The sequence below is a fragment of the Shewanella sp. SR1 genome, from assembly GCF_020447145.1.
Taxonomy (GTDB): Bacteria; Pseudomonadota; Gammaproteobacteria; order Enterobacterales; family Shewanellaceae; genus Shewanella; species Shewanella baltica.
Genome location: NZ_JAJAEF010000017.1, coordinates 1 through 113,942 on the forward strand (window position 1 = coordinate 1; position 113,942 = coordinate 113,942).

Here is a 113,942-nt window from a genome sequence, read left to right on the forward strand (position 1 = left end):
TATTGCGCTGATTTATGCACTTTCAGTAAAGTGGTGGGTCGTGAAGGATTCGAACCTTCGACCAATTGGTTAAAAGCCAACTGCTCTACCGACTGAGCTAACGACCCATCTGGTGTTGCGCTGAATTATGCACTTTCAGTAAAGTGGTGTCTTGTTAAGGATTAGAACCATTCGACTGATTGGTTAAAAGCCAACTGCCCTAGCTTTATAAAAAAGCGACTGAGCTAACGATCCATCTAGATATTGCGATAATACGGTTCACTTATTTTTGGCATTTATCATGCTGATAATAAGTGGTGGGTCGTGAAGGATTCGAACCTTCGACCAATTGGTTAAAAGCCAACTGCTCTACCGACTGAGCTAACGACCCATCTAGGTATTGCGATAAAACTATTCACTTATTTTAAGCATTCACAATGCCAACAATAAGTGGTGGGTCGTGAAGGATTCGAACCTTCGACCAATTGGTTAAAAGCCAACTGCTCTACCGACTGAGCTAACGACCCATCTGGTGTTGCGCTGATTTATGCACTTTCAGTAAAGTGGAGTGTCGTGGAGGATTAGAACCATTCGACTGATTGGTTAAAAGCCAACTGCCCTAGCTTTATAAAAAAGCGACTGAGCTAACGACCCATCTAGGTTTTGCGCTAATTTATGCACTTTCAGTAAAGTGGTGGGTCGTGAAGGATTCGAACCTTCGACCAATTGGTTAAAAGCCAACTGCTCTACCGACTGAGCTAACGACCCATCTGGTGTTGCACTGATTTATGCACTTTCAGTAAAGTGTTGTGCCATTAAGGATTAGAACCATTCAACTGATTGGTTAAAAGCCAACTGCCCTAGCTTTATAAAAAAGCGACTGAGCTAACGACCCATTCTACTACTGACTATCTCGTTAAATACCACTAACCTATTCTATTTATTAGAGTAAGTGGTGGGTCGTGAAGGATTCGAACCTTCGACCAATTGGTTAAAAGCCAACTGCTCTACCGACTGAGCTAACGACCCATTTACTGGTATTTTACGCCCCGAACGACCTCGCCGCTCTGAGGGCGCCTATAATACCTTTTTCATCTTCTCATGCAAGCGCAAATTCCCAATTTTTTGTCGTTTGCATGAAAAACAGACTAAGAGTATGTTTTTTAGTTAATTACGCTTTAATTGCAGCCAGTTGCTGCTGTGCAATGCGCGCTGCTGCGCTGTTTGCGTAATCTTTGACGACTTGTTGGTAGTATTGCGTCGCCCCAGCCTTGTCACCGGTTTTTTCGGCGATCATGCCAAGCTTCACTAAACTGTCACCCCGTTTATTGGAATCACTAAAACGGTCAACCACAGTTTTGAAGGCTTGTTTGGCTTCTGCAAATTCGCTCTTATTAAATAATAGCTGCCCTAACCAATAGTTAGCATTCGCGGCATACACAGAATCTGGGTATTGTTTGATAAAAGCACGGAAGGCAGGAATAGCGTCGTCATACTTACGCTCTTTCAAGACTAAGTTAACGGCACTCTCATAGCTTGCAGTTTCACTTAAACTACTTGAAGCCGCATTCGTTGAGGCTATAGAAGGTGTGGATGTCGCGGCTGCGGCTGCAGGAGCGGCAGATGCCTTTGAGGATAAATTAGCAAGTTCATCATATAACTGACGCTGACGCTGTTGCATCTGCTCAATCTGATAATTCTGTTGTTCGGTTAAACCACGTAAATCGAGCACTTCCTGCTGCAGTGTATCAAGACGGCGCTGCATATCGAGCTCGCTTTGTTGTCTTGATTTTACAATACGTTCTATGCGAGAAAGTCTGTCATCACCCGAACCACCAGCAATATCTTCCACAGGAGCAGGTGCTGCAACTGCAGCACCTGCTCCAAGGAACATTGCCGTAATTAAGACGGCACGTTTCATTGTGTTACTCTCCGAGATTCAATCTTAGTAAACTAAAACTGCACGACGGTTTTTGCCAAAACCTTCATCAGTGCGAGAAAAATCAAGTGGTTTTTCTTCGCCATAGCTGACTACGCTCATTTGGCTTGGCTGTACGCCCATACCTTGTAGGTATTTAGCAACGGCTTTAGCACGACGTTCGCCCAGTGCGATGTTGTACTCAGGCGTGCCACGCTCATCCGCATGACCTTCAATCAGTACGCGCACGCTTGGGTGCTCAACTAAGTAAGTGCCATGGGCTTCTAATATTGCGGCGAAATCAGTTTGAACTTCACTGCGGTCAAAGTCGAAGTAAATGATGTGTTGCTTTCTCAAGTCTTCTAACTGCTGGCGTTGTTGCTCTTCAGCAGACAACATTGCGCCTACACCACCAGTTTGAATGCCACCACCATTCAGTTCACTACCTGAACCGTTTGTTGAGCCCATTGCATCAGTTTCTGATTCTGAAGTTGAGCTACATGCACTAAGAGCCATAATTGGAAGTGCTACCAACATAGCTTTTAACAACTTATTCAGATCCATTACGTGTTCCTTATAAAATTAAATGTGATTAAATCAAGGTATAACATTAGAGAAACGGTGACCAAGAAGGTGATTTCACCTCACCTTGACCTGCCGGTAATCTTGCTTTAAAACGTCCATCCGTAGAAACAGCTGCTAATACTTGCTTGCCTTGGTATGTAGTGCCATAGATGACCATAGTACCATTAGGGGCCACACTTGGAGATTCATCCAAACGTGTCGATGTCAGCACCTGCATAAAACGCGTACTCAAATCCATACGCGCAATATTAAATTTACCGTTCGTGCGATTAACAAAAATCATACTGCGACCATCAGGGGTAATTGAACCACCGAGGTTCCATTCACCTTCAAATGTTTCGCGACTCACTTTACCTGAGCTCAACTCTACGCGATAAATCTGTGGTCTACCACCGCGCTCTGATGTAAAAATCAACGACTTTCCATCAGGATACCATGATGGCTCAGTATCGATAGCATAGTGATTGGTAATACGCTTAATGGCTTTGGTCGCAATATCTATGATGTAAATTTCAGGCTGACCGTCTTTAGATAAAGTGATCGCCAAAGATTTTCCATCGGGTGAGAACGCCGGCGCACCGTTAATACCAGGGAAAGAGCTCACTTTAGTGCGCACTTGGGTATACAGGTCTTGCACGAAGATCTCAGCTTTTTTGTTTTCAAAGCTAACATACGCTAAACGACGACCATCGGGTGACCAAGTCGGTGACATCAACGGCTCTGGCGAGCGCAGTAACATTTGTTCATTGACGCCATCATAATCAGCAACCATCAATTGATAAGGGGCTTTTTGAGTATGATTGACCACAACATAGGAGATCCGCGTTAAGAATGCACCGCGAATACCGGTTAACTTTTCATAGACGATATCGCTGATCCTGTGTCCATATTGGCGAAATTGCGCCGCTGAAATCACAGTTTGACGGCTGTCCATCAAAAATTCTGTTGCACTAACTGGGCCTTTCAACGCTTGGTTTTGGGCTTTGACTAAATCGATTAAATCAAAGCTCACCAGATATTGATCAGTACCATAAGGTTTAACGGTACCTAGCACTAACGCTTCGGCGCCAACACTTGACCAAGAGTTAGCTTGAAACTGTGCCACAGTGCCAATATTGCGCTGAGGTAGTCCAAGTTCGTCTAAAGGTTTAAACGTACCGCTACGCACTAAGTCCGACATCACTACATCCGCAATCGCTTGCGGTGCGGCGCCAGGACCTTGCCAAACAAAAGGCATCACAGCAATGGGACGCGCAGCGTCAACACCTTCTGTGATCACAATATCCAATGCCGCTTTTGCGGGGGTGGTGCACAGCAGAACTGCCAATGCTAACCATTTTGCCAATATTCTCATGGGACTCCTTTAATTAAAACGTTGGTTCAACGATTAAGTTAATTTCTTTCATCAAGTTATAAACTGCAGGGTCCGGAGACACTGGCAATTTACCCGCCTTCAAAATCGCCGCTTTTGCTGCACGACAAACATTAGGATCACCGCCCTGAGTTTGACTGCTGATCACAAAACCATCATTTGCTAATCGTACAGAGACAGTGCAAGTCTTACCACGCATAGACTCGTCAACAACGAGGTTACGCTGGATTGTCGACTTGATCATATTGGTATATTTACCCACTTCACTCTGCATCTGCTTATTCATGGTTTGCGACAACGCCGCCTGCTCCGCCGCTAATGCATCAGCCATTTCTTGCTCTTGCTGTGCACGCGCCTTCGCTTCAGCATCCGCTTTCGCCTTAGCGTCCGCTTTGGCTTTAGCATCTGCTTTGGCCTTAGCTTCGGCTTTCGCTTCTGCATCAGCCTTGGCTTTTTCAGCTTTGGCCTTAGCTTCCGCCTCCTTCTGCTTACGATCGGTCTCAACTTTTGCTGCAGCGGCTTCTTCCACTTTGCGTTTTTCTGCTGCTTTTTGCGCGGCATCTTCGGCGACTTTACGCTCCTGCTCTTTCAGCTTACGGTCGGCTTCGGCTTTAACTGCCTTTTCCTTTTCCTGCTGCTGTTTCACTTGGGCAAGCTTGGTCGCTTCATTGGCCTTTTGGGTTTCAATTTCTTGCTGCTTACGTTCTTGCTCTAACTGTTTAATCTGAGCTTGTTCACGTTCGCGCGCTTGCTTCGCTTCTTGCGCTTTGCGTTCAAGCTCAGCTTGACGTTCTTGCTCACGGCGCTCTGCATCACGCTTTTCTTGCTTAAGTTTCTCAACTTGATTAGCGACTTTTTGCTGATCAACCATCACGGCTTTAACCGCTGGCGCACTAACTTGTTGCATAGGCTCAGGTTTGTGAGAGAAATCGATCCCCAACGCCAGAATAATTATCACGCCAATATGAATACCCGCTGAAATTGACAGAGGTAATGTTACATCTGACTTATCTGCCACCTATTTCTCCTTGGGTGAATCCGTCATCAAACCGACTGATGGCACGCCAGCACCTTGCAAGGTCACCATCAACTGAATCACTTTATCGTAAGGAATATTTCTATCGGCCTTAACCACCACTGGACGCTCAGGCTCTGTCACCATAAGCGCAGCAACTTCCGTCGCCAGTTCTTCCAAGTCCATCGGTACGTTGGTCGAACCACCTTTATTCAGATAATAATCACCTTCACCGTCAATCGAAGCCACCACAGGTGGCTTACTGTCAGCAGGTAAAACTTCCGCAGCCCCTTGAGGCAGCTCCACTTTTACCCCTTGGGTGACTATGGGCGCTGTTACCATAAAAATAATTAACAGCACGAGCATCACGTCGATATAGGGCACCACGTTGATTTCGGCAACGGGGCGACGACGTTTGCGCTGATAAGCTGGTTGCATTATGCCCCTTCCTTCTCACTGTATGCTTGGCGATGCAAAATGCTGGAGAACTCTTCCATAAAGTTTGCGTAGGCCATTTCCAATTTATCGACTTGAGTCGAGAAACGGTTGTACGCAATAACCGCAGGGATCGCAGCAAATAGACCCATAGCCGTTGCAATCAAGGCTTCAGCAATACCGGGGGCAACCATAGCTAAGGTCGCGTTTTCCATCGAACCAATGGCGATAAATGAATTCATAATCCCCCATACCGTACCAAATAAACCGATATAAGGGCTAGTCGAACCAATGGTCGCTAATAATGGTAAATTCGCTTCTAACTTTTCCATTTCGCGAGAAAGTGTCACACGCATAGCACGTGATGTACCGTCCATCACGGCATCAGGCACTTTGCTATTTAATTTATTCAGGCGTGAATATTCTTTAAAGCCAGTCACAAATAATGACTCTAAACCGCTATTATCAGGACGAGTCGATAATTCTTTATATAAACGGTTTAAATCAACGCCTGACCAAAATTTGTCTTCAAACTTCGCCGATTTACTTTTTGCGGATGTCAGTAAGCTACGGCGTTGTAAAATCACCGTCCAAGACATCACTGACAAGCAAAGTAAGGTGAACATAACAAATTTCACTAATAAACTGGCTTGTAAAAATAACCCAACAATCGACATATCAGCTTGCACTGTCAAACTCCTGCACAATATTTAAGGGAATAGCTCGGGGACGCATTCGTGACAGCGCAACACAAACAACCAGCACTGTGCCTTCACAATAACAGTCTCCCTGTTTATCGACCAAGCGTTGATGAAAGATCAACGAGGCCTTTTTCAACTCTATGACCTTAGTTTCAACAATAAGGTTCTGTTCAAAACGTGCCGCTTTGCGAAAATCTAATTCCGCACGCTTTACCACAAAGGCGGTATCGTCGGCTAACAGCGCAGTCTGACTCACGCCAAGGGCTTTTAGCCACTCGGTTCTCGCCCGCTCAAAAAAGTTGAGATAGTTCGAATGATAGACAACGCCGCCAGCGTCGGTGTCTTCGTAATAGACTGAAATAGGCCAATGAAACATCATTTGAAAATAAGCAAATTTTGGTTGAAAAATTGACGCTTACTATACCTAGGGAAACAAGACTTGTGAATGACCCGACGAAGATATAGATAGGAATAGCGCGGGTTTCAGATGAATAGGGGCAATTGTAAAAGACAATGGGGTCAAAGGACCCCATTTTATTAACATAGTTAGTTATTTTGCGATAGTTTGTGGCAGTGTTAAGCCAAAACTCTGCCACAAGAAACTGTAGATATCGGCAAATTCGTCAATCTTCATCGCCGTTGGTTTACCCGCTCCGTGACCCGCATTGGACTCGATACGCATAATCACAGGTTCAGTGCCCTGCTGCTTATCCTGCAACATGGCTGCGAACTTGAAACTGTGTAACGGCACGACGCGATCATCATGATCGGCAGTCATCACCATAGTCGCTGGGTAAGCTTGCGCTTTCACATTGTGATAAGGTGAATAAGCCAATAGCGCTGGGAATTGATCTGCTTTATCTGCACTGCCATATTCACTCGTCCAAGCCCAACCGATAGTGAACTTATGGAAGCGCAGCATATCCAGAACGCCCACAGCAGGTAATACCGCAGCAAAGAGTTCAGGGCGTTGAGTTACCGCAGCGCCCATCAACAGACCACCGTTACTGCGGCCATAGGCACCTAACTTAGTGCTATTCGTGTATTTTTCTCTCACTAGATATTCAGCGGCGGCAAAATAGTCATCAAACACATTTTGCTTTTTATCGAACATCCCCGCTTGATGCCAGCTTTCGCCGTATTCAGCGCCGCCACGTAAACTCGGCACAGCGTAAATACCGCCCATATCTAACCAAGCAATGTTGGCAGGACTAAAGCGTGGTGTCATCGAAATGGCAAAACCACCATAGGCATACAGTAATGTTGGGTTTTGACCGTTCTTCACTAGGCCTTTTTTATAGGACAGCATCATAGGCACACGCGTGCCGTCTTTGCTGCTATAAAACACTTGCTCAGAAACATAGTCATCGGGATTAAACGATACTTTAGGTTTGGCAATTACGCTTGATTCAGCGGTTTTAAAGTCAAATTTATAGGTGGTCTCAGGTTGAATATAACTATTAAACACATAATAGAAATAGTCTTTGCTTGCTTTGCCAAAAGGCCCAGCCACATTGCCTTGGCCAGGTAATGCTACGTCTTGGCGCTTCTGCCCACCCATGCTGTAAATCGATAATTGACCTAATACGTCGTGTAAATAACTCACCGCTAAATGGTCATTAATTATGGCGACGTTATTTATCGGATCTGTAGACTCAGGAATAATGGTTTGCCATTGGGATTTATCGCTATTGCGGGTATCAATCGCAATCACTTTACCGTTAGGCGCATCTAAGTCGGTTTTAAAATAAAACACTGAACCATCATTACCGAGAAACTCATATTCAGCTTCTAAGTTGAGGATCAATTCCACCACTTGTGATTTAGGCTCAAATAAGGATTTATAGAAGAAACGATTACGCTTATCCGTACCTTGAGAAATCGACAGTAATAGGTATTCGCCTTTCTCGGATACCTCGATGCCAAAGCCCCAATCTTTATTCTGTGGGCGCTCGTAAATCAATAAATCTTGGCGCTGATCTGTACCTAATTTATGGTAATACACTTTCTGGTTGAAATTGACATCAGCTAAGACATCTCCACCCGCTGGGGCATCATAGCGAGCATAAAACACACCTTGGTTTTCTTTATCCCACACTGCGCTAGAAAATTTAATCCATTTCAATTCATCGGCAAGTTTCTTACCGGTTGCGATATCAACAAACTGCCATTGCTGCCAATCTGAGCCCGAATTTGACACACCATAGGCTAAAATTTTACCGTCATTACTCACTGCAACACCTGATAGCGCCACAGTGCCATCCGCTGACAGTTTGTTTGGATCGAGAACTGGCTTTTCAACGCCATCTAACCCTTTGACATACAAAACAGATTGCGCCTGCAGGCCATCATTACGGTAGTAAAATTGATTGTCGCCATTCTCAAATGGGGCGGAGACTTTTTCGTAATTCCACAGCTCAGTGATGCGATCGACCACAGCTTGTTTATTGGGGATCTTGGCTAAATAGGCTTGACCGAAGGCTTGTTGTTCTTTTACCCAAGCTTCCGTTTCTGGCGTATTGGCCTCTAAATGGCGGTAAGGGTCCGCCACCGCAACACCGTGAATGGTTTCGACGAGATCATCTTTTTGAGTCACTGGGTAAACCAATTTATTTGCGCTTGCCTGCTCAGTCGAATTTTGTTCAGGTGCATTGCCACTTTGGCAGGCACCGAGTGCCATTCCCAATGTGGCCACTAACAAACCTTGCTTTGCAAGGCGAAATCTTAATGCCATCTTGTTATCGTCCTTCTTGTGGTTTCGGGCTTAAGGCCTTTTCAGCAAGTACTATACAAGCAAAAAAAATCATGGCAATGTCGTAACTTAATAAGAAGATTTTTAGGTTGTATCGCAGATTTAACAAAATGGCAGCAAGGATAAGCTTATTGAAGTGTATTATTATGCACTAATAGTGATTTATAAGTTATTAATCAAGGTAAATAGTGACTTAAGTGATATAGATCACCTTTACAATCATTAGAATTACTAATGTTTATGGGCAATTTTTCTCGTTTGTTTTACCGCCGAGTTCACCATAGAATGTGCTTGTTTTCAGGAGATACCTGCTTGCAGATATCGAAAACAAAGAACTTTTAAACTGGTGTGTTCCCAACACTTCAGTTTCTTCCCTGGTTCTTATGCTTGACTTCCTTCCTTCAATTTGTTGATTGCAAATGCATTATTTTTGCGGCCCGCTTAGTTTAAGCGGGCTTTTTTTTATCCATTTCAAACACCATCCTACTTACGACGATATCAGGCTTTATGCCGCTATCACTATTTATGCCCTAGCCTCACTTTAGTTTTATTTGCGGCTTAACGATTACCTGCTCGCGAACATCACAAATAAGAAAAACTCATAATCCCATTTAAAGCTCGCTGATACTGCAAAGGTTGAGGTTGAGGTTGAGGTTGAGCGAAATACTGCCAAGCTATCCAAAAATAACCACCTCCGCATCTATAAATGACAATGCCAAGTCAGTGACTTGGCATTGGATTGGGCTTAACTATATTGATGTGGCACAGGTTAAACACTGCGCAAATACACTACAAAGGCTTACTGATCCGTATCACAACGCGGCGGTTACGTGCCCTTTCGTCCATATCATCGTTCGAAGCCACATGACGGCGCTCACCGTGCCCCACAGTAACGATACGATCTTGCGGAATACCGCTGGCAACAAAGAAATCTTTTACCGACTCCGCCCGTTTATCCGAGACTTTTTGGTTAACTGAACGGCCACCGTAACTGTCGGTATACGCATCCACCAGCACTAACTCCACCAAAGGATCATAGGCTAAGTATTCTTGAACCCGAGACAGTTGCTGCTGTGAGAAACGAGTTAAATCGGTTCCGCCTTCATCATAATTCAACACAGTAAATGCGATATCTTCAAAGCTATAGGGCAACAGGTGCGCTAGACAAGCTTTGAACTCGCTGTATTTACGACCAAAATTAACCGATGACAAACCCACAGCGATTTTATTTGACTCGTTATACCAATCTGCATAGTAAAACGTCGGTTCCATCCCGCGACTCAACTCAGCCAACATAGACCAAGCGGCACGTTTAGGCACCTCACCATTAAAGTACTTTTGATAATGCAGTGACGTGATCTCTTTTGAGACCACTCCCGGACGCCACTGCGGCGCGCGACTAATTAGCTTAGCTTGCGTGACTTGGTCCGGTTTTACCCACATGTCTAAGGTAAAATTCATATTCTGCTGCTTACCCGCTTCGCTGGTAAAAATTGCTTTACCGTAGGAGGGGATATCATGCTCGAGGCGACAAACGATGGGAGAATTCTCACTCACTCGCCATTGGGAATCACTTAAAGAGGCGACATAATGGCGCAACTCTGCCATTGCAGTTGCTGGAACGCATAAAATTGATACTAATATCAGTTTTCGCCACATAGCCTTTACTCATGTTTAATCGGTTACATGGCTTTATCGGCAAACTATTTAGTTCCTTTAGCTCATAAAACCATCAATCAAGCATGACACACCCCAACACATTTAGCATAATAGCGCCCTGTGAATTTTCTAGAGTACTTTATGAGTGACATTTGCGACGCGAACAAATTGAAATACCGATTTCGAGGCTACTTTCCCGTAGTCATTGATGTCGAAACTGCGGGCTTCAACTCTCAAACCGATGCGTTGCTAGAAATTGCCGTCACCCTACTGAAAATGGACAATGAAGGCGTGATAGGAATCGACAAAACCCTACACTTCCACATTGAACCCTTTGAAGGCGCAAATTTAGAACCCGAAGCGTTAGCATTCAACGGCATTGATCCCACTAATCCGTTACGCGGAGCTGTAAGCGAGAAAGAAGCCTTTTTAGAAATCTTTAAAGCGGTGAAAAAAGCCCAAAAAGCCTCTGACTGCCATCGCAGTATCATAGTGGCGCATAATGCCGCTTTTGATCATGGTTTTGTGAGTAAGGCTATTGAACGTTGCGACTTAAAACGCTCGCCGTTTCATCCTTTTGCTACTTTCGATACTGCTACACTCGCCGGACTTGCCATTGGTCATACCGTACTTGCCAAAGCATGCATCATGGCGGGCATTCCCTTCGATAATAAAGAAGCCCATTCTGCGCTATATGATACCGAACGTACCGCAGAGCTTTTTTGTCACATAGTGAATCGTTGGAAATCATTAGGCGGCTGGCCGTTACTGGCCGTGGATGAGCAGGATGCACAAAGCGACACTGAGGCATAAATTTAGCGGTTCACACTAGATCTTAAGCCATTTAAAAACAAAAAAGCTGCCATTGGCAGCTTTTTTCATTTAACAGGCAACTGTGATTAGCAAATACTAATTACAGTGAGCTTGCGTTTTCAGACAGGTAAGCAGCAACACCTTCAGTGCTTGCATTCATACCTTTATCGCCTTTTTCCCAGCCAGCAGGACATACATCGCCGTGCTCTTCGTGGAATTGCAGTGCGTCGATCATACGTAGCATTTCATCAACGTTACGGCCTAATGGCAGATCGTTAACAACTTGGTGACGAACCATGCCTTCTTTGTCGATCAGGAATGAACCACGGAAAGCCACACCCGCTTCTGGATGCTCAACATCGTATGCTTTACAGATTTCATGTTTAACGTCAGCCACTAGCGTGTACTTAACTTGGCCAATACCGCCTTTTTCAACTGGGGTGTTGCGCCATGCGTTGTGAGTGAACTGAGAATCGATAGACACACCAATCACTTCTACGCCACGCTTAGTGAACTCTTCCATGCGGTGATCAAATGCGATCAACTCTGATGGACAAACGAAAGTGAAGTCAAGTGGATAGAAGAATACGACTGCTGGTTTGCCTTTGATGGCAGCAGTTAAGTTGAAGCTATCAACGATTTCGCCAGAACCTAATACAGCTGCAGCAGTAAAATCAGGAGCCTGACGGCCTACTAATACGCTCATTTTATATCTCCATCTATGAGTTGAACTAAGTGTAAGGCAAGATGCCCTTTCGCCAGTATGCTCTCCTCAACCTAGGTTGAGTTAAATCCTTACTGATTAGAAGGTGTTCTTACCAATCAAATCTTTAGGCATTATAAGTCGTGTGCTGTGCCTTACAACCTATTTAAGACCAATATCACATTTTTCAAGGGCATTTCCGTTTTGCCTGACTAAGGATAGAGCAATCTGCACTGATTGCGTGCGATGCACACCACATTCAGCTAACAGACTAAACCCAGCATGATCACATTTTCAGATATTTTTCAGATAAGCTATCGGCAAACTGGACATCCACAGCCTTTGCAGTCAAAAATAGCGTCTTTGGCTTAAAGAATTAAGAAAATTGACTATGAATGCAGTCGTAATTGCAGTGTGCTTAATGTTGGCACTCAGTTTAGCTAGGGTGAATGTGGTTATCGCCCTCACCGTGAGCGCCCTTGTGGCGGGACTTGTAGGCGGAATGGATCTGCACCAAACCATCGATGCCTTTAATACTGGCTTAGGTGGCGGCGCGCAAATTGCGCTCAGTTATGCATTATTAGGTGCCTTCGCTGTCGCACTCTCGCACTCAGGCTTAACCACGCTGATCTCAAGAAGCATTATCAGTAGCCTTGGACAAGATCCTAATCCCACCAATACTAACTGGGTTCGCTGGTTACTGCTGTTATCGCTACTTGTCATGTCGATGGCCTCACAGAATATTTTACCTATTCATATCGCCTTCATTCCGATTTTAGTGCCACCACTGTTACATGTGACGACCAAACTGAACATCGACCGTCGTTTAGTCGCCTGTGTTTTGACCTTTGGTCTGGTCACAACCTATATGATTTTACCGATTGGATTTGGTGGCATTTTCTTAAATGACATTCTGCTTTCCAACTTAACCAGCAATGGCTTAGCGGCTGTGCGTGAGCAAATTCCACCAGCCATGTTAATTCCAGCGGCGGGCATGATAGTTGGTTTACTGACAGCTGTGTTTATCAGTTACCGTAAACCTCGGATCTACGATGAGGCCAAAGTATTGGTTGCAGAGCCAGAAGAAACCCTCAACAAACGCAATATTATCATTGCCGCAGTGGCGATATTAGCCACCTTAGTGGTGCAACTTGAAACCGATTCGATGATTTTTGGCGCCTTAGTCGGCTTCATGATTTTCAGTTTCTCGGGCGCCTTAAAGCATGTCGCCGACCAAGATATTTTCAATCAAGGCGTGCGCATGATGGCCAACATCGGCTTTATCATGATTTCTGCCGCAGGTTTTGCCGCCGTAGTGAAAGAAACCGGTGAAGTGGGCACGCTTGTGGCTTCGCTTAGCGACATCATTGGTGATAATAAAGCCCTCGCCGCCTTTTTGATGCTGCTAGTGGGTCTACTGATCACTATGGGGATCGGCTCGTCTTTCTCCACCATTCCAATTATCGCGACCATTTATGTGCCTTTAGCGTTAAGTTTTGGTTTTTCGGTGGCGGCGACAATCGCGTTAGTCGGCACCGCTGCGGCGCTGGGTGATGCAGGCTCGCCAGCATCGGATTCCACCTTAGGTCCTACTGCGGGTTTGAATGCCGATGGCCAACACGACCACATTCGTGACAGCGTGATCCCGACCTTCATCCACTACAATATTCCACTGTTAGTGTTTGGCTGGATTGCGGCCATGGTGTTGTAACACCGAACAATACTCCCAATAAAAAGGCCGAATTGCATTGCAATTCGGCCTTTTAGATCGAGCGCCCAAATATTAACAAGCTATATGAATAGGCATGTTAACAGGCACAGGAACGATTATTTAGTACCAAAGATTTTATCGCCCGCATCACCAAGACCTGGCAGGATATAGCCCTTCTCATTGAGGCACTTGTCGATAGCAGCGGTATATAACTCGATATCAGGATGCGCCGCTTCTAACGCTTTGATCCCTTCAGGTGCAGCCACTAACACTAAGGCTTTGATTGAAGTACAACCACGTTTCTTCAATAAGTCGACGGTCGCAATCATAGAGCCACCAGTCGCGAGCATTGGGTCGACAACTAAGGCGATACGCTCGTTCATGTCGCTGGCGAGTTTTTCAAAATATGGCACAGGCTCAAGGGTTTCTTCGTCACGGTAAATGCCGACAACTGAAATACGCGCACTTGGGATATGCTCAAGTACACCGTCCATCATGCCCAAACCCGCACGTAAAATCGGCACAACAGTGACTTTTTTACCTTTGATTTGGTCGACTTCAACCGGACCGTTCCAGCCTTCAATCGTCACCGTTTCAGTTTCGAAATCTGCGGTAGCTTCATAGGTTAATAAACTGCCCACTTCGGCGGCTAGCTCACGGAAACGTTTAGTGCTAATGTCACCTTCGCGCATTAAACCGATTTTGTGACGCACTAAAGGATGTTTAACCTCGACAACTTTCATTTTTCTCTCCTACTTTATTTTTCGGCGTATTATTTTAGGCAAATTTTTCAGATTCTAGTTGATTTGTTTACTAGGTAAAACATAAAGTTTTGCCATTAGGCCTAATCGTGAGCTATCTCCCAAGAATAATTCCCAATCGACTAAGATACGTACCTTAATTTACTATTTTGTGACCAATCTCAAGACCTCAGAAACTGAAATACAGTTTTACTCGGCCAAAAATACTCCGCCGAGGGGCATAAATCCAAATCATGACTTTCGACCCCTAGCACAAGCTGGTAGAATACCGCCGCATAAAATCCAATAACGATGTACCCGAGAGGATCCCTCCGTGAGCACACCTACCCCACTGAGCTATAAAGATGCCGGCGTTGATATTGATGCAGGTAATGCACTGGTAAGTAACATTAAAGCAGCCGTTAAACGTACCCGTCGTCCAGAAGTTATGGGCAACTTAGGTGGTTTTGGCGCCCTGTGTGAAATCCCCACTAAATACAAGCAACCGGTTTTAGTGTCTGGCACCGACGGTGTTGGAACTAAATTGCGTTTAGCCATCGACTATAAAAAACACGACACAGTCGGCATAGACTTAGTTGCTATGTGTGTGAACGATTTAATCGTTCAAGGTGCTGAGCCACTGTTTTTCCTCGATTACTATGCAACAGGCAAGCTTGATGTTGAAACCGCGACGTCTGTTGTCAACGGTATCGGCGAAGGTTGTTTCCAATCTGGTTGTGCGTTAATCGGCGGTGAAACCGCTGAAATGCCAGGCATGTACGAAGGTGAAGATTACGACCTAGCAGGTTTCTGCGTGGGCGTAGTTGAAAAAGCCGACATCATTGACGGTAGCAAAGTTGCAGCGGGTGATGCGCTTATCGCATTAGCCTCGAGCGGCCCTCATTCAAATGGTTACTCTTTAGTACGTAAAGTATTAGAAGTGAGCCAAGCAGACCCTCAACAAGATCTCAATGGCAAACCGCTAATTGAGCATCTACTTGAGCCAACCAAAATTTACGTGAAATCATTGCTAAAACTGATCGCAGCATCAGACGTACATGCAATGGCACACATTACTGGCGGCGGCTTCTGGGAAAACATCCCACGCGTACTGCCAGATAATTTAAAAGCGGTTATCCAAGGCGATTCATGGCAATGGCCTGCTGTTTTCAGTTGGTTAATGGAAAATGGCAACATTGCAGAATATGAAATGTATCGCACCTTCAACTGTGGCGTCGGCATGTTAGTCGCGCTGCCAGCCGATAAAGTGGATGCTGCACTTGCATTACTGGCTGCAGAAGGCGAACAAGCTTGGCTGATCGGTGCTATCGCAGATCGTGAAGGCAATGAAGAGCAAGTGGAGATCCTGTAATGCCCCAGAGCTGTCGTGTAGTTGTATTAATTTCCGGAAATGGCAGTAACCTGCAAGCGATTATCGACGGTTGCGACGATAATCTGCAGGCCGAAGTTGTCGGAGTCATCAGTAATAAACCCGATGCCTATGGCCTAGTGCGCGCCCATCATGGCGAAATTGATACCAGCTGCGTGATAGCTCACCAAGGTGAATCTCGCTCTGAATACGATGCACGTTTAATGACAGTCATCGAACAGTACCAACCCGATTTAATCGTGTTGGCAGGATTTATGCGGATCTTAACCGATGATTTCGTGAATCATTACCTAGGTCGCATGATCAATATCCATCCGTCACTGTTACCGAAATACACTGGCTTAAACACCCATCAACGTGCCATTGACGCTAACGACAGCGAACATGGTGCCAGCGTGCATTTTGTCACGCCAGAGCTTGATGCAGGTCCTGTGATTTTACAGGCCAAAGTGCCTGTTTATGAAGAAGATACCGCTGATATGCTCGCCGCCCGTGTGCATGAGCAAGAACATGCCATTTATCCACTCGTGGTGAAATGGTTTAGTCAGCAACGTCTTAACATGCAAAACGGCCAAGCCTATCTTGATGGCAATCTTATCGGCCCGAGCGGTTACGCGCCTGATTAGTTCCGCTTAAAAGCAATGGTAGCAAGATCATAAATGGAGACCTTAGGGTCTCTTTTTTTTAACTATTTTCCACAAAAGCATTGTTTTCTGGGGCAATGTGGCATTAGATAACTTAACGAAAAGTGATTTTTGCTCGGCATGACAAGAGACTATTAGATGAAAAATATTATCTGCGATATCGATGGTGTACTACTGCACGACAATAAACTGATCCCCGGCAGCGACAAATTTATCCAGCGTATTTTAGAACAAGGCAATCCGTTAGTCGTCCTGACTAACTATCCCGTACAAACGGGAAAGGATCTGCAAAACCGTTTAAGCGCTGCCGGTATTGATATTCCTGAAGAATGCTTTTATACCTCCGCGATGGCAACCGCTGACTTTTTACAGCACCAAGAAGGCAGTAAAGCCTATGTCATTGGTGAAGGCGCCCTCACCCACGAACTCTACAAAGCAGGCTTTACCATTACCGATATCAACCCTGACTTTGTGATTGTCGGTGAAACCCGCTCCTACAATTGGGAAATGATCCATAAAGCTGCAGCCTTTGTGGCAGGTGGCGCCCGCTTTATTGCCACCAACCCTGACACTCATGGCCCAGCTTACAGCCCTGCCTGTGGCGCCCTATGTTCGCCAATCGAGCGTATTACCGGTAAAAAACCTTTCTACGTGGGTAAACCGAGCGCTTGGATCATTCGCTCGGCGCTTAATCATATTGATGGGCACTCTGAAGACACTGTCATTATCGGCGACAATATGCGCACCGATATTTTGGCAGGCTTCCAAGCTGGGCTTGAAACCATTCTGGTCACCAGTGGCGTGAGTAAACTTGAAGATATCGACAAAGAGCCTTTCCGCCCTAACCATGTATTTGCCTGCGCGGGCGATATTGATGTTGTTTAAACAATTATCTAAACCTTTGTCTAACCCTGCGTAGCCACTCCTTCTTGCTAGCTAGCCATTCCAACATTACCCATGCAATACGCCTAGCCAAAAGGCGTATTGCATAGGGTAAAGCAACATTAAGTAACACATTCACCTGCCGCTCAGCCTTGTGGCTCGCTGCGGCTTGCTTCATGATAAGTCTCGCTTCTGATTGATTAACATAAATCTAAAATACCTTAATTAAAACAACAGTAGGATTAACCTATGCGACGTCTGTATCCACTCTGTGCGCTGGCTATGCTCAGTGCCTGTAGTCCGAATTCATCCCAACCCGATGACAACAGTACTTTGGCTGAACTCAAACCCGTGCAGTTTAATGAAGCGCGCTTTAGAAATGATATTAAAGCCCTGTCATCCGATGAATTTGAAGGTCGAGCACCGACCACTCACGGTGAAAAACTCACCTTGGACTATTTGACTAAAGCCTTTACAGAGATGGGACTCAAGGGCGCATACCAAGGCAGCTTTTTGCAACCTGTGCCTATGGTCAGCTATACCGCAGATGAAGCGCAGCAAGTCACGCTGGCAGGATTACCCTTTAAATACCGAAAAGATCTGGTGCTCAGCAGTCGTCACGATAACGGTGGCATTAACATTGAAAACGCGCCATTAGTCTTCGTTGGCTATGGGGTGAACGCACCCGAATATGGTTGGAATGATTACCAAGATCTCGACATGAAAGGCAAAATCGCGGTGATCTTAGTGAACGACCCCGGCTTTGCCCGCCCTGACTCGGGTAAGTTCAATGGCAAAGCCATGACCTATTACGGCCGCTGGAGCTATAAGTTTGAAGAGGCCAGCCGTCAAGGCGCCCTTGGTGCACTGATCATCCATGATACTGAGCCCGCCTCTTATCCTTGGTCTGTGGTAGAAAATAGCTGGACTGGGCCACAGCAAGATCTAGTGCTGAGTAAAGCCGAACAAGATAGCCGCATCCAAGTCGAAGGCTGGCTTACATTGGACGCAGCAACCCAGCTGTTTGATAAAGCGGGTTTATCACTGCCGAGCTTGATGGCGCGCGCTGCCGACAGCCCAATTAATGTCCCCCTTGAGCAAACTGGCAGTATCGCCTTTAAAAATAAAGCCGAATACGCAAATAGCTACAACGTAGTCGCTACACTCCCCGGCAGCACACAAGCCGACGAGCAGATCCTCTACACCGCCCATTGGGATCACATAGGTAAAGACGAGACGAAAGCAGGCGATCAGATTTACAACGGCGCCATGGACAATGCCTCAGGCACTGCCGGCATTCTCGAAATCGCCAGACAATTAGCCGATAATGCGAAACAAGGCCACGGTTTAGCGCGCTCGGTCACCTTTATTGCCACCACAGGTGAAGAACAGGGCTTACTCGGTTCGCGCTATTACGCTGCCAATCCACTTTACCCTATCGACAAAACCGTGGCAGTGTTAAACCTCGACAGCACGAATATCTACGGTAAAACCAATGACTTTACCATCGTTGGCAAAGGTAAATCTGAGTTAGAAACCTACCTTATCGATGCGGCGAAACAACAAAACCGCATCGCCATGGGTGAGAAAAATCCCGCTTCGGGCGGTTTCTTCCGTTCAGATCATTTCAGCTTTGCCAAACTGGGCGTGCCAGCGGTATTTGCCGGCGGCGGTAGCGACCCCGTTGATGAAGCCACGGCTGCTTATAAAACCCAGATGCAAGCGACAATGAAAGGCTGTTATCACAATGTCTGCGATGAATACCGTGAAGACTGGGATTTAAGCGGCGCGCTGCAAGACTTGCAAGTCTACTACCAAGTCACGCGCACATTGGGTAGCAGCAAAGATTGGCCGGGATACTATCAAGGCACAGAGTTTAATAGCCTGCGCCCAGCCAAAACGACGCTTGTGACAGATGCAAAATAGCAGCTTTTATCAGTGACAGCTTGTGAGAGGCGACTTGGTTAGTCGTCTCTTATTGACGCATGCTAGTCGCACCTGCGAAATAAAGCGCCATCTCTGCCTGTAAGCCAAAGCACCAGACAAGATTGAAAAGCACGTGAACCATTCACGTGCTTTTTTTGTTTTCAGCTCACAAACAATGCCGTTATCGCGAAATATCCATCCTGCGACACCATTCTGCATAGGCTTATGCCATTGGTTGATGTCAAACTCGGCGCATTAATTGATTAAAAATAAAACACTTAAACGAGCCAACTCATTATTTATGGTCTTTTTAACGGTTTTTCTGTCATCGACACTTTTTTAAAATACATTGTGAATTCCCCAAAACCCCTCACGCCAAATCAGACAATAAAAACAAATCATCAAAAATAACGCAAATTAAATGAATTATTCTCAAATAAAAGCATTAAACATAAACACCTAAATCAACAAAAACACCAATAAGCAGATAAAACATCAAAAATAGTGTTTGGCAAATACCTAAATTGCTGGCACATTAAACCTCAATTGAGACATCCTCAAATGACAGACAGTGTGGGAGTTGTACTATGTGTTCAATCTTTTCGATTTTAGATATCCAATCTGATGCCAAAGAACTGCGCCAAGTCGCGCTAGAAATGTCTAAGCTAATGCGCCACCGTGGCCCTGACTGGTCAGGTATTTATGCCAGTGATAAGGCAATTCTTGCCCACGAACGTTTAGCCATTGTTGACATTGAACACGGTGCTCAGCCACTGCTGACCGAAGATGGCAGTTTGATCCTTGCGGTCAACGGCGAAATCTATAACCACAAAGAATTGAAAGCCCAGCTAGGCGATAAGTACAGCTATCAAACCAACTCTGACTGCGAAGTCATTCTGGCGCTGTATCAAGAATATGGCACTGACTTCCTTGATAAATTAAACGGTATCTTCGCGTTTGTTTTATATGACAAAGCCCAAGATAGATACCTTATCGGCCGCGATCACATGGGTATCATCCCGCTATACACAGGCCGTGACGCTGCGGGCAACTTCTATGTTGCCTCAGAAATGAAAGCGCTGATGCCAGTGTGTAAAACGGTGGAAGAATTTTTACCGGGCCAGTATCTGTATTCAAAAGATGGTGAAGCCGTTAAATACTATAGCCGCGATTGGCAAAGCTATGATGCGGTTAAAGATAACCCAGCCAGCCAAGAAGAATTGCGTGACGCATTAGAAGCAGCGGTTAAACGCCAATTAATGTCAGACGTGCCCTACGGTGTGTTGCTATCAGGCGGCTTAGATTCATCGATCATTTCCGCCGTGACGCAAACCTTTGCTAAACGCCGCATTGAAGACGATGGCGAAACCAACGCTTGGTGGCCCCAGTTGCATTCTTTTGCTGTCGGCCTTGAAGGTGCGCCGGATTTAATCGCCGCCAAAAAAGTCGCAGATGCCATTGGTACGATTCACCATGAGATCCATTTCACCTTCCAAGAAGGCTTAGATGCGATTAAAGAAGTGATCTATCACTTAGAAACCTACGATGTCACCACCATACGTGCCGCGACACCTATGTATTTAATGGCGCGTAAAATCAAAGCCATGGGCATCAAAATGGTGTTATCGGGTGAAGGCGCTGATGAGCTATTTGGCGGCTATTTATACTTCCATAAAGCGCCAAACGCACAGGCATTCCACGAGGAATTAGTCCGCAAACTCGATAAACTGCATCTGTTCGATTGTCTGCGTGCCAACAAAGCTATGGCCGCTTGGGGATTAGAAGCTCGTGTGCCCTTCCTAGATAAAGAGTTTATGGATGTGGCGATGCGCATCAACCCAGAAGCGAAAATGTCTAAGGATGGCCGCATCGAGAAACACATTCTGCGTAAAGCCTTTGAGCATAAATTGCCAAAAGAAGTGGCGTGGCGTCAAAAGGAACAATTCAGTGACGGCGTGGGCTACTCTTGGATTGACGGTTTGAAAGAACAAGCTGCAGCGCGGGTGGATGATTTACAATTGGCAAACGCGAAATTCCGTTTCCCATACAACACGCCAGAAACTAAAGAAGCCTATTTCTATCGCTGCTTCTTTGAGGAACATTATCCACTGAGCGGCGCTGCTGAAACGGTTCCAGGCGGTAAATCCGTCGCCTGTTCAACACCAGAAGCATTAGCTTGGGACGAAAGCTTGCGCGGCATTATCGACCCATCGGGCCGAGCAGTGCGCTCTGTACACACCTCAAGTTATTAATGATCTAACGTTAAAGTGCTCAGTTGATAAACTAGGTTAATACGCTAAATTAAAAAGCTAAGTGAATCAGCTGGATTGATAAACTGGTTTAGATAGCCAACCACAAAAGTCACCCTAGGGTGGCTTTTGTATTTCGATGCTGTTTACTTTTATTGCTTACTCGTGCACAAAATTGTGCCTTAACTCTAGAATTCAACTAGGCCGACAGCGCACTGAATGGCTTGATTTGAGAGTGAGCTTGAATGTGGGTTTGAGTGTGAGCGTTGGTTTGCACTTGAGTTTGAAAATAAGCATTACTCTGCGTCAAAGCCATCGGATCTAAGCTTAAAAACTGCTTTCCGGCACTCATGCCCGCATGGTAATCATGGCGTAAATCGGCATCGGTACTCCCCAGTAACTTACTCTGCAAATTTTCAGCGGCAAAAATCTGCACTATCTCCACATCCTCTGGCGGATTTGCCATAAAATCCAATTCATCCTGATAGGCTTGTTCGTGCTGCACTAAATAATCTATGGTTTTCGGGCAAAAACCAGAAACACAAATCCAAGATTTAAGTTTATGCACCCAAGCCGATTGCGCCTGAAAATCCTCACTCACAGTGCGGATCACCACAATTTTGCGGGCACCACGACGATAGGCCTCACGCACAGGTAAAGGCGCTGCTAAGCCGCCGTCGAGATAAAAATCACTGTCGATAGCTTCGCTCAATGCTGCGCTGTGATGCGACCCGCTATGATTAGCCGCGCCGTTATTACAGGCCTTGTCACTATTACAGGCCTTGTCATTTAGCCAAGGCGTGAGTTTCACCCCTTGTTTATACAAAAATGGTAATGCACTAGAAGCTTTAAGCAATTCGCGCCACTGGCTTTTACTGCTTGGACTTAAAAAATATCCCTTGCGATCACTGGCATTGGTGGTGGTGATCAGTAACTGCCGATCACCGAGTGAGGCTGTCGCCGCGTTAAGATCTAATTTAAACATCCCTTGTCGCGTCTGCTCAAAATACCAATCTAAATCGACCACGTTACCGCCGACTAACCCGCGACCGAGTCGATAGAAACGTTTATGCCGCGACAAACCGCGGATCAAACGTTTGGCATAACCCTTTTGGCGGGCCAAAAAACTGCTGAGGTTCTGTGAGCCTGCAGATGTACCAATAAATAAATCAAAGGGATCGAAGCCGTCATCAAGCCAAGCATCGAGCACGCCAGCGGTGAAAATACCGCGCTGACCACCTCCTTCTGCAATCAAGGCCACCTGTGGGCTAGCATTAGATTGAGCGTCTTGGGAGGCTAAATGGCTGACGGCGTGCATAGGAAAACCTTATCGAATAATTCATATAAGGTGAGTCTAAACAAGCTGAATGAGAAAAGATAACGGATAGAAGCTATCATCTTAATAGGAAAATACTATTAAGATAGTGTACAAGCATTAGCCGGTGATGATAACGACAGCAAATACTGGCAGAAATAACGGCAGTGATAAGCAAGGTTAGGCAGGTTAGCTTGTTCGTCATCCTTAACGAACAAGCTATTTTCACATCAAGGCATTAAAACTTATGACTCAGTTCTAACGTGATATTACGCGGCTCACCGGGGAAATGGCCATTACGTTCGCTAAACCCACTGACGGCATATTCTTTGTCGAAGATATTTTTAAGATTTAAGCGAACTTGAGTTTGATCCCACTGGGTCGTCCAGCTCATGTCAAAAATCGTATGGGGCTTCACTATTTGACCATCGAGGCTGAACTGCTCGCCCACATAGTCCATACCAAAGGCAATCGCCGAATCGAGTGCATTGATATCGTAACGGGTCCATATCCCCGCTTGATGACGCGGCGCATTGGCAAAGTGCTTACTATCAAAAGTATTGGTTAAACTGTCGTTCGTGACCCCTTTAACCACTTCAGTCTCGTTATAGGCATAGTTTGCTGTGACGGTCAGGTTATCGGTTAAATCCCCCACCAGCGTCCATTCAAGGCCTTGACTGTGTACTTCACCCAAATTAAGTAAAGCGGGAATGCCATCGTCATCGCCAGTATTTAAAGGGTTAGCTTGAGCGACATTTTGTTTTTCAATGCGATATACGGCGAGCGTGGTCATAAACTGGCCATCAAGCCACTCATTTTTCATCCCAAGTTCAATTTGATTACCCGTTTCTGGATCGAGGAAACCGTCAGCAATATCTTGTGCTTGATCGGTTAAAGATGCTGGATTAAAGCTCTCAGAGTAATTCAAATAAAAGGACATTGAATCGATTGGGCGATAATTAAGCCCTGCCCTTGGCGTTATCGCGTTATCGCTGAAGGAGAAACCGGTCTTTTTATCATAGTCATCAAACTGGCTGAAACGCAGACCAGCAATCAATGACCACTGTTCATTAAAGTGCAAATGTTCCTGCACATACACGCCATAGCGGTTAGCGCGAGTGCCATCGGTATTTTTGTCTTGCAGCGTGTAACTACTAGGATCGGTTTCACCATAATTAAGGTCAAAAATATTCAGGTTGCCAACACCCGTTTTATCCGTCGCCAACTTGTAGCTATATTCGGTTTCAACATAGTGATAATCGCCACCAAACAGGAACTCATGTTCAAAACCTAAGGCATCGAATGCATAAACAAAATCATTGGTTAAACTGATTTCATCGTTGGCACGAGCTTGCACTCGGTATTCACGCTTAATGGTGCCATCACCCATAATGGGCTTTTTATTGGCATCTAAGGTCGCCCAACCTCTCGATTCATGATATTGCTGCGTGGAATCATTATTCAGATAACGGATCTGAGTCTTGACAGAGAAATTATCGGTGAATTGATGATCGAGAATCGATTGCAGCACCAGTGCATCCATCTTCTGGAAGTCACTCTTCTCATTGGCATTATAGGATGGCGCAACAAGGAAATTACCGTCATTATCGACAGGCACGCCGCGCAGTCGATTGCCGCCTAAATCCTGCTTAATGATATCGAAGGTCGTGGTGAGCTTAGTATCATCACTGATTTCGTAGAGTAACCCACCCGCCACTTCAGCATTTTGGCTATCGGCATTATTTCGAAAGCTATCTTCCTGCTGATAATAGGCGCCAAAGCGATAGGCGAGATTTTGGGTTAAGCCGCCGGTCAAATCCAGCGAGCCACCCATCATATCCTCGCTGCCGGTGCTCAATGTCAGCTCTTTACTCTCAACAAAAGTTGGTTTTTTAGTGACATAGTTGATCATGCCGCCGGGTTCACCACCTCCATAAAGTGCCGATGCCGGGCCTTTTAACACTTCAACCCGCTGCACATTAAACAGTTGCGGCACAGAAAATCCCGAATAGGGATCGCCCCTTACCCCATCATAAAAGACGTTGGCATCGTCACGGAAACCGCGAAAGGTTACGCCCGAATAACTGAACTCACTTACGCCAGCGATTGAGCGGTATAAATCGGTAATATTGCGCGCTGCTTGGTCAACGATTAACTGCTCGGTCAGCACTTGCACCGACTGCGGCAATTCCATCACATTAATCGCCGTCTTAGTGCCAACCGTCGTTTCTTTATCGACGTACATTTGCATCGCGCGGCCATGCACGGCAATTCGCTCAGGTGCTGCCAACTTAACTTGCTCATAGGCTGCAGGCTCAGTCGATGCAGGACTTGCAACGGGTGAGTTTGTAGATAAGGTCTGCTGTGGGGCCTCTTTATCGAGTACGGTTTCAGCGGCCAGTGCCGACTGATGTTGAGCGAGTGCAAGTGCAATTAATGAGTAGGCGAAACGAGTCTTCACAGAATGTCCCCAGCGCGAGCGCATAAAAATGGCATAAACCAAAGGGTTTACAAATGTATTCAAACGAATTGGCCGTCATTATAAAGAATGATTTACGAATAACAACGATTATCATTTGAATTTACATAAATGTGAAATCTGTTAGGTAAATAGCTAGCGTCAGCTCACATAATCCTTGTTGTGTTTGGTTATGACTAAAACGAAAAGAGCGTCAGTCGCACGGACCTTAGATAGAAGTTTTAATGTGGGACAAGCAAGAGACTCACAGTATCGAGCTCAATACCTGCATGGAACCGAAGAATGAAAACAAAAACCATACAAAAATAAAAACCAGCGACAGTGCGCTGGTTTTTGGCGGCTCTTGAGCTGTTCTAAAGCTGATTTGACTCAGCCGATAAGGTGAATGCTTAAAAGATAGCTTCATCCAATTGCGTGAGCATTTCACTCGCCTGCTCGATTTGCTTACGCAGACTGCGACCTTGCACCGCCCAGTAAGCCATATAAAAATCGGCAGTTTTCAATTTAGCTTGGTAAAATGCGGTTTCTTCAGTGCCCTGCTCCAGCGCCGCTAATGCAACCGCGGCACTTCTGGCCCACATCCACGCCAGTGCCGTCACCCCAAATAACTCCAAATAAGCCATTGAAGCTGCGCCAATAATGTCAGGATTAGTCGCCGCATGGGTCGCTAAATAACCACTGGCCTTTTGCAAATCACCTGCACAATCCATTAAACCACTCACATAGGGTTGCATCGCCGCATTCGTGCTATGCGACTTAATGAACTCAGTCACTAATGCCGACCATTGCTGCATCGCCGCGCCGCGGTCGCTAAGTAACTTACGCCCCACTAAATCCAGCGCCTGAATGCCGTTAGTGCCTTCATAAATCAGCGCAATACGGCTATCACGCACAAATTGCTCCATACCCCACTCATGAATATAACCATGTCCACCAAATACTTGTTGCGCATCGACACAGGCATTAAAACCACGGTTGGTGATAAAACCTTTCACAACGGGCGTAAACAGGGCCGCTAACTGGGATGCCGCTTTTGCTTTGGCGGGATCGGTATGGCGCTCAGCTTCATCGAGCCACAAAGCTTGTTGTCCAACTAAGGCTCTTGCGCCTTCATTAAAGGCTTTTTGCGACAGCAACATGCGGCGCACATCGCCGTGAACCAAAATCGGATCGGCGGCTTTTTCGGGTGCTTTGGCACCGCTTAAGGCGCGGCTCTGTAATCTGTCTTTGGCATAGGCTAGCGCATTCTGATAGGCAATCTCAGAGACCCCCAGCCCTTGCACGCCCACACCTAAACGCGCTTGGTTCATCATAGTAAACATGGCGCGCAGTCCTTGGTGCGGCTCACCAACAAGCTCGCCTAGCGCAGCTTCAAACACCATCACGCAGGTGGAGTTACCGTGAATGCCCATCTTATGTTCAAGGCCGCTGGCATATAAAGTGTTCGGCGCGCCTAGGCTACCATCGCCATTCACTAATACTTTAGGCACGGCAAACAGAGATATACCCTTCACGCCTTCTGGCGCATCCGGCAAGCGGGCTAACACGAGATGCACTATGTTGTCGGTGAGTTGGTGATCGCCTGAGGAGATAAAAATCTTCTCACCAGTAATAGCAAAAACGCCTTCGGATACAGGCACGGCTTTGGTGCGTAATAAGGCTAAGTCAGTACCAGCGTGGGACTCGGTCAAATTCATTGTCCCAGTCCATTCACCGCTGACTAATTTACTCAAATATTTTTGCTTAAGCGCATCACTACCGTGGGCATGGATGGCGGCATAGGCGCCATGGGTCAACCCCGGATACATGGCAAAGGCCATGTTGGTTGCCGTTTGTATCTCAGTGGCAAAAATCCCCACCACTTCTGGCAGGCCTTGGCCGCCATATTCAGGATCGCAGGTCAGCGTTGGCCAGCCATTATCAACAAACTGCCGATAGGCATTATCAAATCCTTCCGGGGTAATCACCTTGCCATCTACCAACTTACAGCCTTGCAGATCGCCGACACTATTGAGCGGCAGCATGACTTCAGTACTAAAGTCAGCCATACCTTGCAGGATCGCATCAACAAGATCTGGATCGATTTCATCGAACCCCTTAAGAGCATCTTGCTGATAAATATGTAACATTTCATTGAGGATAAATTGATAGTCGCGCAGCGGCGCTTGATAGACTGGCATAATCGCTTCCCTTTTCTTGTTAGACTGCAACTCAACTAAGTGATCTGACCACTTTGGTGCTCTGACCACTTTAGCTAAATTTGCCGAAAAAGAAAGCACCCCAACTACCAGCAAAGACTTTTGTTTACACAAACGAACAGCGAAACCGTAAATTGATCGCAACAAAGCCTTATGTTATCGCGGAAAACTTTGTAAGCTAACTGCCTGTTTTTCTGATATGCCAGCAGAGTTAAGGATATTGCTACTATGGGTTCTGTCACTACTAAAAAGCACGCCAACGGGCTCGATTATGTCGAAGTGAATACGGCGTTATGTCAGGCAAGAATTTTTTTGCAGGGCGCGCAAATAGACTATTTTCAACCCGTAGGAAAACCACCTTTGCTGTGGGTTTCATCGGCTGACGATTATCTACCCGGTAATGGGATCCGTGGCGGTGTGCCCGTATGCTAGCCTTGGTTTGGCATGAGTAGTGAAGCAAACTTCCCCCAACACGGTTTTGCCCGTACCCGCATTTGGGCACTGGAATCGGTAGAAATGCGTAATCAGTTAGTGGATTTACGTTTTAGCTTAAAAATCAGTGAGCAAGATAAAATTTATTGGCCGCATAACACTCAGGTCAGCGTGTTATTCACCCTAGGCGACACCCTGAGCATCAGTCTTGTGAATACCAACTTAGACGATGAAACCGTGACGCTTACCCAAGCGCTGCACAGCTATTTCCCGATTGAGGATATCCACCAACTCAAAGCCAGCGGTTTTAGTGGCTCCAAATACATCGAATTTGCCGAGGGGCCTTATCCGCAAACCACGGATGAAGTGCTGTTTGATCGCGAGACAGATCGTGTCTATACCGATCTCGGCCCAGTGCAATTATTGCATACGCCGCAGGGGATAATCGAAGTCAGCCGTGAAAACAGCCAATCAGCGGTATTATGGAATCCATGGATTGAAAAGTCACAACGCCTTGGCCGGTTTAATCCAGAAGATTATCTGACCATGGTCTGTCTAGAAGCGGCCAATGTTTTAGAAGATAAAGTCGTGCTTTCCCCAGGTGAAAGCCACAGTTTAGTGACGCATATTCGCTGGAAAGACTAACGATTTAATATCCTAGTTCTAAATATCTAGTCAAAAAACGATACAAACAAAAATGCCCAGTCCGATTTGCCAACGCTATCGGGACTGGGCATTTTTCTCAGTGCGAAACCAGAGTTTCTATCACTACAAGACCTAAGTTTTTATAACGATGAAACTTAAGGTAAAACTTATTTCGCCGATTTTTCTAAACGTGCCAACAGGCTAGACGTATCCCAACGGTTACCGCCCATGCCCTGTACTTCTGAATAGAATTGATCGACTAACGCGGTTAATGGCAAGTGTGAACCATTGCGGCGAGCTTCTTCTAAGGCGATGCCTAAATCTTTACGCATCCAATCGACGGCAAAACCAAAATCATAGCTTTGGCCCCACATCGTCTTGTAGCGATTTTCCATTTGCCAGCTTTGCGCCGCGCCTTTACTGATCACTTCAATCACTTTCTCGCCATCGAGTCCAGCCTTGCGCGCAAACTGTAATGCTTCAGCTAAACCTTGTACCACACCCGCGATACAGATTTGGTTCACCATCTTAGTTAACTGACCTGCACCAACCTCACCTAAACGCTCGGCGCAGCGGGCAAAGGCTTCAATCACAGGTTTAACACGGGCAAACACAGCTTCATCGCCACCAACCATCACAGTCAAGGCGCCATTTTCGGCGCCCGCTTGACCGCCCGACACAGGCGCATCGAGGAAATCAACGCCCTTTTCCGCTAACACTTGATGAAGCTCACGGGCAACATCGGCCGAAGCCGTAGTATGGTCAACCAGCACTGCGCCCTTTTCCATGCCATGAATAACGCCATCACTCCCTAATACCACTTCACGCAGGTCGTTATCATTGCCCACGCAAGTAAACACAATATCTTGACCCTGAGCCGCTTCCTTTGGCGTTGGGCAGCAGCGTCCGCCATAGGTGTCGACCCAAGTTTGTGCCTTAGCAAAAGTGCGATTATAAACAGTGACCTCATGGCCTTTGTTCAGTAAATGCCTCGCCATGGGATATCCCATTACGCCTAAACCAATAAATGCGACTTTTGCCATGAAGTGATCCTCAAATAGGTAAACAAGGTGAATCGAGTAGAAATTGCTGAATCGAGTTGTGTTTCGTCTGCCCAATATGTTACCGCTAAACCCTCAACAACAAATACTAAAAAAGTGCCAGTAAGTGTTTCAATCTATGGGTTCAATTACGGATGTTTATTTGGGGAATTAGGCAGTGAAAAATAATGGCGGCAGTTTAGCATTCATCCCGCACAGCGTCAGGTTGAAATCGGCCCCACAGGCAAACGCACTTTTCGACAGAGACAACAAAGACGCCATAAGCGCCTTTGTTGATGTAATTTATGGGGCTATTTCACCACATGGGCTTCCATTTCGGCGCCAATCTTTTTACGCATTTCCATCAAGCGCAGCGCAGAATCGCGCAAATGAATATCATGTTCAGTTTGCGGTATCCACTCAGGCACTGGCGTAGGCTGGCCATGTTCATCAACAGCTACCATGATCACAATACAGTGGGTAGTAAGATGACGTTCAGAGACTTTAGGATCGCCCGCCCGCACATCGATACCGATATGCATAGAAGTTTTCCCCGTATAAATCACCTTAGCGCTGACTTCGACTATGTTGCCCACTAAAATGGGTTGCACAAAACGAATGCCGCCCGCATAGGCTGTAATACAATATTTACCGCTCCAACCCGCTGCACAGGCATAGGCCGCGAGATCGATCCACTTCATCACAGCGCCGCCGTGGACCTTACCACCAAAATTTACATCCGCAGGCTCTGACAAAAATCTCAGGGTACTTTGTCTATCGATACCAGCCATATAACCTCAACTTATTCAGCCACTGTGGCTCAATGTCTTCGTGCAATAAGCTGAGTTTACGATAGAAATCCCCAATAGCGTAAAGATAATTACGATTGGCCTCGCCAAAGAATTCGATTTAACCAAAGTGACTAATAAGCACGCAGCAAAGCAGTAAACTCGGCAGGGCTAAGCGGTAAAGCCATAGCTGTAGCGCGCTGCTAACAAATCGTGTGCCCTTCGCAAAAGTGTACACACCTAAGCCAAGCATGAAGAAACCCAGCACTTCAAGACCCGAGGACATATTGCTGTCGCCACCGACATTAATCGCCGTCACCAATAAGGCAAACCAGACGACCACGTAAGCAGCTATTGCTAAGGTAAAAGTCTTGATCCCTATGTCCATGTTAGGATGCCAAACTTTAAATTCACCGCGGATCAATTCGGTCAGATTGGCCGTTAATGCGCCGATGAGGGGGACAAGCGGGATCACCGCAGGGTTTAACATGACACACTCCATCAAGATTAATACCAATCGTATTAAATATCTGTTCATTCAGCGGGAGTTCAACGCGCTTTAGACAAGGCGAAGGCTTGAAGGCATAGTGGTGCTCTGTCGAAAGCCTTAAACGCATTATAAAGCGCGTTGCCATGACGTTAACATCAGCCGCCCTTCGGGAGCCACACAGGCATCCCACTCCGGTGTTGCATTGACTTAAAAGGGAATAACCATTTTTGCGTCAATGCGCCTTGGATTGAGATGCCTGTGAGGCTCTGAACTGATTAGATATATAATGTGATTGGTATAAATATATCTATCATTATCTGTGGCCAATAGAATTAAACAAGCTTGATGAACAAAGGTTAACGTTATGGATATCAGTTAGTTAGAAAGTGATCCTTATCACAATAAAGGCGTGAAATAATGCTACTCAATTCACAATCTCAATGGATTTTATCCATAAAAAATGCGCCCTCAGGCGCATTTCTTCACTGTTTTTTTGCACTATCAATGCAAGTTTTACACTTTCTTAAACAGTAATGAACCGTTAGTCCCACCAAAACCGAAGGAATTACACAGAGCGTAATCCATCTTCACGTCACGGGCAGTATGAGCGACAAAGTCTAGGTCACAACCTTCATCGGGATTATCCAAGTTGATGGTTGGCGGTACGGCTTGGTCGCGCAGTGCTAGTAAGGTGAAAATCGCTTCAACTGCACCTGCAGCACCTAAGAGGTGACCCGTCATCGATTTAGTCGAGCTAACCAGCACTTTATAGGCGTGATCGCCAAATACAGACTTCACCGCTGCCGCTTCCGCTTTATCACCCGCAGGCGTAGACGTACCGTGCGCGTTGATATAGCCAATTTGCTCCAGTGATAACTTAGCGTCATTAATGGCATTGACCATAGCCGCAGCAGCGCCAGCACCGTCGCTTGGAGGCGATGTCATGTGGAAAGCATCACCGCTCATACCAAAACCGACTAACTCGCCGTAAATGGTCGCACCGCGCGCTTTAGCGTGTTCATACTCTTCCATCACCATCACACCTGCGCCATCACCGATCACAAAACCATCACGGTCTTTATCCCATGGACGACTTGCCGCAGTCGGATCGTCATTGCGTGTCGATAATGCTTTCGCAGCGCCAAAACCTGCCACACCTAAAGGAGAAGTAACATCCTCAGCACCGCCCGCAACCATCACGTCGGCATCGCCATAGGCAATGGTACGCGCTGCAAAACCGATATTGTGCACGCCTGTAGTACAAGCAGTCGTCACAGCAAAGTTGGGCCCTTTCATGCCAAACATGATCGACAAGTGACCCGAAATCATATTGATAATGGTACTAGGAACGAAGAAAGGAGAAACCTTACGCGGACCGCCGTTGATCAGTGCGCTGTGGTTTTGTTCAATCAACCACATACCGCCCATACCAGCACCAATAGCCGTACCGACACGACCTGGGTTTTCTTTGCTCATATCCAGACCTGAGTCTTGGATAGCTTGAATGCCAGCCGCCATACCATATTGAATAAAGAGGTCCATCTTACGGGCATCTTTTTTCGTTAAGTATTGCTCAACATCGAAATCTTTTACTGAACCACTGAAACGAGTGGTAAATTCACTGGCATCAAATTTGGTTATCGGTGCAATACCACTCTTACCAGAAAGCAAAGCCTTCCAAGTAGTATCGACAGTATTGCCCACTGGAGTTACTAACCCCAAACCGGTTACCACTACACGACGTTTAGACACGGCAGTCACCTTTAAATGCTAAATTTGTTAGTTCTGATAGATAAAACAAGGTTTTCTATCATTAGACAATTTCTTAAATAACGTTTATTTAGAAAAAATTCGCCAATCTGCGGCGAGCATCTCGTGGATAACAATTAAAACACGATCCAGAGACGATTGAATGGCACGGGGGCAGAATTTGACGGGGGTAAAACAAAAACAGGCGGCAAAAATGCCGCCTGTCTTCAAGAATTCAGAATTACTGATTCTTAGAAACGTAATCGATCGCTGCTTGAACAGTAGTGATCTTTTCAGCTTCTTCATCAGGGATCTCGGTATCAAACTCTTCTTCCAGAGCCATAACCAACTCAACAGTGTCCAGAGAATCTGCACCCAGATCGTCAACGAAAGATGCCGCTGGCTTAACGTCTTCTTCTTTAACGCCCAGTTGCTCTACAATGATTTTCTTTACACGTTCTTCGATGTTGCTCATTAGTTTTCTTTCCTATTCAAATTACGCACTTGCGTAAGATTGCGAGTAGTTTATTAGATTTGGCTGACAATGCAAGCTTAGTTTTCGTGGTCTAACCACGAAATTTCACTATCAATTGATACAGATCACTACTCAGTTGCGACAGAAATCCCTGCCATTCGCCCTTAAACCATGTACATGCCGCCATTCACATGCAAAGTTTCGCCTGTGATGTAAGCGGCTGAGTCCGAGGCCAAGAAGAGCACTGCGTTCGCAATTTCTTGCGCTTGCCCTAATCGTTCCATCGGAACCTGTGACATGATAGCTTTTTGCTGCTCTTCGGTCAGCTCATCTGTCATATCGGTCTGGATAAATCCAGGAGCGATAGCATTAACTGTAATTTGACGAGATGCAACCTCTCTTGCAAGAGATTTTGTAAATCCAATCAAACCCGCCTTTGCTGCCGAGTAGTTAACTTGACCTGCATTACCCATGGTACCTACCACTGAACCGATATTGATGATTCGGCCAAAGCGCTTTTTCATCATGGTACGCATCACAGGTTTTGATAGTCTAAATAACGATGTCAGGTTAGTGTCGATAATATCCTGCCATTCATCATCTTTCATCCGCATCAGCAGATTATCACGGGTTATACCCGCGTTGTTGACTAGAATATCAACATCACCGGCTTTTTCTTTGATCGAGGCGAATAAATGTGTAACAGATTCACTATCTGTGACATTAAGCACTAAACCAAAACCTTTGTCACCCAGATATTCTTGGATCGCCGCAGCGCCCTTCTCACTGGTTGCGGTTCCAATAACAACGGCACCGGCTTCGACCAGTGTCTCAGCGATCGCACGGCCAATACCGCGGCTCGCACCAGTCACCAAAGCCACTTTGCCTGTTAAATTCAGGTTGAAACTCATACAAACTCCTTACTCAGTTAATGCTGCTAATGAAGCGACATCATTAACCGCTTGGGCTGATAGTGATTTATTAATTCGTTTTGCTAATCCTGTCAATACTTTACCAGGACCACATTCCACCAGTTGGGTTATGCCTTTTTGGGCCATTAGATCAACAGTTTCGCTCCAGCGGACAGGACAATATAACTGACGTACTAATGCATCTTTAATGTCAGCAGCAGAGGTGGGTGATGCCACATCAACGTTGTTAATCACAGTAATCGTTGGGGGATTAAACTGTACATCGTTTAATGCCACGGCCAGTTTATCCGCCGCAGGTTTCATTAATGCGCAGTGTGATGGCACGCTGACAGGTAACGCTACCGCCATTTTAGCGCCCGCAGCTTTACAAGCCGCTGCTGCACGCTCAACCGCGTCTTTTTGACCCGCGATAACCACTTGACCAGGGCTGTTGAAGTTAACTGGGCTCACCACGTCGCCTTGAGCCGCTTCGGCGCAAGCATTCGCGATACCCTCGTTATCTAAACCGATAATGGCATACATGGCGCCTGTGCCAGCAGGAACCGCTTGCTGCATCAGTTGACCGCGTAACTCCACCAACTTAATCGCGTCTTTAAAATCCATGACTCCGGCGCACACTAAAGCAGAATACTCGCCTAAGCTGTGACCCGCTAACATGGCTGGCATAGGTTTGCCTGAAGCAACATAGGCACGCCAAATAGCCACGCTCGCCGCTAATAGGGCTGGTTGGGTTTTATCGGTTTCATTTAAGCTTTCAACGGGACCTTGCTGAACCAATGCCCACAAATCGTAACCTAAGACGTCACTCGCTTCGGCAAAGGTTTGCCCGACAACGGCGTGTGATTCAGCAAGCTCGGCTAACATGCCTAGGGCTTGTGAACCTTGGCCTGGAAATACAAAAGCAACATTTTCCATATTCAAATTACCTATGGCTAACTTAATTTATTGAAAAATCATGTGGAAAACACATGTAGAACTTAGAAGCGAATGAGCGCACTGCCCCACGCAAAACCGGCACCGAAGGCCTCAAGCAGCAGGAGTTGTCCACGCTGAATCCGGCCATCACGCACGGCTTCATCTAATGCGATGGGCACAGATGCAGCTGAGGTATTACCGTGTTTAGCTAAGGTCAATACGACTTTATCGAGACTCATATCGAGCTTTTTGGCGGTAGCATTGATAATACGGAAGTTAGCTTGATGTGGCACTAACCAATCAATTTCTGACTTATCGATATTGTTGATGCGCAGCGTCTCAGTCACAACATGGGACAATTGAGTCACTGCCACTTTAAAGACATCGTTACCTTTCATGGTCATAAAACCGACCGCTTCAGAGGTTTCGCCTTGGCGTGGTGGGAAAGCGCATTTCAATAAGTCGCCTTGGCGACCATCGGCATAAATGTGGGTAGAAATGATCCCTGGCGTTTCAGATGCACCAATCACAACGGCGCCCGCACCATCACCAAATAAAATAATCGTTGAACGATCTTCTGGCTCACATAGGCGAGACAGCACATCGGCACCAATCACTAAGACTTTTTTAGCCGCGCCCGTTTTAACAAATTGGTCCGCAACAGATAAAGCATAAACAAAGCCTGAACAAGCCGCAGCGATATCGAATGCTGGAATGGTATGCACGCCAAGCATGGCTTGGATTTCACAGGCCGCAGCCGGAAAGGCATTTGGTGCACTGGTGGTGCCGCAAACGATCATGTCTAAATCTGATGCTTCTATGCCAGCCATTTCCAGCGCTTTGAGTGCCGCTTGGTAGCCCATAGTTGAAACGGTTTCATCGAAGGCCGCAATGCGACGTTCTGATATACCTGTACGTTCAACAATCCATTGGTCAGTGGTTTCCACCATTTTTTCCAAATCTTGATTGCTACGCACCTGCACTGGCAGATAACTACCAGTTCCGAGAATTTTTGTATGCATAAGGAGGGATCAGTTATTTATATCTAAAAGAATCGACTCCAAACGATCTTTTATCATTTCAGGGAGTCGACGTTGAGCTTCCGTTACTGCCAAACTAATTGCTTGTAAATAGGCAGTTTCATCCGCGTTTCCATGGCTTTTTACAACTATTCCGCGCAATCCTATCAGACTTGCACCGTTATAGTGGTCGGGGTTCATCTGACTAAGGACCGCCTGAATACGTGGGGCGATAAGTTTAGCCAGAAAACGAACGAATAAACCTTGGGTTAGTCCCCGTTTTAACTGATGTACCAATAACTTGGCAATACCTTCTGAGGTCTTGAGCGTGATGTTACCCACAAACCCATCACAAACAATCACATCCACATTACCGGAGTAGATTTCATCGCCTTCGATAAAACCTGTGTAATTGATTTGATCTGTGTGTTGCAGCAACTGCGCCGCTTGCTGAACTTGATCGTTACCTTTAATTTCTTCAATGCCCACATTGAGCAAGGCGACTTTTGGCCGAGATTTCTTATCTACCGCTTCGCACAGGACAGAGCCCATCACTGCAAATTGAAATAAGGTTTCCGAGTCACAGGAAATATTCGCGCCCAAATCCAATAAATAGACAGGTTTTTGGGTCACCGCAGGTAAACAACTCACTAACGCAGGACGGTCAACGCCAGGCAAGGTCTTCAGCAACACTTTCGCCATTGCCATCAGCGCACCCGTGTTACCGGCACTCACACAAGCTTGCGCGCGGTCGTCACGCACTAACTCAATCGCCAATCGCATGGAACTGTTTTTACGTGTACGCAAAGCATGCACAGGTCGATCGGACATACTAACGACTTCATCGGTATGAATGATTTCTATGCGTGAAAGTAAATTCGCTTCCGCTTGACGTAGATAGACATCAATCTCAGTCTTGTCACCGACTAAAATGATTTTAAGAAAAGAATGTAATTGTAGTGCCCGCAAGGCTGCAGGCACCGTGACGTGGGGGCCATGATCACCACCCATTGCATCTAACGCAAGCGTCAGATTCGTCATTAGGAAACCAACAAATTACTTGTTGATTACCTTTTTACCGCGATAGAAGCCATCTGCAGTCACATTGTGACGCATATGGATTTCACCGCTGGTAGCGTCTACAGACAGCTGAGCAGTGCTCAGTGCGTCATGTGAACGGCGCATTCCGCGCTTTGAACGTGATTTTTTGTTCTGTTGTACAGCCATTGGCCTGTCTCCTAGATTACTTGCTCTTCAGTTTTTCTAACACTGCAAACGGATTTGGACGCTCCTCATGAGCGGGTTCGATCTCGCCTACAACCATGTCTTTAGATCCAGCACTGCAATCAATTTCTTGATGCATTGGGATTATCGGCATAGCGACTATCAATTCATCTTCGATCAATTGATGTAGACGCACTTCGCCAATTTCATTGCACTCAATTGGGTCATACGCATCCGGGAGCTCATCGATTTCTGCCTTAGTCCGGCATGGACCGAAGCAAAACTCGACCGTAACCTCAGTGGTAAATAGCGTCATGCAACGTTGACATATCAGAGTGAGCTCCGTCACAGCCTTCCCTTTCAGGTAGACTATCCCCTGTAAATCTACGCCACACTCAAGCGACACTGCCACATCGGAACAGTCGCCGGCACATAACTCATTTAATCTTTTCAATTGCACACCAGGAACAACGCCCTGATAAACTAGGCGACTCGAGGCGGCGCGAAATGGATCAATTGAAACCGGTATCTTTACTGTTTGCATAAGGCGCGCATATTATAGTTTGAAAACGCTAGAGTCAAAGAAAAAATTCTAACTTAAGTCCCAGTTTGCGACTTAAGCCTTTCTCCAGCCCCAACATTGAAATTGACGGAAGCGAAATAGTACCCAAGCCCGAGGTCGCATACAAGCATAAGCCGACTAAAATAGTCGCATTCACTGAAAAGAAACCGTAAAAGACGAAACTCTTGCACTCTCTAGCGCAGATTGGTCACAATATGAGTCACTCTTTTGCGGATATCCTATTATGCCAACCCCATTAATCTTAGCTTCGACCTCTGTATACCGACAATCTTTACTGCAAAAACTCGGTCTTCCCTTCGAATGCTGCAATCCTGATATTGACGAAACGGCGCATATCGATGAATCGGCCCATGCCTTAGTGCTGCGATTAGCCAAAGCAAAAGCCGTCGCAGGTGCAGAACAATTCCCCGATGGGCTGATTATTGGCTCCGATCAAGTTGCCGTCATTGATGGCAAGATTATCGGTAAGCCCCATGATTTTGACAATGCGGTCGCGCAGCTCACCCAAGCCTCTGGCAAGGCCATCACCTTTTATACTGGTCTTGCACTCTATAATGCCGAAACGGGCGCCATGGCCGCCGAGGTTGAACCCTTTACGGTTCATTTCAGGCATCTTAGCCATGCGCAGATTGTCGCCTACATAGAAAAAGAAGAGCCCTACTACTGCGCGGGCAGTTTTAAGAGTGAAGGCTTAGGCATAGCGTTATTTACCGAGCTTGAAGGTCGCGATCCGAATACCTTAGTTGGCTTACCACTGATATTACTGACAGAAATGCTGTTGGCCCAAGGTGTAGACGTTCTCGCTTAACCGGCTTACACGTTAGCTGATTCGTTTACTGAGGTTTTGCTCAGCATGCTCTGTTTATTAAATCGATTAAGCGCCCCCAAAAATGCCGAGCAGCAGATTCGTTTCATTGACGGGAAGATGGGACGTAAATAAAGGTAACAAAGAAGTACTCATGCGCAGCGGCATGTATTGCCGCTTCAGCATAAATAAATAGCAGTGCTAGAGGTATTGCAGCAATTGCGCAGGAGAGTCAATCAAAGCGATAGGTCCTGCTTGCAGTAACTTTTCGGCACTGTGGGCGCCATAGGTCACGCCAATACTATCAATCCCGGCATTGGCCGCCATGGTCAAATCCAGCAGAGAATCACCCACCATCAAGGCTCGGTTCGGGGCAATATTCAATTCTTTCAGCAAACTTGAGATCATTTCAGGATGGGGTTTGCTGTGCACTTCATCAGCGCAGCGTGATGCAACAAAGTATCGACCTAAGCCCGTTTGCGCAAAAACGCGGTCAAGCCCTGCACGGGCCTTACCGGTTGCAACAGCTAATTGATAACCTTGAGTATGTAACTCATCGATTAAAATAGGTGCTTGTGCAAAGAGTGGCGTTGGCGTGGTGTCTAAATGCAAATATTGTGCTTTAAACTCGGCGCGCATCTGCTGATATGGATCATCTTCGCCTTGGCTGAATGCATTTTTAGGATGCTGCTGATGCTGAGAATAGGCAGAAGAAGCGCTGAGATTAAGCCCATGAGGAAACAGGACTCGCAGCGCTTCTGTCATAGAAAGACCGATGATATCGCGAATATCGCTTTCGGTTGGGATAGGTAACCGCAATGCCTTAGCCATATTTTCAATGCAGGTGATAATTTTACCAATGGAGTCCATCAGAGTGCCATCCCAATCGAAAATCACTAAATCGTATTGCTTTATCTTCATCCTTGAAACCTATCCCCGTCGATTACACACGCTTTAACTTATCTAATAATTGCGACAAGTTTTCATCCAAAGGCGCAGAGACCCGCATCACTTCATCATTTTCTGGATGAATGAACATCAACTCAGCCGCATGTAAAAAGAGTCGAGCTAAGCCTAATGAACGCATGCTGTCGTCAAAACCTTGCTCGCTGTATTTATCATCACAGGCGATAGGATGACCCGCAAATTGGCAATGCACCCGAATTTGGTGAGTACGTCCAGTGACAGGGCTTGCCTTCACGAGAGTACAACCTTGGTAACGCTGCATAATTTTAAAGCGCGTTTCAGAAGGCTTACCTTCCGCATTAACACGCACTATGCGCTCACCGGATTTTAGGGTGATTTTTAATAAAGGCTGTTTAACGGCTTTATCTTGAGCAGACCATTCACCTTTAACTAAGGCCAAATAGTCTTTCTGCATCTTTTTATATCTGAGCTGATCATGCAGATGTTTAAGCGCGCTACGCTTTTTCGCCACCAACAACACACCCGAAGTATCTTTATCGAGACGATGTACTAGCTCTAAAAACTTTTGCTGAGGACGCAGTGAACGCAATGCTTCAATCACGCCGTAATCGACACCACTACCACCATGCACAGCAATGCCAGCAGGTTTATTCAGCACGATCAAATGATTGTCTTCGTGCAAAATACGGTCTTCGAGTTGCGAGACTTTGCTTAAGTTAGGCGATGGTGCGGTACGGTTATCAGGCTCTGCCACTCGGACAGGCGGAATACGCACTATGTCGCCAATCTGCAACTTGTACTCGGGTTTGATGCGTTTCTTATTCACTCGAACCTCGCCCTTGCGGACAATGCGATAGATCATGCTTTTCGGCACGCCCTTCAGCTTGGTCATTAAGTAGTTATCGATACGCTGTTCGAAGTGATCTTCATCAATCGTGATCAACTGAACCTGTTGTGGGGTGGATTCTATATTCATGATGCGCCATCTAATTATAACGGCCGCCATTGTACAACAACTGAGAAGAATTGTGCCTTTCCATTGCTGAATTTTTTGATTATTGCTATATTTCACCAGCGATTAGGGATAAGCCGTGAATAAAGTGTTCACATCTCCCCGATCCCAAACGGAAAATTTAACGGATAAAAAAACATTTTCTTGATAGCAAGTCATTGATTTGCGAATCGTATAATAAGTAAAAATACCATAAATGCGTTTTTTACGATTAAATCGAGAAAGTCGCCTTACTTTAATAAGGTTTACCCTAGATTTTCCTCCCCGATTTCGAAGGATATTTTAACTTGTCGTCAGACAAACCGATTCGACTTGGGCATTACCGGAAAGAAACTAAAGAATTTATGGGGTTGGTTGATGTTTTACAACGAATTCCTTGTTTTTGTAATCATTAAAAAATAAGCCATAAATAGGATGCGACACGCAGCGACTGCGTCTAACAGCAATGCGCACCTCTTGCCTAGCCACCAGCCGTGAGGCTCAGTTGACCTACTGCTAGGCCCGTAATGCAGCGAAGCGCGATGTTTGATGACCTCTATTTAAAGAAGAATGACGTCATCATGAAACGTATGTTAATCAATGCAACTCAATCAGAAGAGTTGCGTGTTGCCCTTGTTGATGGGCAACAACTGTATGATCTAGATATTGAAAGTCCAGGTCATGAGCAAAAAAAATCAAACATTTACAAAGGTAAAATTACCCGCGTAGAACCGTCTTTAGAAGCCGCTTTCGTCGACTACGGTGCTGATCGTCACGGCTTTTTGCCACTGAAAGAAATCGCCAGAGAGTATTTCCCGAAAGGATATTCGTTCCAAGGTCGCCCAAATATCAAAGAAGTTGTCAGTGAAGGACAAGAAGTTATTGTGCAAATTGACAAAGAAGAACGCGGCAATAAAGGCGCAGCCTTAACGACCTTCATCAGCCTAGCAGGCTCTTACTTAGTATTAATGCCAAACAACCCACGTGCAGGCGGAATTTCTCGTCGTATCGAAGGTGATGAGCGTACTGAGTTAAAAGAAGCGATGGCCGATTTGGAAGTGCCAGCGGGCATGGGGCTTATCGTACGTACTGCCGGTGTGGGTAAAGAATCTGCCGAGTTAAAGTGGGACTTAAAAGTTCTGCAGCACCACTGGGCAGCAATCACCGAAGCTTCACAGGTTAAAGGCGCTCCTTTCTTAATTCACCAAGAAAGTAACGTGATCGTGCGCGCTATTCGTGACTACTTACGTCGTGATGTGGGCGAGATCCTCATCGACCATCCACGTATTTTCGAAGAAGCTAAGCAACATATCGCCTTAGTTCGCCCAGATTTCGTTGAGCGCGTAAAACTTTACGAAGCTGAAGTGCCGTTATTCACTCACTTCCAAATCGAATCACAAATCGAATCAGCCTTCCAACGTGAAGTGCGTCTGCCATCTGGCGGTTCGATTGTTATCGACCCAACTGAAGCTTTAACCTCAATCGATATCAACTCTGCCCGTGCCACTAAAGGCGGTGATATTGAAGAGACAGCTCTGAACACTAACCTTGAAGCCGCCGATGAAATTGCGCGTCAATTACGTTTGCGTGACTTAGGTGGCTTAGTGGTTATCGACTTTATCGATATGACGCCTGTGCGCCATCAGCGTGAAGTTGAAAACCGCTTACGTGATGCTGTGCACCATGATCGCGCTCGCGTGCAGTTAGGTCGCATTTCGCGTTTTGGTTTGATGGAAATGTCGCGTCAGCGTCTGCGTCCTTCTTTAGAAGAATCTGCTGCGCACATCTGCCCTCGCTGTCATGGCCAAGGCACTATTCGCAGTACTGAATCTTTAGCACTGTCGATTTTACGTTTGATGGAAGAAGAAGCCATCAAAGAGAACACCTCACAAATCGAAGCGATTGTGCCTGTGGATGTGGCGGCTTTCTTGTTGAACGAGAAACGCAAAGCCATTCGCATTACAGAACAACGTCACGATGTCGAAGTGTATGTGATACCTGATGCGCACATGATGACGCCAGATTACCGCGTGATCCGTCACCGTAGTGATGATGAAATCAGTGAGTCTAGCTATAAGCGTATCGAGCAGCCTGATGCCAAATTGTATGAGCCACGTAAACTGGAACGTACCGCAGCGCCTATTCCTGCATTAAAAGGTTTTGCCGCGCCACAGAAAGTAGAACAAGCGCCATCACCAACGGTGAAAGTTGAAGCGCCACAACCTGGCTTCTTCAGCAAGCTAGTGAGTGCGGTCAGCGCCATGTTTGCGCCAAGCGAAAAAGCAGAACCCGTAAAAGTTGTTGAAACTAAAACAGCCGATACCAGTGCCGCTAACGCCAACCGCCGTAACCGTCGCAACGATACTCGCCGCCCACGTAATGCCCAAGATGCTGATAAAGCAAAAGAAGGCACTCGTGAGCCACGCAGCCGTAATCCGAAAAAACCAGCTGATGCAGCGGTAAGCACAAGCACTCAAGAACGCCCAGTTCGCGAGAAGGAAGAAGCTGTTAAGCGTCCAGCGAAAGCGGAACCTAAGCCACGTGTACAAGCGCCAAAAGACGTGGTTGCCGACGTTGAAGCCGATGCACCTAAGCAAGAAGTCGCCCGTGAACGCCGTCAACGTCGTAACATGCGCCGTAAGGTGCGTATCGATAATGGCCATAACACGCCAGATAATGCGATCCCAATTGCACCAGAAGATGCTGCTGAAGTATTAGCTGAAATTGCAGCCATTAACGCCGCAGCTGCGAGCACTATCAGTGTTGACACTAGAGCTGAAGTAGCCCAAGCACCTGCAGAAACTAAAGCACCAAGAACGCGTCGTCAGCCTCGTAAAGAAGCGGCACCTGCTCAAGAAGCGGCAGAAAATGTTGCGGTAGAAGAGAAAGCGGTGAGCTCTGCAGTAACTGAAACCCCAGCGGTTGATGCTGTTAAGACTGAAGAACAGGCTGAAGTTGTTACAGCTGAAGTTGCAGCACCAGCGGATGCGGTATCGCAAGATAACGACGCGGGCGATGCTGAAAGCGAAACTGCTGATGATCAAGCAAAACGCGAGCAAAGAGATGGCCAACGTCGTAGCCGTCGCAGCCCACGTCACCTTCGTGCAGCCGGTCAACGTCGTCGTCGTGACGAAGATGACCAAGGTACATCAACGCCAGCGCAATTCGTTCCTAACGACGAATTAGGTGCTGACCAAGAGTATCCAAGCGAAGTCGCCAGTGTGCGTGTAGAAGCGCCAGTCGTCGCAACTAAAACAGATGCAGTGGCTACGGCTAAATCCGTTGAAGTAGAAACGGCACAAGCAAGCGAAGCACCTGTTGTTGAAGCTCCTGCTGTCGTTAAAGCTGAAGCGAAAGTTGAAACGCCAGCAAATGACGTTGCAACAGTCGAAACTCAGCAAGTTGAAGCTAAGCCAGTTGAGACTAAAGCTACTGAAGCGAAAGCGCCAAAAGCGGTTGAAGTGAAAGTTGAAGTGGCGCCAGTCGTTGAGGCTCCAGTCGCTAACGTTGCAGCTGAAGTCGAAGCGGTTAAAGCTCCTGTAGTTGAAAGCCCAGCGGTTACACCAGCTGCGCCAAAAGTTGAAGCGGCTAAAGTTGAAGCGCCTAAGACTGAAACTGCTGTAGAGCCAAGCGTTGCACCGGGTGTTGAAGTTAAAGAAGCGGTTAAAGCAACAGCCTCTGCCCCAATGGCAAAACCTGCTGCTATCGCTAAGCCTCAAGCAACAGTGCAAGCAGCCCCTACTACAGTTAATCCGCAAATCACGGATTCGGTTACTGATGCGGTTGTAGTCAACAAGCCGAAAGCTGCCAGCCGTTTTGGCTCTATGGTATCTTCGGATATGACCAAACCAGTTGTTGAAGTGAGAGAGCAAGTGGCTGTGCCTAAAGGACGCGAGTATGAAAATACTGCGACCGAAGAGCCTACCGCCAAAATTAAACTCGCTAACGGTGCAGAGTCGGATATGGCTCGTCCATAACCACTTAGGTTAGTCAGAAAAAGCCATGCAATTGCATGGCTTTTTTATTTCTATCGTAAAACTCACACTATATTTAAGGTTTAGCTCAATCCATTTTTTTGTTAGTATTCGCGCCTTATTTTTATCCACACAACAACTTAATAACAGAGGTTCAATGTTTGATCTCATTCGCCACAAAACGTCTAGCCATAAAGCCGATGTGCTTTCAGGGCTAACAGTTGCACTTGCGCTTATCCCAGAAGCGGTCGCATTTGCCTTTGTCGCCCATGTAGAGCCTATGGTTGGACTTTATGCCGCCTTTATAATGGGACTTATCACTGCACTGATTGGTGGCCGTCCAGGGATGATTTCGGGCGCGACAGGCGCGATGGCCGTAGTCATGGTGTCTTTGGTCGTTGAGCACGGTGTCCAATATTTATTTGCTGCCGTAGTCTTAGCGGGACTCATCCAGATCTCAGCCGGGGTATGTAAACTCGGTAAATTTATTCGGATTGTGCCCTATCCCGTCATGATTGGCTTTGTGAATGGTCTGGCGATTGTGATTTTCCTTGCACAACTTGGTCAGTTTAAGGTCAAGGATGCCAGCGGAAACTTAGTCTGGCTGCCACAAGAACCATTAATGCTGATGTTAGGCTTAGTGGCACTGACGATGGCTATCATTTATTTTTTGCCTAAGATCACCACTGCAGTGCCTTCATCACTAGTCGCAATCCTCACTGTAACGGCAATTGTCGTCGGACTCGATCTTGATACTCGTAATGTCCTCGACTTCCTCAAAACCATGAGTGGTAACGACAATGCGACGATAGCGGGTTCATTACCTAGCTTTGCGATTCCCTCTGTGCCTTTTAATCTTGAAACCTTATATATCATCCTGCCCTACTCCTGCATCTTAGCTGCAGTAGGCCTTATCGAATCACTGCTGACATTAACTGTGATAGATGAGATGACCAATACCCGTGGTCGCAGCAACAAAGAATGCGTCGGCCAAGGTCTTGGGAACATCACCAGCGGCTTCTTCGGCGCTATGGGTGGTTGTGCCATGATAGGTCAATCGATGATTAACATTAACTCGGGTGGACGCGGCCGATTATCAGGAATTACAGCAGCAGTCGCACTGCTTGCCTTTATCTTATTTGGCGCTTCATTTATTGAGATAATCCCACTTGCGGCGCTAGTTGGGGTGATGTTTATCGTTGTGCTCGGCACCTTTGAATGGGCAAGCTTTAAGTTTATGGGCAAGGTCCCGAAGCATGATGCCTTCGTTATCGTGCTAGTGACGACGGTAACCGTATTTACCGATTTGGCATTTGCGGTATTTGTCGGCGTGATCGTTTCTGCCTTAGTCTTTGCCTGGGAACATGCCAAGCATATTAATGTGACTGAAGAGCAGAATGAGCAAGGCTGGAAAGTCTATAAACTCAATGGCCCATTGTTTTTCGGCTCAATTGCGAACTTCCTCGAGCTATTTGACCCATCAAAAGATCCACAAGATGTGGTTATCGACTTTAAGAACTCTCGGGTTGCCGATCATTCCGCATTGGAAGCAATAGACACGCTCGCTGAACGTTATGTTAATGCGGGCAAGAAGTTGCACTTGATCCACTTAAGCGCTGACTGTAAAGCACTGCTGCATAAAGCGGGAAATCTTGTCGAAGTGAATCAACTCGATGATCCTCACTATAAAGTGGCCGATGATAAGCTGGATTCGTAAGCAATGTTTCATTAGCAATGTGTGAGCTTCCATAAGAAATACAAAAAGCCTGAATAGTAATATTCAGGCTTTTTTATCGACTCAACGCCAATCATTGAATGGCAAAAAGCTGAGTCATATCAATCTATAATCCATCCCACTCGGTTTAGTAATTATTATCTGAATTCTGGTTTAGCCATAGCGAGATTTGTAGTTAGGCATGTTACCAATGAACACAGTGCTGTATAAACAGACTCCAAAGCGTTAATAGTGCCCTGCTGCTTCTGGTCCTCCAGATTCATACAACAAAAAAGTAATGGGATGCACGCGCTGTCGGCCTAGAGAGTTAAGTTACGCGATGGCTAAATACTGTGTTGAGAGCTAAGAAGCTTTAATATCACTGAAGCAAAAACATGGTGGATGAATCGAGGAAGCTTTATTGAAGATTAACTCTCTGAAAATGAGGTGTTTTGGAGATGAAGAGGAAATCTGGAAGCGGGAGCTAACAGTTAAATTAATACGGTAGGCTAAGAAAACGGTTGAGCAACTTAAGCTCATGCATCTAGCAACTGTATATTTTACTTTCTTACTTTCTTAGAAGACTACCCACTCTAGAAGAGCATCTAACTTAGAAGAATATTTTAAATTTCACACAAATAAAAAGAGCCATGGAATAAACCATAGCCCTTTAATCCATTGCTATCAGCTCTAGGCTAACAGCACCGAAAATTAACCAACGATAGTTACGTTTTCAGCTTGTGGACCTTTTTGACCTTGAGTCACAGTGAAAGACACTTTTTGGCCTTCATCAAGAGTTTTGAAACCGTCAGAGTTGATCGCACGGAAATGTACGAATACGTCTGGACCAGATTCTTGCTCAATGAATCCGAAACCTTTGTCAGAGTTGAACCACTTAACAACACCAGTAACTTGAGACATAATATAAATCCTGTAAATAAAAAATTAAAGCCTTAACGGCGGTGGAGCTGGAAAATGCCGGTATTACTTATGTTTACAGGACGAACTGGTCGTATTGAACACATAAATATAAGCCCAACCTTCAAGCTGATAAGACTATAAACCATTCTAAAGATAAGTCAACACGCTGCGACACTTTGGATTATTTATTTTGCCTAAATCTACTTTGCGGTTTTGCAACCGGCTAGCTGAACACTCAGTTCATGCTGCTTAGCAAGTACAGTTAAACATTTTAAATAATTTATTTCAATAGCTTAATCTTATCGCTTATCTTGAAATGCGATGCACTTCAATTTGGAAATCCAATTCACAACTCAGTCCTTGCAGAGCAAATGCTTGCTTTTGAGCATCGGTAAACTTCCAAGCGTAAGGCGTCATTTCTAAAAAATGAGCAATATGTTCACTTTTTGTCAGTTCAAGTTGAGAAATTAAGCGTTCCTGATGCAGGCACTCAAATCCGGGAATATGCGCGGCTGATACGGGATGTAATCTAGGCTCGGCATAAATCTGTTGCTTCAAGGCGAAGTGATGTGAAGGTCCGGGAGAGACTGTTATCAAGATACCACCATCGGCCATAATGCGTTGTAACTCTTCAACTTTGGAAGGTGCATAAATGCGAATGGCAAGATCGACACTTTGAGAGGCGATGGGCATCTCATAGGCACTTGCCACACAAAATGCTAAATTGGGGTAGCGTTTAGCCGCATATTTAATTGCTGACTTAGAAATATCTATGCCTTGTAAATCACAATCATGGTGCTGGCTCAACACATTGAATAAACGCTGGCTGTAGTACCCTTCCCCACAGCCTATATCGAGGATCTGCTTTGCTTCAGCACCAAATTCGAGCGCGAGTGCATTCACTCTATCACTCAAATCTTGATAGTAGCCTTCGTTTAGAAATTCACGCCGAGCAAACATCATCTGCTTGTTATCGCCAGGATCTTTTGAGTTTTTCTTCTGTACGGGCAATAAGTTGACATAGCCCTCTTTGGCCATATCAAACTTATGTTGCTGTGGACAACCCCAAGTTCGATCCGTTAACGTCAGCGGCGCGGAACACAGGGGACATAAATAATGCATAGTGGACTCTTATCGTTTAACTAAATTTTGGCAAGAAAAGTTTACGTTTCGTCTTCCATCAATCGATCAACCATCTGGATCAGTTCAGGTGGTGCAAGCAACTCATAACACTCTAATTTTCTTAATAACTTATCTGTGTTATCAACATCATTAGCGGCGCGGTTGTAATTGGGGCGCTCAAACATATGGGTATAGGTTCTAAATAACCATTGTTGTTTCTGAAGCAACAAGGGATCGAGCCTTAATACCTCATCGGTAAGGCTAGCGTGACATTGGCCAAGCTCCCCGCGTAAAAATGCTTGTAATTCTAACCTAACTTGCTCGATTTCGGTCATGTAAATGGCAAGGGATTCTGACGATGCGGCATAGTCGTATTGTCTTGCTAACAGCGCTTTGGCGACCATCAGCGCTTTAGGCTCATGTAAGACACGTAAATCGGCTTCTAAAGGCACTAACTCAAACTTTGAATCTGCTTGTAAGGCAAACGTTAAGCAATTCTCTGCGCCTAAACGATTAGTCATATCTAAGGTAAAAGATACACCCTGTCTCAATTCTGCTGCGCAAAATTTTGCTGCAGTGCCCATTCGCGTATAAAGCCTAAAACCTTGCCCAAGACTTCGAGTGATCGGTGTATTAAAGGCCTGTGCACTTTGCGGTAACGATTCAACCTTAAGACCCATAAACGGTTGAAAGCGGATAGCAATATTTTGCGGGGTTCCAGCTTCAGCAATAACGACGACCTCTAGCAAAGGCGCACTGATCGCCTGTAACACAATAAAATCACTGATATCGTCGGGTAACCGCAACGTGAGTATCGACGCCTTTTCAGCATCAAGCACCATAGGCTCATTTAGAAATTGATGATACATAAGACATAATTCCCCTGTTCAGCCGCGATTGTACCGTCGAATCTTAATGAAGATCACCTATTAAGCCGTTATATTTTCAAGATAATGGCTTAATCATCTTAGTGGTGTAAATGTTCATTCGGGGAATTTCGGTGTTAAGATGTTATTATTCGACAAACTGTCATTTGAATTTAATTTATGTCTAATCATTCTCAGCCAAGCATATTTTGGCACGACTACGAAACCTTTGGGGCTAACCCGGCGAAAGACAGACCCTCGCAATTTGCCGGTATTCGCACGGATTTAGATCTCAATATTATCGGCGAGCCTGAGACATTTTATTGCAAGCAAGCCCCTGATTATTTGCCGTCACCAGAAGCGATATTGATCACAGGGATCACTCCGCAGTTAGCCAATTTAAAAGGCATCCCTGAAACTGAGTTTATGGGGCGTATTCAAGCACTGTTTAGCCAGCCAAACACCTGTGTCGCGGGCTACAACTCACTGCGTTTTGATGATGAAGTGACCCGTTATGGCTTTTATAGAAACTTTATCGATCCCTATGCCCGTGAATGGCAAAATGGCAACTCTCGTTGGGATATCATTGATTTAGTACGCGCGTGTTACGCATTTAGACCCGAAGGGATCAATTGGCCAACCAAGGAAGATGGATCTCCTAGTTTTAAGCTAGAACATTTGACCCAAGCGAATGGTTTAAGCCATGAGAAAGCCCATGATGCCATGTCTGATGTGTATGCAACCATCGCTATGGCAAAACTCATTCGCGAGAAACAGCCTAAGTTATATCAGTACTATTTTGACCTGCGCCGTAAACAAGCGGTGAGCGATCAAATCGATGTGCTCAATATGCAGCCGTTAGTACACGTGAGCTCTAAGATCAGTGCTCGCAATGGCTGTACGACGTTGATTTCCCCCGTGGCGCACCATCCAACCAATAAAAATGCAGTTATTTGCGTTAATTTAGCCATGGATTTAACGCCACTCTTTGAGCTAGATATCGAGCAAATTAAAACGCGTATGTATACGCCAAGAGCCGATCTTGCCGAAGACGAATTACCGATCGCGGTAAAACAAATTCATTTAAATAAGTGCCCTTTTATCACTTCGGCTAAAATCCTCAGCGATGAACATGCCGCTCGTTTAGGCATAGATAAAGAATTTGCCAGAGAGCAATATAAACGCCTTAAACTTCACCCAGAACTACGTGAAAAACTGGCGCTCTTATTTGAGCACGATGACAGCAGAGCGACCACAGATCCCGATTTGATGCTGTATTCTGGTGGTTTCTTTAGCCAAGCTGATAAAGCGAAAATGGAAATCATCCGTCATACCCTACCGCAAAATCTAGCGGCGCTAGACTTGCAGTTTGATGATCCACGTATCCCTGAAATGCTGTTTCGTTACCGCGCCCGTAATTATCCTGAACTACTCGATTACGAAGAGTCACAGCGCTGGCGTGAATTCTGTCAAAGTCGCTTAGCCGATCAAGACTACGTACTTAAATTAGAAAATCTGCTGCAAGATACGCAAGCGGATGAGACTAAGCAGAAGTTACTGGCTGTCCTTTGTCATTATTTGCGTGAACTTTAAGTTTAATCAATTCAAGCTTAAGTCTTTTATTTAATAGTCTTAAGCTTGTTTATATTCGTGAATAGACTCACTCTATTAGGCGCATAACTTAAATTGTTTACTATCGAACACACACATTTGCAGCGTATAAACGCGAGCTAACTCGCATTTATGCTGTAACAAAATTACTAGAATGTTCTTCCATGAACTTAACAAATAAGGAATCGGGAAATGCAAGATAGATTCATTCGTAGCATAACCCAACTGCCAACGCCGTTAGCCGATGCTCTCATTCCGATGTTGCACCAGAATTTTGCTGGACACTTAGATGCGCAGCAACTTGCCACACTCACAAGTGCAAGCAAGATGACCGAAGCAGAAGTGTTACTGGCACTCCTGCCGATAGCCGCTGCACTGGCGAAACCGCCTATCAGTGAGTTTTATGTCGGTGCGATTGCCAAAGGCAAAAGTGGCGATATCTACATGGGTGCCAACTTAGAATTACCCGGTGAAGCGCTGTTTCATTCTGTGCATGCAGAACAAAGCGCTATCAGCCATGCATGGCTCAGCGGTGAAAGCCAAATTGTTGATATCATAGTCAATGCCAGCCCTTGCGGCCATTGCCGTCAATTTATGAATGAGCTGGTTGAAGGAAGTAAGATCAGCATTCATCTACCCGCACAGGAAAGCCATCCACTGGCGTATTATTTACCCTATGCCTTTGGTCCTAAAGACTTAAATGTCACTTCGCCTTTAATGGCAAAGCAACAAACTGAATTTGCACTGGATAGTGCCGATCCTATGATCATCGAAGGTTTAGATCATGCCGGTTTAAGCTACGCGCCTTACACTCAGAGTTTTGCTGCCGTGGTTTTAGAAACACGCGATGGCGCAACCTATTGTGGTCGCTATGCAGAGAACGCGGCATTCAATCCTTCTATGCTGCCGATGCAGATGGCTTTGTCGAATCTCGTTCGCCATAATCGCGAGTTTAGCGATATCAGCCGTGCGGTGTTGATTGAATCATCTCAAGGAAAAATCAGTTTAGTCGGCGCGACTATGGATGCACTCCATACCGTTGCCGCCATCGAACTTGAGCACATAGTCATCGATCCGGTGTAACGTCTGCTTCAAATGCCAAGAGTGCTTCAAAATGCTAACGGCGAAAGACGTTAATGCGTATTTCGCCGTTGGATTATTCGATTAATACTTCAACATCAAGTTATAAAGCGCTAATGCTGATGGCTAAAACGTCGAATACGCCAAAGTAGCAGTCCTAAGCTTTAATGCCCAATCCTCAAACGTGACGCCTAGTGTTCAAACCTAACTGCCAGTGCTCATACGTACCCTTCTAGTACTTAAACGTAACGCTGAGTATTCAAACGAGAAAGCTAACTCAGCATAGATGGTTAACCTCAGCACAATTATGCAAGGCTACTCACTATCCAGAGTTCTATTTACGCCGCTTCTTTTGGCCTGAGACTCAGCTTTACGCTGCGCCATTCTGGCAAAACAAGCTTGCCGCTCCACATCTGACATAGCGCGCCAGGCTAAAATCTCATCGAGATGCCTAAAGCAACCTAAGCAAATATCTTGCTGATCTAAACAACAATTGCGGATACAGGGATTGGCATTAGGATCATTCTGACCAGACGGCATATTCATTGCCACAGGGTTCAGTGAAGTGGAATCGGCGACCACCGGGGAAACTAAAGATCTCTGCCGTAATCGCGCCGCCAGCGGCCACGACAGCCGTCAGAGTCAATTCTAAGTTCTGGCTGTAGATCACAATCAGCGGGCAGCCTTTTGCGAGGGTAAAATCCACCTCGGCTTGATAGAAGCCACCTGTGATCCCGACATCCATAAAGCAGCTGTATTCAGGACCATAATCGACATAGGTCCAGCCAAACACTTGGCTAAAAAAGGCCTTAGTACTCGCAATATCGCGGCTCGGGATTTCCAAATAATTGATGCTGTGTTGAAGGTTCATAGACTTCCTTGCTATTTAATAAGGGGACAATATGATGGGCACAAAATGTATGAATAAAAAATGGGAGCCAAAGCTCCCATTCCATCCGCGGCTTTAACTCAGGTTAACCTTGGATTAGGGCTGCGACAAGTCCAATCAGACCGCCAAACACGCCGCCCCAGATCACTAACCAACCTAAATGCGTTTGGATCATGTCCTGAACGATTTGTTTCACCATTTGCGGTGTCAACTCGTTTAACCTTTGTTCCACTATATTGGCAATTTTAGTTTGCAGATCGGCCATCACATTTGGCTGTTCGATTTCTTGTTTCAACAGCTCGTGGAATGCATCACTTTGCGCCATTTCAACTAAAGAGGCTTTCATCTTCACAATAAACGGCTCTTTTAGCGGTAATAACGCATCCGTACCGCCGAACATAGACAACATGCCGCCAAAGGAAGATTGCGCGACTGTGCTAATTAAGGCATCGAAAGAAGGCGCTAAATCGACCTTTTCAATCACGGGCGCCAAATCCATTTTACTGATGCCTTCTTTTTCCGATAGGAATCGTTCGATATTTTCTGTGGTAAAAAACTGCTTCATCATCAGATGAGCAATGCCCGCCTTAAACTCTTCGAAACGAGAAGGCACGACTCCCGAGCCATAGAGTCCGGGAACTTTCTCAAACAACATATAAACCGCAACCCAGTTGGTAATCGCACCCGATAAGGCAAACAATCCGACATTCAGGACAATTGCCGAATGCATCAGGTAACCCACAACCACCAAAGCAGCCGCCAATAAATTTGTTACTAAACTCTTATTCAATCTCGTATCCCCTAAGGTGGCATCGATAAGATGCAAAACTGGCCTATATTAACAAGTTAACGGGAGTCAGGTCTAACACTCAAACCACAGTAAACGAACCCATTTCCAAATCTGTTTTCAGTGCTAAGTCTTGGCGCGACAAGCTGCATCCAGCTCATAGCTAAAGCCGCAACGTCACAGAGCCGCTAACGGCCGATAGTTCTATGCAAAATAAGTGAATCCCCTTGTAGAACATTAAGTTAATTTAATGCTCACCAAGCTCAAAAATGCAGAAATTTTAATTTACTGCCTGTGAATTATCAACTGGCCTCAACTACACTCAATTTGGGTTAGAAACCCGAAATAGGGTTTCTAACATACAAACTCAGAATTCAGGGCTTAAACACAAGTCTTGAATAAAGGCCTTCAACACAAGCCTTAAATACGGGCCTTAAACACAGCCACTGAACATCGGCTCAAATACAAAAGTTAACCACAATAAATTAGGGATGCGCTTATGGAATCGGCTTTTAATACTGCAGGGGCGTTAAGTTGGCATGAACTCACAACCAATAATACCGAAGAGGCCATGCGCTTCTATGCTGAGATTTTTGGCTGGCACTTTAAAACCGTCAAAATGCCCCACGGTCACTATCACATTATTGAAAACGAGGGGATCAGCATTGGCGGAATTACCGACAGTTTAATCCCCACCCTTCCCTCACATTGGACTGGCTATATTACCGTTAACGATGTGGATCAAGTGGCTATCAGTGCCAAAAAACTCGGCGGTGACATTCTGTTTGGCCCTGAAGACATTCCAGAGGTGGGCCGTTTTTGTTGGATAAAAGACCCACAGGGCGCCATTATTGCGGCCATTAGCTATTTAAAACGCTGATGTAAAAACTAACCTAAACATGATGAGGAGTGACTACTCAAGGATACGCCACAGGTTGATACAGATGTAGCTATCAATGTAGGAGATTGGTTGTCATTCAGCAACGACTGGGTTCAGAATAGGTCGTCGTCGGGTAATGCCAAGATTTCATTGATAAAATATAAATAAGATCTGGAAACATTAGCGTTAATCGCTAGAATGTTCGCACTTATGGCAGTTTTCCCCTGTCTTATGCATTGGAGCCTTGATATTAATGCTGACCCAGCTATCGCAATTCAAACACACTTTTTTTGCTCTCCCAAGGTACCTGCGTGTGCTTGTTTACCTCACCGCCGTCTACCTTAGCTATGTCTGCACATTAGGCTTAATCCTGCCCTATGCAATAACCACGCTGGCACCCGAAAAACTCTCTGCTTTACTCGGCCGTCCCGTCACCCTCGGGGATATCCGCATCAATCCCTTTAATTTCAAAGTCGAAATCGACCAACTGGCCATTAAAGAAAAAGACGAAAAACCGTTTGCAGGCTTAGCGCAAGTCCAATTCGAAGTGAACTTTTGGCAATCTGTTTTTAATCGCGCCGCCGTTATCGAAAACATACACATACAAGCGCCCTACGCACACATCATCCGCGTGGAGAAAAAAGGCAAAGCTGGATTCAACTTCGACGATATTCTGCAGACCTTGAACGAGCATTCCTCCGCGAGCACAGAAACAACAGCCACAGAAGCCAGCGCCCCCGTTCGTGTCCTGCTCAGCCAATTTGTATTAGATGCAGGGCAATTTAACTTCGATGACAAAATTACCCATGCTCAAGTTAATTATCCCAATATCAATTTAAAACTCAGTCAGCTCGATACTGAATATTTGATGTCGGCATTGTCGGCCTCAGTAGCACCAGCCACAAAAGCAAATAAGACTGAAGCCAACCCGACACCAAACGCCCAATCAGCCTCTGACACTGGCTCTGGTTCCCAAGTTATGCCAATCCAGCACAATCACTATGCGATACAACTCAGTGATGATCATGCTGGTGAAATCAGTTTGCAGGGGCAATTCCAACTGTTCCCATTAAAAGTTGCGGGTGACGTCCACATCGCTAAACTGAAACTGACACCAATGTGGCGATTTATCGACGATCAATTTAAGCCAGCACTTACCGATGGCGAGATCACTGCCAAGACTCAGTATCAAGTGGATTTTGCCGAGAATGGCGAGTTACAAGTCACCAGCAACAATGGCCAGCTTATTGTTGAAAAACTGAACTTTAACGACCAAGAACGCTCAGTGGTTAAGCTGCCAATCTTTGCCCTCGACGGTATTTCGATGGATCTAAAGCAGCAGCAAGTGCACATCAATAAGCTTCACAGTGATGGCCTCACTGTAAACGCCATTTTGAATCAAGACGGGATCGATCTCGCTAGTTTGTTCATGCCTAAATCCGCCAGTGCGTCTACAAGTGCTGCGCCGCCAGTTGCTAATTCCATCGATGCTAAGCCGATAGATGCTAAGTCGATAGAAACTAAGCCGGCAGATGCTAAGTCACTAGAGGCCAAAAATGTTGAGAGCGTACAAGTCGCGCAAGTGGAAGAAAAGCCTCAAATAACCGAGACGGCAACTAATGCAAGCGAGACCGCAGACAAACCAACTGAAAGCGAATTAGCCACGGCCAGCGAGAACAATAAAACGGAGCAAAATACTGAGGCCGCTGCAAACATCACAGCTGATGCCACTAATGAAGCCACTGCAGAAGTCGCTTTTGAGGCAGATCCACAACAGCCAATCAAGCAAACACCAGTAACGAAGTCAACAGACACTTGGTTCGTACAACTCGATGCGCTCAATATTGAAAACTACGATCTTAATCTGTCGGAGCAAAAGTTAACTGAAACACCGCAGCAATGGCGTGTGTATCCACTTAACTTTTCAACAAAAACTATCACCAGCACCTTGGCCGAGCCGATTGATTATGCGCTACAACTCAGCATTAATGACAAAGGTACTTTAAGCTCTCAAGGCCAGGTCGATGTGCCAGGCGAAGCCATAGATGCCGATATTCAACTCGATAAGCTCGCGTTAATCCAATTCCAACCGTATCTCGCGCCCTACGTGAATATCCAGCTCAAGAGTGGTTTATTAAGCTCTGCAGGCAAGCTCACGGCTGATGCCAAGGGCAAAGCCATTTACGGCGGCAGTGTTGAGCTCGATGATTTAGCCATTCATGACAAATTGCGTAATGCCCCGCTGGTCAAATGGCAAAAGATGAATATCAATCAGCTGGATTTTGACCAACAAAAAAATCAAATCAAAATCGATCACTTAGCCTTTAGCCAACCCTACGCCAAAGTGGTGATCGCTAAAGATAGAAGCACTAATATCAGCGACCTTATCGTCGAAGCGCCTATTGCTGCTGCGACGACAAATAGTACGACTACGAACAGCACGCCCCCTGCTAAGCAAATGGCGAGCAAGTCAGCAACGCCTGAGCTGAGCCTCGATATTCAAAAAATTAGCTTTAGCCAAGGCTCGGCTTACTTTGCCGATAACTCACTAACCCCTAATTTTGCTTCGGGAATTGAGCTGCTTGAAGGCAATATCACTCACCTGTCATCCACGCCAGGCACTAAAGCCTCGGTCGATATCAAAGGTAAGATTGACAAGTACGCGCCTGTAACCCTAAAAGGCGATATTAACCCTTTGTTAGACATGCCATATTTAGATCTCGATTTGGTCTTCAAAAGTGTTGAGCTAACCTCAGTCAATCCTTACTCAGGCACCTATGCGGGTTACTACATAGATAAGGGACAGTTATCACTGTCGCTGAACTACAAACTCGATCAGAACAAACTCAAGGGCAATAACCATCTAGTCATAGATCAACTGAAACTCGGTAAACCCAGTAATAGTGACCTTGCCACTAGCTTACCTATCACGCTCGCCATTGCGCTGCTACAGGACCGTAACGGCGTGATTGATTTAGGCATGGAAGTCTCAGGCGATTTAGACTCACCCAGCTTTAGTGTCGGCAGCATCATAATGACGGCGATTACCAATGTGATCACTAAAGCCGTCACTGCGCCCTTCACTTTCTTAGCGGGGCTGATAGGTTCAGACGAAAGCTTAGACAAAATCAGCTTTGCCGCCGGTCAATTCAGCCTAAGTGAAGATGAGCAGAAAAGTTTAGACAAACTCGCTAGCGCCTTACTCGACAGACCTATGCTCAAGCTCAGCGTTGAAGGTGAAGTCGATGCCATCAATGACAGCCAAGCCATTGCTGAGCGCATCATGAAGCGTAAATTGGCTAAGTTAGCCAATATCGAGTTCAGTGCGTTACCTGATGATTTAAGTCCAAGCCAATTCCCGACCCAAGGGCCGCTCGCCGATGCGCTAGTGAAACTCTACGAGCAGGAAGTTAAAGCCGATCCGGTCCAAATAAAAGACACAGTAATCGCAGAGGCCAAAGACGCGCAGCTTTCCGATGACGAAATCACCACCCGCTGGCATATCGCTTTATATAATCTGTCGGTAAAAGCGCAGAATGTTAATGATGGTATGTTGGGTAATTTGGCCCAAGAAAGAGCCAAAGCAGTTAAAGCTTACCTTGTGGACGTGAAAGAGATTGCCCCAGAGCGGATCTTCTTGCTCGAAAGCCGAGTGAGTTTAACCCAGAATGTGGCACAAGTGAGCCTCACCATAGATGTGCAATAGAGGCGCAATAGCCCCGCAATAACACAAGCAGCTGCTATCTTTGCGATAAAAGAAGCCCGCTAAAGCTCAGCTTTAACGGGCTTCTTTCTTATGGTGAAGAGCATGCCTAAATGTATAGCTAAGCGCATATCTAATTGTTACCGCTAAGCGAAAACGCTGTCCTTGTCGCCAAAGAATCTTCTACCTGTTAATCCACACTAAAATGTTGGCCGCGCTTTGTGCCATAGGTTACACTCTGCGGCCTTTATGCAACTGGGATCGCACGCACGAATCGCTAAATCCCAGTTTCGTCGCACATTTGCGACGGCGCCATTGACACACGAATCACTTTTCAACACACATTATTATTGAGGTCACTGACATGTTTATCATTCGCTGGATTTTAGGCAGGATCATTCTGTTTTTAAACTTCGTATTTAGCCCTAAAAAGCGCCAACGTCCACTGGCAGAGCAACAACAGATTGATACTCAAACTCAAGCATTGGCCCTGTATCAATATCCAGCTTGCCCATTTTGCGTAAAAGTCCGCCGTGCAATGCGCCGTCAGGGACTCAACATAGTGACCCACGACGCTAAAAAAGCGCCACACAAAGATGAGCTCGTCGCCCAAGGTGGCAAACAGCAAGTGCCTTGTCTGCGTATTGAAGAAAACGGCCAAGTACAGTGGTTGTATGAATCTAAAGAAATCATTAACTACTTAGACCAACGCTTCGCCTAAATCGCGGTGCAACTGTCTGTGTAAATATCCAAATAAGTGCGCCCAGTAACCTTTCCAATGAACTGTTTAATCGACTTTTCAATGGACTTCCCAATGAACTTTACAATGGGTTTTCCGTTGAAATACCAAGGTTTCGGGCGCAGTTCTTTTATTGCGTTGTTTAATCACATCTACTTACGCCACAAATATTCACGGTCAGAATAATCAAATAACCACTGGGGCTGATACACCACCAATAGCGTTACCGCCATACCATTAAGCAATGCCTCGGGGAACGCCAGCAAAGGGATTAGCATCAAGTAGTCATCCACTAACACATTCCAATCGTAATCCGCTGCAGACCACAACCACATCGCCCAACTCAATTGATGAAACACAGTTGAAAGGCCCGCATTGATAAAACCACCGACGAAGATAAACACAAAAATGTGTTTAGGAAATAAATGGTAACTACGACTGTATAAAATAAAACACAGGAACAGCGGCACAACCATGGCGAACAGACTAAAAGCCCCAAAATCAGCGGGCTGTTTTAGTACAAAAAGACTAAAAAAAGCGCTCGGCAACAGTAATGCCACGGTCGCAAGACGCCAACCGAACATCAGCATACAGGTCACTATCCCCAGAAAATGCAGATGCAACCCAGTTTGAATACTGGCATTTAACGACCACAGCGCATTGACGCCCACCAGCGTCAGTAACAAGCGTAGCTGCAGGTTTTTATCCCGTCGGATCTGCGCTAACTCTTCTTTTGGCCATATCGCATAGAGCCATAACGCCAAGAGCATAAGGCATATGCCTTGAGTCAGGCTCATATCCCATTCGATTTGCGCCCATTTATTCGACCAAAACGCCAACATTAATCGCCCATCCTTAATCCATTGCGCCAATAGAGTCACACTCAGTCCATCAAGATGCCATAAATCCATGAACTTTAGGGTCATATTAAGGTATTCTGCTGTCAGTTAATAACCTAAGAGTTAAATTTGATTATGCCGCTTCGATACCTCAGCCTTGCCATCTTAAGTTGTTTCTCACTTATCGCCTGCAGCAGTGCCCCCATCGATCCTAGCGAACTTGCCGGAAAATTACGGGATAAGTTAACCACAGACATTAAAGCCGATGGCCTTAAACTCTTCAGCTACACAGCGCGGCTGGTCGATGATAAATCTAACATGGGTGATGCAGACCGCCCTTTCCCGCACGATGCTCGCGTGCGTAGCATGCAAGATCCCCGTGAACAACGTCGCGCGATGCAAGATCTACAGAACTCACTAGAAGTTTGGGGACGACAAGTAGAATTAGGCTTAACGAAAACCCTTGAAATGACAGGTTATTGCCGCGAAGGTTATATCGAATTGAGTCGGATTATCGAACCCGGGCGAGGCGAAATTCGTGGTGAATGCCAAGAAGGCGCGACCAATGCCGATAAACAGAAATTTGTGAACTATTAGCGAAGGTTTGAGTAGCTTAAATTTGCATGGCTAAGGGCTGAGCATCGAAAAGACGCAAGATTAGATAAGCACTGTTAATCGGCTAAAAATAGCGAAAACAATAATAAGAAAAGCTTAAAAAGGTAATTATGCGCGTATTGGACAATACGCGCATTCACATCAGACTAAACTGATTCAGTCAGCGGCACAGCACGATTTTCTAATAACACAGGGATACCTTCAGTGATCGGATAGGCCAGCTTATCTGCCTTACAAATCAACTGCTGCGTCGTTTTATCGTACTCAAGTTTTCCCTTACACACAGGGCAAGCCACTATATCTAACAATTTTTTATCGAATGCCATGGAAGTTTCCTTGTTTAGCTGCAGCCACCTCGCGAAGACGTGCGAGCAGCTGCTCATCAAATTGTGGGGATAGCTTGGCATTGACCGCCAAATACCACCAGTTCTCTTGTGCAAAATCGCGACATTTAACCGCATCTTTTTCTGTCATCAACAGCGGCAAGTCTTGGGCTAAATCACGTAATTGGGTTTTATCGTAGGCCTGATGGTCATCAAAACCCTGGCATAGCGCCAGTTGATAACCTTGGGCGCGCAGCGATTCAAAAAAACGCGCAGGGTTACCAATACCCGCCATTGCAACCAACGGCTGAGATTTATCGAAACTGTATTGACCTGAGGTCGAATCGCATTTAACGGGCTTCACTTCCGTAGGTGCCAGTTGCATTTCGAACTGCCCTTTTGCTGCTGGGCCGCCATTACTGACGATAAAATCCACGGCATCGAGACGCCACGCGCCTTCACGCAGCGGACCTGCCGGCAACAGCAAGCCATTGCCTAAACCGCGTTGACCATCAATCACCACCAGCTCAATATCGCGTCCCAGCGCATAGTGCTGCAGCCCATCGTCGCAGATGATGACATCGACACCAAACTCAGCAATAAGTGCATTGGCGGCATCGACGCGTTTAGCGCCAACCACCATAGGCACTTGAGTGCGCGCCACTATCATGGCCGGTTCATCACCGACCTCTGCTGCACTCGCACCTAAGTTAACCGTTTTAACGCCTTGAATATCAACGCCGTAACCACGACTGATCACACCGGGTGTAAACCCATGCTGGCGCAATAATTCAATCAGATAAATCACGGTTGGCGTCTTACCGCTGCCACCGACGGTAATATTACCGACAACGATGACAGGCACAGGCATTGCCGTTTGTGATTTGATCCCGAGGCGAAACAAGGCGCGGCGCACATAAGTGATAACCGCGAATAGCCAAGATAAAGGTAACAAGAGCCATCGCAGTGGATGACCCTGATACCAAATTTTATTCACTAAGGTCTGCATCTAGCTACCGAATTGCATTTGGTACAATTTGGCGTACATGCCATTTAATTCCAATAGTGATTGGTGCGTACCGCGCTCGACGATACGTCCCTGATCCACTACTAAAATTTGATCGGCACTCTCGATAGTCGACAACCTGTGGGCGATCACTACTGAGGTACGGTTTTGTCTGAGGTTGTCTAACCCTTTTTGAATCGCTTTTTCTGACTCAGTATCCAGTGCAGAAGTCGCTTCATCGAGGATCAAGACAGGCGCATCACGCAACATGGCGCGCGCAATCGCAATCCGCTGTCTTTGACCACCGGACAATAACACGCCATTTTCACCCACTTGGGTATCAAGGCCTTGGGGCAGCTGATCAATAAACTCCATCGCATAGGCCAAGGTCGCCGCTTCAATAATCTGCTCACGCGTCGCTTCACCGGGATAGGCGTAGGCGATGTTGTTAGCAATCGTATCGTTGAATAAGGTCACCTGCTGCGATACAAGAGCCACTTGATTACGCAGCGATTTTAGCGAGTAATCGTAAATGCTGACATCATCAAGCAGAATATCGCCGGATTCGAGCCCCGTATAAAAACGGGTCACTAGACTGGCGATAGTCGACTTGCCTGAACCAGAACGGCCGACTAGTGCTAAGGTTTGCCCTGGTTTAACTTCAAAATCAACATCTTCCAGCGCTCGGCGGTCTTGGCTGTCATAGGTAAAACAGACCTTATCGAAACGTAAATGACCCTTAGCGCGCTCGACGGTATAAGTGCCGGTGTCGGATTCTGGCAGCGTATCCAGTAATTCAAACACTGTGGTACAAGCTGCAATACCCCGTTGGAATTCAGCGTTCACTCGGGTTAAGTTTTTGATGGGTTGCAACATGGCCATCATAGCGCCAAGAATTGTCGCGAAGGTACCGGCGGTGAGATCGGCTTTCATGCTGTCTAAACTTGCCGCATAGAGCACAAAGGCCAAGGCGAATGAGCCGATAATCATGATCAACGGCTGGCTAATAGCTTGCGCCACAGCTAACTTCATATTTTGATGGCGATTTTGATCGTTCACTTTAGCAAAACGGGTGGCTTCAGTTTCTTGTCCACCAAAGGCCAATACGTTTTTATGGCCCTTAATCATTTGCTCAGTCGTGGCACTCACGCCGCCCATGGCGGTTTGAATTTGCTTAGAAACCTTACGGAAACGACGGCTGACCACAGCAATGACCATGCCCATAATAGGCCCGATCACTAAGATACACAGGGATAACTTCCAAGAGTTATAGAACATCAGCGCAAGCATACCAAACACAGTCACACTGTCGCGGACGATAGAAATCAAAGCACTTCCCGATGCTCGAGCGATTTGCTCAGTATCGAAGGTGACTTTTGAAATCAAGTTACCGGTATTTTCCTTGTCCATGTAACTGACAGGCAGACTCAGATAATGCTCAAACACTTGCTGACGCATGTCCATGATCAAACGCGCACTCATGTATGAGATGCCGTAGGTCGAAACAAAGTTGGCAAAACCACGCAGGGAAAACATGACGATAACCACAAGCGGCGCCATCATCAGCACGTCGTTGTTCGCGTGGAAACCTTCACTGGTTGGCAATGCTATGCCGTTGGTGACCGCAGCGGGTGCGCCGCCGGAAAAACCCTTATCGATAAAGGGGCCGATGAAAGCGATAAAGGCGGCATCGACGAGACCATAAATAATTAATCCCGCAACTGAAAGCATAAACATGCCTTTCATCTGTTTTATATAGCCCAGTAATCGTTTGAAAACTGTCCACATTTCGTCTTTAGGAGATGTTGTCATTGATAACACTAAATTATGGCAAAGTAGGCATTCTACTCTGGATTAATCAAGTCACCAAATCTAAACAGAGAGTTGTACCAAAATGGCGCTAAATCACCACGATAGGTCTTTACCTCTAACTCAGACTGCTGAAAAATCACACTAATCTGCCCTTCTGTCCCTGTGGTCAGGCTCCTTATCTCTCGTCGCTGATACCGCTCAACCACTGTGGATTTAGGAAAACCATAGCGATTAGCAAAACCCGCAGGGAAAAGCACTAACTTAGGGGCTACGGCATCGATAAAGGCCTCTGTCGACGAGGTTTTGCTGCCATGGTGCGGCGCCACCAGCACGTCGCTTTGTAACTCGTTTAGGCCACTTAGATCACCGCTCACACTTAGCTCACGACTTACACCTAATTCACTACGTAATAGTGCCGCTTCGGTTTGTTTTTCAATGTCCCCGGTGAGCAGCAGACTCTGCAGGCCATCATCAATGCGCACCACACAAGAGCCATTATTGCCCGCCAGCACTTGAGGCGGCGAGAGTAAGTTAAGGCGCAATCCTTGCCATTGAATCTGCCTTGGGCGGCAATCTTGGCCGCTAAAGCCTGCCACATCAGTGATCACCAATGCCTTGGGATAAGCCTCCATCAAGACAGGCGCACCGCCTGCATGATCGTTATCGCTATGGCTGATAACAATATAATCAATCTCTTGGATGCCTTTGGCTTTTAAAAAGGGCAATATCACCCGCTTCGCATAACTGAAATCATCACCAAAGGCGGCGCCCGTGTCATAGATGAAACCCCTGCCATTCTTTTCAATCACCACGGTTAAACCTTGGCCCACATCGAGTAAATGCATGGTCCATCGATGGGTTTGCACGGGAGACCATAGCGTCATACAAAAAAGTAATGCGGGAATAAACAACAAACTTAATAGGCTTAACCAAGCAATATAGTGTTTATGCTTAGGCACATAGCGCCATAACACACCACCAACGAGCGCGCAGAATCCTAAGGCTAATAAGCTGTCAGAGAGTGCTAACCAATGGGCGGGTAATTGCTGGCTGATGTCGAGCAACTGCGCATAGGGCGATAAGCTCCAATCACTGAGGCGCAGTACTCCAAGCGAAGAGAGTCCGAAGTGAGATAATCCCAAAGCCGTCCCAAGCCACCAGCAGACAAATCCCGCCATGGCTAAGGGGATCACTACAAAGCTAAACCAGGGCACGGCCAAGATGTTCATCCACAGACTGTGTACACTCACGCCGCCAAAGAGTGCTGCTTGCAGTAATCCAAGCCCGAGACTCAAGCGCCATTGGATAGCCCAAAACTGCATCATCCCTGTGCGTAAACGCGCCCTTCGAGTCGACGCGGGGGTAAATTCCCTTGGTTGGATTTCTAAGGTGTATAAGATGATGCCTAAGGCACAAAACGACAGCCAAAATCCCGCACTTAAACAAGCGAGCGGATCAAGCAGCAATACAATGAACAGGGCGAATAATAAGCGCTCCCACGCCGTAGAAAAGCGCTTTAATAAACTCAACAGCATTAACAGCAGAATCATCACTAATGCACGCTGCGTCGAAATGCCAAAGCCAGCAAGATAGGCATAAAATGCGGCGCCTATGCCCGCTGCGACTAAGGCAAGGGTGATATTACGCCGACTCTGATGTGGCACTAAGCGACTTAAGCCAAACAAAAGGCATGTGTAAATCCATGCTGCTATGACCGAAAGATGCAAGCCAGATATCGCCACTAAATGACCCGTACCTGTCTGTCGTAATGCTTGCCAACGCACTTTTGAGATCAACTGCTTATCACCCAAAAGTAAGGCGAGTAGAATATCACCTTGCGGCAAAGAGGCTAATTCAGGCGTCAATGCACTTATTAGCTCGTTACGCAGTGAAGGTGAAACCGCAAGTAAATGTGCCTCTATCACTCGCCCTTTACCGACAACATGTTGGCTGATTAATTGTTTCTGCTCGTTGTAGCCACCTTGATTTAACACGCTAGCAATACGCTTAGGCATCAAGGTAAACTGCCAAACCTGACCGACATCGACTTCTGGCGGACCTTTCCACGTGAGTCGCAATTTTGCATTTGGCCCTAAGATTAAATTTGGTTTAATGACCGATATATCCAAACTTAGCCAGTCGCTGTTTCGACTAACTAGTGATATGATTTCGCCCCTAACCTGTATAGGTTGTTGTAACACTGGAAGATCCTGCCTAGATAATCCTAAGCAAAAACCAGTTAGCCATGCCATTGCAAAGAGTCCACCTGCGCAGACAGGGATTTTTCGGTATAAAATTAACGCCCCAACAGCAAGGTAGGGTATATAACTGACTGGCGGCAGCGAAGGCCACAACATCGCTGATAACAAGATGGCACTAAAGCCAAACATGAATCGATTCATAGTGAATTAAGTTAAGACAGCAATTTCAGCCTATGCCAAAAAAATTAATCAAAAGATTTATGCCTAAGCCTGAAACCTTGCGTGAGCATAAACACTTACGCATGTTCGGACGCTTATTACATAATCCCAATTTGTGGGCGCTAAATCGCAAATCCGCCCCTGGCGCATTCGCCGTGGGATTATTTGTCGCCTGGATCCCTATGCCATTTCAGATGGTAGTGGCTGCGGCTTTTGCCATTCTATTTAACGTTAATATTCCCGTTTCTGTCGCATTAGTCTGGATAACCAATCCCTTAACTATGCCAGTGATGTTTTATGGCGCGTATTTACTCGGCGCTAAGATACTCGGCCATGCGCCGCAAGATTTTGCCTTCGAAGCCAGTTGGCAATGGATTGAAGCTTCGCTTGCCACCATAGGTCCGGCGTTTTTACTGGGATGCCTTGTTCTCGGGGTAATTTTTTCCGCAGTGGGCTATTTGCTGATTAACAATCTGTGGAAATATTCCATTATGTTTAAGTGGCAAAAACGTAAGAATAAATAACCTCGCCTTTCCCACCGCTTATGCTGATGCAGTTTTAGCCGAAGGCTAATTAACCTAAGCAACAGTATAAGCGGATCAATATCTTAGCTTATCCTATGCCCTTCACGGCCTAATGTGCATTCCAATCTATTGGCTTCCACACGCTTTACATCCTGTCGTTTTAACGTCTGTCGCTCTCACTCTTTTCACGCTTGAGTTTGTCGCTTCTCATGTTGAGCGCCATCTGTGCAGACTAAGTTTGCGTCTTAAACAGATGCAGCACGAGGAATACTCATATTGGGATATATACATTTATTTTAATTGCAGCTTAAAATATCCGACAGATTTAGTCAGATACTCAAGAGCCTGTTATGTTGAACATTGATGAGCCCGCACACTTACAACCACGAATAGCCATATTCAGATTAGGCTTTCGGCCTTTTTTCCTGTTTGCGAGTTTATTCAGCGTATTGGCATTAGGGATCTGGGGAGGATTTCTCTCAGGGAACAATCTGTTGCCGCAATCCGTTAATCCACTTTGGTGGCATGGTCACGAAATGATTTTCGGATTTGTCTGCGCCGTGGTCGCGGGTTTTTTATTAACTGCGGTGCAAAACTGGACAGGCCAAGCTGGGATTAAAGGAGTTGGGTTGTTAGGGTTATTCAGTGTGTGGTTATTGCCACGGCTATTATTGCTAATGCCGCTAGCGATTCCCTTCACACTTATCATGTTTATCGACTTACTGTTTTTGCCACTAACGGCGTTAATACTTGCCCAAGCAGTGATCCGCGTCCGTCAATGGCGCAACTTTGTGTTTATACCCATTCTCACCTTGCTCACCCTAATGAATGCACTGAGTTACTACGGCGTACTAACAAATCAATTTGAATGGATAAACATAGGCTTATATGGCGCGGTTGTGTTAATCAGCATCATAGTCGCACTTTTAGGCGGCCGAGTGATCCCTTTTTTCACCGAGCGCGCAACCCAATGGCAGCGTAAAACTGCGCTGCCAGTGCTCGAATGGCTGAGCTTTATCAGTCTTTTTGGATTAGTCATTAGCTTAATCCTGCAAGAGCAAATATTGCTCCGCTGCATGGCTGGGATTGCGAGTCTGATTTTATTGCTGCGCTGGCATCGCTGGGGCTGGCATGCCAGCTTGAGCATCCCTTTACTCTGGTCACTGCATCTTAGTTATGTGTGTATCCCACTCGGTTTAGCGCTGATAGCCTTTGGACTCCCCTTATCCGTTGGTATGCACGCGATAACGGTTGGCGGGTTAGCTGGGATGATTTTAGCTATGATGGCGCGGGTTTCGTTAGGCCATACTGGCCGCACGCTGCAACCGCCAAGCATAATGAAGTATGCCTTTGGGTTAATCCTGCTCGCGGCAGTGTTTCGAGTATTGGCAGGAGTTATCCCGCTATGGTCAGCATCATTACTACTTGCCGCCATTACATCTTGGGTCATCGCCTTTGGCTGTTTCTGCATCAGCTATGGGCCTATGTTGTGCCAAACCAGAATTGATGGTCGACCCGGTTAGAACATACTGACACTGAGCTTTGCGCTGCATTTAGGATTAAACATATCTGTGAATTAAGTCACACAGCGGCGGCTAGCTTTTCCCTATAAGCTGATTTTTACTGTTACTATTTATAAAAACATCAAGTAGGGAATGCCCATGCCATTTTATCACCAATATGGTTCTAAGAGCCTTAAAGCCGTAGAACACTTAGTCCTGTTTGTTATTGCTATTGCCACTATCGTCGCAATAGGCCAAGAAATTGTGCATATTGTTTCTGTCCGTATGGTCGCATTAGCCGATTTACTCCTGTTATTTATTTTCTTAGAAGTCTTAGCCATGGTGGCGAACTACTACGAATCCGGTAAGTTACCCGTGCGTATGCCGCTTTATATCGCGATTGTGGCCTTAGCTCGTTATCTCATTTTAGATATGAAGAGTATGGAAGATTGGCGTATTGCCGCGATATCACTGTCGACGTTAATTTTAGCGGCAACTGTGATCGTCATTCGTTGGGGTCAGTTAAAAATGCCCTATCCTAAAAACCAAGAATACGACAATTAATCAAGCACCTGAGTTGGTGCTATTGAAGGCTTATTCAATAGCACCTGCTGTCCTCGTTTTAAAACTATTATCAAAGACCTAGCTTTCACATTGGTATTCTGCCAAAAAGCAATTATGCTAGTTTTACTGAGATCAATAATTTACGGGGCAATTGAGTTATGGGTGACCATACTACTGGTTTTGAAGAAAAACGCACATCACTGCGAGTGGACATGGAAGCGGAGCGTGTCGCCTTACATTGGGTCGACGCGCAAGGCATGAAGCAAACCGATGACGGCGTGTGTATTGACTTAGCAAGACGCGGTATTTTATTCGATTATAAACGTCCCTTTGCACTGGGCGAACTCATCGAAGTGACCTTTAATCCCGATACCACACAACAAAATACCGTCAAAGGACAAGTTTGCCGCTGCGCAAAATGCCACGACCAAAGCTACCACATAGCCATGCAACTGCTTTAATTTAACTTAAATTTCGCAGGTTTAATGGGTCTGTTCTACACTCAATGAATTGAACGATTCATGAAGGGGCGTCACTATGATCTTGCTGGTAGGTGGTGAAAAAGGTGGTAGCGGAAAAAGTTGTCTCGCTCAAAATCTTGCCGTTTATATTAAGCAAAAATTTCAAGCAAACGTCCTCATGGTCGATTGTGATCCCCAGCGCACCACTTCAGATTGGATCCAAGCAAGAAATAATGATCCCAGTCTGCCCAGCATTAACTGCATTCAGCTTTATGGTAAAATTCGCAATGATTTACTCAGCCTCAATGAGCGTTTTGATTACGTGATTGTAGACTGTGGTGGTCAGGATAACTTAGCCATGCGCGCAGCCATGTCGGTAGCCACCTATGTTGTCATTCCCCTCAGACCTAAAAGACGCGATCTTAAGACATTACCCCACATGGAAGACATGCTCAGCACTTGTAAGATGGTAAATCCTAAAATGATCGCCACTATAGTGCTAACCCAATGCCCTGCGCTTCCCACACAATTTAAACGTATTTTAGAAGCCAAAGATGTAGTGCAGTCCTTTGGGTTAAGGGTGTTGAATTCTGTCACCTTTTGTCGAAATATTTATGATGACAGTGAAGAAAAAGGCTCCTCTGTGGTTGAAATCGAACCCGATGGTAAAGCAGCCGATGAGATCCGCGCCATAACGGATGAGTTATTCGCCATGCCACCAGAAAATAGCTATGAGCTTAACTGATCTTAAACGTAAGAAACCGAAGCAAATCATCAAGCCGGTTTCTGTCGATGATTTCATTGAAGATGCCAATAACTACGCCTTAGGTAAGGCGAGTTTATTAGCCGCGGCTCAGACTCAAGCGATAGTTAAGGGCTTAGATAAAAAGTCGACTAAGATTTATCGCCACGCTACCTTTACCCTGACAGAGAAGAGTATTGCTCAGCTCGATTCCCTATCGAAATCCACCAGCATTGCAAAATCTCGCTTACTGCGTATTTTGATCCATGAGTTTAGCCAACTCACCCCCGCTCAGCAGGACCAAATTGCCAATAAACGCCACGACGAAACCTAAGTTTCAGGGATTCAAGGAATCAGAGCTTTTAGAATCCTGAGCTCCATGCTGCCTTAAGCTCAAACTCAAGATAGCTAAACCTCAAGAAATTTGGGAAACTTAGGCTTAAACCTAATACTGGTACTTCTCGCTTAAGCTTCTAAGGTGATAAACCCAATCAGTAAAATCAGTCTCGCTAGGTGTCGAACTATGGTCAAACGATTACCACACTCTGATTACAATCTCGTATTACTGTTACGCTCTCTTATGACTGTTACGCCATCGTCAAAATATGTAGGGCCACAATAGGTTAGTGCTCACACGTTCTCCCGGCGGCCAGTTCAATGCCTTGGGGCGTTTCGTGAAACTTACCTTTACCTATGAGTAACTGAATCAATGCTTCAGCACTAAGATCGGCGGCACTACACGTATGGTATCGAGCCGCAAAGCCAAACTTTTGTCCCATAAGGCATAATAATTCAGGCTTTATAATAGCGGCCCCTTGCGCTACCATCAGCGCCATAACATCATGACCGTGAACAGAATTGGACATATGTCCTCCTAAAGATGCAATATTATTGTTCTTTATATCCTAACGGTAGAATTTGAACCCTGATCTCGCGCACAGACTTTCTAATTGATACCACTGCGCTGACATCTGTGACGATAATGTGAGCCATTATGTCTTTAATCCTATTATTGACCCAACAGATGTCGCTGTACTTAGTGATCGTTTACTTAGTCAGTAAAACGCCGCTGTTTAAACTGTTTGCCGAAACCTCCCCGCGTCTGCCACATAAGATTTTTATGTATCTGATTTTTTCAAGTTTCTGCATCATGGCCACCTATTTTGGTGAGCAAACATCAGGCGCGATTGCCAACACCCGTGCTATGGGCGCAGTGTTAGGTGGATTACTTGGCGGGCCCGTTACCGGTTTTCTGGTAGGACTAACAGGTGGCCTTCACCGCTACAGTATGGGCGGCTTTACGGAAATAGCCTGCGCCATTTCCACCACCTTAGAAGGCTTATCCGCAGGGATGATAAGCTTCTACTTAAGACGTGCGGGTAAAAGTGAGCTTATCTACAATCCATTACTCGTTTGCCTAGTGACTTTTTATGCCGAAATGATGCAAATGAGCATCATCTTACTGGTCGCCCGCCCCTTCGATGATGCGTGGGAATTAGTGCGCCAAATCGCGCCGCCCATGTTGTTAGTCAATTCAGTGGGAGCGGCACTCTTTATGAGCATGATCCGCGACCAAAAAACCATGTTCGATAAACTCTCCTCCAGTTTTTCAACTAAAGCATTAAAGATAGCCGAACGCAGTGTCGGACTCCTATCCAAAGGATTTAACGAAGAAAGCAGTAGCCGTGTCGCCAAAATCGTCATAGAAGAAACCAATGTGGGCGCAGTAGCCATCACTGACAGGGAAAAACTGTTGGCTTTTATTGGCATAGGTGCCGATCATCATCTGCCTGGTACGCCAATTTCTTCCAAGATCACCTTAGAGGCGATCAATCAAAATAAAGTCATGTTCGCCGATGGCGTTGAAATGCCCTATTCATGTTCTATTTCAAGCAACTGCCGCTTAGGGTCGAGTCTTGTGATCCCGCTGCGCAGTGATACCGAAGTCATTGGTACCATCAAACTCTACGAGCCGAAAAATAAACTTTTTTTGAATATTAACCGCACCTTAGGTGAAGGTATTGCCCGTCTGTTATCCAACCAAATACTTTATGGCCGGTTTGAGCAACAGCAAAATCTGCTGACTCAAGCCGAATTAAAATTACTGCAAGCGCAGGTTAATCCGCACTTTCTGTTCAATGCACTCAATACTATTAGCGCGATTATCAAGCGCGATCCCGATATGTCTAAGCAGTTGCTGCAGCAGTTATCTCAATTTTTACGGATTAATTTGAAGCGAACGACAGGCTTAGTGACGCTTGGGGATGAGCTAGATCACATCGCGTCCTATCTCACCATTGAAAAAGCGCGTTTTATTGATAAATTACAAGTCAGTATCGCGATACCTGAATCACTCTACCACTGCAAAGTACCGGCCTTTACCCTGCAGCCGATTATTGAGAATGCGGTAAAGCACGGCACTTCGCACATGATAGAGCAAGGGCAGATCAAAGTGACGGGCAAGCTCGAAAATGATGTGCTGGAATTAGAAGTCACAGACAATGCCGGATTATATCAGCCCGTTGAGGGCTCTGAAGGCCTAGGGATGAACTTAGTGCATAAACGCATTCAAAATATTTTTGGCGAACAATATGGTGTCACTGTGGAGTGCGAAGCCGATGAATTGACTCGTGTCACCATAAGATTACCCATAGAAAGCCCTGAGATATCCAATATGGACACCCGCACGTGATCACTTGTTTAATTGTCGATGATGAACTGTTTGCTCGTGAAGAATTAGCCGATCTTTTGGGGCAAGAACACGACATTGAAATTGTTGGTCAATGCGCTAATGCCATCGAGGCGTTGCAAAGCATAGCCAAAGAAAAACCTCAGTTAATTTTTCTCGATATCCAAATGCCGCGCATTTCGGGCATGGAACTTATCGCTATGCTCGACCCTGATAACATGCCGAAAATTGTGTTTGTTACCGCTTACGACGAGTTTGCCGTCAAGGCCTTCGATAACCATGCCTTCGATTATTTACTTAAACCGATAGATGCCGAGAGACTTAGTAAAACCCTCACTCGGGTGCGTAAAAATCTGACGCCTCAAATTATGGATCCCATTACCCCAAAGCGTCTGGAACATATTCCCTGTTACAGCGGCAATAAACTCAAGGTGATTGCAATCCAAGATGTGGAATATGTGTTCAGTGATTTGAGCGGCATCCATGTGGCCAGTACGAAAGGCAAAGTCCATACCCAATTGACCTTAAAAGTGTTTGAAGAAAAAACCCCACTGGTGCGCTGCCATCGGCAGTATTTGATTTCACCTAAGGCGATTGCCGAAATTGAACTATTAGACACGGGCGCCGAAGTCACCACCCACTCAGGGGATAAAGTGCCCGTCTCACGGCGTTATCTTAAGAGCCTTAAACAGCTGTTCGGCTTCCAATAACTCAAGAAAAAGCCATCTTAACGGCATGTTTTTAACCATAAGATGGCCAACAACACCCGCCGTTAACATACGATTGCAACCACTCAAGCCCACTAATTACCGCTCACCCTGCATTTTCGACCACTCATTAAGATTGCGAAGTTTTATATCAACAACTTGTTTACACTCGCCAGAACTCAAATGGGGAGATAACAAAAATGATGTGGTTCCTACTCTGTGTCGGTCTGCTGATCGGCGGCTACTTTATCTATGGCGCCTTTGTCGAGAAAGTCTTCGGCATTAACGCTAATCGTCAAACACCCGCTTTCGCTCAAACTGATGGCGTCGACTTTGTGCCTATGTCTAAGGGTAAAGTCTATTTAATTCAATTATTAAACATCGCAGGCGTAGGCCCAATTTTTGGACCTATCTTAGGTGCACTCTATGGTCCTGCGGCCATGTTGTGGATTGTGGTTGACTGTATCTTTGCGGGTGCCGTGCATGACTACTTCTCTGGCATGTTGTCAGTACGCAACGGTGGCCAATCTGTGCCAAACCTTGCGGGTAAATATTTAGGAAAGAGTGCCAAACACTTCATGAACGTGTTTGCTATCGTGCTGTTACTGCTGGTTGGCGTGGTCTTTATCTCTGCGCCTGCAGGTTTACTGGGCAAGCTTACCGGTTGGGACGTCAGTATTTTCGTCGGCATTATCTTCGTCTACTACCTGATCGCAACTGTGGTGCCAGTCGATAAAATTATCGGTCGTCTGTACCCCTTCTTTGGCGCTTTACTGTTCTTCATGTCGTTCGGTCTGGCTTTCGCGATTATCCTATCAAGCGAGCACACCTTACTGCCTAACGTACAAGCGGGCGATTTCTTCCAAAACTTAAATCCAAATGACATGCCACTTTGGCCTGCGCTATTCATCACCATCGCCTGTGGCGCGGTATCAGGTTTCCATGCAACTCAATCACCATTAATGGCACGCTGCGTTGAAAACGAAACCAATGGTCGCTTCGTCTTCTTTGGCGCTATGATTGGCGAAGGCATTATTGCACTGCTTTGGTGTGCGATTGCATTGTCATACTTCGGCGGTGTTGAAGGCTTAAGTGCGGGCATGTCAGGCAACCCTGCCAACGTGGTCTATGAGGCTTCTACTGGTCTGTTAGGCGCTGTCGGTGGCTTTATGGCTATCCTAGGTGTAATTATTCTGCCGATTACTTCAGGTGATACGGCTTTCCGCTCTGCGCGTTTGATTCTGGCTGAATTTTTCAACATGCCACAAATCTCACTGCCAAAACGCTTAGTGTTAGCTCTCCCACTGTTTGTTATCGGCGGTATGTTGACTCAAGTGGATTTTGGTGTCATTTGGCGCTACTTCGGTGTGGCAAACCAAACCACCGCGGTATTAATGCTGTGGACGGCTTCGGCTTACTTGTTACGCCATAACAAACTGCATTGGATTGCGACTATTCCAGCGATGTTTATGACCACAGTGGTCATCACCTTCCTGCTGAACTCGTCAACCTTAGGTGCAGGCTTACCTATGACGGTATCAACCATAGCGGGCGTGGTCACCACCTTAGTGATTACAGCGCTGTTGATTGTTAAAACCAAAGGTAAAGGTGAGATTGATTTACCGGTAGAAACTGAGCTTAAAGAAACAGCCAAGGACTAGTAAACAGTCCGAATGACCAAGCTAAAACAGGCGCTTTATTGCGCCTGTTTTGATCATACTGCTCCACCAATAACTGCAGACTCTGGTGTGAGCTAGCAAGGTATTCAGGCTTGACTCGATACCATTGCACACTGTATCAGGCATACAAAACTGCTATACTCCCGCCATAGCACACTGCAACATGCATAATATGAATCAATCGAATAACCCGCTCCACGGCATTAAACTGGAAACGATCATCACTTACTTAGTCGAGAAATACGGCTGGGAAGAATTAGGTGAAAGAATTAATATCCGCTGTTTTACCCACGATCCCAGTATCAAATCCAGTTTACGTTTTTTAAGAAAAACAGAGTGGGCGCGGGATAAAGTCGAATATCTTTATTTAAGAGCCAACAAATTACCGTTACCGCCACCTAAAGCAGAAGCGAGTCAAGCCGCTAAGAAGCCTGCGGCAAAAATCGCGACTAAAAAACCCACTCAAACCGCTCCCGAAAAACCGGCTAAAGGCGATAAATCCAGCTCAGATGGCACAGTAAACAGCCATATTTGGGGCAATAATTAATCCTCGCCTCTGCTGCCATAAAACGTAAACAGCCCTAGTATAAGGGCTGTACTATCGTGATGAATCTATTACTAATCGATTTTCACGAACCTATTTGTACTCACCTACAGCCTCAATCTATTTGCGCTAATCTATTGGCGGCGAATAGCGCTCACTTATCGATTTTGAACCAATAGCTTGCACTCTTTTTAGCTGAACAACCAAAAATTGACTTCAGTTTTCAAATCTATGGCCGATACCGACTGTTATAGTGACTTGAGTATCAACGCAGTTTGCATCAATGGAGTGTTAAATGAATATTAATGGAATAAACAGTAGCGCAACTGGCTCAGCTTTCACCGCCATATCAAGCGCATATATCGCAGCGACACCAGCCACCGCACAAACAGCGAATAGTGAGTCCGCTGACTCACAAGATACCCAGGACACTGTCTCCATTTCTAATGCGGGCCGCGCGGCTTTATCCAACGACTTCGGGACCCCTTTGAGAGAGAAAGCCTTGGCTAAAAAAAATGAAACTGAAGTCACAACAACAGAAGAGGAACCCCTGACGTTAATTGACGAGCAAATCAAAAAGATAAAAGAGCAAATCAAAGAATTACAAGAGATGCTAGCCAAGCTTAAGGGAGATGACTCAGAAGCTGCAGATCAGCAACGTAAGATGCTGCAAGAACAAATAATGTTACTTAGTGGTCAAATCGCTACCTTGTTGGATAAAAAGATGCAAGATAGTAAAAAGTCAGATTAACTAAAATAGTTTAGTTACCAAGCCTGTACAAAATCAACCGACAATTATTCACCCGCTTTGCTTAGATGGGAAAGCTGAACATCAAACGCCAAATGTTCAATCCATCACCACGGCGATAGCTGAATCCAATACGATCAACACCCAGCAATTCGCCCCCAAGGGGCTTAGAAAACGCGAGGGAAAAACCAGCCTCATAACTGCCTGAAACTATGGTATCTTGCTCTATCTCGCTGATAAATCTGAGCTCATTGAAATACCAATAACCCACAGCAAAGATCCTTGGTTGCACCTGCAGATCCCACCATTGCCAGCGCGGCGCTAATCCTAAATCAACGCCAGTTTGTAACACCGCAAATTGATCGGCAAACTTGCCATAGTGCTCACTGTACCCGGCAAAGCGTAATCTCGACACCCACACCCCATCTTGCCCAGCAAGGGTGAAATCATACAAGCTACTGATCCCTGAGGCGATAATGGCAACGTTATCGTTTTTATCGAAGTTAGTACCAAAACCGATATCTAAATACCCTTCCATTCGAGTGTTTTCGCTCGCCTGCCAGTGGTGCTCAAAACCTGGGGTAATGGTCATAGTGCCTATCGACGACGGTAACTCGCCTTCGGTGATATCTTTGGCTAAATAATCAAAAAAGCCGAAGGAGATGGGTAAACGTAACCAAGTCTGGCTTCCGCTATCTTTCTTTAAACCAAAACTTAACGGAATACTGACCACGGTCGCATTTTGGTTGGCGGCGCGGTAAACCCCTGTGCCGAGATAACTACCAAAGGCATAAACAGAATTGGGATTACTGCTCGACTCTATCGGATTGCTGCCATTGGCATTACTGCTAGGCACGTGACTGATAGAAACAGGATCAACAGACACGCCAGCATCATTTGCTTGAGACGCCGATGTAAGTGTCGCAGGTGTAAACGTATTGGCGGGGGATGCACTATTGGCGAAAACGGCAGGAACAATGCTCAGAAATACTAAGCAAGTTAACGACAAACATAATGGCAACCGACTGAAAAAATGGCTCAATTGACTTAAACCTTACTCATTTCTGACTCAATCGGTCGACCCATCATAAATACAAAGCTACTTATTTTCATCCATAAAATGATATTCAGACATCATGTGCCCAAGCTCAGTGGATTTGGTTTTTAAGTAGGCTTCGTTGTAACGATTCTTACCAACTTGCAGCGGTACGCGCTCAACCACTTCGATGCCAAACTCCTTCATCGCTTTCACTTTACGAGGGTTATTGGTCATCAAACGCACATGCTTCACGCCTATCTGTTCCAGCATAGGTTTGATCATGTCGTATTTACGCATATCGGCTTCGAAGCCCAGTTGCTCGTTGGCTTCAACAGTGTTGGCACCTTTATCTTGCAGCTCGTAGGCGCGGATTTTATTCAACAAACCAATGCCACGGCCTTCTTGGCGCAAATAAAGGATAAAGCCACTGCCCGTTTCTGCAATATTTTGCATCGCCGCTTGTAACTGAAAACCACAGTCACAACGCAAGCTAAATAACGCATCACCAGTTAAACACTCGGAATGAATTCGACCCAACACAGGTTCATCCGCACTGAGCGTACCGAATGTGAGCGCAACATGCTCTTTGCCTGATTCTGTATCTTCAAAACCATGCATGGCAAACACGCCCCAAGGAGTGGGTAACTTTGACGTCGCGACATATTTTATCGACATACTTAACCTTAACGACAACTCTCATTCCATGAGACGAATAAGATCCCTAGAAACAAACGAGGATTAGGCACTTAGCCAACTAAGCACACTATTGTAAAGTGTTTTTGAACAATCAAGAAATACTTTAGTGTTTTAATCAACTAAACCAAACATGAGTGTCATTTTCGATGGGCAGCACGAAGGAATGGATTAAAACGAAGCAGTGCATAAAGTACTAGGCGCACAAACACGCGATCGACACTCGATCCCGTGTTAGTGACAGCCTAACCCACATTAAAATTTTGCGGGCGCGTATCCAGTGACTTCCTTTAGCCCCATTTCACGGCCGATAGCCGTCATAGGGTGGATCACCACAAGACCTTTGACAGACTTTTTCAGTTTGCCCATGTCCGCTTGTTCATCTTTAGTCAAAGCGCGATGGAAAGACAAACCTTTGATATCTGAACCTTGCTTATTCAATAAGCGGGTTTGTTGGCCTTTCACACTGCCAATTTGCTTAGTGACTGCAGCGATTTCGCGCTTGAACTGGGCAATAATGACGTCATCGCCTCTTTGTTCAGCCGCAGCAAGTTTACGACGAAATTTATCTAATTTATCGTTAAGCTGCTGCAGTTCTTGCTTTAAATTCATTCTGTTACCTTAAATTACCTAAGTTAGCCACAGTAAAATCTTAGCCTGATTATGCTAGCATCTGTGTCAAGGCCTGAGATTATAGCAGCAAGTTACAGATCCTCGTTACCGCTTTTATAACAAACGAATGATCTGATTGCTGCTGCCGCGAAATACGAGACTTGGATCGGCAAGACTTTGTTCAAATTTGCCATCCACCAGTACATCAATATAGGCCAACACGGCGCGCTGTTCATCACTCAACTCATTAAGCACATAACCCGTCCACAGCCAAATATCCTTCCCCTTACACTCAGCCTTGACTCGTTTGACGAGCGCCAAAATGGCACCGAGATTGACAGGCAATAAAGGATCGCCCCCCGAGAGAGATAAACCACGGCGCACAATCCGCTTATCATTGAGATCGGCAATCATCCTATCTTCCATCGTCCTATCAAACACATGCCTAGAACGGGGATCCCAAGTACTTTGATTGTAACAACCTCGGCACAGGTGCTCGCAGCCAGAGACAAACAAGGTCGCACGCGTACCAGGGCCATTGACCACATCGATAGGGAAATATTGATGGTAATTCATTGATAGTACTTCATAGTGCATTTCATCTTTTAACATTGGGACTTATCCCATGGCACTATTTATGCCACGTGATGCCACGGAATAAGTCCAACAGGCAGGATAAAATATTAGTGTTACAAGTGTTTGATCCTACGTTTTACTTCTTCCTGTTTACCATAATTAAAGGGCCGCGCATCTGGGCTGCCTAAGTAACCGCACACTCGGCGCGTCACTGACACTCGACTTGGCTCATGGTTGCCGCACTTAGGGCAAGTGAACCCTTTACTGGTACAGCTAAATTCGCCAGTAAAGCCACAGTCGTAGCATTCATCAATTGGCGTGTTAGTGCCATAGTAAGGCACGCGGCTATAACTATAATCCCACACGTTTTCCAGCGCTTCGAGGTTATGCTGCATGTTGGGATATTCGCCATAACAAATAAAGCCGCCGTTCGCGATAGCAGGATATGGCTGTTCAAAATCAATTTTATCGTAAGGATTTACACTTTTTTCCACATCAAGGTGGAAACTATTAGTGTAATAGCCCTTGTCCGTCACACCTGTGACTAGGCCAAATTGCTTCGCATCCAGTTTACAAAAACGGCTGCAGAGACTCTCACTTGGCGTGCTATACAGACTAAAGCCATAACCTGTTTCAGCCTTCCACGCATCCGTGGCGGCTTTAAGATAGGCAACAATAGCTACGGCTTTGTCCCTTAATTGTGCATCGTCAAATACATGGGTTTGGGTACCATAGAGTGCATTCATGGTTTCATGCAGGCCAATGTAACCGAGTGAAATCGAAGCGCGACCATTTTTAAAGATTTGAGAAACATCATCATCGGCGCGTAAACGCACACCACAGGCCCCTTCCATATAGAGGATAGGTGCCACACGGGCTTTAACGCCATTGAGTCGCTCAATGCGAGTATCTAACGCTTTACGGGCTAAGACTAATCTGTCATCTAAAAGATGATAAAATTCCGCTTCATCACCCTTAGCTTCCAAGGCAATCCGCGGCAGATTTAAACTAACGACTCCAAGATTATTACGTCCTTCATGCACGAGCTCGCCATTTTCCTCATAGGTGCCTAAAAAGCTGCGGCAACCCATTGGGGTTTTAAATGAACCTGTGACTTTCTCGACTTGCTCGTAATTGAGAATGTCGGGATACATGCGCATAGTTGCGCATTTGAGTGCCATCTGTTTGACATCGTAATTGCAATCGCCAACTTTGTGATTAATGCCATCACGAATCGCAAACACTAACTTAGGAAAAACTGCCGTCTTACGATTTTTACCTAATCCCGCCATCCGTACTTTCAGCATAGATTGCTGAATTAAGCGGGATTCCCACGAAGTGCCCAACCCAAAGCCAAAGGTCACGAACGGTGTTTGGCCATTGGCGGTATGCAAGGTATTAACCTCATATTCCAAAGACTGAAATGCATCGTGACATTCTTTTTCAGTTTGCGCCGTGGCAAAAGCTTTGGCGTCGGTTATCTTCCAATTCAGGGCGATTTGGTAATGTTTGTCGTAGCTCTTAGCAACAAATGGCGCTAACACTTCGTCGATACGATTGATGGTCGTGCCGCCATAAATATGGCTCGCCACTTGGGCAATGATCTGTGCGGTGACGGCTGTCGCCGTTGAAATAGACTTTGGGGTTTCGATTTCGGCATTGCCCATTTTAAAGCCATGGGTCAACATGCCGGCCAAATCAATCAACATGCAGTTAAACATCGGGAAAAATGGCGAGTAATCTAAGTCGTGGTAGTGGATCTCCCCCGCTTCATGGGCAGCAACCACATCTTTTGGCAAGATATGACTCTTGGCATAATGTTTGGCGACTATGCCCGCGAGCAAATCACGCTGAGTTGGGATAACTTTCGAATCTTTATTGGCATTTTCATTGAGTAACGCCGCATTACTTTGCTCGACTAAACCACGGATTTCGAGGTTGAGTTTACTGGTCGCTTCACGGCACACATCTCGGTCGTGACGGTATTCGATATAAACTCGCGCCAAGGACTTATACGGCCCTTCCATCAGTAAATTCTCAACCGCATCCTGTAGATGATGGATATCAACTTCGGTTAAGGTCGCAACGCTTTGACTGATACACGCTGCCACTGTCGCTGCATAGTCGCCATCCTCTATCCCAACTGAGTTTGCAGCGGCATTCACTGCATCCCGTATCCTTGTTTCATCAAAAGGTGTGCGGCAACCATCACGCTTAATTACGACTGGCATTGTTCAGTTCCTCTCCATCTCGCCTAAAAATTAACACTACATCTAGTGATTTTAAAAGCATAAAACACAATATGTAGAGCATTAGGCTACAACGACGGTGAGGCGTCCATGATCCAGATCATAGTTTTTAGGATGAAATAAAAGAACAAACCAGAACTGCAGCTAGGCCCAATTATCTGAAAATTGCGCCTTGACCTGCTGATTAAACCCAGCTAGTTGATGCCTGAAATCAGTGATGATCAAGCACCATAACTCAAGATTAACGCTTAGCGAGTGCGAGATAACTACTGAGTTGGCCCGATGCCGACTGATGCGAACCCATAGACGAAGCGAGTTGCATCATAGATTTAAGCCCCTGCCATTGCTGTTTTTGGGCATCCGTTAGCGGTGGCTCGGAATTTAAATAATCCGTTAATTGGCCAAGGACTTTGGTGGCTTTTTGGGCGAGCACTGGCGACTGAGCATCATCCATATTGGTCAAAACGTTTTTCGCATCGACCAAAGTATTAATCAGGGGGTTGTTCGGTGATTTTTTGGCTAATGATTTGAGCTCATCATCTAAGAAATCTTGCAGCGACTGCTTACTCGGCGTGGTTGTGCTCGGAACTGTAATACCGTTTTTTGATAAACGGTCGAGTTGCACGTCCGATAAAATGCCGTCTTTTTGTAAACGTGACACTAATGCGGGAATATCGGCGACACCAAATTTGCCATCAGCAAAAAAATCCTTCGCCATCGACTGAATTTTCTGTGCACGTTGCGCCCGTGGCGACAGCGCTATCTCATCGGCTTTACCCGCGTCGGGTTTAGCGGCATCCGTCTGAGTTTTCTTGGTCTCAGTGGTCGCATCGGTTTTGGCCGTACTCGTCTTTTGGCTATTGGCACCATAGGCATCGGCGATACTGGTACTGCTGCGATTAAGATTGAAGGCATTTAAAATAGAATTCATCGTCAAAAATTCGGCGTCTAAGACTCAATGACGGTTTTAAAGCAAAAACTAAGCCAATCAAGTATTAATCTGTGCAGAGCCTGAATTTTCGGGTAGCGAACAGCACCAGTAGCATTATCTCTATGACTGTAAATCTTCAATAAGGGCGAGACATTGCCGCCTCAGTAAATCGAGTGCCTCGGCATCCATCTGCACTTTATTCAGCAAGGTTTGCTTTAAGGCTAGGGCTTCATGCTTAATCGCCTCTCCCTGAGTCGTCAGAGTGATCAATTTTTTCCGCTCATCTTCAACGCAGGCCAAACGCGTGATCAAGCCTTTTACCTCTAACCGCTTAACGATAGGCGTTAGCGTCCCCATATCGAGCTTAGTCGCCGCCGATAGCTGGGTTTGACTGCAGCCATTTTGACGCCACAGGGTTTGCATCACCAGATATTGAGGGAAAGTTAACTCGTATGCCTCGAGTAAAGGACGATAAGCGCGCACTAAGGCATTACTCGCGGAATATAACGCGAAGCACACATTATCGGATAAACACAGTACATCACTTGGCGCTAGGCTTTGTGACTCAGGGTTTTGTAGCTCTGGGTTTTGACTCTGCTCTGTAGATCCGAGCTCTGGGTGAGATAAACAATTTTGCACGTTTAAGCGCCTGTCATTCAAACATAGCGCTATCTTATCCGATCCGCCCCATCGCATCTAGTTTGCGCGCAAAGTATTTGCATTGTGTCATGAAGCCACGTACAGTTGACGCAGTTAGTTTGCGCACAAACAAAAGGTTAATTTTCTATGAATAGCACTATTACCGAAACCCGTGAAATCCATTTAGCCAGTCGCCCTGAAGGCATGCCTACGGCAGAGAACTTTGCTTTAGTAAATCAGCCCTTAGCACCGCTTGCCGATGGGCAAGTGTTGATAAAAAACCTGTGGATGTCGGTCGACCCTTATATGCGCGGGCGCATGGTAGATCGTAAGAGTTATGTTCCGCCCTTCGCCTTGAATCAAGTCTTAGAAGGCGGCGCGATTGGTGAAGTTATCGCGTCTAAAAACAGTGATTTCCCAGTAGGCACTAAAGTCAGCAGCATGTTAGGTTGGCGCGAACACGCTGTCACTGATACGGCTGGACTGACCGCTCTGCCGCAAACCGAATTAGACAGTTCACATTTCCTCGGCGTGCTTGGTATGCCGGGCATGACAGCGTGGACGGGACTCACTCGCATCACAGATTTAAAAGCGGGTGAAACCCTGTTTGTTTCTGCCGCATCAGGCGCCGTCGGCAGTGTTGCTTGCCAGATTGGTAAACTGATGGGTGCTCGCGTAATCGCCTCAGTGGGTTCAGACGAAAAAGCGGAATTGCTGCGAAGCTATGGTGTTGATGCCATCATCAATTACAAAACCTGTGGCAATCTCACCCAAGCGCTCACAAAAGCCGCGCCAGAAGGGATTGATGTGTACTTTGAAAACGTCGGTGGTGAGCATTTAGCCGCAGCGCTGAGCAATATGAAAGATCATGGACGTATCGCCGTTTGCGGTATGATTTCGCAGTACAACGACACTGCGCCAACACCCGGTCCAGACAACTTGGCCCTGATAGTGATGCGTAAACTTAAGTTAGAAGGTTTTATCGTATCCGAACATTGGGCGCATTATCCTGAGTTTGCCGTGAAAATGGCTCAATGGTTAGCAGAAGGTAAAGTCAAAGCAGAACAAACCATTTATCAAGGGCTTGAACAAGCACCTGATGCCTTTATCGGTCTGTTTGAAGGTAAGAATCGCGGTAAAATGTTGGTGAAATTAGCGTAACTCGCCATCAAAGCGACATAAATGCTCAGTTTTAGATAGCAAGACTCAGTTTTAGATAGCAAAAAGTCGGTATAACGCGAGTTGTACCGACTTTTTCTATTTGATAGTCAACTGTTTATCTTTTAACGGATTAGCCCTTCCACAACGCAGCTTCAATCAAGTGAGCCACCTTCTCCACAGCAGCCTCGCCAGCGGCAATCGCCTCATCAGCACGGTGAAACTCCATAGTGCCGATATTGCCAACCTCAGGCACAATACAAATATCTGGCGGATCGCCCATCAAGCGCGCCCGTTTATGTCTTTGCTCTAAAATGCCCATAGATTGCGACATTACAGCAATCATGCCAGGATTCGATTTAGTGCCAAGTGAAAACTTATCGGTCAGATTGCTGACATAATCTCGGCCACGGGCAAACAAATCCATAAAACCAGTTTCTTGTCGCGCTGACATATCCATTTCAGCTTCAACGTTTTTTTGGCTCGTCATGCTCACTGGCAACACTTGGATGCGACCAGAATGATAACCATATAAATCCACAGCGATCACCACATCGACGCCCATGGCACGGCTAACAGAAACAGGCACTGGATTCACCACAGCACCATCGACAAGCCAGCGATCACCTTGTCTCACAGGCGCCAAAATCCCCGGCATAGAGCAAGAAGCGCGCACCGCTTGACGTAAATCCCCTTCAGTAAACCAAATCTCCTGCCCAGAGTACAAGTCGGTCGCAACCGCCGCAAATGGACGGTTGAGGTTCTCAATATTCACATCCCCTATTCGAGCCTGAAGCACATCAAATACCTTATCACCGCCGATAAGACCGCCTTTACGCCATCGAATGTCCATCAAGCCAAGCACGTCCCAGCTCGAGAAACTCCGAACCCATTCTTCTAATTCAGGTAAATGGTCATGGGCGTACGCGGCGCCCACTAAAGCGCCCACCGAACATCCCGCAACTTTATCGGGTTTGATCCCCATGGCGGCAAGGCCATTCAACACGCCAATGTGTGCCCAACCTTTCGCAGCGCCACTGCCCAAGGCAATACCAACCGAAGGGGTTGTTCCGTTAGCCATAAATCAATCTCCTGTTACTCAATCCACTACACGATAACGTAAAATCCTTTCATATCCACTGTCAATTGGTGAAACCAAGGCAATTAAGTACTTGTAACACCGATGTAAACAAATGCAGGCAACTAAGTGTAAATGGCACACTTTCGCGATAAATCCATGCGTGAAGCAGAGATAATCACCGATGTGGATAGCTGAGTTAGGGCGATTAAGGCTATAATCTGCCCTTACTAAGATTTAGGGGATATACCTTTGCAATTTACCGATTTTTCTCTGGACCAGCGTCTGCTTCAAAGCATAAAACATATGGGGATCACAGAACCCACCGCCATCCAGGAACAAGCACTGCCTATCGCATTGGCAGGTAAAGATTTAATGGCGTCATCAAAAACGGGCTCAGGTAAAACCTTAGCGTTTTTGTTACCCGCATTGCAAAGAGTCATTTCTACCCGCTCACTGTCAAAACGCGATCCTAGAGTATTGATTTTATTACCAACCCGCGAACTAGCACATCAAGTGTATAGTCAGCTTCGCTTGCTGGTCGCCAACACCCAATACAAGGCCATCAGCGTTCTGGGCGGTGAAAACTTTAACGACCAAGCGAAAGCCCTAGCGAAAGAACCGCATTTTATTGTCGCGACGCCAGGCCGTATCGCCGATCATTTAGAGCAAAAACATCTATTTCTGAATGGGTTAGAGTTACTCGTGCTCGATGAAGCCGACCGCATGTTAGATTTAGGCTTTGCCCCGCAGTTAAAAGCCATCAACGATGCTGCCGATCATAAACGTCGTCAAACGCTGATGTTTTCTGCCACATTAGATCATGACGAAATCAATGATATCGCGGCAACGCTGTTAAAAAATCCAGCGCACGTGGCGATTGGCGCGGCTCACTCTGAGCATAACGACATTCACCAACGCATCTTCTTATGTGACCACTTAGACCATAAAGAAGCGTTATTAGCCCGTTTGCTCAAAGATGAAACCCATAAGCAAGTGATCATCTTTACCGCGACACGCCCAGATACAGAGCGCTTAGCCGCTAAATTAACTGCGCAAGGTTTTGCAACCGCAGCACTCAGCGGTGATTTAAAGCAAGCCGCACGCAACCAAATCATGGACCAATTTGCCCGTGGCCAACAACAAGTCCTAGTGACGACCGATGTCGCCTCTCGTGGTCTGGATTTGCTCAATGTGTCCTTAGTTGTTAACTTCGACATGCCTAAATTTGCCGAGGAATACGTGCATCGTATCGGTCGTACTGGCCGTGCTGGTGCGAAAGGTGATGCGATATCGCTCGTCGGGCCTAAAGATTGGGACAACTTTAAGAAAGTCCAAGTCTTCCTTAGAAAGACCTTTGAGATCAGTACGATTCCAGGTCTAGAAGCTAAATTTAGTGGTCTAAAAAGCAAAGCCAAACAGACACCAGCAAAACGTGTTGCTAAAGCCGAGCTTGCTAAAGGTAAGAGCAAAAGAGCTAAAGCAGCCACACCGGCGCCTTCACGGGATAAGCGTTTTATCACGGGCGTGGACATTGGCGATGCACCCATGCGTAGAAAACCTGCTGCGGCGAAATTACTGCAAGACAATGATACAGAAGAAGTTTAGAAAAAATTAAAGCATACATGCCGGTGGATTTAACATCAGATTTTATCTCTGATACACAATACATTGGCTGATCGAATACTGGGAATTGACGCACTAAGCGCATCAGTCTGTCGCCAAGCGAATCAAAAGCGCAGGGTAAACACTGATCCTCACGTCATTTCCAGCTACAATAGCGCTATTATCGATATTTTGAAGGTGTAACATGAGAGTTTGTGGTGTTGAATTAAAAGGTGGCGAAGCCATTATCAGTTTATTGAGCTATGAAGGTGAAACCTTCAATGTGCCAGAATGCCGTAAGGTGTCTTTCACCGTTTCCCAATCTGCTACCACAGAAGCTATTCGTGAGTTTCACTTCGCTTTTCATAAGCTTATGCAAGATTATCGCGTTGATGAAGTTGTCATCATTGAACGTGAACAAAAAGGTAAATTGGCGGGCTCAGCCACAAGTTTTAAACTTGAAGCCGCGATTCAATTAGGTGAATTACCTGTCAGCTTACTGTCTCCTGTCACTATCAAAGAGCAAAACAAGCGCAATCCACCACAGGTTGATTTCGATAGTTTAGATCTTAAAAAAGTGCAGCAGTTAGCTTTCGAAGCCGCTTACGCCCAGCAAAATCGCCGTATTTTCGGCAAAGTTTAAGTAATGCGATGACTCAGGCTCCGAAGTCATTCGGAGCCAAATTCCCTATGAATCCATTAAAATACTTAAGCGGTTACAGCCCAGATATCCAACAGCAGGTACAGCAACATCTTGATGCTGGCACATTACCCAAGCTACTGTTGAAACGTCATCCTGTCATACATAGCGTTCGCAGTGATAAAGCGCTGTACGACTACACCCAAGCGATTAAAAACCAATTTTTACGCCAATCGTCCCCGCTCTCGAAAGTGATCTTTGATGACAAAATTAACATTAGTCATCATGCACTTGGCTTACATTCCTATGTCGCGCGAGTTCAAGGCAATAAAATCAAAGCTAAGAACGAAATTCGAATCTCTTCACGTTTAAAACGCGTACCAGAGCCTTTATTACGTATGGTTGTCGTACACGAATTAGCCCATTTAAAAGAAAAAGATCACAACAAGGCTTTCTATAATTTGTGTACTCATATGGAGCCGGATTATCACCAGTTTGAATTTGATTTACGCTTATTATTGACCTGTATCGACGCCAACATATCCCCTTATTCCGCAGATAAAGCCAACACTTGACCTTAGTATATTTTTCACCCACAACTTGACTGATAATAGTTTTCATTTAGAATGCTGAAGTATCTCACGCTGCAGAATTCAGTAACGACAATGACGAAACGGAATATCGATAAACTTTTGAGCAAGTGGTGTAAAAAACAAGCTAAAAAGTTACTCAAAACACAGGCAAGATCTGTTTCAAGTTCAGGAAAAGCGATTCCATCCTTATCTCATCTGAACACACTGACTGATAAATCTTTGACTAATAAAAAAGCTCAGCGCAAACACCTCACCAAATTACTCACGAAGCACATTTCACAGCAAGAATTTGCCCATAGCGATAAATCCGCACTCAAGAAACAGTTAAAACTAGCGAAGGCTAAGTTTATTGCCGCTAATGATGCAACATTTTCATCGACTATGATTACTCGGCTCACTCCTTTACCCACAGAACACAGCTTTGCATTACGTCCTTTTAAAAAGTCTCCCTGCGGTGGCTGTCCCGCTCTAAAAGGTAAACTGTGTAAGTGTGCATTAAAAGTGATGCAAAGACGCCAAGCAAGCTGATAGACGCTATTTAACGCTAGGTATTTAGTTTTGTTCAGTCCCTAATAAAGAGTGCTAGTTAGCTTTAAAGGTCATCAGCTGCCAAATTGAGTCTCTTAACAGTCAAAAGAATAACTCGCTATAACACCCTAACTGAAGCTCACCACATCCGCTCTATTTATCCCCTTCTGTGTAATCGTTATTACTGCGAATCGAATAAATTTAAAGCTTCCTTACAACTCGAAGAATACTTGTGATAGCAGAAAAATATCTACAACAAGAAGAATGATGGAAACAAAAATGCCGATGAAATTTGCATTTCATCGGCATTGATAAACTCTTCTAGAAAAGTCAGTACTATTGTTTATTCAAACATGGCAAGACTTAGTTCTATTAGCCAAGGTTCATCATAGCTTCACGACTCTTCACCATATTGGTAAATGTGCGTAAGTCTTGATTCGCTAATTTGCTAGACATAGGAATATCCGCTTTCAACGGGTCAACAGGTTTACCATTGATATGGAATTCATAATGTAAGTGTGGACCCGTTGAGCGACCAGTATTACCTGATAAAGCAATCACTTGGCCTCGAGTCACTCGCTGACCTTTACGCACAAGCGCCTTAGATAAATGCAGGTAACGGGTACGGTACTTACCACCGTGGTCAATCACAATATACTTACCAGCGAACTGGTGATCAGTCACTAAACTAACAACACCATCACCAGGAGCAATCACTTTAGTCCCGATAGGCACTGAAAAGTCGGTTCCGTTATGGGGTGAAATACGGCCAGTAATTGGATGCTTACGATAAGGATTAAAACGAGAACTCATGCGGGGTTGCTTAGCTAATGGATAACGCTGGAACGCACGCACTAAACTCTGGCCCTTGGCATCGTAATAACTGCCGTCAGTATATTGAAATGCACTAATTTCAGAACGACCGGTTTTAATACTCACGCCTAAAATTTGGCTACTGCCCGTTGCTTCACCTTCAACATATTGATCATTTACCAAAACAGAGAATTTATCGCCAACGCGTAAATCACGGGCGAAATTCAATTTTTCTTTGAGTAAATCTTCAATCCGCTGAATGTCTGCCGCAGCTAAACCCATTTTTTGTGCAGAGACGTAGAATGAGCCTTTAATATCGCCAGATATAATACGATTTTGCCAAACGCCTTCAACGTTGACTTCTTCAACATTAAAACTGCCGTCTTCATAACGTGTAAACACCACTTGGCGAGCGGCGTTAAAATAAAGTTCTAATTTCTGTAATTGGCCTTCGTTATCGAGCCAAAATTGCATTCTGTTACCAGGCAATAAGGTATCAAGTGCCAAAATATTTAAATCAGCTTCTAACACCTTATACATGGTCTGCTGATCAACACCCGCTTTCGAAAATAACCCACTTAAGGTATCACCAGAAACGATAATTCGCTCAAACTGTGGAGCGTTATTAATAAGGGTTGCTTGATCTTGGACTTCAGGTTCAGAAACTTGGGGGAGAATATTTTCAATATCGAGGACAACAGGGATACGCTGAGCAGTTGGCACAACATGACCATTATTCGGCATTAACATAGCAGCGCCAATCAACAAACCACCCATTAATAGAATGTTTTTTTGGGTCGATGATAAGTTCTGCAAACGGGTTTGCGATAAGTTGATAAAGTTGGGTTTGCCTGTCTGCAACGCTTTTCACCTTTCGTTAACTTTGCGTTTTATTTTTGAACCAGTCCCTATGAGGGAGGCCCGAATTTTTTCCAACTTATCCCAAAAATCCCATTATGACAAATGCTATTTCGTACTTTTACCTGACTATTAACAAGAAACATGCGCCAGTTGGCATTTTCAACTCAGTTTGCGCACATTATCCTAATGTTAAACACGCAAGAGTCACAATAAATAACATATACAAAACAGCAGGTTATTTATTGGACTCTGAGAGAACGAGCGACTAAGGCAAAACTATCGTCATTTCGCTCCCATGTGAGGTTTTATTGATGTCGATGCGAGTATTTATCTGCTCTTTCATCTCAGAAACGTGCGAGATCACCCCTATCATGCGGCCCGAAGACTGCAGATCCATCAAGGTTCGAATCGCCAATTCCAATGAATCTTGGTCTAAACTGCCAAAGCCTTCATCGATAAATAAGGTGTCGAGTTTGATCCCCCCAGCATAAGCTTGCACCACATCGGATAGCCCTAACGCCATGGACAAGGCCGCCATAAAACTTTCGCCGCCGCTTAAGGTTGCCACAGGGCGCACTTTTGAGGTGTAGGCATCTTCCACTTCTAACTCGAGCCCAGACGCCTTGTTGCCCTTTGCTCTATCTTCCTTACGCAGCAAGCGATAACGTCCCTTACTCATCAGATGCAGCCTATGGCTCGCTTCGAGTAACACATCGTCGAGCAGTACGCTTAATACAAAACGCTGCAAACTGATCTTATTGCCTGTTTTCCCATTCGCCACATCGGCAAGCGTGCCGATAACCGCATATTCATCATCTAACGCCTTAGCTTTCGTATCTGCAATACTGAGCTGGGTTTGAGTTTGTGTGAGCAATACTATGCGAGTATGAAGTAGCTGCCATACCTGCTCTGCTGCGTGTAATGCTTGCTGCGCCGACTCAAGCTCGGCAGCGAGCTTAATGCTATCGGGTGGCACTTTATCTTTGAGCTTCAGCGCTAACTGCTCGCACTGCGCCTTGGTCAAGGCACTGCGCTGCTGGTAAGCCTCAATCTCGCTGGCTAATGCATGCAGTTGCTCTTCATCCAGCATGGCCGCAAATAAGGCCTGTTGGTCGGTAAATCCCGCTGCGACTAATTGCTGATTGAGTTGCTGCTGGGCACGCGTTTGCTGAACTAATGCCGCCTCAGCGGTATTTTCGGCACCATTAAGCGCCGCTTTAGCTGCAACAAAGGTTTGCCCTGTTTGTTGCTGAAGCGCCCTCACGTCAGCAATCTGCTGTTTAATCTGGCTTATCTGTTGCTGGTTTTGCGTGATTGCTGCGGTTAATGCCTCAAGCGTTGCAAGCGCAGGTGGGACGCTTTGCTGCATGTGCGCCAACTGCCCCTGCAATAAATCCACTTTAGATTGCAGCGCACTATCGTGTGTTTGTCCTTGCTCCAGCTTTTGTTGCAGATGCGTTTCCTGCGCGTGCAACAATACAATTTCTTGCTGTAACTGCTGCAAATCTTGATGAGCTTGCTCAGCTTGCGTGAGTGAGAAAGCATATTGCGACAAGGTATGCGCATGTTCATCTTGAGAAATATCAACCGCTGTGCCCAATTGGGCCGCGAGATCTTGCGCTTGTTGCTGCAAGGTTTCTAACTGTGTCTGTAATCCGCGATATTCCGCTCTGGCTTTGCTCAGGATATCTTGAGCCATCGTTTCAGCGTCTTGGGCCAATTGCAGCACTTCATCACTTGGGAGCGGCTCTTTGCTCTGTGCTGGCTGTGGATGGGTTTGGCTGCCACAGACGGGGCAAGGTTCATCTTGCTGTAATTGCCGCGCTAAAATGGCTGCCTGTCCTTGGTGCCAAGTCAATAATAGGGCTTTATGCGCAACCTGTGCTTGCTGATGCTCGGCATTGAGTTGTTGCCCTTGCGCTTTCGCATTGGCAAGTTTTTCCTTTGTCGACGATACCCTTGCCGCCACTTGTTGCCATTGCTGATAAGTCGACAATAACTGCTGTTGCTGCTGGTGCGCCTGTTGCAATGAGAGGCGAGTGTCGCTATTGGCCTGCAATTGTGGCAAAGCCGATTCCAGTTCACGGCGTTTTTGGGTTGCGGCGGTTAACTCATTTTTACTGATCTGAAGCTGTGTTTTAGCTTTAACTAACTGTGTATGCTCTTGCTCGAGGGTTTTATTGAGTCTATCCAGTTCCCTAAGCTGCGGCCCTAGCGCATTCAGTTGCTGTTTGGCTTGTTCCTGTTCCAGTAGCGACGCTTCCAATACGGGTAAGTCTTGCGCTTTGAGCTCGGCATCATCAAAGGCTTGCTTGGCCTGAGTCAACGCCGTTTGCGCATGACTAAAGGCGAGATTGGCGGCTTTTGCTTCTTGTTCACGAGCCAAAAACACCTCAACCATAGGCGCTAAACGCTGCGCTTGTTCGGCTAAGTTCAGCTTATGGGTTTGCGCGACTATGCTTTCTTGCTGCGCCTCGAGCGCTGCAGCCGTTTGAGTTAAGGTATCAAACTGCGCAAATTCAGCCAGTAGATGCTGGGCGGCATCGCTGGCTTTAATGATTAATTGTTGCTGCTGTAATGCCTGTTCCTTGGCACTTTGAGCGAGCGCAAGTTCAGGCGTGAGCTTGGCTAATTCATTGCTAAGCTCGTCATCGGATGCTAGACCCGCACTTTGTAAAATACCATCGCGGCGGCTGCGTTGATCTTTCACTAAGGCGCTAATATCGGCAGCCTTATTTTTTAAGGTATCTTCAATCCGGCGATAAATATGCGTTTGAAATAACTGACTAAATATCAGCTCACGCGCTTTAGAGTCCGCCATTAATAATTCGCGAAACTTACCCTGAGGTAATACCATCACTTGGCGAAACTGCTCCACATCGAGCCCAGTTAAGGCTTCAATCTCAGCGGTGGCCTCGGACACTTTACTGGCAACTAATAAGCTTTCATTGCCATCGGCGTCAATTTTAAAGAGCTGCGCTTCAGGCTTTTGCACTGTCGAGCCGTCACCGCTTTTCTTAACTCTGTCTTGCTCTGGCACCCGGCGAATACGATAGCTGTTACTGCCGAGCTGAAAACTGAAAGTGACTTCTGTTAGTAAACTATCGTCGGCCATATCGCAGCGCATTTGGCTGCCTTCACGCTCATTACCTGTGGTTTTGCCATAGAGCGCAAAACAAATGCCATCGAGCAAGGTCGTCTTACCCGCGCCTGTGGGCCCGTTGATGAGAAATAACGGATTGCTTCCAAGGGCTGTAAAATCAAGTACCTGAGTCGATGCAAAGGGACCAAAGGCTGACATTGAAAGGTTAAGGGGTCTCATGCTTGGCGCTCCTCATTGTGTAGCTTAGTCAGCAGGTCATCCATCACAGCTTGCTGTGCCTGCGTCAATGACTCGCCAGACACCTGGGAGAAAAAGTCACAAAACATGTCCATCTCGCCTTTTTTGATATGATCCCGGCTCAAAGCAACTTGCTGCTGCCCCGCCATCAAGCCTGTCCGCTCTAAATGCAGCACATTAGGGTAGACGGCCCTAAGTTTGCCCATAGCGTCTAAAATAGCATGTTTATCGAGGAGCCTGACCATAAGGTAATCCTCACGCTTTGCATCCGTTTTACCTTGGGCGAGTAAAGTGTCTAACTCCCCTTCTAAGATGCGGACATCACGCATCGACGTTAACGGCAATAAACGGATATCAATCGGCGTTTGCGTGCCCAGTTCAACTAAGGTCACCGACTTGTGTTGATGTTGTTCGCTAAAGGAATACTTCAAAATCGATCCTGAGTAACGCACATGCTCGGCGCCTTTATATTGCGGTCCGTGCAAATGCCCAAGGGCGACATAATCAAACTCAGTGAAGAGCTTTGGCGATATTTTATCGGCGCCACCAATACTGAGTGGCCGCTCTGATTCGGATTCGCTGCCACCATCCAAAAAGCAATGGCTTATCACCACCTTGGGTAAGCCTTGGCTATCGTGCTGACGCACTTTTTCCAGCAACACATCCATGGCCATTTCGTGGCTCGATGCCTCACACTCAAACACTTGGCGAACTGTTGCAGGTTCAGCGTAAGGCAAGGGATAAAAAACCACATCACCGCTTGAACTCGACAAAGTAATAGGATGAATGTCAGCACTCAAAGGCCCAATAATATGTAACCCGCTTGTCGCCATTTGTTTTGCCGCAAACCCTAAGCGCTCTTGGCCATCGTGGTTACCGGCAATCATAATCACTTTCAGGCCTAAATCTTGTACTAAGCGATTGAGCACATCATCTAACAGCGCAACCGCGTTTGCTGGCGGAATCGATCTGTCATAAATATCCCCCGCCACAATCACAGCGTCCACCTTATGCTCATCTGCTAATGCAATAATTTGCTCGAGCACAAAGGCTTGATCATCCAGTAATGACTGATTGTGTAACTGACGACCTATGTGCCAGTCCGAGGTGTGGATAAATTTCATAATCGCTCTTTTAAAGAAGTGGTAACGCTAAACCCGAGCGCATGTGCCGGCACATCAACGCAAATATAAGGCAGACGAGCTAGACACTGCACGCATGCAAATCGGGTTAAATCGCATTAAATAAAGACATAGCGTTTAAATGCACATAGAAAATGAGAAGCCTAAAAAGTGCATTAAAATTGACAGGTTATACTATTCAAAAAACGTGAAAGAGTACACCTATTGCAAAGTAGGAAGAGACGTTGCGATCATCTTTAGAGGATATTCTGAGCGATATCCACCTCAGCTAAACTTATGAGCCAAGGTGAACGTCACTCAGATAAGATAAATTAACTTAAGCTTACGCGCGAAGATTAGCTAATCCGCCATTTAAGGCTGCGCTTATTGATAAGAAACAATCAATTAGAATAAGTGATATTGCGTTGCGAGGAGTTTAAAGCTCATGGCAAGGGACATAGTCACGACGAGCGGCTTGATGATCTTCGTGCCTTTAGTCACAACCAGACGAGAACCCAAAGTTGCGCCAATCGCTTGTCCTGCGAGCATGACCAACCCCAATAACCAAATCACTTTGCCGCCCAAGGCGAAGAAAATCAGCGAAGCTATGTTGGTTGAGAAATTAAGTAGTTTCGCGTGAGCCGTAGCCTTAGCCAAACCAAAACCTGCTAACGATACAAACGCCAGCGCAAAAAAGCTGCCAGTGCCAGGACCAAAAAAACCATCGTACAATCCCACACCTAACGCGGCAGTGAACGCAAACGCGGTAGGTGTCAGCACTTGATGCTTATCGTCTTCAGAAATCTTTTTCGAAAATAAGAAGTAACAACCAATTGCCAAAATCAAAAATGGCAACATTAATTCCAGCACTTTGGTATCGACGAGTTGAACGAGAATAGTGCCTAATGCCGCGCCGATGAACGCACAGATCAAGGCTAACTTTACGGATTTAAGATCCACGAGTCCTTTACGGACAAAGTACAAGCTCGCAAAAAAACTGCCGCCACAGGCCTGCAGCTTATTTGTGCCTAAGGCAACCGCAGGCGGCAAGCCAGCCCACATGAGTGCAGGAATCGTCAACAAGCCACCGCCACCGGCGATAGCGTCGATAAAACCTGCCACCATAGCGACGGCAAAAAGTATCGCAGCGATTTGTAACGTCAGTTCAAATTCCATAATGATTTATTATTCTTCTGATAAAAAAGGGAGTGATTGCTGGGCATTAGACTGCGTTTGCCAAATAAATGCAAAGGAGTTATTGTCGTTACTGCGTGAGTTAAACTCACACAAAATCTGTAATCCTGTTCGAATTACTCAACTGTAGGACATCAAATGTTGACCGAACTGCCGCCACTGAATTCCCTCCGTGCTTTTGAAGCGGCTGCACGCTTGCAGAGCATGACATTAGCCAGCAAGGAGCTGCATGTCACCCATGGTGCGGTCAGTAAACAAATCCGAGTATTAGAGGATTATTTGGGTTTTGCGCTTTTTGTGCGCTTACATAAAAAAGTCAGTTTAACCGATGAAGCCAAGCGCTATTTGCCCCATGTCCAAGCCGCGCTGCAAACCCTGTCAAGTGCAACGAGTGACCTACGCCGCCAGCCTTCTAAGCCACAAACCTTAGCCATCAATGTGCTGCCAAGCTTAACCATTAATTGGCTCATCCCGAGAATGGAGCAGTTTAAGTCCCGCCATCCGCACCTTTATGTCGATTTGTCGATTGGTGACTTTGCCGTGGACTTTAGCCAAGGCCGTTATGATATTGCGATTCGCAGCTGCACAGCTATTCCTAAGGGCGCGAATTATATCAAGCTGATGGATGAAGATTTGTGTTTAGTTTGCGCGCCATCGTTAGCGCCAAAACTACAAAACATCGAGGATATCAATCACGTCACCTTACTGAAACACACTACAAGACCCGAACTTTGGGAATATTGGGCTGAAAAAGTGGGCTTAACACTCACCCAAGCACAAACCTTTGGCGTTGAGCATTTTTACATGCTCAGCCAAGCCGCCGCGAGTGGCATGGGGGCAGCGCTTATTCCGCGATTTTTTATCGAAGAGCAATTGGCAAACGGCAGTTTAGTCATTCCCTTTGACGCCCCTTTTACCAGCCCCTATCGCTACTACCTGCTCACACCCAAATCCCCTAGCCTGCCGTTAAAAGCCCAAGCTTTTATTGACTGGTTATTAGAAGTGTTTGCGCCTTATCGCCACTAAACAACATTTGGAATGTCACAGTTTCAGCAAGCTGCAATAACGCTCTATGTGACAAATGAGACTATGAAGTGCTGAAAACAAGTGCAACAAATGGGCGCAAAAAAACGGCAATAAAAAACCACCAAGAAGGTGGTTTTTTAGACTCAAAGGTCAAAGCAAATCAGCATCAGTGATTGCAATGAGCACCGTGGACATGCTCATGGTCATCATCTTCCATAAACTCGTCATCACCGTCTTGGTGTTGCATTACGCCCCAACCGTCGGTCATACCCCCGAATTCGGCGGCAAAATCATTCAACATGACTTCTTGCTCAACCAAAGTATCGTAATCAGGTACCATATTGAGGCAAACAATGATTTCCCACTTGCCCAGCTCATCATTCAGATTCAGCTCAAGCTCGCCTTGCAAGTCAGAATTTGTGAGTTCTTCTAACGCCGTTTCAGCATCACGTTGGTCATCAAAAACCAAAAAGAAATCAACATCTAACTCTTTTGTTAAATCGATTCCTGCTTCAGCCATTGCGGCCAGCATTTTACCATTGTCATCATCTGGAAATTGCATATCTTGCTCCACTGTTTCAGGCTTATTCTGCCGCAATGATTTGAACTGATTCACCATTAAAGCTGACGATATCGCCCGCAATAATTTTTTTACGTTTACGAGTTTCAACTTCACCATTCACTGTGACTTGACCTTCCTCGATAAAATGCTTGGCTTCGCCGCCGGCATTGCTCATGCCCTGCACTTTTAATACTTTGTACAATTCAATGAAATCTTCGCCAGAATGCAAAGCCAATTGATTAATTTGCGCCACTTAATACACGCCTTCTAAAAATAAACCTGCGGCATTATACCAGCACCGCACAAAATCCGCTGAAGATAATTTGGCTAGAGACGTCTTTCATCGGCGAGTAAACCGAAGACCGATTCATCGAGCCAGTTTTTACCCATTTTGAATTGCTGCCTGAGTAAACCTTCAAGCCTGAAGCCACACTTTTCAAGAACCCGCGCCGATGCATGATTATCTTTGGCGCAATGACCAACAAATTTATGCACATTAAAACTTAAGCAGGCCCAATCAATGACCGCCATTAAGCTCTCAGTCGCATAACCTTTGCCGTGGCCCTCTGCGGCCAGCAAGTAACCCACTTCTGCACGCTGCTCATCAAGGCTTTGACAATAAAGGCCTGTTAACCCGACAAATTGCCCTGTATCGACGGTCTCAATCACTAAGGTGAGCCAATCGCCAGAACCGTAAAACCAAGTATCGGAGCGCTGCTGAAACTTACTGCGGATCACCTCTTGCGACTCAGGAACTCGCACATAGCGATTAATCTCAGGATCGCTGTGCAACGCATAAAAATGTTCCCAATCGCTGTCTTGTAAGCTCCTGAGTTTCAATCTATCGGTATAGAGTTCCAGCATAGTGACTCCGTGATGAGCAAATAAAACAAAAACGGCAGCAAACGCTGCCGTATCAAACAAGCTGTATCAAATAAGCCGTAAAACTTATGCGCGGCTGGTCACTTCAAGTAAATGAAAACCAAACTGCGTTTTAACTGGACCTTGCACTTCGTTTAATGGCGCGCTGAAGACGACTTCATCAAACTCTCTCACCATCATACCAGGACCGAATGAACCCAATTCGCCGCCTTGGGCGCCTGATGGGCAAGAAGAGTGCGCGCGAGCAATTTGAGCGAAATCTGCGCCTTCCAATATTTGCTGTTTCAGCGCTTGGCATTGCTCTTCGCTGCTGACTAACAAATGTCTTGCTGTTGCCTGGACCATAGTAAAACTCCTGTGAGGATCATGAGACATTTGCCCCAAATATCATTGAATTCCCATTAAAACATCCGTTTTAACAGGTTTTGAATCAACAGTATAAAAACTTTCTGTTGAATAAAAAAGTCTTAAAATGCCGTCATTCACATCAAAGTCAAATAACGACATATTACGGACTAAGCCTGTTTAGACGTTATCCAACGATCGATTTTGTTTTCCATGACCGCCATAGGTAATGAACCTGATGTGAGGATTTGATCGTGGAACGCTTTTAAATCAAATTTATCACCCAAGGCTTTTTCAGCACGGGCGCGCAGTGCCAGGATCTTCAGCTGACCGACTTTGTAAGACAAAGCTTGACCAGGGATCGCCATATAGCGCTCCACTTCAGCGACTATGTCACTTTCAGCCATCGGCGAGTTGTCTTTCATGTACTGAATCGCTTGTTCACGACTCCAGCCTTTTGAATGAAGACCGGTATCCACCACTAAGCGCATCGCACGCAGCATTTCATCGGAAAGCTTGCCAAAATACTGATAAGGATCAGTAAACAAGCCCATCTCAATACCTAAGTACTCAGCATAAAGTGCCCAACCTTCCTCGAATGCCGTATAGCCACTGAAACGCTGGAACTCAGGTACACCGGTTAGCTCTTGCTTGATCGCAATTTGAAAATGATGCCCAGGAGCAGCCTCGTGTAAAGATAAGGTCGTCATTCCCCACTTTGGCTGCGCCTTGAGGTTATAAGTGTTGATATAAAACACGCCTGGACGACTGCCATCCACCGCAGGCGATTCGTAAGAAGCACCCGCCGCAGATTGTTCTCTGAAGCTTTCAACCGGCTTGACCACGTAATCAGCTTTTGGCATCACATTAAAGTAGTTAGGCAGCACTTGATTGATTTTATCTTTCAACACCATATAACCATCAATCAAACCTTGACGATCACTGTAGAAATACTGAGGTTCGGAAGATAAAGACCCGAAAAATGCTTTCAAATCGCCCTTAAAACCGACTTGCTCACGTACCTTATCCATCTCAGATAAAATTCGCGCCACTTCACTTAAGCCAATTTGATGAATTTCATCCACAGACATAGTGGTGGTCGTATGTGAGTTAGCCAGATGCTGATACCAAGCTTTGCCGTTAGGTAAACCAGACCAACCATCAGTCGCCCGCGATTTAGGTAAATAGGTTTGCTTAAAGTAATCACGCAAATCCGTCAACGCTGGCACGATACGTTCGGCTATCATGGCTTGATAACGAGCTGTCAATTCCGCTTTATCTTGCTCAGAAAAACTCTCAGGGAAATGCTGAATGGGCGAGTAGAAAATGCTCTGAGTCGCATCAGTCGTTAGCATAGCGTCTAACTGGGGAATAATGCGCTCTACCAACACCCGAGGTAGCACCACTTTACTTTCAATGCCTTGATTCATCCGATTTTCAGCAAGCGCTACCCACTTGATGAAACCATCGACTCTCTGTTCCCAATTACGATAATCTTGAACAGTATTAAAAGGTTGTGCACTCTCGCCACTTCCCAACTGCACCATGGTAATAACAGTACTATAGAACTGGCTTATCGGCATAAAGCGAGATGGGAAAGTTTCGTCCACTAACGCCATATCACGGTCATAGACAAACAGGTCGTAACTTAACTGTAAATCAGCGGGCAGTTGCTTTGGATCTATCGCGCGCACCTGAGCTAAATAGTGAGTATTAAGATCATGGCGAGCCTTGAGGTAATCTTCGGTTAGATCCCCGCCAAAATCGGCGTTATAGTCATTAACGCCGACAAAGGTGGCGTAGATGGGCTCAAGCTTTAGGTAATCTTTAAAATAAGCATCCACAAGCGCTAAATAACGCTGCTCGGCCGTTTGTGTTTCGCCCTGCTCTGCAACTGCATTAGCTTGGCTGTTTTCTTGAACTGCAGTGGCTTCAGGCTTAGAACAACCTTGAAGGGTGAAGATTAACGCTATCGATCCTGCCAATAAACCCAATTTCATTTTAATATTTTTCCTTTTTGGCCCGCTATTGCAGAACTGTTTCTATACTTAGTTCAAGGTCTGCTATCGGAGTTAATCTATGATCTACTCGTTCCGCAACTCAGGTTTCAGGGATCCAGAAACTGGAGTCTATAACCAAACCTATTTCATGGAAGTATTCAACCGAGAATGGCATCGTCACATGAGAGAACACCAAAGCTTGGCACTATTGTATCTGTGCCCTCACATTCATGAAACCGTCAAACAACCCCATTTACTCGAATTCTTTACCAAACAAGTGCAGGAAGCACTATTAAGAGCAACAGATATGATTGCGAGGCTTGATCATAATCACTTTGCGCTGGGTTTATTCAACATAGATGAGGTGGGAACTGAGGTAGTGTTAAAGCGAATAGAACAACAAATATCTGACTTTAACCAAGATTTTGGTAAAAATCATAAGCTGACAATCGATTATAAACTTGCCGCCTGCATTTGCTTACCGACGCAAGAAAACAAAATCGAGTCACTCTTCAGTAATGTCAGCCAACTCTCACAAGATCTTGAAAAAAGCCATGATCAATCACAAGCTTTAATCCGCTTGCAGTAAGCTTGTGTTGTAAATTAGTACCAAAGAAAAAGCCCCTTTCGGGGCTTTCAAATTCAAACGCTAAACTGCCAAGCGATTACAGTGTGATGTTATGCATACGTGCTTTCTCTTTGATATAAGAGATATAGCTATTTGCACTCTTCTCAGTCTTCTTATCATTAGCAGCTAATACTGCACGGTTATAAGCTGACTTGTACTGTTTTAAACTTAAATGAGCCAAAGCTAATTCGAAGTTTGCTTCGCCAGGATGATCAATGCCCATGGATATGGCTTTTTCAAGCACAGGGATCGCAGCAGTGTATTGTTCATCCAAGTTTAGTAAGCGACCTTGTTTCAGGTAAGTCTTACCATCCTTGCTTATAGCGGCAGCTTTACCATAATAATCAGCTGCTTGCTTAAACTCTTTAGCATTTTGATAGAAACCAGCCAAAATCTCTAAGGACTTAGCATCCTCAGCAATCAAGCCTGATTTCATGTGTTTCTGATACACTTTAGCAGCTTGATATGGAGCACCTTTCTGTGCCATCAACTGTGCTAAACGGGTAATGTTACCCGCGCTATCTAAGAAACCATTTCTATAAGCTAAATCGTAAGTAGCAAGAGACTTATCATAGTCTTCAACCATCAAATAGAACTGCGCTAATTGAACCCACAGTCTGCCATCTTCAGGGAATAATGGCACCATGACTTCTAAAACGCCAACAGCTTTCTTATACTTCTTCTGGTTGAAGTAAGCTGTCAGTTTCATCTGATACAGACCTTTATCAGGAGCTTCAGCTAATGAAAGACCTTTATCGGCCACTTCAATGACTTTATCCCACTGTTTTAGCTCTGAATGCGCAATACCAATACGACGGTATATTTGAGAATCAGATTTACAAGTGAATTCCATCCACTTGTAGTAGTAAGGAATCGCCTCCTTAAACTTCTTCTCTTGTAACAGCAAATCCGCATAAAGACGCATAGTTGCAGCATGATCTGTGCCACCTAAAATATCAGCTTCAACAGCTTGTTTTAGGTACTTGATCGCGGTATCCATTTTGCCTTTTTCGGCATAAAAGTTACCCAACATACGTGCAACATAGGCTTTATCGAAATCGTTCTTAGCGTTTGCTTCGAGCAAAATAGCAATGGCTTCATCTATCTGGCCATTAGTATAAGCTTCAAACGACTTTTGAACTTTCTTCGCTGCGCCTTCGCCTACCGCTTTAGATTGTCGTTTGTCGATAGGACACTTTTCTTCCGCTACCGCAGAAGAAAGCGTTAATGTCCCGCCACAAACAGAAAGCAATAATAGAGCTGCGATTTTATTAACATTACGCATCGTTATTTGCCTCCCTTATCTAAGGTAAAGTCCAGCTGAACTGTCTGACCAGGTTGCTTCAGTGGTTTGCCATCAACAATCTTTGGCTTGTACTTCCACTTCTTCAGTGCGCGAATCGCTTCTTTATCAAATAAACGCTTTGGCTCTGCTTGAATAACTTCAACGTCATCGATACCACCGAGTTCGTTGATGGTGAAACGAAGTTGTACCCAACCTTCTTTCCCGTCACGCGCCGCAGCAATTGGATACTGAGGTTCGATACGAACGATAGGCGTTGCATCACCATCGCGAGTCATCATATTGCCTAATTTGAAACCAGTACTTGCACCGCCAGCTTCTACACCACCCATATTGAACGACATTGATGTATCAATATTACTTGATGAATCAGGTGGCGTTGTATCAGGCTTCTGTGGTTGCTCTGGTGGTGGTGGTGGCTTAGGCACTACCCTTGGCTTATTCTGTGCTTTTGAATCCTGTCTATCCATAGTGATTTCAATTACAGGGGTCTCGGCCGATGTTTCGCCGCGCTGTGCGCCGCCACCGACCAAGAACGCCATAAAAGCGAACAGACCAAAAGTCACAGCAGCACCAATAATGATCGATACTAGTGCTCTTAGCATATTAATCGTTCCCCGCAGATACCGAAATTTTATCTATACCAGCCGCTTTCACTTGGTCTAGAACTTTAACAACTAAGCCGTGCATTGCGTCTTTATCAGCCTGAATCAATACAGCAGCTTCAGGAGCTTCAGCCAGCATACGCTCAACGTTTGCTGTTACACGTTCGATATCAACCTGACGGTTTTCCATCATGATCACGCCCGTTTTACTGACGCCGATAAAGATGTTCGCCGAAGGCTTTGAAGTCGCTTGTGAAGCTTTTGGTTTGTTATAGTCCAAACCAGATGGTTTCACGAATGACGTTGTTACAATGAAGAAGATTAGCATGATGAACACGATGTCGAGCATCGGTGTCATATCAATTTGCGCTTCCTCATCTATACTGGAATGCTTTTTACGTGCCATGTTCAATCTCTCTCTAGTGGTGCGGCATGCTGTCTTTTAGCTTTTCTAAACTGATCTTCATTTTGGCATCAAGGCGAGTACTGAAAAACACTCCCGATAATGCTGCAACCATACCTGCCATCGTAGGCATAGTCGCCATTGAAATACCAGCCGCCATCAAACGAGCATTACTCGTCCCCTGAACTGCCATCACATCGAACACTGAAATCATACCGGTTACGGTACCTAACAAACCTATCATTGGACAAATCGCCACTAAGGTTTTAATAATCAGCATACGTGCATTCAAATCTTGCTTCGCTTGGGACATCCAAGCTTCACGGATACGGTGTGCATACCAAGAGGTCGTTTCCTCTCTGGCATCCCATGCAGCTATGATTGCTTTATGTTGCTTTGGTGATATCCAATTAAGATACCAATAACGCTCAAGCATCAAGACCCACATTAAGAACAGAACAGCCGCTACAAGCCAGAGGACGTCGCCTCCGGAGGCCATGAAGCCCCTGACGGAATCCCAAATGTCCATCAGGTATAGCATCATTAGTCAGCCCTCTTCTCAGCATGTGCTGCGATGATACCAGCACTTTGCTCTTCAAGGATCTGAACGATTGACTTGCTACGTGCAACAACAATTGCATGCATCAGCATTAACGGTAGTGCAGCAACCAGACCTTGAACTGTAGTGATAAGCGCCATAGAAATACCGCCCGCCATCAGTTTTGGATCGCCAGTACCAAATAATTGGATACTTTGGAAGGTTGCAATCATACCCGTTACTGTACCTAACAGACCCATCATAGGTGCGATAGCGGCCAGTACTTTAATGATTGAAATACGCGCTTCTAATGCTGGAGTTTCTTTCAGAATCGCTTCATCAAGTTTCAACTCTAACGTTTCAACATCAACGTCTTTGTTTTCTTGGTAAACTTTCAAGATACGACCTAAAGCGTTGTTACCAGGCTTATCGACGTTCTTACGTTGGCTATTAACACGAGCGCCAATGATAGTCATAGTGACTAGACGTTCGATAGAGATTAATAAACCCAGTGCTAACAGAGCAATAATGATGTAACCGATAGTACCACCGGCTTCTAAACGGTCTTCAAAACTAGCTTTGTTAGTGAAGATGTTTAGCAGTACACCGCGTGCAGGGTCAACATAGAATGGTGCAGTACCTGAAGTGATTTTTTCCCAGTCAGCAACCGCGCTAACTTGGTAACCTTCTGGTTGTTGAGATAACTGCTGAATTAAACCTAACTCAGAGTTATATACAACATACTTGCCATCGGCTGTTAAGTTGTAAGAACCGATACGATGAATAGTCGTTGTTTTAACGCTTCCGTCGATACCAGTAACAGAACCTTCGAACTTAACAACTTTGCCAGATTGCGCCATTTCAAACAGCTGCTCTTGCCAGAATTGCTCTAGTTCTTCGATTTTTGGTAATTGCTTACGTGCACCTAAATCAGCAATAAATTTATCACGATTTGGGTATTGAGCACTGATGTTTGAGCTTGCCAGTTTACCAGCGAAATCACCGGCTTCACCTTTAACCACACCAAACATCTCACCCAAGTCACCTTGAGCAGTTTTCAGATCTTCTTCTAACTGAGCAATTTTACGCTCGTTATCTAAGAACGCTTGGTTTAAATCTTTACCACGTTGTTTTTCAGCGGCTAAAGCATCTTTTTCACGCTTTAACAGTGCCGCTTTATCACCACGTTCAGCTTGGAATTCTTGCTCACGTTTGCTGTTGATTTTGCCTTCTGCAGCGCGTTCAACTTTAACTTGTTGCAATAATTGGTCAATCGACTTAGGCGCATCTGCAGCACTAGCCATACCAGCAGTTAAAGAGAAACTTGCAGCCAACACAGCTGTAGTAATTAACTTCTTCATTATTGTGCAGTCTCCGCAGCAGGAATTGGTAACGCAAATAGATCTAGAGCACCTTGTTTACGGGCAATGCGGATACCTTTAGTCAGTTCACGCAAATAGCTGTCATCTAACTTATCCCAACCCTTAGATTCTGGGTTGTACATCCAGCCAGTCTTTTGATCTAAACTCTGTGCATAAAGAGCAACACGACCTAAGTTAAAGAAGTCAACCAATACTTCTTTACCATCTAGGTTTAACTTACCTTGGTTAACAGCAACCGCACTACCATATTCACGCTCGATGCTATAAGCATCAAGAATTAAACGGTACTTTTCGGCTAAGGTAACTTCAGCAGTATTAAGAAGGTTTTTCAGCTCATTAACACGATTAGTACGTACTTCAGAGTTGAAAGGTAAATCTAATTGAACAAACTGTTCTAACGACTCAACCATTTTAAACATTAACGGCACTACGCCTTGGCGAAGTTTATCAACACCATTGATGTCACCTTGCACTGAGTCCATTGTCTTTTGTTGATCAGCGACTAAGCTGGCAACATAATCGTTATATGATTTCAGTGATTCGCGCTCATCTGCGACAGAACCATACTCAAAAAGCATGTCTTGTGCTTGATCGAAATACTTATCAACGTTCTTTTGCGACGCAGCAGCATCAGCATGGATCATACTATCCGCTTTCTGCACGTCGGTAAGAGGATCTGCAACAACGAAGTTGCTGCTCGCTAATGCCAGCACGCCAACAAGTGCAGTAGCGATTTTTGTTCTATTGCTTACCTTGGACATAGTTCCCAACCAATTTGAAGTGAATAAAAAGGTTTAACTTACCAGCAACAAAACGAGAAGCAATTAATGCTCGCCGAAAAAATTACTGTAAGTTCGTCTTTCTCTTGTGATTCTTAGTTTTTTCTTCCCTTTCCTACGCCCCTACAGGCATAGACCCGCTGGCATCATTTCACAAAATGTTGACCTGTGTCAACATTTCGGCCGACTAAAAACTACTGTAAAGAGGCGCTATGAATAAAAAATTTTACGAAAGGTGATTTTCTAAACAAAATATCACCGATAAAGTTAATTAAATTGAGTCCGAAAAATCTGCAAGGAATAAAAAACCATAAAAATCACACTATTGCGATAAACTTATTTCGCTCAATAGATTTCTGTAAATTAACATATTTCAACATGAAACTAACTCAGGCAGGTAATCTTTACTTGCATCTAGACTTTGGGATAGAGGATTTTGCAGAGGATGTAGAGTAGGGATTCATTAATCAAGGCAACCTTTATATAGCTGCAACCAAAGATATCTTATCTACTATTGTGTATGGATGAAAATTTCTCTGGGCAACAATAGCCAACAGCATTATTTGTTACCCATCTGAATGCATCAGAGAGGCAATAGTTTGCCTATATCTTTACGGCTATAATCTACTAGAACCATATTTTTGGAAACGAGCACAACTCCTAGCTCATTTTAGGTAACAAAATGGTGAGCTAAAAATAAGAAGTCTCATTAAACAATACTGCCAGTTTACTAGGGTCTGTTGATCTTTCGAGAGTGATTTTTAGACAGCATAGAAAGACGTTAGAATTTGCTTTATCAAAAGTAACCATAATCTCAAGCCATGCAAAGACTTATGCTAACCAATGCACGCTGAGTACTGTAGGATCCCCTCATAATTCATAGCCCCAACAACCATGAGTTAATGGGAGTTCAGCTAGTTTCTTCGCAGCACGAAGCAAATCATCTGCTGATATGGGGTAATCATGCCGTCGCCGCAGCAGCAGTTCTTTGCCCAACCTGATTGTTGATAGCACATTCCTTTTCTTTACCGTGTTTGCTTGGAAGTGCCGCTGTAATTGCTGTGTTTCCCCGTATAATCCTACCCACCAAAATGCCAGTTGCACCAATAACGCTATCAATAGCAGTATGTTCATCCTCGCCGCATAACGTGTTCTGCTATGACGTAAACCAAAGCCATAAGCGGGACTTTTTAAATCTCTAAAGGTTTCTTCTATTTGCATCCGCTTTTGGTAAATATTAACCAGTTTTTGAGGCGACATGGCTTCCATGGTCAAGTTAGTCACCAGTGCCCAAGGCTCTTTGGCGGTCAACTCATACGTCATTGCGCCGTATGGTGACAGTCTGTTGTCGTACTTCGCTGACCTTTTCTGCCTTTACTTGGGGCCCTGAACAATACCATCTCACATAACAAAGGTTTCTTTACCGATAACGCCACCCGCCCAACATGTTTTGCACGACGACGGGCTTGGGGATAAAGCGCTTTTAGTGAAAATTGGCGACCGAAAGGATGCGGCCGATAGACACTCAATCCTCTAACGCGACCCAGCCAATACCAACCGAGCTGCTCGACTTTTCGAAACCATGGATTACGAAAGCCCGCGTCAGTGACTATCAGCGGGGTGATGTTGTCAGGTAACACTTTTCTAAGTTCATTAAGAAACTGATGATGGGCGGTTTGAGTGCCTTGCAGCACTAACGGAAATGTTCGTTCGTAGAGCGTGATAGAGCGACCTTTGATAGCGGCGTTGTTGCACAAATCAGTGAACTAATCGGTGTTGCCATGATCAGATCTTCTGACTCACCTTCAGGACGGCAACATGGGCAAATCAATACGTAAAATCGTTAATTGGAAGCAATACAACCAAGCGTTAGTGAACCGTGGTTCGCTCACCTTCTGGGTGGATGAAGCTGCAGTAAAAGCGTGGTACTGCCATGAGCATCATGGCGGGCGTGGACGCGGGTTAGTTATAGTGATGTGGCGATTGAAACCGCGTTGATGGTCAAAGGCATCTTTAATTTATCGTTGCGTGCGCGAGAAGGCTTTCTCAACTCATTATTTACATTGATGAATGTTCCACTAATATCACCTGATTACACCTCTATCAGTAAACGCGCTAAGACAGTCAATGTTCAGTACCGCAACCCCAGTCGCGGACCGATAGCGCATGTTGTTGTCGATGCCACGGACCTGAAAGTGTTTGGTGAAGGCGAATGGAAAACGCGCAAGCATGGCAGCGAAAAACGCCGCACATGGCGCAAGTTGCACTTAGCCATAGATGCAAGCACTCACGAAGTCGTTGCAGCTGAAGTCAGTCTTGTGTCAGTCTTGTGTCAGTAGGCGATAATGAAGTACTGCCGACTTTACTCAATCCTTTACGGCGAAAGATAATGCAGGTATCGGCAGATGGGGCTTATGATACAAAGGGTTGTTATCAATTACTGCGACGTAAAGGCTGCAAAGCTACCATCCCCCCGCGCTCAAATGCGGGGTTATGGGAAAAGGGGCATCCACGCAATGAAGCCGTAGAAGCACTGAAAACGGGTCAGCTGAAACAATGGAAAATCGATAACGACTATCACCAGCGTTCTCTAGCAGAGACCGCCATGGGCCGATATAAACAGTTGAATAGTCCAATGCTAAGTTTACGTGATTACAATGGGCAAGTTGCAGAGGCATTGGCTGGTGTGAAGGCGATGAACAAAGTCATTAGACTGGGTATGGCCGTTCGCCAGCAAGTTGCTTAATCGGCCAGAAGTCTTGGAACGATTACGTTCTATGAAATGATTTAATCAACAACGCCTTTGATAGCGATAGAGGCGCGTAGTGCAATAAGCTCACGACCTTCACGCATATCTGACCAATCCACCAATATTGTCGGCATCGTATGTGCTGTTAGCAGCCATTTTGTATGCCACTGATAAACAGCCATTCTTTCATGGTGAAGATGCGGATTGCCCAACAATCTATCCATGCGTTTTATTGAGTGCTTAGTATGAGTGCTGGTGCCATCAATGTGCCGCCCTAAATGCGTTAGGGTGAGGCAATCCGCGTTGATAAGTGCTCGGCAAGCAACCATGAGGGTATTGAGTCGCTTTTGATGGATTTCTGGACAATGTTGATAGAGAGATTGATGTAAGATAGTTAACACTTGCACCTTGAAGTCCTGTGATTGATGTTTGTTCGCACTTCCATCTGATCACACTTCAAGGTGTAAGTTCACTCCAATCTAATGATTTATATGTAAATCATCAGGGGATTCTTCAGCGCTGAGTAATGGAAGTATTGGTAAAAGCCGAGCCGGTAATTCAACCAAAGTCCACTTAGCAGTCAACAGTGGAGGATTGCCGATTTTTTTCAAATTATCAGAAGGCCAGAAACACAATATCACGCATACTCCCAACCTAGTTGAGCACTTGAAACAGGTTGGAATCGTGATTGCAGATAAAGGTTATGACAGTGATGCTTTCGCCAATTTATCGTAACCATAGGCGGGACATCTGTTATCCCTAATTGCCTCTATAAAAATACACCTCCGGAGAAGGTCGATTGGTGTTTATATCGATATTGGCATTTAGTAGAGAAGGCTTTTGTAACAATAAAAAAGTATCAACATGATATGGTGATTTAGCAAGAAATTAAGCCAGTATAGTGTCACTGGCGTTTATGTTAATGTTGCTGCCGATGTATTGCTGGGAAACATTTTTCAGCAAAGTTCAATAGATCCTAGCAACACAATCTAATTTTCTGATATTAAGCAACTAATAAGTTAACTCGCGCGTTTAGGTTAACCAACGTTAGTGTCATCCTAATAACATTTATACGACCATGCTTTTAACCGCCCAAACATTTACAATAACAAAGCACATCACTAACAGCCAAAACCAAACTTAATCAATTGAAAGTATTAAAAAGACAACATGATGAACTTCGACCATTATTAGTACCATTAACAATTACCAGGTCAGTACTCTTTCGTTCAAAATAATTATTTAAACGTAATAAATAAAAAACACTAATAATCAATCTATTATTTCTAGAGCACTGAAAACAATCGTTATAAAAATGGAATTATTTTGATGAGGTGGCTTAGGGGAAATATATTAACGATAGTGAATGACATACTTTATCATTACTAAAATAACTTTCAAATAAGCTGTATTCTTCATAAAATTTATAAAACTGTTACACAAACGCTATTGTAGGTTAGTTCCATACAATTATTAGTGTAAAAAGCCAAACACTCAACCATAGAAATGAAGTCTATACTATTTTAGAGCTGGCTACCCATCATGTTAAAAAAATAAATAATTAAAAATAAACACTAATTGTCGATTCTGTAGTTTGTATGCTCAGAAAATAAAAAACCGGATCAAAAGATCCGGCTTTATTCATTCAATGCTTCTAAACTACAACTTTCGATTAGAACTTAGCAGTAACACCTGCATAGAAATAACGTCCGGTTACATCATAAGCTTCTGATGCAGTATTAATCCCGGTAGCCCCAGAGTTAGTACCTTGCGGTAATAATGGTGGTTGTTTATCAAATAAATTACGGACACCTACCATTGCTTCCCATCCATTTGCAAAGGTATAGCTCGCATTTACATCATGGTATATAACCGCATCAATATCGTTAAAAGTAGTTAAAGAGGCACCATCTGTGAAGTTACCATTGCTTTCATCTACTGAGTCAACTACTGAATCCCAGTAACGCATACGCCATGCGAAACTCATTTCATCAAGTGCATAGGACAAGTTCAAGTTAGCTCTATGTTCTGGATGCGTAACATCACCGACATAATCAATGGCCTCACCAGATAGAATACCTGTAACAACATATTCATTTGTATAGTTCCAAACTAGTTGAGCTTTAAAACTACCTGGGCCTAAATCAGTCGTATAATTAAATTCAGCATCAATACCTGAAGTATCAATGTTATTTTCGTTAGATGTCCCAGAATGAACTTCAATCAAAGCACCTTTCTGATCGCGTATAGCAGCTCCATTACAATTTTGTGAGAACTGACTTGCATCAACATCAAAACAACGGTTCAACACTGTTGTGCGACTTGTTGTAGAAATTGCATCCTTCACAGAGATATCATAGTAATCCAACGTAAATGCTAAATCATCAACGATTTGCCAAATAATACCTGCACTCCAAGTATCAGCAGTTTCCGCTTTGACATCTGGGTTACCACCTTGCGTACCACCCGTGCCTTGACGCTCAGCTTGCGTCAATGTAAAAGCACCATCAGCAGCAATACGATCACTTACGGCTTGAATTGCGCGACAATTAGCTGCCGCATTACCAGTAGTAGCAGCTGTCACACCATCACAAGGATCAGCAACATTACCAAAAGTTTCACCGCGTCCACCAAATAAATCTGAGATATTTGGAGTACGGATTGCTGTAGCAGCTGATGCCCTCACTTTAAATGATTCAAATGGCGTATACTGTAAGCCAGCGTTCCATGTCCAATCACCACCAGTAATAGAATGATCAGCATATCGAGCCGCTAGATCAAATTCTAAATTTTCAAGGACGGGAAGAATTGCCTCAACATAAACGTCTTTTGAGTACAATTTACCATCAGTAGGATCTGACTGGTTAGTACTTGATGCACCTGTTTGAGCTAAATCCCCAGGGCTGTAAACGCCACGTTCTTCACGATACTCTAACCCCATTGCAACGCCAATATCACCACCTGGTAAAGCTACAGGTAAAGATCCTGTCACACTACTTCCTAATACAAATTGCTCTGCTTGACCATTTGCTTTTGCTGGAGATTCAATATACTTCACAGCTGCATCTGATACCGTACCAGCGCCAAACATATCTAATGGAACGCAACCTTGTAAACGTGCTAATTCACTAGCACAAACTAAGTCACCATTAGCATCTTTAATCACATCCAACGCAAGGGCTGCACGCTCCTTGTTTACTTGGCCGCCATTATCTTGTGATTGATCTGTACGACCCCAAGTTAAATATGTTTGAGATGTCCAAGTATCATCGATTGCCCAATCAACACCAGTAGCAATACGCACAGTATCTCTTTCTAAGTCAGTAGAACGAGCACCAAACTCAACTAAACGTCTAACAAAAGATGTTTGGTTTAAATTTGTAATACCATCTGCAATTAAAGCATTACGTAAGGCATCAGGAATCAGAGGCGAATTAATATCCATTCCACCTTTACCATTACGGTTTTTCAACCACACATCATTTACAACATCTAACGGGGTAGGCTCAATTGTCGAATCTTTAGTTTTAGTCGTATTCCAGTTCAATTCAGTGAACATCGATACGTTATCTGCAAGCTCCATAGTCAAGCCTGCAGCTGCATACTTACGCTCCAACGGAGTGACTAACTGACGATATGATGCTCGGTTAAAGCTACCCGTTGTACCTGAATATAGAGTACCGTCGCCATTATATTTCCCGATACGACCTTGCGGTGGGTATGAAGAGTTAACTGGGCCTGCATACTCATTACCATTATCATCTAATAATATCGCCAGATCTTGCTTAGAAAAATCTCTATCAGTTGCTTTAATACCTTCATCGTCATCATAGCCTAGAGAAACCCAAGCATTACCACCTGACCAAGTCTTACCAGATGTGACGCTTACAGTTTTAGTCTTACGATCACTCTCGCCAGAAATACCTGTTTGAGCATTTACCTCCACACCGTCAAAATCTTTACGAGTGATGATGTTAACAACACCGGCTACAGCATCTGAACCATAGATAGCTGAAGATGCACTTTTTAAAATTTCGATACGCTCAATCATCGAAGTTGGAATTGCGTTTAAATCAACTGCATACCCACTCGAAGGATCAACACCAGAAACAAATCTGCGGCCATTAACAAGAACTAATGTTCTCGAATCACCTAAGTTACGCAATGAAGTTGTATTAAGACCAACTGTAGATGTAGTAAAGGCACTATTAGACTGGTCTGAGCCTGCAATTGTTACAGGTGACGAGTTCAGAATATCTGCAACGTTAATTGCACCTGTTTGAGCTATATCTTCTCTAGATAAAACTGTGATAGGTACAGTGGTTTCCATATCAGTGCGTTTGATACGTGAGCCTGTCACTTCAATACGTTCAACTTTTGCGCCAGCTTCATCGGCTGCAAATGATAAGGGTACGTTTAACGCCGCAGCAGTAACACCACTTATCAACGCAAAACGTACTGACTTAGCTAATAAGCTATTCTTATGCATTATCTATCTCCCTAGATATTTGTTATTTATTATTTTTTACTCTGTGTACACCCCCACAAAAAATCATAGACACATACACAGGAGATACAATAAAAGCACACAGAAAACATTAAATCAACAAATACAACTATTGAATGACATATTTAGAAAGCAAAAATAAAAAAACCAACAGGCAAACCTTTTAAATACAACAACTTATTATTACAAAGAAAAAAACACAAATAAAAGCACTACACGAGGTAAGTCTAAGGGGCTACGTCCGGATATTGGTCACAGGTAAATTATTTTTATCCAAACGAATACTTTAACTCAGCATTAAAAATAGTAAAATCATATAATTAGGTGAATTAATCAACTGAACTACACCTAAAATTTGTACTACTGAGTTCAGTACTAAACACTAGGGTCTGTTGATCTTTGCTGTACAAATATTGTTCGGCAATACATCGGCAGCCACATTAACATAAACGCCAGTGACACCATACTGGCGTAATTTCTTGCTAGCTTGTCATATCTTGTTGATATTGCTCGATAGTGTTTAATTCTTCCAAAAGCATTCTCCACTAAATGTCGATACCGATATAAGCACCAATCGACTTTTTCTTGAGGTGTATTCTTATAGCGGCGCCTCGGAATAAC

The 113,942-nt window shown here is 45.4% G+C and carries 99 protein-coding genes, 6 tRNA genes and 5 pseudogenes; 37 read left to right on the top strand and 73 right to left on the bottom strand.

From position 1 onward, the window contains the following. Window positions 1–31: 31 nt before the first annotated feature. The 15 genes from KV201_RS15360 to motY all read right to left on the bottom strand — a co-directional run bounded on the left by KV201_RS15360 (window position 32) and on the right by motY (window position 10,416). Window positions 32–107, bottom strand: a tRNA-Lys gene (locus KV201_RS15360). Between the two features lie 187 nt (window positions 108–294). Next, window positions 295–370, bottom strand: a tRNA-Lys gene (locus KV201_RS15365). 60 nt (window positions 371–430) lie between these two features. After that, window positions 431–506, bottom strand: a tRNA-Lys gene (locus tag KV201_RS15370). Between the two features lie 37 nt (window positions 507–543). Next, window positions 544–633 (bottom strand) — tRNA-Lys (locus KV201_RS15375). A 38-nt stretch (window positions 634–671) separates the two neighbouring features. Next, window positions 672–747, bottom strand: a tRNA-Lys gene (locus KV201_RS15380). 185 nt (window positions 748–932) lie between these two features. Beyond that, window positions 933–1,008, bottom strand: a tRNA-Lys gene (locus KV201_RS15385). A 142-nt stretch (window positions 1,009–1,150) separates the two neighbouring features. Beyond that, a complete protein-coding gene (ybgF, locus tag KV201_RS15390; RefSeq protein WP_226059851.1) occupies window positions 1,151–1,900 on the bottom strand; it encodes a tol-pal system protein YbgF in 750 nt (249 codons plus the stop codon). A 24-nt stretch (window positions 1,901–1,924) separates the two neighbouring features. Then, window positions 1,925–2,461, bottom strand: coding sequence for a peptidoglycan-associated lipoprotein Pal (gene pal / locus KV201_RS15395; RefSeq protein WP_006081256.1), 537 nt, complete (start codon window positions 2,459–2,461; stop codon window positions 1,925–1,927). 46 nt (window positions 2,462–2,507) lie between these two features. Then, entirely contained in the window at window positions 2,508–3,836 is a 1,329-nt protein-coding gene (gene tolB, locus KV201_RS15400) for a Tol-Pal system beta propeller repeat protein TolB (protein ID WP_006087449.1), read from the bottom strand. Window positions 3,837–3,849: 13 nt separating this feature from the next. Further along, window positions 3,850–4,872 carry a cell envelope integrity protein TolA gene (tolA, locus tag KV201_RS15405; protein WP_226059852.1) on the bottom strand — a complete coding sequence of 341 codons (1,023 nt, stop codon included), beginning with the start codon at window positions 4,870–4,872 and terminating at the stop codon, window positions 3,850–3,852. Continuing rightward, the gene (gene tolR / locus KV201_RS15410; RefSeq protein WP_012196904.1) at window positions 4,873–5,307 is read right to left on the bottom strand and encodes a protein TolR; all 435 of its coding nucleotides are present in this window, start codon (window positions 5,305–5,307) and stop codon (window positions 4,873–4,875) included. Then, window positions 5,307–5,993, bottom strand: coding sequence for a protein TolQ (tolQ, locus tag KV201_RS15415; protein WP_006081252.1), 687 nt, complete (start codon window positions 5,991–5,993; stop codon window positions 5,307–5,309). Before tolQ ends, tolR begins: the two co-directional genes overlap by 1 nt. Beyond that, window positions 5,983–6,384, bottom strand: coding sequence for a tol-pal system-associated acyl-CoA thioesterase (gene ybgC / locus KV201_RS15420; protein WP_006081251.1), 402 nt, complete (start codon window positions 6,382–6,384; stop codon window positions 5,983–5,985). Before ybgC ends, tolQ begins: the two co-directional genes overlap by 11 nt. 171 nt (window positions 6,385–6,555) lie before the next feature. Beyond that, window positions 6,556–8,739 carry a prolyl oligopeptidase family protein gene (locus tag KV201_RS15425; protein WP_226059853.1) on the bottom strand — a complete coding sequence of 728 codons (2,184 nt, stop codon included), beginning with the start codon at window positions 8,737–8,739 and terminating at the stop codon, window positions 6,556–6,558. 807 nt (window positions 8,740–9,546) lie between these two features. Beyond that, window positions 9,547–10,416 carry a flagellar protein MotY gene (motY, locus tag KV201_RS15430; protein WP_006081249.1) on the bottom strand — a complete coding sequence of 290 codons (870 nt, stop codon included), beginning with the start codon at window positions 10,414–10,416 and terminating at the stop codon, window positions 9,547–9,549. A 141-nt stretch (window positions 10,417–10,557) separates the two neighbouring features. Between motY and rnt the strand changes: the two genes are divergently transcribed. Next, window positions 10,558–11,229, top strand: coding sequence for a ribonuclease T (gene rnt, locus KV201_RS15435; protein WP_011846546.1), 672 nt, complete (start codon window positions 10,558–10,560; stop codon window positions 11,227–11,229). A gap of 100 nt (window positions 11,230–11,329) precedes the next feature. On the opposite strand, the gene KV201_RS15440 is transcribed toward rnt, so the two are convergent. Further along, window positions 11,330–11,935: a peroxiredoxin C gene (locus KV201_RS15440; protein WP_006081247.1), complete on the bottom strand. Its 606-nt coding sequence runs from the start codon at window positions 11,933–11,935 to the stop codon at window positions 11,330–11,332. A gap of 388 nt (window positions 11,936–12,323) precedes the next feature. Here KV201_RS15440 and KV201_RS15445 point away from each other — a divergent pair, with 388 nt between their 5' ends. Next, window positions 12,324–13,643, top strand: coding sequence for a Na+/H+ antiporter family protein (locus KV201_RS15445; RefSeq protein ID WP_226059854.1), 1,320 nt, complete (start codon window positions 12,324–12,326; stop codon window positions 13,641–13,643). Between the two features lie 116 nt (window positions 13,644–13,759). Here KV201_RS15445 and upp read toward each other — a convergent pair whose 3' ends face one another. Beyond that, on the bottom strand, window positions 13,760–14,386 hold the full coding sequence (gene upp / locus KV201_RS15450; protein WP_006081245.1) for a uracil phosphoribosyltransferase: 627 nt from the start codon (window positions 14,384–14,386) through the stop codon (window positions 13,760–13,762). A gap of 331 nt (window positions 14,387–14,717) precedes the next feature. Between upp and purM the strand changes: the two genes are divergently transcribed. From purM to asnB, 5 genes are all read left to right on the top strand, one after another. After that, complete coding sequence (gene purM / locus KV201_RS15455) at window positions 14,718–15,755, top strand: phosphoribosylformylglycinamidine cyclo-ligase (RefSeq protein ID WP_006081244.1); 1,038 nt, start codon at window positions 14,718–14,720, stop codon at window positions 15,753–15,755. Further along, a complete protein-coding gene (gene purN / locus KV201_RS15460) occupies window positions 15,755–16,399 on the top strand; it encodes a phosphoribosylglycinamide formyltransferase (RefSeq protein WP_006087455.1) in 645 nt (214 codons plus the stop codon). The genes purM and purN overlap by 1 nt, the downstream gene beginning before the upstream one ends. Window positions 16,400–16,555: 156 nt before the next feature. Next, window positions 16,556–17,302 carry an HAD-IIA family hydrolase gene (locus KV201_RS15465; protein WP_006081242.1) on the top strand — a complete coding sequence of 249 codons (747 nt, stop codon included), beginning with the start codon at window positions 16,556–16,558 and terminating at the stop codon, window positions 17,300–17,302. Window positions 17,303–17,548: 246 nt separating this feature from the next. After that, on the top strand, window positions 17,549–19,225 hold the full coding sequence (locus KV201_RS15470; RefSeq protein WP_226059855.1) for a M28 family metallopeptidase: 1,677 nt from the start codon (window positions 17,549–17,551) through the stop codon (window positions 19,223–19,225). A gap of 587 nt (window positions 19,226–19,812) precedes the next feature. Further along, on the top strand, window positions 19,813–21,477 hold the full coding sequence (gene asnB, locus KV201_RS15475) for an asparagine synthase B (protein WP_226059856.1): 1,665 nt from the start codon (window positions 19,813–19,815) through the stop codon (window positions 21,475–21,477). A gap of 196 nt (window positions 21,478–21,673) precedes the next feature. Here the strand turns inward: asnB and KV201_RS15480 are convergent, their stop codons facing one another. The 3 genes from KV201_RS15480 to KV201_RS15490 form a co-directional block, all read right to left on the bottom strand. Then, entirely contained in the window at window positions 21,674–22,792 is a 1,119-nt protein-coding gene (locus KV201_RS15480) for a patatin family protein (protein WP_226059857.1), read from the bottom strand. Between the two features lie 235 nt (window positions 22,793–23,027). Continuing rightward, a complete protein-coding gene (locus KV201_RS15485) occupies window positions 23,028–25,274 on the bottom strand; it encodes a TonB-dependent siderophore receptor (RefSeq protein ID WP_226059890.1) in 2,247 nt (748 codons plus the stop codon). 383 nt (window positions 25,275–25,657) lie between these two features. Further along, window positions 25,658–27,448, bottom strand: a complete 1,791-nt coding sequence (locus tag KV201_RS15490) for an acyl-CoA dehydrogenase C-terminal domain-containing protein (protein WP_107404777.1) — start codon at window positions 27,446–27,448, stop codon at window positions 25,658–25,660. Window positions 27,449–27,694: 246 nt separating this feature from the next. On the opposite strand from KV201_RS15490, the pseudogene KV201_RS15495 reads away from it, so the two are divergent. After that, a pseudogene (locus tag KV201_RS15495) lies at window positions 27,695–28,543 on the top strand (D-hexose-6-phosphate mutarotase). Between the two features lie 167 nt (window positions 28,544–28,710). On the opposite strand, the gene KV201_RS15500 reads toward KV201_RS15495, so the two are convergent. The 12 genes from KV201_RS15500 to yceD all read right to left on the bottom strand — a co-directional run bounded on the left by KV201_RS15500 (window position 28,711) and on the right by yceD (window position 37,719). Next, entirely contained in the window at window positions 28,711–29,586 is an 876-nt protein-coding gene (locus KV201_RS15500; RefSeq protein WP_012587904.1) for an NAD(P)-dependent oxidoreductase, read from the bottom strand. Between the two features lie 308 nt (window positions 29,587–29,894). Next, entirely contained in the window at window positions 29,895–30,374 is a 480-nt protein-coding gene (locus tag KV201_RS15505) for an acyl-CoA thioesterase (protein ID WP_006087464.1), read from the bottom strand. Window positions 30,375–30,492: 118 nt separating this feature from the next. Beyond that, window positions 30,493–30,861: a hypothetical protein gene (locus KV201_RS15510; protein WP_012088890.1), complete on the bottom strand. Its 369-nt coding sequence runs from the start codon at window positions 30,859–30,861 to the stop codon at window positions 30,493–30,495. Then, window positions 30,782–31,006 carry a hypothetical protein gene (locus KV201_RS15515; RefSeq protein ID WP_226059858.1) on the bottom strand — a complete coding sequence of 75 codons (225 nt, stop codon included), beginning with the start codon at window positions 31,004–31,006 and terminating at the stop codon, window positions 30,782–30,784. Before KV201_RS15515 ends, KV201_RS15510 begins: the two co-directional genes overlap by 80 nt. A 368-nt stretch (window positions 31,007–31,374) precedes the next feature. After that, window positions 31,375–32,613: a beta-ketoacyl-ACP synthase II gene (gene fabF / locus KV201_RS15520; protein ID WP_011846537.1), complete on the bottom strand. Its 1,239-nt coding sequence runs from the start codon at window positions 32,611–32,613 to the stop codon at window positions 31,375–31,377. Window positions 32,614–32,851: 238 nt separating this feature from the next. Beyond that, a complete protein-coding gene (gene acpP / locus KV201_RS15525; protein ID WP_006081231.1) occupies window positions 32,852–33,085 on the bottom strand; it encodes an acyl carrier protein in 234 nt (77 codons plus the stop codon). 164 nt (window positions 33,086–33,249) lie between these two features. Further along, entirely contained in the window at window positions 33,250–33,996 is a 747-nt protein-coding gene (gene fabG, locus KV201_RS15530; protein WP_006081230.1) for a 3-oxoacyl-ACP reductase FabG, read from the bottom strand. 9 nt (window positions 33,997–34,005) lie between these two features. Beyond that, complete coding sequence (gene fabD, locus KV201_RS15535; protein WP_226059859.1) at window positions 34,006–34,932, bottom strand: ACP S-malonyltransferase; 927 nt, start codon at window positions 34,930–34,932, stop codon at window positions 34,006–34,008. Window positions 34,933–34,994: 62 nt separating this feature from the next. Beyond that, a complete protein-coding gene (locus KV201_RS15540) occupies window positions 34,995–35,954 on the bottom strand; it encodes a beta-ketoacyl-ACP synthase III (protein WP_006081228.1) in 960 nt (319 codons plus the stop codon). Window positions 35,955–35,963: 9 nt separating this feature from the next. Beyond that, a complete protein-coding gene (gene plsX / locus KV201_RS15545) occupies window positions 35,964–36,992 on the bottom strand; it encodes a phosphate acyltransferase PlsX (RefSeq protein WP_006081227.1) in 1,029 nt (342 codons plus the stop codon). Window positions 36,993–37,007: 15 nt separating this feature from the next. Beyond that, window positions 37,008–37,178 carry a 50S ribosomal protein L32 gene (gene rpmF / locus KV201_RS15550; protein ID WP_006081226.1) on the bottom strand — a complete coding sequence of 57 codons (171 nt, stop codon included), beginning with the start codon at window positions 37,176–37,178 and terminating at the stop codon, window positions 37,008–37,010. A gap of 16 nt (window positions 37,179–37,194) precedes the next feature. Then, window positions 37,195–37,719 (bottom strand): 23S rRNA accumulation protein YceD, encoded by a 525-nt coding sequence (yceD, locus tag KV201_RS15555; RefSeq protein ID WP_006087468.1) that lies wholly within the window; start codon window positions 37,717–37,719, stop codon window positions 37,195–37,197. Window positions 37,720–37,981: 262 nt separating this feature from the next. On the opposite strand from yceD, the gene KV201_RS15560 reads away from it, so the two are divergent. Then, on the top strand, window positions 37,982–38,566 hold the full coding sequence (locus KV201_RS15560) for a nucleoside triphosphate pyrophosphatase (RefSeq protein ID WP_011846535.1): 585 nt from the start codon (window positions 37,982–37,984) through the stop codon (window positions 38,564–38,566). A 198-nt stretch (window positions 38,567–38,764) separates the two neighbouring features. Here KV201_RS15560 and KV201_RS15565 read toward each other — a convergent pair whose 3' ends face one another. Both KV201_RS15565 and rluC read right to left on the bottom strand, forming a co-directional pair. Then, window positions 38,765–39,484: an HAD family hydrolase gene (locus KV201_RS15565; protein ID WP_226059860.1), complete on the bottom strand. Its 720-nt coding sequence runs from the start codon at window positions 39,482–39,484 to the stop codon at window positions 38,765–38,767. A 22-nt stretch (window positions 39,485–39,506) separates the two neighbouring features. Then, window positions 39,507–40,466, bottom strand: coding sequence for a 23S rRNA pseudouridine(955/2504/2580) synthase RluC (rluC, locus tag KV201_RS15570; protein WP_012587983.1), 960 nt, complete (start codon window positions 40,464–40,466; stop codon window positions 39,507–39,509). A 542-nt stretch (window positions 40,467–41,008) separates the two neighbouring features. Between rluC and rne the strand changes: the two genes are divergently transcribed. Next, window positions 41,009–44,458 (top strand): ribonuclease E, encoded by a 3,450-nt coding sequence (rne, locus tag KV201_RS15575; protein WP_226059861.1) that lies wholly within the window; start codon window positions 41,009–41,011, stop codon window positions 44,456–44,458. Window positions 44,459–44,612: 154 nt separating this feature from the next. Then, complete coding sequence (locus tag KV201_RS15580; protein WP_226059862.1) at window positions 44,613–46,172, top strand: SulP family inorganic anion transporter; 1,560 nt, start codon at window positions 44,613–44,615, stop codon at window positions 46,170–46,172. Window positions 46,173–46,880: 708 nt separating this feature from the next. Here the strand turns inward: KV201_RS15580 and KV201_RS15585 are convergent. The 3 genes from KV201_RS15585 to KV201_RS15595 form a co-directional block, all read right to left on the bottom strand. Beyond that, window positions 46,881–47,090 (bottom strand): cold-shock protein, encoded by a 210-nt coding sequence (locus tag KV201_RS15585; RefSeq protein WP_006081219.1) that lies wholly within the window; start codon window positions 47,088–47,090, stop codon window positions 46,881–46,883. A 306-nt stretch (window positions 47,091–47,396) separates the two neighbouring features. Then, a complete protein-coding gene (rlmA, locus tag KV201_RS15590; RefSeq protein ID WP_226059863.1) occupies window positions 47,397–48,212 on the bottom strand; it encodes a 23S rRNA (guanine(745)-N(1))-methyltransferase in 816 nt (271 codons plus the stop codon). A gap of 41 nt (window positions 48,213–48,253) precedes the next feature. Continuing rightward, the gene (locus tag KV201_RS15595; RefSeq protein WP_226059864.1) at window positions 48,254–49,081 is read right to left on the bottom strand and encodes a hypothetical protein; all 828 of its coding nucleotides are present in this window, start codon (window positions 49,079–49,081) and stop codon (window positions 48,254–48,256) included. A 177-nt stretch (window positions 49,082–49,258) separates the two neighbouring features. Between KV201_RS15595 and sbcB the strand changes: the two genes are divergently transcribed. Together sbcB and cdd are read left to right on the top strand one after the other, a co-directional pair. After that, entirely contained in the window at window positions 49,259–50,671 is a 1,413-nt protein-coding gene (sbcB, locus tag KV201_RS15600) for an exodeoxyribonuclease I (protein WP_226059865.1), read from the top strand. Between the two features lie 210 nt (window positions 50,672–50,881). Further along, window positions 50,882–51,772, top strand: coding sequence for a cytidine deaminase (gene cdd, locus KV201_RS15605; RefSeq protein ID WP_006087443.1), 891 nt, complete (start codon window positions 50,882–50,884; stop codon window positions 51,770–51,772). A gap of 312 nt (window positions 51,773–52,084) precedes the next feature. Here the strand turns inward: cdd and KV201_RS15610 are convergent, their stop codons facing one another. From KV201_RS15610 to KV201_RS15620, 3 genes are all read right to left on the bottom strand, one after another. Further along, window positions 52,085–52,315, bottom strand: a complete 231-nt coding sequence (locus tag KV201_RS15610; RefSeq protein ID WP_011846519.1) for a DUF1289 domain-containing protein — start codon at window positions 52,313–52,315, stop codon at window positions 52,085–52,087. Next, window positions 52,290–52,640 carry a VOC family protein gene (locus tag KV201_RS15615; RefSeq protein ID WP_226059866.1) on the bottom strand — a complete coding sequence of 117 codons (351 nt, stop codon included), beginning with the start codon at window positions 52,638–52,640 and terminating at the stop codon, window positions 52,290–52,292. The genes KV201_RS15610 and KV201_RS15615 overlap by 26 nt, the downstream gene beginning before the upstream one ends. Before the next feature lie 103 nt (window positions 52,641–52,743). Beyond that, window positions 52,744–53,448 carry a DUF445 domain-containing protein gene (locus tag KV201_RS15620; RefSeq protein WP_041408515.1) on the bottom strand — a complete coding sequence of 235 codons (705 nt, stop codon included), beginning with the start codon at window positions 53,446–53,448 and terminating at the stop codon, window positions 52,744–52,746. Between the two features lie 496 nt (window positions 53,449–53,944). On the opposite strand from KV201_RS15620, the gene KV201_RS15625 reads away from it, so the two are divergent. From KV201_RS15625 to KV201_RS15635, 3 genes are all read left to right on the top strand, one after another. Beyond that, a complete protein-coding gene (locus KV201_RS15625) occupies window positions 53,945–54,325 on the top strand; it encodes a VOC family protein (protein ID WP_006087440.1) in 381 nt (126 codons plus the stop codon). A gap of 253 nt (window positions 54,326–54,578) precedes the next feature. Then, window positions 54,579–58,031, top strand: coding sequence for a DUF748 domain-containing protein (locus tag KV201_RS15630; protein ID WP_226059867.1), 3,453 nt, complete (start codon window positions 54,579–54,581; stop codon window positions 58,029–58,031). A gap of 361 nt (window positions 58,032–58,392) precedes the next feature. Continuing rightward, on the top strand, window positions 58,393–58,749 hold the full coding sequence (locus KV201_RS15635) for a glutathione S-transferase N-terminal domain-containing protein (RefSeq protein WP_006081203.1): 357 nt from the start codon (window positions 58,393–58,395) through the stop codon (window positions 58,747–58,749). Between the two features lie 170 nt (window positions 58,750–58,919). Here KV201_RS15635 and KV201_RS15640 read toward each other — a convergent pair whose 3' ends face one another. Then, entirely contained in the window at window positions 58,920–59,609 is a 690-nt protein-coding gene (locus KV201_RS15640; protein WP_226059891.1) for an energy-coupling factor ABC transporter permease, read from the bottom strand. Window positions 59,610–59,741: 132 nt separating this feature from the next. Here KV201_RS15640 and KV201_RS15645 point away from each other — a divergent pair, with 132 nt between their 5' ends. Beyond that, window positions 59,742–60,203, top strand: a complete 462-nt coding sequence (locus tag KV201_RS15645; protein ID WP_226059868.1) for a hypothetical protein — start codon at window positions 59,742–59,744, stop codon at window positions 60,201–60,203. A 164-nt stretch (window positions 60,204–60,367) separates the two neighbouring features. On the opposite strand, the gene KV201_RS15650 is transcribed toward KV201_RS15645, so the two are convergent. Genes KV201_RS15650 through KV201_RS15665 form a run of 4 tightly spaced genes read right to left on the bottom strand, consistent with a single transcriptional unit; the run spans window position 60,368 to window position 65,764 of the window. After that, window positions 60,368–60,547 (bottom strand): Trm112 family protein, encoded by a 180-nt coding sequence (locus KV201_RS15650; RefSeq protein ID WP_006081200.1) that lies wholly within the window; start codon window positions 60,545–60,547, stop codon window positions 60,368–60,370. Then, window positions 60,534–61,553 carry a tetraacyldisaccharide 4'-kinase gene (gene lpxK, locus KV201_RS15655; protein ID WP_226059869.1) on the bottom strand — a complete coding sequence of 340 codons (1,020 nt, stop codon included), beginning with the start codon at window positions 61,551–61,553 and terminating at the stop codon, window positions 60,534–60,536. Before lpxK ends, KV201_RS15650 begins: the two co-directional genes overlap by 14 nt. Next, a complete protein-coding gene (msbA, locus tag KV201_RS15660; RefSeq protein WP_006081198.1) occupies window positions 61,554–63,362 on the bottom strand; it encodes a lipid A export permease/ATP-binding protein MsbA in 1,809 nt (602 codons plus the stop codon). A 32-nt stretch (window positions 63,363–63,394) separates the two neighbouring features. Beyond that, complete coding sequence (locus KV201_RS15665; protein WP_226059870.1) at window positions 63,395–65,764, bottom strand: DNA internalization-related competence protein ComEC/Rec2; 2,370 nt, start codon at window positions 65,762–65,764, stop codon at window positions 63,395–63,397. Between the two features lie 32 nt (window positions 65,765–65,796). Here KV201_RS15665 and KV201_RS15670 point away from each other — a divergent pair, with 32 nt between their 5' ends. From KV201_RS15670 to KV201_RS15695, 6 genes are all read left to right on the top strand, one after another. After that, entirely contained in the window at window positions 65,797–66,306 is a 510-nt protein-coding gene (locus KV201_RS15670; RefSeq protein ID WP_006087434.1) for a DUF2062 domain-containing protein, read from the top strand. A 350-nt stretch (window positions 66,307–66,656) separates the two neighbouring features. Continuing rightward, on the top strand, window positions 66,657–67,829 hold the full coding sequence (locus KV201_RS15675) for an NnrS family protein (protein ID WP_226059871.1): 1,173 nt from the start codon (window positions 66,657–66,659) through the stop codon (window positions 67,827–67,829). Window positions 67,830–67,967: 138 nt separating this feature from the next. Next, window positions 67,968–68,372, top strand: coding sequence for a phosphate-starvation-inducible protein PsiE (locus tag KV201_RS15680; RefSeq protein WP_006081194.1), 405 nt, complete (start codon window positions 67,968–67,970; stop codon window positions 68,370–68,372). 158 nt (window positions 68,373–68,530) lie between these two features. Then, complete coding sequence (locus KV201_RS15685) at window positions 68,531–68,833, top strand: PilZ domain-containing protein (protein ID WP_226059872.1); 303 nt, start codon at window positions 68,531–68,533, stop codon at window positions 68,831–68,833. A 76-nt stretch (window positions 68,834–68,909) separates the two neighbouring features. Next, window positions 68,910–69,578 (top strand): AAA family ATPase, encoded by a 669-nt coding sequence (locus tag KV201_RS15690; protein ID WP_006087431.1) that lies wholly within the window; start codon window positions 68,910–68,912, stop codon window positions 69,576–69,578. After that, entirely contained in the window at window positions 69,565–69,909 is a 345-nt protein-coding gene (locus KV201_RS15695; protein WP_006081191.1) for a hypothetical protein, read from the top strand. Before KV201_RS15690 ends, KV201_RS15695 begins: the two co-directional genes overlap by 14 nt. A gap of 289 nt (window positions 69,910–70,198) precedes the next feature. On the opposite strand, the gene KV201_RS15700 is transcribed toward KV201_RS15695, so the two are convergent. Beyond that, entirely contained in the window at window positions 70,199–70,441 is a 243-nt protein-coding gene (locus KV201_RS15700) for a YecH family metal-binding protein (RefSeq protein ID WP_115334993.1), read from the bottom strand. Window positions 70,442–70,569: 128 nt separating this feature from the next. Here KV201_RS15700 and KV201_RS15705 point away from each other — a divergent pair, with 128 nt between their 5' ends. From KV201_RS15705 to KV201_RS15725, 5 genes are all read left to right on the top strand, one after another. Continuing rightward, window positions 70,570–72,267 (top strand): sensor histidine kinase, encoded by a 1,698-nt coding sequence (locus tag KV201_RS15705; protein WP_226059873.1) that lies wholly within the window; start codon window positions 70,570–70,572, stop codon window positions 72,265–72,267. Next, window positions 72,264–72,974, top strand: coding sequence for a two-component system response regulator BtsR (btsR, locus tag KV201_RS15710; RefSeq protein WP_006081188.1), 711 nt, complete (start codon window positions 72,264–72,266; stop codon window positions 72,972–72,974). Before KV201_RS15705 ends, btsR begins: the two co-directional genes overlap by 4 nt. 197 nt (window positions 72,975–73,171) lie before the next feature. Further along, window positions 73,172–74,632 carry a carbon starvation protein A gene (locus KV201_RS15715; protein WP_226059874.1) on the top strand — a complete coding sequence of 487 codons (1,461 nt, stop codon included), beginning with the start codon at window positions 73,172–73,174 and terminating at the stop codon, window positions 74,630–74,632. A gap of 181 nt (window positions 74,633–74,813) precedes the next feature. Beyond that, window positions 74,814–75,197: a VF530 family DNA-binding protein gene (locus tag KV201_RS15720; protein ID WP_226059875.1), complete on the top strand. Its 384-nt coding sequence runs from the start codon at window positions 74,814–74,816 to the stop codon at window positions 75,195–75,197. Between the two features lie 292 nt (window positions 75,198–75,489). Further along, on the top strand, window positions 75,490–75,945 hold the full coding sequence (locus tag KV201_RS15725; RefSeq protein WP_226059876.1) for a FlxA-like family protein: 456 nt from the start codon (window positions 75,490–75,492) through the stop codon (window positions 75,943–75,945). A 61-nt stretch (window positions 75,946–76,006) separates the two neighbouring features. On the opposite strand, the gene KV201_RS15730 is transcribed toward KV201_RS15725, so the two are convergent. From KV201_RS15730 to KV201_RS15760, 7 genes are all read right to left on the bottom strand, one after another. Next, window positions 76,007–76,984, bottom strand: coding sequence for a hypothetical protein (locus KV201_RS15730; protein ID WP_226059877.1), 978 nt, complete (start codon window positions 76,982–76,984; stop codon window positions 76,007–76,009). 57 nt (window positions 76,985–77,041) lie between these two features. Then, window positions 77,042–77,656 carry a GTP cyclohydrolase II gene (gene ribA / locus KV201_RS15735; protein ID WP_006087423.1) on the bottom strand — a complete coding sequence of 205 codons (615 nt, stop codon included), beginning with the start codon at window positions 77,654–77,656 and terminating at the stop codon, window positions 77,042–77,044. Window positions 77,657–77,929: 273 nt separating this feature from the next. Further along, window positions 77,930–78,286 (bottom strand): YibL family ribosome-associated protein, encoded by a 357-nt coding sequence (locus KV201_RS15740; RefSeq protein WP_006081182.1) that lies wholly within the window; start codon window positions 78,284–78,286, stop codon window positions 77,930–77,932. 114 nt (window positions 78,287–78,400) lie between these two features. Continuing rightward, window positions 78,401–78,862, bottom strand: coding sequence for an anaerobic ribonucleoside-triphosphate reductase-activating protein (nrdG, locus tag KV201_RS15745; RefSeq protein ID WP_226059892.1), 462 nt, complete (start codon window positions 78,860–78,862; stop codon window positions 78,401–78,403). A gap of 113 nt (window positions 78,863–78,975) precedes the next feature. Further along, on the bottom strand, window positions 78,976–81,093 hold the full coding sequence (nrdD, locus tag KV201_RS15750) for an anaerobic ribonucleoside-triphosphate reductase (protein ID WP_226059878.1): 2,118 nt from the start codon (window positions 81,091–81,093) through the stop codon (window positions 78,976–78,978). Between the two features lie 259 nt (window positions 81,094–81,352). Continuing rightward, a complete protein-coding gene (locus KV201_RS15755; RefSeq protein WP_107404805.1) occupies window positions 81,353–82,042 on the bottom strand; it encodes a hypothetical protein in 690 nt (229 codons plus the stop codon). A gap of 120 nt (window positions 82,043–82,162) precedes the next feature. Beyond that, window positions 82,163–82,681: a MarR family winged helix-turn-helix transcriptional regulator gene (locus tag KV201_RS15760; protein ID WP_226059879.1), complete on the bottom strand. Its 519-nt coding sequence runs from the start codon at window positions 82,679–82,681 to the stop codon at window positions 82,163–82,165. 147 nt (window positions 82,682–82,828) lie between these two features. Between KV201_RS15760 and KV201_RS15765 the strand changes: the two genes are divergently transcribed. After that, complete coding sequence (locus KV201_RS15765; RefSeq protein WP_226059880.1) at window positions 82,829–83,842, top strand: NADP-dependent oxidoreductase; 1,014 nt, start codon at window positions 82,829–82,831, stop codon at window positions 83,840–83,842. Between the two features lie 130 nt (window positions 83,843–83,972). Here the strand turns inward: KV201_RS15765 and rssA are convergent, their stop codons facing one another. After that, entirely contained in the window at window positions 83,973–84,920 is a 948-nt protein-coding gene (gene rssA, locus KV201_RS15770; RefSeq protein ID WP_006081176.1) for a patatin-like phospholipase RssA, read from the bottom strand. A gap of 249 nt (window positions 84,921–85,169) precedes the next feature. Here rssA and KV201_RS15775 point away from each other — a divergent pair, with 249 nt between their 5' ends. The 4 genes from KV201_RS15775 to KV201_RS15790 all read left to right on the top strand — a co-directional run bounded on the left by KV201_RS15775 (window position 85,170) and on the right by KV201_RS15790 (window position 88,283). Continuing rightward, a complete protein-coding gene (locus KV201_RS15775; protein ID WP_226059881.1) occupies window positions 85,170–86,525 on the top strand; it encodes a DEAD/DEAH box helicase in 1,356 nt (451 codons plus the stop codon). 202 nt (window positions 86,526–86,727) lie between these two features. Next, complete coding sequence (locus tag KV201_RS15780; RefSeq protein WP_006081174.1) at window positions 86,728–87,165, top strand: DUF3010 family protein; 438 nt, start codon at window positions 86,728–86,730, stop codon at window positions 87,163–87,165. Between the two features lie 47 nt (window positions 87,166–87,212). Beyond that, on the top strand, window positions 87,213–87,737 hold the full coding sequence (locus KV201_RS15785) for a M48 family metallopeptidase (protein ID WP_226059882.1): 525 nt from the start codon (window positions 87,213–87,215) through the stop codon (window positions 87,735–87,737). Window positions 87,738–87,827: 90 nt separating this feature from the next. After that, entirely contained in the window at window positions 87,828–88,283 is a 456-nt protein-coding gene (locus tag KV201_RS15790) for a hypothetical protein (RefSeq protein ID WP_319000224.1), read from the top strand. A 372-nt stretch (window positions 88,284–88,655) separates the two neighbouring features. On the opposite strand, the gene KV201_RS15795 is transcribed toward KV201_RS15790, so the two are convergent. The 4 genes from KV201_RS15795 to KV201_RS15810 form a co-directional block, all read right to left on the bottom strand. Continuing rightward, the gene (locus KV201_RS15795; RefSeq protein ID WP_006081171.1) at window positions 88,656–89,957 is read right to left on the bottom strand and encodes a peptidoglycan DD-metalloendopeptidase family protein; all 1,302 of its coding nucleotides are present in this window, start codon (window positions 89,955–89,957) and stop codon (window positions 88,656–88,658) included. Between the two features lie 265 nt (window positions 89,958–90,222). Beyond that, window positions 90,223–93,279: an SbcC/MukB-like Walker B domain-containing protein gene (locus tag KV201_RS15800; protein WP_226059884.1), complete on the bottom strand. Its 3,057-nt coding sequence runs from the start codon at window positions 93,277–93,279 to the stop codon at window positions 90,223–90,225. Continuing rightward, window positions 93,276–94,421, bottom strand: a complete 1,146-nt coding sequence (locus tag KV201_RS15805; RefSeq protein ID WP_226059885.1) for an exonuclease SbcCD subunit D — start codon at window positions 94,419–94,421, stop codon at window positions 93,276–93,278. The genes KV201_RS15800 and KV201_RS15805 overlap by 4 nt, the downstream gene beginning before the upstream one ends. A gap of 402 nt (window positions 94,422–94,823) precedes the next feature. Next, window positions 94,824–95,594: a TSUP family transporter gene (locus KV201_RS15810; protein WP_006081168.1), complete on the bottom strand. Its 771-nt coding sequence runs from the start codon at window positions 95,592–95,594 to the stop codon at window positions 94,824–94,826. Window positions 95,595–95,750: 156 nt separating this feature from the next. Between KV201_RS15810 and KV201_RS15815 the strand changes: the two genes are divergently transcribed. Next, the gene (locus tag KV201_RS15815) at window positions 95,751–96,638 is read left to right on the top strand and encodes a LysR family transcriptional regulator (protein ID WP_012088834.1); all 888 of its coding nucleotides are present in this window, start codon (window positions 95,751–95,753) and stop codon (window positions 96,636–96,638) included. A 166-nt stretch (window positions 96,639–96,804) separates the two neighbouring features. Here KV201_RS15815 and KV201_RS15820 read toward each other — a convergent pair whose 3' ends face one another. The 5 genes from KV201_RS15820 to KV201_RS15840 form a co-directional block, all read right to left on the bottom strand. Next, window positions 96,805–97,200 (bottom strand): ribonuclease E inhibitor RraB, encoded by a 396-nt coding sequence (locus KV201_RS15820; protein ID WP_011846490.1) that lies wholly within the window; start codon window positions 97,198–97,200, stop codon window positions 96,805–96,807. A gap of 22 nt (window positions 97,201–97,222) precedes the next feature. Further along, window positions 97,223–97,453 (bottom strand): RNA-binding S4 domain-containing protein, encoded by a 231-nt coding sequence (locus tag KV201_RS15825; protein WP_006081165.1) that lies wholly within the window; start codon window positions 97,451–97,453, stop codon window positions 97,223–97,225. A 74-nt stretch (window positions 97,454–97,527) separates the two neighbouring features. Continuing rightward, window positions 97,528–98,064 carry a GNAT family N-acetyltransferase gene (locus tag KV201_RS15830; RefSeq protein ID WP_071938982.1) on the bottom strand — a complete coding sequence of 179 codons (537 nt, stop codon included), beginning with the start codon at window positions 98,062–98,064 and terminating at the stop codon, window positions 97,528–97,530. Window positions 98,065–98,148: 84 nt separating this feature from the next. Further along, a complete protein-coding gene (locus KV201_RS15835; RefSeq protein WP_006081163.1) occupies window positions 98,149–98,427 on the bottom strand; it encodes a peptidylprolyl isomerase in 279 nt (92 codons plus the stop codon). Window positions 98,428–98,597: 170 nt separating this feature from the next. Then, on the bottom strand, window positions 98,598–100,427 hold the full coding sequence (locus KV201_RS15840; RefSeq protein WP_226059886.1) for a DUF885 family protein: 1,830 nt from the start codon (window positions 100,425–100,427) through the stop codon (window positions 98,598–98,600). Between the two features lie 79 nt (window positions 100,428–100,506). Between KV201_RS15840 and KV201_RS15845 the strand changes: the two genes are divergently transcribed. Then, on the top strand, window positions 100,507–101,016 hold the full coding sequence (locus KV201_RS15845) for a diguanylate cyclase (RefSeq protein ID WP_006081161.1): 510 nt from the start codon (window positions 100,507–100,509) through the stop codon (window positions 101,014–101,016). 76 nt (window positions 101,017–101,092) lie between these two features. Here the strand turns inward: KV201_RS15845 and KV201_RS15850 are convergent, their stop codons facing one another. From KV201_RS15850 to KV201_RS15880, 7 genes and pseudogenes are all read right to left on the bottom strand, one after another. Continuing rightward, complete coding sequence (locus KV201_RS15850; protein ID WP_226059887.1) at window positions 101,093–102,340, bottom strand: tetratricopeptide repeat protein; 1,248 nt, start codon at window positions 102,338–102,340, stop codon at window positions 101,093–101,095. A gap of 2 nt (window positions 102,341–102,342) precedes the next feature. Further along, on the bottom strand, window positions 102,343–102,963 hold the full coding sequence (locus tag KV201_RS15855; protein ID WP_012088830.1) for an energy transducer TonB: 621 nt from the start codon (window positions 102,961–102,963) through the stop codon (window positions 102,343–102,345). 1 nt (window position 102,964) lies between these two features. Then, window positions 102,965–103,369, bottom strand: a complete 405-nt coding sequence (locus KV201_RS15860; RefSeq protein WP_006081158.1) for a biopolymer transporter ExbD — start codon at window positions 103,367–103,369, stop codon at window positions 102,965–102,967. Between the two features lie 13 nt (window positions 103,370–103,382). Continuing rightward, window positions 103,383–103,910, bottom strand: a complete 528-nt coding sequence (locus tag KV201_RS15865; RefSeq protein WP_006081157.1) for a MotA/TolQ/ExbB proton channel family protein — start codon at window positions 103,908–103,910, stop codon at window positions 103,383–103,385. Next, window positions 103,910–105,265, bottom strand: a complete 1,356-nt coding sequence (locus tag KV201_RS15870) for a MotA/TolQ/ExbB proton channel family protein (protein ID WP_006081156.1) — start codon at window positions 105,263–105,265, stop codon at window positions 103,910–103,912. Before KV201_RS15870 ends, KV201_RS15865 begins: the two co-directional genes overlap by 1 nt. Next, window positions 105,265–106,047 (bottom strand): DUF3450 domain-containing protein, encoded by a 783-nt coding sequence (locus tag KV201_RS15875; protein WP_006087403.1) that lies wholly within the window; start codon window positions 106,045–106,047, stop codon window positions 105,265–105,267. The genes KV201_RS15870 and KV201_RS15875 overlap by 1 nt, the downstream gene beginning before the upstream one ends. 888 nt (window positions 106,048–106,935) lie before the next feature. After that, a pseudogene (locus tag KV201_RS15880) lies at window positions 106,936–107,807 on the bottom strand (IS4 family transposase); the annotation flags it as partial. A 76-nt stretch (window positions 107,808–107,883) separates the two neighbouring features. Here KV201_RS15880 and KV201_RS15885 point away from each other — a divergent pair. After that, window positions 107,884–108,811: pseudogene (locus KV201_RS15885) on the top strand (IS5 family transposase). 53 nt (window positions 108,812–108,864) lie between these two features. Here KV201_RS15885 and KV201_RS15890 read toward each other — a convergent pair. Then, a pseudogene (locus tag KV201_RS15890) lies at window positions 108,865–109,221 on the bottom strand (IS4 family transposase); the annotation flags it as partial. Between the two features lie 103 nt (window positions 109,222–109,324). Here KV201_RS15890 and KV201_RS15895 point away from each other — a divergent pair. Then, window positions 109,325–109,706, top strand: a pseudogene (locus KV201_RS15895) (transposase); the annotation flags it as partial. Between the two features lie 780 nt (window positions 109,707–110,486). Here the strand turns inward: KV201_RS15895 and KV201_RS15900 are convergent. Beyond that, window positions 110,487–113,303: a TonB-dependent receptor gene (locus KV201_RS15900; RefSeq protein ID WP_226059888.1), complete on the bottom strand. Its 2,817-nt coding sequence runs from the start codon at window positions 113,301–113,303 to the stop codon at window positions 110,487–110,489. A 393-nt stretch (window positions 113,304–113,696) separates the two neighbouring features. Continuing rightward, window positions 113,697–113,942: transposase (locus tag KV201_RS15905; RefSeq protein WP_226059889.1), on the bottom strand; the 246-nt coding region annotated here is incomplete at its 5' end.

Excerpts from the sequence above, each read along its gene's own strand:
- ybgF (WP_226059851.1), bottom strand. The coding sequence starts at position 1,900 with ATGAAACGTGCCGTCTTAATTACGGCAATGTTCCTTGGAGCAGGTGCT.
- pal (WP_006081256.1), bottom strand. The coding sequence starts at position 2,461 with ATGGATCTGAATAAGTTGTTAAAAGCTATGTTGGTAGCACTTCCAATT.
- tolB (WP_006087449.1), bottom strand. The coding sequence starts at position 3,836 with ATGAGAATATTGGCAAAATGGTTAGCATTGGCAGTTCTGCTGTGCACC.
- tolR (WP_012196904.1), bottom strand. The coding sequence starts at position 5,307 with ATGCAACCAGCTTATCAGCGCAAACGTCGTCGCCCCGTTGCCGAAATC.
- ybgC (WP_006081251.1), bottom strand. The coding sequence starts at position 6,384 with ATGATGTTTCATTGGCCTATTTCAGTCTATTACGAAGACACCGACGCT.
- KV201_RS15425 (WP_226059853.1), bottom strand. The coding sequence starts at position 8,739 with ATGGCATTAAGATTTCGCCTTGCAAAGCAAGGTTTGTTAGTGGCCACA.
- motY (WP_006081249.1), bottom strand. The coding sequence starts at position 10,416 with ATGTGGCGAAAACTGATATTAGTATCAATTTTATGCGTTCCAGCAACT.
- rnt (WP_011846546.1), top strand. The coding sequence starts at position 10,558 with ATGAGTGACATTTGCGACGCGAACAAATTGAAATACCGATTTCGAGGC.
- KV201_RS15440 (WP_006081247.1), bottom strand. The coding sequence starts at position 11,935 with ATGAGCGTATTAGTAGGCCGTCAGGCTCCTGATTTTACTGCTGCAGCT.
- KV201_RS15445 (WP_226059854.1), top strand. The coding sequence starts at position 12,324 with ATGAATGCAGTCGTAATTGCAGTGTGCTTAATGTTGGCACTCAGTTTA.
- upp (WP_006081245.1), bottom strand. The coding sequence starts at position 14,386 with ATGAAAGTTGTCGAGGTTAAACATCCTTTAGTGCGTCACAAAATCGGT.
- purN (WP_006087455.1), top strand. The coding sequence starts at position 15,755 with ATGCCCCAGAGCTGTCGTGTAGTTGTATTAATTTCCGGAAATGGCAGT.
- KV201_RS15465 (WP_006081242.1), top strand. The coding sequence starts at position 16,556 with ATGAAAAATATTATCTGCGATATCGATGGTGTACTACTGCACGACAAT.
- KV201_RS15470 (WP_226059855.1), top strand. The coding sequence starts at position 17,549 with ATGCGACGTCTGTATCCACTCTGTGCGCTGGCTATGCTCAGTGCCTGT.
- asnB (WP_226059856.1), top strand. The coding sequence starts at position 19,813 with ATGTGTTCAATCTTTTCGATTTTAGATATCCAATCTGATGCCAAAGAA.
- KV201_RS15480 (WP_226059857.1), bottom strand. The coding sequence starts at position 22,792 with ATGCACGCCGTCAGCCATTTAGCCTCCCAAGACGCTCAATCTAATGCT.
- KV201_RS15485 (WP_226059890.1), bottom strand. The coding sequence starts at position 25,274 with ATGCGCTCGCGCTGGGGACATTCTGTGAAGACTCGTTTCGCCTACTCA.
- KV201_RS15490 (WP_107404777.1), bottom strand. The coding sequence starts at position 27,448 with ATGCCAGTCTATCAAGCGCCGCTGCGCGACTATCAATTTATCCTCAAT.
- KV201_RS15500 (WP_012587904.1), bottom strand. The coding sequence starts at position 29,586 with ATGGCAAAAGTCGCATTTATTGGTTTAGGCGTAATGGGATATCCCATG.
- KV201_RS15505 (WP_006087464.1), bottom strand. The coding sequence starts at position 30,374 with ATGGCTGGTATCGATAGACAAAGTACCCTGAGATTTTTGTCAGAGCCT.
- KV201_RS15510 (WP_012088890.1), bottom strand. The coding sequence starts at position 30,861 with ATGTTAAACCCTGCGGTGATCCCGCTTGTCCCCCTCATCGGCGCATTA.
- KV201_RS15515 (WP_226059858.1), bottom strand. The coding sequence starts at position 31,006 with ATGGCAACGCGCTTTATAATGCGTTTAAGGCTTTCGACAGAGCACCAC.
- acpP (WP_006081231.1), bottom strand. The coding sequence starts at position 33,085 with ATGAGCAACATCGAAGAACGTGTAAAGAAAATCATTGTAGAGCAACTG.
- fabG (WP_006081230.1), bottom strand. The coding sequence starts at position 33,996 with ATGAGTTTCAACCTGAATTTAACAGGCAAAGTGGCTTTGGTGACTGGT.
- fabD (WP_226059859.1), bottom strand. The coding sequence starts at position 34,932 with ATGGAAAATGTTGCTTTTGTATTTCCAGGCCAAGGTTCACAAGCCCTA.
- KV201_RS15540 (WP_006081228.1), bottom strand. The coding sequence starts at position 35,954 with ATGCATACAAAAATTCTCGGAACTGGTAGTTATCTGCCAGTGCAGGTG.
- plsX (WP_006081227.1), bottom strand. The coding sequence starts at position 36,992 with ATGACGAATCTGACGCTTGCGTTAGATGCAATGGGTGGTGATCATGGC.
- rpmF (WP_006081226.1), bottom strand. The coding sequence starts at position 37,178 with ATGGCTGTACAACAGAACAAAAAATCACGTTCAAAGCGCGGAATGCGC.
- yceD (WP_006087468.1), bottom strand. The coding sequence starts at position 37,719 with ATGCAAACAGTAAAGATACCGGTTTCAATTGATCCATTTCGCGCCGCC.
- KV201_RS15560 (WP_011846535.1), top strand. The coding sequence starts at position 37,982 with ATGCCAACCCCATTAATCTTAGCTTCGACCTCTGTATACCGACAATCT.
- KV201_RS15565 (WP_226059860.1), bottom strand. The coding sequence starts at position 39,484 with ATGAAGATAAAGCAATACGATTTAGTGATTTTCGATTGGGATGGCACT.
- rluC (WP_012587983.1), bottom strand. The coding sequence starts at position 40,466 with ATGAATATAGAATCCACCCCACAACAGGTTCAGTTGATCACGATTGAT.
- rne (WP_226059861.1), top strand. The coding sequence starts at position 41,009 with ATGCAGCGAAGCGCGATGTTTGATGACCTCTATTTAAAGAAGAATGAC.
- KV201_RS15580 (WP_226059862.1), top strand. The coding sequence starts at position 44,613 with ATGTTTGATCTCATTCGCCACAAAACGTCTAGCCATAAAGCCGATGTG.
- KV201_RS15585 (WP_006081219.1), bottom strand. The coding sequence starts at position 47,090 with ATGTCTCAAGTTACTGGTGTTGTTAAGTGGTTCAACTCTGACAAAGGT.
- rlmA (WP_226059863.1), bottom strand. The coding sequence starts at position 48,212 with ATGCATTATTTATGTCCCCTGTGTTCCGCGCCGCTGACGTTAACGGAT.
- KV201_RS15595 (WP_226059864.1), bottom strand. The coding sequence starts at position 49,081 with ATGTATCATCAATTTCTAAATGAGCCTATGGTGCTTGATGCTGAAAAG.
- sbcB (WP_226059865.1), top strand. The coding sequence starts at position 49,259 with ATGTCTAATCATTCTCAGCCAAGCATATTTTGGCACGACTACGAAACC.
- cdd (WP_006087443.1), top strand. The coding sequence starts at position 50,882 with ATGCAAGATAGATTCATTCGTAGCATAACCCAACTGCCAACGCCGTTA.
- KV201_RS15610 (WP_011846519.1), bottom strand. The coding sequence starts at position 52,315 with ATGAATATGCCGTCTGGTCAGAATGATCCTAATGCCAATCCCTGTATC.
- KV201_RS15615 (WP_226059866.1), bottom strand. The coding sequence starts at position 52,640 with ATGAACCTTCAACACAGCATCAATTATTTGGAAATCCCGAGCCGCGAT.
- KV201_RS15625 (WP_006087440.1), top strand. The coding sequence starts at position 53,945 with ATGGAATCGGCTTTTAATACTGCAGGGGCGTTAAGTTGGCATGAACTC.
- KV201_RS15630 (WP_226059867.1), top strand. The coding sequence starts at position 54,579 with ATGCTGACCCAGCTATCGCAATTCAAACACACTTTTTTTGCTCTCCCA.
- KV201_RS15635 (WP_006081203.1), top strand. The coding sequence starts at position 58,393 with ATGTTTATCATTCGCTGGATTTTAGGCAGGATCATTCTGTTTTTAAAC.
- KV201_RS15640 (WP_226059891.1), bottom strand. The coding sequence starts at position 59,609 with ATGTTGGCGTTTTGGTCGAATAAATGGGCGCAAATCGAATGGGATATG.
- KV201_RS15645 (WP_226059868.1), top strand. The coding sequence starts at position 59,742 with ATGCCGCTTCGATACCTCAGCCTTGCCATCTTAAGTTGTTTCTCACTT.
- KV201_RS15650 (WP_006081200.1), bottom strand. The coding sequence starts at position 60,547 with ATGGCATTCGATAAAAAATTGTTAGATATAGTGGCTTGCCCTGTGTGT.
- lpxK (WP_226059869.1), bottom strand. The coding sequence starts at position 61,553 with ATGCAGACCTTAGTGAATAAAATTTGGTATCAGGGTCATCCACTGCGA.
- msbA (WP_006081198.1), bottom strand. The coding sequence starts at position 63,362 with ATGACAACATCTCCTAAAGACGAAATGTGGACAGTTTTCAAACGATTA.
- KV201_RS15665 (WP_226059870.1), bottom strand. The coding sequence starts at position 65,764 with ATGAATCGATTCATGTTTGGCTTTAGTGCCATCTTGTTATCAGCGATG.
- KV201_RS15670 (WP_006087434.1), top strand. The coding sequence starts at position 65,797 with ATGCCAAAAAAATTAATCAAAAGATTTATGCCTAAGCCTGAAACCTTG.
- KV201_RS15675 (WP_226059871.1), top strand. The coding sequence starts at position 66,657 with ATGTTGAACATTGATGAGCCCGCACACTTACAACCACGAATAGCCATA.
- KV201_RS15680 (WP_006081194.1), top strand. The coding sequence starts at position 67,968 with ATGCCATTTTATCACCAATATGGTTCTAAGAGCCTTAAAGCCGTAGAA.
- KV201_RS15685 (WP_226059872.1), top strand. The coding sequence starts at position 68,531 with ATGGGTGACCATACTACTGGTTTTGAAGAAAAACGCACATCACTGCGA.
- KV201_RS15690 (WP_006087431.1), top strand. The coding sequence starts at position 68,910 with ATGATCTTGCTGGTAGGTGGTGAAAAAGGTGGTAGCGGAAAAAGTTGT.
- KV201_RS15695 (WP_006081191.1), top strand. The coding sequence starts at position 69,565 with ATGAGCTTAACTGATCTTAAACGTAAGAAACCGAAGCAAATCATCAAG.
- KV201_RS15700 (WP_115334993.1), bottom strand. The coding sequence starts at position 70,441 with ATGTCCAATTCTGTTCACGGTCATGATGTTATGGCGCTGATGGTAGCG.
- KV201_RS15705 (WP_226059873.1), top strand. The coding sequence starts at position 70,570 with ATGTCTTTAATCCTATTATTGACCCAACAGATGTCGCTGTACTTAGTG.
- KV201_RS15715 (WP_226059874.1), top strand. The coding sequence starts at position 73,172 with ATGATGTGGTTCCTACTCTGTGTCGGTCTGCTGATCGGCGGCTACTTT.
- KV201_RS15720 (WP_226059875.1), top strand. The coding sequence starts at position 74,814 with ATGCATAATATGAATCAATCGAATAACCCGCTCCACGGCATTAAACTG.
- KV201_RS15725 (WP_226059876.1), top strand. The coding sequence starts at position 75,490 with ATGAATATTAATGGAATAAACAGTAGCGCAACTGGCTCAGCTTTCACC.
- ribA (WP_006087423.1), bottom strand. The coding sequence starts at position 77,656 with ATGTCGATAAAATATGTCGCGACGTCAAAGTTACCCACTCCTTGGGGC.
- KV201_RS15740 (WP_006081182.1), bottom strand. The coding sequence starts at position 78,286 with ATGAATTTAAAGCAAGAACTGCAGCAGCTTAACGATAAATTAGATAAA.
- nrdG (WP_226059892.1), bottom strand. The coding sequence starts at position 78,862 with ATGAATTACCATCAATATTTCCCTATCGATGTGGTCAATGGCCCTGGT.
- nrdD (WP_226059878.1), bottom strand. The coding sequence starts at position 81,093 with ATGCCAGTCGTAATTAAGCGTGATGGTTGCCGCACACCTTTTGATGAA.
- KV201_RS15755 (WP_107404805.1), bottom strand. The coding sequence starts at position 82,042 with ATGAATTCTATTTTAAATGCCTTCAATCTTAATCGCAGCAGTACCAGT.
- KV201_RS15765 (WP_226059880.1), top strand. The coding sequence starts at position 82,829 with ATGAATAGCACTATTACCGAAACCCGTGAAATCCATTTAGCCAGTCGC.
- rssA (WP_006081176.1), bottom strand. The coding sequence starts at position 84,920 with ATGGCTAACGGAACAACCCCTTCGGTTGGTATTGCCTTGGGCAGTGGC.
- KV201_RS15780 (WP_006081174.1), top strand. The coding sequence starts at position 86,728 with ATGAGAGTTTGTGGTGTTGAATTAAAAGGTGGCGAAGCCATTATCAGT.
- KV201_RS15785 (WP_226059882.1), top strand. The coding sequence starts at position 87,213 with ATGAATCCATTAAAATACTTAAGCGGTTACAGCCCAGATATCCAACAG.
- KV201_RS15790 (WP_319000224.1), top strand. The coding sequence starts at position 87,828 with ATGACGAAACGGAATATCGATAAACTTTTGAGCAAGTGGTGTAAAAAA.
- KV201_RS15800 (WP_226059884.1), bottom strand. The coding sequence starts at position 93,279 with ATGAGACCCCTTAACCTTTCAATGTCAGCCTTTGGTCCCTTTGCATCG.
- KV201_RS15805 (WP_226059885.1), bottom strand. The coding sequence starts at position 94,421 with ATGAAATTTATCCACACCTCGGACTGGCACATAGGTCGTCAGTTACAC.
- KV201_RS15810 (WP_006081168.1), bottom strand. The coding sequence starts at position 95,594 with ATGGAATTTGAACTGACGTTACAAATCGCTGCGATACTTTTTGCCGTC.
- KV201_RS15815 (WP_012088834.1), top strand. The coding sequence starts at position 95,751 with ATGTTGACCGAACTGCCGCCACTGAATTCCCTCCGTGCTTTTGAAGCG.
- KV201_RS15820 (WP_011846490.1), bottom strand. The coding sequence starts at position 97,200 with ATGCAATTTCCAGATGATGACAATGGTAAAATGCTGGCCGCAATGGCT.
- KV201_RS15830 (WP_071938982.1), bottom strand. The coding sequence starts at position 98,064 with ATGCTGGAACTCTATACCGATAGATTGAAACTCAGGAGCTTACAAGAC.
- KV201_RS15835 (WP_006081163.1), bottom strand. The coding sequence starts at position 98,427 with ATGGTCCAGGCAACAGCAAGACATTTGTTAGTCAGCAGCGAAGAGCAA.
- KV201_RS15840 (WP_226059886.1), bottom strand. The coding sequence starts at position 100,427 with ATGAAATTGGGTTTATTGGCAGGATCGATAGCGTTAATCTTCACCCTT.
- KV201_RS15845 (WP_006081161.1), top strand. The coding sequence starts at position 100,507 with ATGATCTACTCGTTCCGCAACTCAGGTTTCAGGGATCCAGAAACTGGA.
- KV201_RS15850 (WP_226059887.1), bottom strand. The coding sequence starts at position 102,340 with ATGCGTAATGTTAATAAAATCGCAGCTCTATTATTGCTTTCTGTTTGT.
- KV201_RS15855 (WP_012088830.1), bottom strand. The coding sequence starts at position 102,963 with ATGCTAAGAGCACTAGTATCGATCATTATTGGTGCTGCTGTGACTTTT.
- KV201_RS15860 (WP_006081158.1), bottom strand. The coding sequence starts at position 103,369 with ATGGCACGTAAAAAGCATTCCAGTATAGATGAGGAAGCGCAAATTGAT.
- KV201_RS15865 (WP_006081157.1), bottom strand. The coding sequence starts at position 103,910 with ATGATGCTATACCTGATGGACATTTGGGATTCCGTCAGGGGCTTCATG.
- KV201_RS15870 (WP_006081156.1), bottom strand. The coding sequence starts at position 105,265 with ATGAAGAAGTTAATTACTACAGCTGTGTTGGCTGCAAGTTTCTCTTTA.
- KV201_RS15875 (WP_006087403.1), bottom strand. The coding sequence starts at position 106,047 with ATGTCCAAGGTAAGCAATAGAACAAAAATCGCTACTGCACTTGTTGGC.
- KV201_RS15900 (WP_226059888.1), bottom strand. The coding sequence starts at position 113,303 with ATGCATAAGAATAGCTTATTAGCTAAGTCAGTACGTTTTGCGTTGATA.